96 protein-coding genes and 3 pseudogenes are annotated in these 105,303 nt (G+C 69.3%); 51 read left to right on the top strand and 48 right to left on the bottom strand.

What is annotated here, in order from left to right; translation table 11 throughout:
- From QC765_RS13775 to QC765_RS13735, 9 genes and pseudogenes are all read left to right on the top strand, one after another.
- Window positions 1-511, top strand: a pseudogene (locus QC765_RS13775) (hypothetical protein); the annotation flags it as partial.
- Window positions 512-514: 3 nt separating this feature from the next.
- The gene (locus QC765_RS13770; RefSeq protein WP_278315012.1) at window positions 515-2,032 is read left to right on the top strand and encodes an SCO6880 family protein; all 1,518 of its coding nucleotides are present in this window, start codon (window positions 515-517) and stop codon (window positions 2,030-2,032) included.
- Window positions 2,029-2,238: a hypothetical protein gene (locus QC765_RS13765; RefSeq protein WP_278315011.1), complete on the top strand. Its 210-nt coding sequence runs from the start codon at window positions 2,029-2,031 to the stop codon at window positions 2,236-2,238. Before QC765_RS13770 ends, QC765_RS13765 begins: the two co-directional genes overlap by 4 nt.
- Window positions 2,235-3,845, top strand: a complete 1,611-nt coding sequence (locus tag QC765_RS13760; RefSeq protein WP_278315010.1) for a P-loop NTPase family protein — start codon at window positions 2,235-2,237, stop codon at window positions 3,843-3,845. Before QC765_RS13765 ends, QC765_RS13760 begins: the two co-directional genes overlap by 4 nt.
- Window positions 3,845-5,497, top strand: a complete 1,653-nt coding sequence (locus QC765_RS13755; RefSeq protein ID WP_278315009.1) for a M23 family metallopeptidase — start codon at window positions 3,845-3,847, stop codon at window positions 5,495-5,497. The genes QC765_RS13760 and QC765_RS13755 overlap by 1 nt, the downstream gene beginning before the upstream one ends.
- A 32-nt stretch (window positions 5,498-5,529) precedes the next feature.
- A complete protein-coding gene (locus QC765_RS13750; RefSeq protein ID WP_278315008.1) occupies window positions 5,530-6,156 on the top strand; it encodes a hypothetical protein in 627 nt (208 codons plus the stop codon).
- On the top strand, window positions 6,149-7,936 hold the full coding sequence (locus tag QC765_RS13745) for a type IV secretory system conjugative DNA transfer family protein (protein WP_278315007.1): 1,788 nt from the start codon (window positions 6,149-6,151) through the stop codon (window positions 7,934-7,936). The genes QC765_RS13750 and QC765_RS13745 overlap by 8 nt, the downstream gene beginning before the upstream one ends.
- Window positions 7,933-8,346 (top strand): DUF4913 domain-containing protein, encoded by a 414-nt coding sequence (locus QC765_RS13740; protein WP_278315006.1) that lies wholly within the window; start codon window positions 7,933-7,935, stop codon window positions 8,344-8,346. The genes QC765_RS13745 and QC765_RS13740 overlap by 4 nt, the downstream gene beginning before the upstream one ends.
- Entirely contained in the window at window positions 8,343-8,777 is a 435-nt protein-coding gene (locus QC765_RS13735) for a hypothetical protein (protein ID WP_278315005.1), read from the top strand. The genes QC765_RS13740 and QC765_RS13735 overlap by 4 nt, the downstream gene beginning before the upstream one ends.
- Window positions 8,778-8,857: 80 nt before the next feature.
- Here QC765_RS13735 and QC765_RS13730 read toward each other — a convergent pair whose 3' ends face one another.
- Together QC765_RS13730 and QC765_RS13725 are read right to left on the bottom strand one after the other, a co-directional pair.
- The gene (locus QC765_RS13730; RefSeq protein WP_278315004.1) at window positions 8,858-9,067 is read right to left on the bottom strand and encodes a hypothetical protein; all 210 of its coding nucleotides are present in this window, start codon (window positions 9,065-9,067) and stop codon (window positions 8,858-8,860) included.
- A 275-nt stretch (window positions 9,068-9,342) separates the two neighbouring features.
- Window positions 9,343-9,474, bottom strand: a pseudogene (locus tag QC765_RS13725) (IS5 family transposase); the annotation flags it as partial.
- 330 nt (window positions 9,475-9,804) lie between these two features.
- Between QC765_RS13725 and QC765_RS13720 the strand changes: the two are divergent.
- Window positions 9,805-11,052 carry a hypothetical protein gene (locus QC765_RS13720; RefSeq protein ID WP_278315003.1) on the top strand — a complete coding sequence of 416 codons (1,248 nt, stop codon included), beginning with the start codon at window positions 9,805-9,807 and terminating at the stop codon, window positions 11,050-11,052.
- Window positions 11,053-11,349: 297 nt separating this feature from the next.
- On the opposite strand, the gene QC765_RS13715 is transcribed toward QC765_RS13720, so the two are convergent.
- The 3 genes from QC765_RS13715 to QC765_RS13705 form a co-directional block, all read right to left on the bottom strand.
- Window positions 11,350-12,684, bottom strand: a complete 1,335-nt coding sequence (locus tag QC765_RS13715) for an AlbA family DNA-binding domain-containing protein (RefSeq protein ID WP_278315002.1) — start codon at window positions 12,682-12,684, stop codon at window positions 11,350-11,352.
- A gap of 77 nt (window positions 12,685-12,761) precedes the next feature.
- Window positions 12,762-13,499: a PaeR7I family type II restriction endonuclease gene (locus tag QC765_RS13710; protein WP_278315001.1), complete on the bottom strand. Its 738-nt coding sequence runs from the start codon at window positions 13,497-13,499 to the stop codon at window positions 12,762-12,764.
- The gene (locus QC765_RS13705) at window positions 13,496-15,160 is read right to left on the bottom strand and encodes an Eco57I restriction-modification methylase domain-containing protein (protein WP_278315000.1); all 1,665 of its coding nucleotides are present in this window, start codon (window positions 15,158-15,160) and stop codon (window positions 13,496-13,498) included. The genes QC765_RS13710 and QC765_RS13705 overlap by 4 nt, the downstream gene beginning before the upstream one ends.
- A gap of 131 nt (window positions 15,161-15,291) precedes the next feature.
- Between QC765_RS13705 and QC765_RS13700 the strand changes: the two genes are divergently transcribed.
- Both QC765_RS13700 and QC765_RS13695 read left to right on the top strand, forming a co-directional pair.
- Window positions 15,292-16,047: a hypothetical protein gene (locus QC765_RS13700; RefSeq protein WP_278314999.1), complete on the top strand. Its 756-nt coding sequence runs from the start codon at window positions 15,292-15,294 to the stop codon at window positions 16,045-16,047.
- A gap of 567 nt (window positions 16,048-16,614) precedes the next feature.
- A complete protein-coding gene (locus QC765_RS13695) occupies window positions 16,615-16,869 on the top strand; it encodes a hypothetical protein (protein WP_278314998.1) in 255 nt (84 codons plus the stop codon).
- Here the strand turns inward: QC765_RS13695 and QC765_RS13690 are convergent.
- On the bottom strand, window positions 16,866-17,222 hold the full coding sequence (locus tag QC765_RS13690) for a hypothetical protein (protein WP_278314997.1): 357 nt from the start codon (window positions 17,220-17,222) through the stop codon (window positions 16,866-16,868). The two genes, QC765_RS13695 and QC765_RS13690, sit on opposite strands and share 4 nt — an antisense overlap.
- Before the next feature lie 77 nt (window positions 17,223-17,299).
- A complete protein-coding gene (gene mobF / locus QC765_RS13685; protein ID WP_278315036.1) occupies window positions 17,300-21,538 on the bottom strand; it encodes a MobF family relaxase in 4,239 nt (1,412 codons plus the stop codon).
- 318 nt (window positions 21,539-21,856) lie between these two features.
- Here mobF and QC765_RS13680 point away from each other — a divergent pair, with 318 nt between their 5' ends.
- Both QC765_RS13680 and QC765_RS13675 read left to right on the top strand, forming a co-directional pair.
- A complete protein-coding gene (locus QC765_RS13680) occupies window positions 21,857-22,270 on the top strand; it encodes a hypothetical protein (protein ID WP_278314996.1) in 414 nt (137 codons plus the stop codon).
- Window positions 22,233-22,760 carry a hypothetical protein gene (locus tag QC765_RS13675; RefSeq protein ID WP_278314995.1) on the top strand — a complete coding sequence of 176 codons (528 nt, stop codon included), beginning with the start codon at window positions 22,233-22,235 and terminating at the stop codon, window positions 22,758-22,760. The genes QC765_RS13680 and QC765_RS13675 overlap by 38 nt, the downstream gene beginning before the upstream one ends.
- A 73-nt stretch (window positions 22,761-22,833) precedes the next feature.
- Here QC765_RS13675 and QC765_RS13670 read toward each other — a convergent pair whose 3' ends face one another.
- The 8 genes from QC765_RS13670 to QC765_RS13635 form a co-directional block, all read right to left on the bottom strand.
- The gene (locus QC765_RS13670; protein ID WP_278314994.1) at window positions 22,834-24,663 is read right to left on the bottom strand and encodes a helicase-related protein; all 1,830 of its coding nucleotides are present in this window, start codon (window positions 24,661-24,663) and stop codon (window positions 22,834-22,836) included.
- Window positions 24,648-28,424 carry a helicase-like domain-containing protein gene (locus QC765_RS13665; RefSeq protein ID WP_278314993.1) on the bottom strand — a complete coding sequence of 1,259 codons (3,777 nt, stop codon included), beginning with the start codon at window positions 28,422-28,424 and terminating at the stop codon, window positions 24,648-24,650. Before QC765_RS13665 ends, QC765_RS13670 begins: the two co-directional genes overlap by 16 nt.
- A 197-nt stretch (window positions 28,425-28,621) precedes the next feature.
- A complete protein-coding gene (locus QC765_RS13660) occupies window positions 28,622-29,263 on the bottom strand; it encodes a hypothetical protein (protein WP_278314992.1) in 642 nt (213 codons plus the stop codon).
- Window positions 29,264-29,450: 187 nt separating this feature from the next.
- Complete coding sequence (locus QC765_RS13655) at window positions 29,451-30,020, bottom strand: helix-turn-helix domain-containing protein (protein ID WP_278314991.1); 570 nt, start codon at window positions 30,018-30,020, stop codon at window positions 29,451-29,453.
- 48 nt (window positions 30,021-30,068) lie between these two features.
- Window positions 30,069-30,623: a DnaB-like helicase N-terminal domain-containing protein gene (locus tag QC765_RS13650; RefSeq protein WP_278314990.1), complete on the bottom strand. Its 555-nt coding sequence runs from the start codon at window positions 30,621-30,623 to the stop codon at window positions 30,069-30,071.
- Window positions 30,624-30,678: 55 nt separating this feature from the next.
- The gene (locus QC765_RS13645; RefSeq protein WP_278314989.1) at window positions 30,679-31,125 is read right to left on the bottom strand and encodes a hypothetical protein; all 447 of its coding nucleotides are present in this window, start codon (window positions 31,123-31,125) and stop codon (window positions 30,679-30,681) included.
- An 83-nt stretch (window positions 31,126-31,208) separates the two neighbouring features.
- Entirely contained in the window at window positions 31,209-31,523 is a 315-nt protein-coding gene (locus QC765_RS13640; protein WP_278314988.1) for a hypothetical protein, read from the bottom strand.
- A 317-nt stretch (window positions 31,524-31,840) separates the two neighbouring features.
- On the bottom strand, window positions 31,841-32,389 hold the full coding sequence (locus QC765_RS13635; RefSeq protein WP_278314987.1) for a hypothetical protein: 549 nt from the start codon (window positions 32,387-32,389) through the stop codon (window positions 31,841-31,843).
- Window positions 32,390-32,730: 341 nt separating this feature from the next.
- Between QC765_RS13635 and QC765_RS13630 the strand changes: the two genes are divergently transcribed.
- On the top strand, window positions 32,731-33,363 hold the full coding sequence (locus QC765_RS13630) for a uracil-DNA glycosylase (protein WP_278314986.1): 633 nt from the start codon (window positions 32,731-32,733) through the stop codon (window positions 33,361-33,363).
- A gap of 30 nt (window positions 33,364-33,393) precedes the next feature.
- Here QC765_RS13630 and QC765_RS13625 read toward each other — a convergent pair whose 3' ends face one another.
- The 5 genes from QC765_RS13625 to QC765_RS13605 all read right to left on the bottom strand — a co-directional run bounded on the left by QC765_RS13625 (window position 33,394) and on the right by QC765_RS13605 (window position 35,964).
- Window positions 33,394-33,534 (bottom strand): hypothetical protein, encoded by a 141-nt coding sequence (locus QC765_RS13625; protein WP_278314985.1) that lies wholly within the window; start codon window positions 33,532-33,534, stop codon window positions 33,394-33,396.
- Between the two features lie 11 nt (window positions 33,535-33,545).
- Entirely contained in the window at window positions 33,546-34,082 is a 537-nt protein-coding gene (locus QC765_RS13620) for a hypothetical protein (protein ID WP_278314984.1), read from the bottom strand.
- 51 nt (window positions 34,083-34,133) lie between these two features.
- The gene (locus QC765_RS13615; protein WP_278314983.1) at window positions 34,134-34,904 is read right to left on the bottom strand and encodes a DUF8453 domain-containing protein; all 771 of its coding nucleotides are present in this window, start codon (window positions 34,902-34,904) and stop codon (window positions 34,134-34,136) included.
- Between the two features lie 390 nt (window positions 34,905-35,294).
- Window positions 35,295-35,687: a helix-turn-helix domain-containing protein gene (locus QC765_RS13610; RefSeq protein ID WP_278314982.1), complete on the bottom strand. Its 393-nt coding sequence runs from the start codon at window positions 35,685-35,687 to the stop codon at window positions 35,295-35,297.
- A complete protein-coding gene (locus QC765_RS13605; protein WP_278314981.1) occupies window positions 35,680-35,964 on the bottom strand; it encodes a hypothetical protein in 285 nt (94 codons plus the stop codon). Before QC765_RS13605 ends, QC765_RS13610 begins: the two co-directional genes overlap by 8 nt.
- A 760-nt stretch (window positions 35,965-36,724) precedes the next feature.
- On the opposite strand from QC765_RS13605, the gene QC765_RS13600 reads away from it, so the two are divergent.
- Window positions 36,725-37,429, top strand: coding sequence for a response regulator transcription factor (locus tag QC765_RS13600; RefSeq protein WP_278314980.1), 705 nt, complete (start codon window positions 36,725-36,727; stop codon window positions 37,427-37,429).
- Between the two features lie 10 nt (window positions 37,430-37,439).
- On the opposite strand, the gene QC765_RS13595 is transcribed toward QC765_RS13600, so the two are convergent.
- The 3 genes from QC765_RS13595 to QC765_RS13585 all read right to left on the bottom strand — a co-directional run bounded on the left by QC765_RS13595 (window position 37,440) and on the right by QC765_RS13585 (window position 39,684).
- On the bottom strand, window positions 37,440-38,075 hold the full coding sequence (locus QC765_RS13595; RefSeq protein WP_278314979.1) for a hypothetical protein: 636 nt from the start codon (window positions 38,073-38,075) through the stop codon (window positions 37,440-37,442).
- Window positions 38,062-38,919, bottom strand: coding sequence for an NmrA family NAD(P)-binding protein (locus tag QC765_RS13590; RefSeq protein WP_278314978.1), 858 nt, complete (start codon window positions 38,917-38,919; stop codon window positions 38,062-38,064). Before QC765_RS13590 ends, QC765_RS13595 begins: the two co-directional genes overlap by 14 nt.
- 90 nt (window positions 38,920-39,009) lie before the next feature.
- A complete protein-coding gene (locus QC765_RS13585) occupies window positions 39,010-39,684 on the bottom strand; it encodes a TetR/AcrR family transcriptional regulator (protein ID WP_278314977.1) in 675 nt (224 codons plus the stop codon).
- A 68-nt stretch (window positions 39,685-39,752) separates the two neighbouring features.
- Here QC765_RS13585 and QC765_RS13580 point away from each other — a divergent pair, with 68 nt between their 5' ends.
- From QC765_RS13580 to QC765_RS13560, 5 genes are read left to right on the top strand one after another with little or no spacing between them, the layout of a single operon-like run.
- Window positions 39,753-40,340, top strand: a complete 588-nt coding sequence (locus QC765_RS13580; RefSeq protein WP_278314976.1) for an NADPH-dependent FMN reductase — start codon at window positions 39,753-39,755, stop codon at window positions 40,338-40,340.
- Window positions 40,337-41,767, top strand: a complete 1,431-nt coding sequence (locus tag QC765_RS13575) for a DHA2 family efflux MFS transporter permease subunit (protein WP_278314975.1) — start codon at window positions 40,337-40,339, stop codon at window positions 41,765-41,767. The genes QC765_RS13580 and QC765_RS13575 overlap by 4 nt, the downstream gene beginning before the upstream one ends.
- Before the next feature lie 25 nt (window positions 41,768-41,792).
- On the top strand, window positions 41,793-43,034 hold the full coding sequence (locus QC765_RS13570; protein ID WP_278314974.1) for a cytochrome P450: 1,242 nt from the start codon (window positions 41,793-41,795) through the stop codon (window positions 43,032-43,034).
- A gap of 1 nt (window position 43,035) precedes the next feature.
- Window positions 43,036-43,257: a ferredoxin gene (locus QC765_RS13565; RefSeq protein ID WP_278314973.1), complete on the top strand. Its 222-nt coding sequence runs from the start codon at window positions 43,036-43,038 to the stop codon at window positions 43,255-43,257.
- Entirely contained in the window at window positions 43,254-44,009 is a 756-nt protein-coding gene (locus tag QC765_RS13560; RefSeq protein WP_278314972.1) for a class I SAM-dependent methyltransferase, read from the top strand. Before QC765_RS13565 ends, QC765_RS13560 begins: the two co-directional genes overlap by 4 nt.
- Window positions 44,010-44,057: 48 nt before the next feature.
- Here the strand turns inward: QC765_RS13560 and QC765_RS13555 are convergent, their stop codons facing one another.
- Window positions 44,058-44,720 (bottom strand): TetR/AcrR family transcriptional regulator, encoded by a 663-nt coding sequence (locus QC765_RS13555; protein WP_278314971.1) that lies wholly within the window; start codon window positions 44,718-44,720, stop codon window positions 44,058-44,060.
- Between the two features lie 97 nt (window positions 44,721-44,817).
- Window positions 44,818-45,717, bottom strand: coding sequence for an ACP S-malonyltransferase (locus QC765_RS13550; RefSeq protein WP_278314970.1), 900 nt, complete (start codon window positions 45,715-45,717; stop codon window positions 44,818-44,820).
- Between the two features lie 186 nt (window positions 45,718-45,903).
- On the opposite strand from QC765_RS13550, the gene QC765_RS13545 reads away from it, so the two are divergent.
- From QC765_RS13545 to QC765_RS13480, 14 genes are all read left to right on the top strand, one after another.
- Window positions 45,904-47,757: an acetyl/propionyl/methylcrotonyl-CoA carboxylase subunit alpha gene (locus QC765_RS13545; RefSeq protein ID WP_278314969.1), complete on the top strand. Its 1,854-nt coding sequence runs from the start codon at window positions 45,904-45,906 to the stop codon at window positions 47,755-47,757.
- Window positions 47,758-47,982: 225 nt separating this feature from the next.
- Window positions 47,983-49,473: an FAD-dependent monooxygenase gene (locus QC765_RS13540; protein ID WP_278314968.1), complete on the top strand. Its 1,491-nt coding sequence runs from the start codon at window positions 47,983-47,985 to the stop codon at window positions 49,471-49,473.
- Between the two features lie 33 nt (window positions 49,474-49,506).
- On the top strand, window positions 49,507-49,848 hold the full coding sequence (locus tag QC765_RS13535) for a TcmI family type II polyketide cyclase (RefSeq protein ID WP_278314967.1): 342 nt from the start codon (window positions 49,507-49,509) through the stop codon (window positions 49,846-49,848).
- Between the two features lie 16 nt (window positions 49,849-49,864).
- Complete coding sequence (locus tag QC765_RS13530; protein ID WP_278314966.1) at window positions 49,865-51,115, top strand: beta-ketoacyl-[acyl-carrier-protein] synthase family protein; 1,251 nt, start codon at window positions 49,865-49,867, stop codon at window positions 51,113-51,115.
- Window positions 51,112-52,311 carry a beta-ketoacyl synthase N-terminal-like domain-containing protein gene (locus tag QC765_RS13525; RefSeq protein ID WP_278314965.1) on the top strand — a complete coding sequence of 400 codons (1,200 nt, stop codon included), beginning with the start codon at window positions 51,112-51,114 and terminating at the stop codon, window positions 52,309-52,311. The genes QC765_RS13530 and QC765_RS13525 overlap by 4 nt, the downstream gene beginning before the upstream one ends.
- Window positions 52,312-52,376: 65 nt before the next feature.
- The gene (locus QC765_RS13520; protein ID WP_278314964.1) at window positions 52,377-52,628 is read left to right on the top strand and encodes an acyl carrier protein; all 252 of its coding nucleotides are present in this window, start codon (window positions 52,377-52,379) and stop codon (window positions 52,626-52,628) included.
- A 38-nt stretch (window positions 52,629-52,666) separates the two neighbouring features.
- Window positions 52,667-53,464, top strand: coding sequence for an SDR family NAD(P)-dependent oxidoreductase (locus QC765_RS13515; protein WP_278314963.1), 798 nt, complete (start codon window positions 52,667-52,669; stop codon window positions 53,462-53,464).
- A 26-nt stretch (window positions 53,465-53,490) separates the two neighbouring features.
- Window positions 53,491-54,474, top strand: coding sequence for an aromatase/cyclase (locus QC765_RS13510; protein ID WP_278314962.1), 984 nt, complete (start codon window positions 53,491-53,493; stop codon window positions 54,472-54,474).
- Window positions 54,471-56,741 (top strand): SDR family oxidoreductase, encoded by a 2,271-nt coding sequence (locus tag QC765_RS13505; RefSeq protein WP_278314961.1) that lies wholly within the window; start codon window positions 54,471-54,473, stop codon window positions 56,739-56,741. The genes QC765_RS13510 and QC765_RS13505 overlap by 4 nt, the downstream gene beginning before the upstream one ends.
- Window positions 56,742-56,747: 6 nt before the next feature.
- Window positions 56,748-58,055 (top strand): MFS transporter, encoded by a 1,308-nt coding sequence (locus tag QC765_RS13500; protein ID WP_278314960.1) that lies wholly within the window; start codon window positions 56,748-56,750, stop codon window positions 58,053-58,055.
- The gene (locus QC765_RS13495; RefSeq protein WP_278314959.1) at window positions 58,052-58,408 is read left to right on the top strand and encodes a hypothetical protein; all 357 of its coding nucleotides are present in this window, start codon (window positions 58,052-58,054) and stop codon (window positions 58,406-58,408) included. Before QC765_RS13500 ends, QC765_RS13495 begins: the two co-directional genes overlap by 4 nt.
- The gene (locus QC765_RS13490; RefSeq protein WP_278314958.1) at window positions 58,408-60,003 is read left to right on the top strand and encodes an acyl-CoA carboxylase subunit beta; all 1,596 of its coding nucleotides are present in this window, start codon (window positions 58,408-58,410) and stop codon (window positions 60,001-60,003) included. The genes QC765_RS13495 and QC765_RS13490 overlap by 1 nt, the downstream gene beginning before the upstream one ends.
- Window positions 60,000-60,839 carry an alpha/beta fold hydrolase gene (locus tag QC765_RS13485; RefSeq protein ID WP_278314957.1) on the top strand — a complete coding sequence of 280 codons (840 nt, stop codon included), beginning with the start codon at window positions 60,000-60,002 and terminating at the stop codon, window positions 60,837-60,839. The genes QC765_RS13490 and QC765_RS13485 overlap by 4 nt, the downstream gene beginning before the upstream one ends.
- Window positions 60,840-60,855: 16 nt before the next feature.
- Complete coding sequence (locus QC765_RS13480; protein WP_278314956.1) at window positions 60,856-61,506, top strand: tyrosine-type recombinase/integrase; 651 nt, start codon at window positions 60,856-60,858, stop codon at window positions 61,504-61,506.
- Window positions 61,507-61,603: 97 nt separating this feature from the next.
- On the opposite strand, the gene QC765_RS13475 is transcribed toward QC765_RS13480, so the two are convergent.
- From QC765_RS13475 to QC765_RS13445, 7 genes are all read right to left on the bottom strand, one after another.
- Window positions 61,604-62,140, bottom strand: a complete 537-nt coding sequence (locus QC765_RS13475; protein ID WP_278314955.1) for a GNAT family N-acetyltransferase — start codon at window positions 62,138-62,140, stop codon at window positions 61,604-61,606.
- Window positions 62,141-62,334: 194 nt separating this feature from the next.
- A complete protein-coding gene (locus tag QC765_RS13470) occupies window positions 62,335-62,748 on the bottom strand; it encodes a GNAT family N-acetyltransferase (protein WP_278314954.1) in 414 nt (137 codons plus the stop codon).
- A 416-nt stretch (window positions 62,749-63,164) separates the two neighbouring features.
- Window positions 63,165-64,574: a reverse transcriptase domain-containing protein gene (locus QC765_RS13465; protein WP_278315035.1), complete on the bottom strand. Its 1,410-nt coding sequence runs from the start codon at window positions 64,572-64,574 to the stop codon at window positions 63,165-63,167.
- Window positions 64,575-65,329: 755 nt separating this feature from the next.
- Window positions 65,330-65,818, bottom strand: a complete 489-nt coding sequence (locus tag QC765_RS13460; RefSeq protein ID WP_278314953.1) for a hypothetical protein — start codon at window positions 65,816-65,818, stop codon at window positions 65,330-65,332.
- Window positions 65,819-66,006: 188 nt separating this feature from the next.
- Entirely contained in the window at window positions 66,007-66,249 is a 243-nt protein-coding gene (locus QC765_RS13455) for a hypothetical protein (protein ID WP_278314952.1), read from the bottom strand.
- A 17-nt stretch (window positions 66,250-66,266) separates the two neighbouring features.
- Window positions 66,267-67,379 (bottom strand): GmrSD restriction endonuclease domain-containing protein, encoded by a 1,113-nt coding sequence (locus QC765_RS13450; protein ID WP_278314951.1) that lies wholly within the window; start codon window positions 67,377-67,379, stop codon window positions 66,267-66,269.
- Between the two features lie 340 nt (window positions 67,380-67,719).
- Window positions 67,720-68,028 carry a nucleoside triphosphate pyrophosphohydrolase gene (locus tag QC765_RS13445; protein WP_278314950.1) on the bottom strand — a complete coding sequence of 103 codons (309 nt, stop codon included), beginning with the start codon at window positions 68,026-68,028 and terminating at the stop codon, window positions 67,720-67,722.
- 30 nt (window positions 68,029-68,058) lie between these two features.
- On the opposite strand from QC765_RS13445, the gene QC765_RS13440 reads away from it, so the two are divergent.
- The gene (locus QC765_RS13440) at window positions 68,059-69,063 is read left to right on the top strand and encodes an HNH endonuclease (RefSeq protein WP_278314949.1); all 1,005 of its coding nucleotides are present in this window, start codon (window positions 68,059-68,061) and stop codon (window positions 69,061-69,063) included.
- Window positions 69,064-69,092: 29 nt separating this feature from the next.
- Here QC765_RS13440 and QC765_RS13435 read toward each other — a convergent pair whose 3' ends face one another.
- Both QC765_RS13435 and QC765_RS13430 read right to left on the bottom strand, forming a co-directional pair.
- Complete coding sequence (locus QC765_RS13435; protein ID WP_278314948.1) at window positions 69,093-69,686, bottom strand: hypothetical protein; 594 nt, start codon at window positions 69,684-69,686, stop codon at window positions 69,093-69,095.
- A gap of 72 nt (window positions 69,687-69,758) precedes the next feature.
- Window positions 69,759-70,157 (bottom strand): hypothetical protein, encoded by a 399-nt coding sequence (locus QC765_RS13430; RefSeq protein WP_278314947.1) that lies wholly within the window; start codon window positions 70,155-70,157, stop codon window positions 69,759-69,761.
- Window positions 70,158-71,140: 983 nt separating this feature from the next.
- Between QC765_RS13430 and QC765_RS13425 the strand changes: the two genes are divergently transcribed.
- The 3 genes from QC765_RS13425 to QC765_RS13415 all read left to right on the top strand — a co-directional run bounded on the left by QC765_RS13425 (window position 71,141) and on the right by QC765_RS13415 (window position 74,410).
- A complete protein-coding gene (locus QC765_RS13425) occupies window positions 71,141-72,181 on the top strand; it encodes a site-specific integrase (RefSeq protein ID WP_278314946.1) in 1,041 nt (346 codons plus the stop codon).
- A 715-nt stretch (window positions 72,182-72,896) separates the two neighbouring features.
- A complete protein-coding gene (locus tag QC765_RS13420) occupies window positions 72,897-73,814 on the top strand; it encodes a ParA family protein (RefSeq protein ID WP_278314945.1) in 918 nt (305 codons plus the stop codon).
- Window positions 73,811-74,410 (top strand): hypothetical protein, encoded by a 600-nt coding sequence (locus QC765_RS13415; RefSeq protein WP_278314944.1) that lies wholly within the window; start codon window positions 73,811-73,813, stop codon window positions 74,408-74,410. The genes QC765_RS13420 and QC765_RS13415 overlap by 4 nt, the downstream gene beginning before the upstream one ends.
- Window positions 74,411-74,449: 39 nt before the next feature.
- Here the strand turns inward: QC765_RS13415 and QC765_RS13410 are convergent, their stop codons facing one another.
- The 9 genes from QC765_RS13410 to QC765_RS13370 all read right to left on the bottom strand — a co-directional run bounded on the left by QC765_RS13410 (window position 74,450) and on the right by QC765_RS13370 (window position 80,650).
- Window positions 74,450-75,031, bottom strand: a complete 582-nt coding sequence (locus tag QC765_RS13410) for a hypothetical protein (protein ID WP_278314943.1) — start codon at window positions 75,029-75,031, stop codon at window positions 74,450-74,452.
- A 103-nt stretch (window positions 75,032-75,134) separates the two neighbouring features.
- A complete protein-coding gene (locus QC765_RS13405) occupies window positions 75,135-75,749 on the bottom strand; it encodes a PIN domain-containing protein (RefSeq protein WP_278314942.1) in 615 nt (204 codons plus the stop codon).
- Between the two features lie 118 nt (window positions 75,750-75,867).
- Window positions 75,868-76,818 carry a tyrosine-type recombinase/integrase gene (locus QC765_RS13400; RefSeq protein ID WP_278314941.1) on the bottom strand — a complete coding sequence of 317 codons (951 nt, stop codon included), beginning with the start codon at window positions 76,816-76,818 and terminating at the stop codon, window positions 75,868-75,870.
- A gap of 167 nt (window positions 76,819-76,985) precedes the next feature.
- Complete coding sequence (locus tag QC765_RS13395) at window positions 76,986-78,365, bottom strand: dihydrolipoyl dehydrogenase family protein (RefSeq protein ID WP_005206419.1); 1,380 nt, start codon at window positions 78,363-78,365, stop codon at window positions 76,986-76,988.
- 66 nt (window positions 78,366-78,431) lie between these two features.
- On the bottom strand, window positions 78,432-78,977 hold the full coding sequence (locus tag QC765_RS13390) for a cytochrome C biosynthesis protein (protein WP_235194085.1): 546 nt from the start codon (window positions 78,975-78,977) through the stop codon (window positions 78,432-78,434).
- On the bottom strand, window positions 78,974-79,336 hold the full coding sequence (locus tag QC765_RS13385; RefSeq protein ID WP_235194086.1) for a hypothetical protein: 363 nt from the start codon (window positions 79,334-79,336) through the stop codon (window positions 78,974-78,976). Before QC765_RS13385 ends, QC765_RS13390 begins: the two co-directional genes overlap by 4 nt.
- Window positions 79,336-79,947: a TlpA family protein disulfide reductase gene (locus QC765_RS13380; RefSeq protein ID WP_278314940.1), complete on the bottom strand. Its 612-nt coding sequence runs from the start codon at window positions 79,945-79,947 to the stop codon at window positions 79,336-79,338. The genes QC765_RS13385 and QC765_RS13380 overlap by 1 nt, the downstream gene beginning before the upstream one ends.
- A complete protein-coding gene (merT, locus tag QC765_RS13375; RefSeq protein WP_005180211.1) occupies window positions 79,944-80,267 on the bottom strand; it encodes a mercuric ion transporter MerT in 324 nt (107 codons plus the stop codon). The genes QC765_RS13380 and merT overlap by 4 nt, the downstream gene beginning before the upstream one ends.
- On the bottom strand, window positions 80,264-80,650 hold the full coding sequence (locus tag QC765_RS13370; protein ID WP_004018626.1) for an ArsR/SmtB family transcription factor: 387 nt from the start codon (window positions 80,648-80,650) through the stop codon (window positions 80,264-80,266). The genes merT and QC765_RS13370 overlap by 4 nt, the downstream gene beginning before the upstream one ends.
- 122 nt (window positions 80,651-80,772) lie before the next feature.
- Between QC765_RS13370 and merA the strand changes: the two genes are divergently transcribed.
- Together merA and merB are read left to right on the top strand one after the other, a co-directional pair.
- On the top strand, window positions 80,773-82,209 hold the full coding sequence (gene merA, locus QC765_RS13365; protein ID WP_005195274.1) for a mercury(II) reductase: 1,437 nt from the start codon (window positions 80,773-80,775) through the stop codon (window positions 82,207-82,209).
- A gap of 34 nt (window positions 82,210-82,243) precedes the next feature.
- The gene (gene merB, locus QC765_RS13360; RefSeq protein WP_017681707.1) at window positions 82,244-83,365 is read left to right on the top strand and encodes an organomercurial lyase MerB; all 1,122 of its coding nucleotides are present in this window, start codon (window positions 82,244-82,246) and stop codon (window positions 83,363-83,365) included.
- Between the two features lie 35 nt (window positions 83,366-83,400).
- On the opposite strand, the gene QC765_RS13355 is transcribed toward merB, so the two are convergent.
- Window positions 83,401-86,412, bottom strand: a complete 3,012-nt coding sequence (locus QC765_RS13355; protein ID WP_278314939.1) for a Tn3 family transposase — start codon at window positions 86,410-86,412, stop codon at window positions 83,401-83,403.
- Between the two features lie 103 nt (window positions 86,413-86,515).
- Complete coding sequence (locus QC765_RS13350) at window positions 86,516-88,462, bottom strand: NUDIX domain-containing protein (protein ID WP_278314938.1); 1,947 nt, start codon at window positions 88,460-88,462, stop codon at window positions 86,516-86,518.
- A 126-nt stretch (window positions 88,463-88,588) separates the two neighbouring features.
- On the opposite strand from QC765_RS13350, the gene QC765_RS13345 reads away from it, so the two are divergent.
- Both QC765_RS13345 and QC765_RS13340 read left to right on the top strand, forming a co-directional pair.
- A complete protein-coding gene (locus tag QC765_RS13345) occupies window positions 88,589-90,328 on the top strand; it encodes an alpha/beta-hydrolase family protein (protein WP_161793632.1) in 1,740 nt (579 codons plus the stop codon).
- A 116-nt stretch (window positions 90,329-90,444) separates the two neighbouring features.
- Window positions 90,445-90,897: a universal stress protein gene (locus QC765_RS13340; RefSeq protein ID WP_006554270.1), complete on the top strand. Its 453-nt coding sequence runs from the start codon at window positions 90,445-90,447 to the stop codon at window positions 90,895-90,897.
- A 173-nt stretch (window positions 90,898-91,070) separates the two neighbouring features.
- On the opposite strand, the gene QC765_RS13335 is transcribed toward QC765_RS13340, so the two are convergent.
- Together QC765_RS13335 and QC765_RS13330 are read right to left on the bottom strand one after the other, a co-directional pair.
- Complete coding sequence (locus QC765_RS13335) at window positions 91,071-92,216, bottom strand: sensor histidine kinase (protein WP_006554271.1); 1,146 nt, start codon at window positions 92,214-92,216, stop codon at window positions 91,071-91,073.
- Window positions 92,213-92,905 (bottom strand): response regulator, encoded by a 693-nt coding sequence (locus QC765_RS13330; RefSeq protein WP_037217568.1) that lies wholly within the window; start codon window positions 92,903-92,905, stop codon window positions 92,213-92,215. Before QC765_RS13330 ends, QC765_RS13335 begins: the two co-directional genes overlap by 4 nt.
- A gap of 215 nt (window positions 92,906-93,120) precedes the next feature.
- On the opposite strand from QC765_RS13330, the gene QC765_RS13325 reads away from it, so the two are divergent.
- The 5 genes from QC765_RS13325 to QC765_RS13305 all read left to right on the top strand — a co-directional run bounded on the left by QC765_RS13325 (window position 93,121) and on the right by QC765_RS13305 (window position 98,794).
- Complete coding sequence (locus QC765_RS13325) at window positions 93,121-93,408, top strand: SHOCT domain-containing protein (RefSeq protein WP_006554273.1); 288 nt, start codon at window positions 93,121-93,123, stop codon at window positions 93,406-93,408.
- 19 nt (window positions 93,409-93,427) lie between these two features.
- A complete protein-coding gene (locus QC765_RS13320) occupies window positions 93,428-94,918 on the top strand; it encodes a multicopper oxidase family protein (RefSeq protein ID WP_373876756.1) in 1,491 nt (496 codons plus the stop codon).
- Window positions 94,919-94,996: 78 nt separating this feature from the next.
- Window positions 94,997-95,662, top strand: coding sequence for a DUF305 domain-containing protein (locus QC765_RS13315; protein WP_006554275.1), 666 nt, complete (start codon window positions 94,997-94,999; stop codon window positions 95,660-95,662).
- Window positions 95,663-95,708: 46 nt separating this feature from the next.
- Window positions 95,709-97,898: a copper-translocating P-type ATPase gene (locus QC765_RS13310; protein WP_052227334.1), complete on the top strand. Its 2,190-nt coding sequence runs from the start codon at window positions 95,709-95,711 to the stop codon at window positions 97,896-97,898.
- A gap of 38 nt (window positions 97,899-97,936) precedes the next feature.
- A complete protein-coding gene (locus tag QC765_RS13305; protein WP_037217562.1) occupies window positions 97,937-98,794 on the top strand; it encodes a F510_1955 family glycosylhydrolase in 858 nt (285 codons plus the stop codon).
- Here the strand turns inward: QC765_RS13305 and QC765_RS13300 are convergent.
- The gene (locus QC765_RS13300; protein ID WP_138846010.1) at window positions 98,779-99,270 is read right to left on the bottom strand and encodes a Tn3 family transposase; all 492 of its coding nucleotides are present in this window, start codon (window positions 99,268-99,270) and stop codon (window positions 98,779-98,781) included. The genes QC765_RS13305 and QC765_RS13300 overlap by 16 nt on opposite strands.
- Window positions 99,271-99,293: 23 nt before the next feature.
- On the opposite strand from QC765_RS13300, the gene QC765_RS13295 reads away from it, so the two are divergent.
- The 3 genes and pseudogenes from QC765_RS13295 to QC765_RS13285 all read left to right on the top strand — a co-directional run bounded on the left by QC765_RS13295 (window position 99,294) and on the right by QC765_RS13285 (window position 105,039).
- Window positions 99,294-100,901, top strand: coding sequence for a multicopper oxidase family protein (locus QC765_RS13295; protein WP_039586143.1), 1,608 nt, complete (start codon window positions 99,294-99,296; stop codon window positions 100,899-100,901).
- A gap of 744 nt (window positions 100,902-101,645) precedes the next feature.
- Window positions 101,646-101,858, top strand: a pseudogene (locus QC765_RS13290) (heavy metal translocating P-type ATPase); the annotation flags it as partial.
- Between the two features lie 169 nt (window positions 101,859-102,027).
- Window positions 102,028-105,039 carry a Tn3 family transposase gene (locus tag QC765_RS13285; RefSeq protein ID WP_039586110.1) on the top strand — a complete coding sequence of 1,004 codons (3,012 nt, stop codon included), beginning with the start codon at window positions 102,028-102,030 and terminating at the stop codon, window positions 105,037-105,039.
- Window positions 105,040-105,303: the final 264 nt, after the last annotated feature.

Here is a 105,303-nt window from a genome sequence, read left to right as displayed (position 1 = left end):
CAGCCCGTCACCGGCACCGTCCGGTGATGGCGGCGGATACGCCGCGGCTGGCCCTTCCGGGTCCAGCGACTACAGCCCGTCACCGGCACCGTCCGGTGATGGCGGCGGATACGCCGCGGCTGGCCCTTCCGGGTCCAGCGACTACAGCCCGTCACCGGCACCGTCCGGTGATGGCGGCGGATACGCCGCGGCTGGGGCAGCGGGCGCGCTGCCGTTCGTGCCGGTCCCCACGGGCTCGGGCGATACCAGCAGCAGCGGTGGTGGCGCGGCAACGCCTCCGCCGTCCTACCTCGAGAACCGCAGCAAGCCGTCCTACCTCGAGGGCCGCTCGCCGCGTCCCCACCACGCCGCGCCCCCGGCACCGACCGGTTCGCGTCCCGCCGCGCCAGCGGCGGGACGGGGCAGCTCGCGGCCATCCCCGCGCCCGCCCGCGCCCCCGGCACCGTCGCCGGACGGGGCGGTGGGCTCGCGGCCACCCACCGACGAGACCAACCACGGAAAGAAGGACTGACCAATGGCACGTCAAGACACATCCGCGATGCCCCGGACCTACGGGGCGTGGCGCAGGCAGCGCGGCTACGAGCTCGCGGGCCTATCGCTCAAGCGGTTCGGCATCGTCGCTGGCTGCATGATGATCGGCATCCTGCTGTTCAACGCCGGGATCGCGGCCGTCCTGGTGTGGGCGGCGATCTCCGGGCTGATCATCCTCTACGCGGTCATCCCGTTCGGGCGCGCGACGCTGTTCGAGCGCACCGTGTTCCACATCCGTGGGCGGCTGATGATCGCCGCGGGCCGCGCATCGCTCTACGGTGGCCCGCTGACCAGCCACCCGCGGCGCAACCGGCTGCCGGGCGTGCTGTCGCCGCTGGTGCCCGTCGCCGCCGAGGATGGCCGGGGCGGCCACCAGGTGCTCGTGCACAACCGCGCGACCGGGTTCATCTCGGCCATCGTCCGCGTGGCCCCGGTGGGCATCACCCTCGCTGATCGCACCGACGCGGACGCGTGGGTGGCGTCCTACGGGGGGTTCCTCGCCGAGCTGGGCTACAAGCCGATGGTCGCGTCGGTGGCGATGACCGTGGAGTCCGCGCCGACCGGCGGGGCCACCCAGCGCGACTACGTGCGCGAGCGCATGGAGCCCCACCGTGGCTCGGCCCCTGGCTTCGCCACCGCCGTGCTCGACGAGCTGGTCTCGCGCAGCGCCGCGGCGACCGCGGATGTCACCACCACGGTGACGATCAACTTCGATCCATCGCGGCTGCGGCCGGAGCCATCGACGATGGAGGAAGCCGCCGCGGAGGTGGTGCGGTGGCTGCCGGCGATGGAGAACTCGCTGTCGGCGTGCGGGGCGACGGTGATCGGCCGCGCCCAGCTCGGGTGGCTGATCCGGCGCGTTCGCATGGCCTTCGACCCGGACGCGCGCGGCGAGGCGTCGCGCCAGCTCGAGGTCGCCGAGGCCGACGAGGTGCTGCGCTGGCAGGACGCCGGGCCGATCCGCGCGGAGGAAGCGTGGCGGTCCTACCGGCATGACTCGGGAATCTCGTTCTCCTGGGTGCTCGACGCGCCCCCGACCGGGCATGTGCAGAACCGCATCCTGTTGCCGATGCTCTCCCCGGGCCGGTTCCCGCGCCGGGTGTCGATCGTCTACACCCCGATGCCCGCGTCGGTGGCCACGCGCAAGGTCGAGGAAGAGATCAACGCTGGCAACGTCCGCGGCTGGCTGGCGTCGAAGTCGAAGAAGGACGAGACCCAGCGCGACATCGAGGACCGTCGGCGGGCGCTGCTCGCCGCGCAGGAGGAAGCCCTCGGCGCGGGCGTGGGCAGCTTCACGATGTATGTCACCACCACCGTGTCGGACCCGCGCGAGCTGCCCGCGGCCATCGCCGATGTCGAGGAGCGCGCCGGGCAGGCCAAGCTGCGGCTGCGTCCCTGCCACGGCGCGCAGGCCGCGGGGTTCGCCGCGTCGATGGGGCTGGGCATCGACCCTGCCGCGGGCCTCAAGCGCCAGGGCGCGGAGAGGTGGCAGGCGGCATGAGGCGCACCGATCCCTCCGCGACGCACCATCCCTCCCGGCTGCTCGCCGATGCCCCGTGGGTGGGCGAGCAGCCCGGCACCGGCACATCCATAGCCCTTGACGGCCTGGTGGCCGCGAGCTGGCTGTGGGATGCCGCGCGCGCGGCGCGGGAGGCGACCACCAGCGGCCCCACGGGGCCGCGCGAGAACCAGGAGCAGCAGCGATGACGCTGATCGAGCATGATCCCGAGGCGTTCCCCGGCCTGGAGCCCGGCACAGGCGCCGCCACCGACGGCCACGGCCCCGACGCCTCGACCGGGGCGGTGCTGCGGGCGCGGCGGCGCTGGTTCCGCCGCGCGGCCGCGGGCCGCCCGGCCCCGCCCGCGCACCGCCTGGGGGTGGACCTGGATTCCCCGGTGCCGCCGTCGCGCGGCGACGGCATGCCCGCGGGCGGGCGCATCGCCAACCCGATGGGCGGGGACCAGTGGCAGGGCACCACCGCGCAGCTGTGCGGGCTGTTCCCCTTCGCCGCGCCGTCCGGCGCGCACCTGCGGGGCGTGCCGGTGGGCATCAATGCCCATACCGGGGAGCCGGTGGGCCTTGATCCCGCGCAGCTGCTCGTCGATGGCCTGGTGTCGAATACCGGGCTGTGGATCCAGGGCCAGCCTGGCATCGGCAAGTCCACCTTCGTCAAGCGGTTGCTGCTCGGGCTGGCGGGGTTCGGGTTCAACGTGCAGATCCTCGGGGACCTCAAGGATGAGTACGAGGACATCATTCGCGCGCTCGATGGGCAGATCATCCACCTCGGGCGCGGGCGGGGCACCCTCAACCCGCTCGATACCGCGCCGCTGCGCGGGGCGATCAACGCCTCGGTGGGGGCGCGCCGCCAGCAGCTGATCGACGATGCCGCGGAGTCGCGGCTGGCGCTGCTCGAGGCGTTGCTGGCCATCGAGTCGCGCACCGACAACCTGCGGGCCTCCGAGCGGGTGCTGCTCGCCCGCGCGGTGGAGATCGCCTCGCGGGTGGCCGAGGCGGAGAACCGCGACCCGATCATCCCCGAGGTCCTGGCGGTGATCGACGCGGGCGGGGCGGAGTGCATGCAGGCCGTCGCGGCGACGTCGGGCGCGGACTACGAGCAGAAGGTCCTCGAGCTGGTCAGCTCGCTGCGGCTGATGTGCGAGGGCGCGATCAAGGGCATCTTCGACCGGCCCTCGTCGTTCCGCATCGACGACGACACCCGCGCGGTGTCGGTGTCGCTGGCCAGCGTCGAGGATGCCTCGGACAACGTCGTCGCCGCGGCGATGATGTGCTCGTGGGCCTGGTCCTCGGCGATGACCGCCGGGCAGGTCGCGGCGGGCAAGCGCCGCAACGTCTTCCAGGTCCAGGACGAGCTGTGGCGGGCGCTGCGCGCGGCACCGGGCCTGGTGGAGAAGTCCGACCGCGTGACCCGCCTGGGCCGCCACCGCGGCGTCATCTCCGCGCAGGTCACCCACTCGCTCGAGGACCTCGAGGCGCTGCCGAGCGAGTCCGACCGCGCCAAGGCGCGCGGCCTGGCCGCGCGCAACGCGCTGAAGGTCATCGGTGGCACCGACAACCGGGAGATGGACCGGCTCGATGAGATCACCCCGTTCACCAGCTACGAGCGCGCCGAGGTCACCTCGTGGTCGGCCCCGCCGACGTGGGTTCCCGGCCAGCAGCACCCCGGACGTGGCCGGTACCTGATCAAGTCCGGCGAGCGCATCGGCATCCCGGTGCGGATGACCCTGACCGACCGGGAGCGGGTGCTCTACAACACCGACAAGGCGTTCTCCTCGCTCAAGCGCGGGGGCCAGTGATGCCCGGCAAGAAGGGGCCACTGGTCGTGGTGGGCGTTCTCGGGGTGGTCGTGGCGGTGGTGGTGCTGATGTCGCTGCTACTGATGAGCGCCGCCGAGGAGGAGCAGCAGCTCGGGGCGTGCGGCACCGGGTCCGGCGCGGGCGTCGCGCCGCTGCCGGCGGGCTCGGTGTCCAAGCCGATGCAGGCAGGCACCTACACCCTGTCCTCGCCGTACGGGCCGCGGTGGGGCGATTTCCACTACGGCCTGGACTACTCCGCGGCCATCGCCGCGCCGATCTTCGCGTTCGCCGATGGCGTGGTGCGCGCCTCCGGCCCGGCCACCGGGTTCGGCAACTGGGTGGTCATCGACCACAACATCGACGGCCAGCTGATCTCCACGGTCTACGGGCACATGCCCGCGGGCCTGATCACCGTGGCCAGCGGCCAGCAGGTCCGGGCGGGCCAGCAGATCGCCGGGGTCGGCTCCGAGGGCCAGTCCACCGGCCCGCACCTGCACTTCGAGGTGTGGCCGGGCGGGCGGTTCGGCGGCAGCGCCGTCGATCCCGCACCGTATGTCGCCGCGGCCGCCGAGCCCGGCTCCGCGGGCAGCAGCAGCGATGGCGACGGCGGGGGCTCCCCGGTGGACCTCGCCGCGATGGTCGCGCCCGGCGATAGCGGCCCGGCCAGCGCCACCGCGCCCGCCGCCGACGCGGGGGCGTCGTTGCCGCCGCTCCCGGCGTCGAAGGGCTCCGAGCGGTCGATGACCGTCGATGGGGTGCGGGTGATGCGCTCGATCAACGCCAACTTCCCGCAGGTGAACAGCATCGGTGGCTACCGTCCCTCCGACCCGTATCCCGACCATCCCTCCGGCCGCGCCGTCGATGCGATGATCCCTGCCTACAACACCCCGACCGGCATCGCGCTCGGCGACCGCGTCGCCAGCTACTTCGTCGCCAACGCCGACCACTACAACGTCACCTACATCCTGTGGCGGCAGCGGATATGGCAGAACGGCTCCTGGTCGGGCATGGAGAACCGGGGCTCGGACACCCAGAACCACAACGACCACGTCCACATCACCGTCGAGGGCGGCGGCATGGCCACGGGCTCGGAGTCCTACGCCGCGGGCCAGCCCGGCGCGGGCACGTCCCTGGCCGGGTGCGCGGGCCTGGGCGGGCCGCTGGACGCGACGAGCGTCCCGGCTGAGTTCGCGCCCTGGATACAGCGGGCGGGCGCGCTGTGCCCGCAGATCCCGCCATCGCTGATCGCCGCGCAGATCAGCGCCGAGTCCGGGTTCAACCCCGCCGCGGTGTCCCCGGTCGGGGCGCAGGGACCAGCGCAGTTCATGCCCGGCACCTGGCCGTCGTATGGCCGCGACGATGACGGCAACGGCCAGGTCTCGCCGTTCGACATCGGGGATGCGGTGATGGCGCAGGGCCGCTTCATGTGCGCCATCGCCTCGCAGATCGACGCGGGCATCGCCTCCGGCGCGGTCGCAGCACCCAATGGGCCGACCGAGCTGTACCTCGCCGCCTACAACGCCGGTCCTGGCGCGGTGCTGCGCTCGGGGGGCTTTCCCACCGGGCACGTCGATTACGTCGTCCAGACCCGCCCCTACGCCGACAAGATCATCGCCGCCGAGCCCGGCTTCCGGGGCAGCTCGCGCGCGTGAGCACGCCACCACCGATAGGAAGGACACCGACCATGAGCACCATCGGACCAGCCAGACCGGCTCCGGCCGCGCCGCCGAGGCGGCGCGGCACCAGTGCCGCGGTGGCCATCGCGGCCACCGGCCTGTGCGCGATCATCGCCGCGGGCTGCGCGACCATCCCCACTTCTAGCGGGCCCTCTCCCGCGCCGTCCTCGGCGCCGGCGGTGCCGCTATCGACGGCCAGCGGCTCGGCCTACACCAGCCCCGCGATCGCCTCGGCAGCCGATGCCGCGGCGATCGCATTGTCGCAGGTCTACACCTGGCAGCCGATGACCGAGGAGTCCCGCGCTGATGCGCTGCGCCGCGCGCGGGACTGGCTCGGCGGCGAGCTGCTCGCCGCGGTCGAGGCCGGGACCAGCGAGTCGGGGGTGCGCGACGACGGCGACTGGGCGCGGTGGCGCGCCCAGGAAGCAGTCATCACCGCCGATGCGCGGCCCATCGCCGCGGGAGAGGTCCTCACCGATGGTGTCGTGGAGATCGAGGCGCTGGTGACCCAGACGGTGCTGCCGCGCATCGGCGAGCCCGAGCAGACCACCTTCCGGGTGCTCGCCCGCATGGCCGAGACCGGGCAGGGCTGGCGGATGATCGGCTACCGGATGATCGGGGGAGCAGGTGGATAGGGAAGCTGCCAAGCCGCTGGGGATGGTCGCGGCCATCGGGGTGGCCTACGGCGGGCTGCAAGCGTGGCTGGCGATCCGCGACGGCGCGGACCCGCTGGCGATGGTGGCGCTGATCGCCGGGGTCGTGGGCCTGGTGGCGCTGCTCGGCGCGGGCGGCTGGTGGATGTGGCGGTCCCGCCACCGTGATGACTCGCCCGGCGCGCGCGAGCTGGACAAGGCCGCGCGGCACCTGGCGCGGCACTCCCAGCTCACCGGCATCACCGAGTCCCAGGCCCGGCGCTCCTCGGCCCGGCTGCGCCGGGCCGAGGGCGCGCCGGGCGACAGCCCGGACGGGTGGGGGATGCCGCTGGGCGAGCTGGTCGGCGATGGGCGGATGCTGCGGGCGAGCTGGGAATCGTCAGTGATGATCATCGCCGGTACCCGCACCGGAAAATCGACCTCGTACGCCATCCCGCTGGTCGTCGGCGCGCCGGGCGCGGTGATCGCCACCTCCAACAAGCCCGATGTCTACGCCGGGACGTGGCGGGTGCGCCGCGACGGCGGGCACCGCGAGTGGCTGTTCGATCCGCAGTCCATCGCCGGCACGGCCAAGCCCGGCTTCCGCCTCGACCCGCTGGTGGTGGTGCGCGACCCGGAGACCGCGATGGAGCTGGCCGGGCACTTCGTGGCCGCGGCCAAGACCGACAACGCCGTGGGCTCGTCGTACTTCGACGGGGCCTCGCACAAGGCGCTGGGCTCCTACATCCTCGCCGCCGCCCTGGCCGGGGGCGACATGCTCCACGTCGCCGAGTGGCTCAATCGGCCCACCCTCGATCTGCCCGCGCGGGTGCTCGCCGCGCACGGCTTCGCCGCGCTCGCTCAATCGGTGGCGGAGATGAACAACTTGAACGACCGCCAGCAGCAGGGCGTGTACGGCATGGCCCAGCAGTTCATGGAGGTCATGTCCTCGCCCGGCTACGCCGCGTGGGTGTGCCCGGCCACGCGCGCGGTGATCAGCTCGTCCCCGGCGGGCGGGGGCACTGATCGTGGCGGCTACTTCGCCACCGATGCCGACGACGACCGCGAGGTGTTCGATCCCGCGGCGTTCGTCGCCTCCACCGACACGCTGTATGCGATCTCTCGGGACAACGACGGTTCCCCGAAAGCGCTGGTGACCGCGCTGGTGGGCATGGTGATGCGCGCGGGGGGCGAGCAGGCGGCGACGATGCCGGGCGGGCGGCTGGGCGAGCCGGTCGTCGCGGTGCTCGATGAGGCCGCCAACATCTGCAAGCTCCGCGAGCTGCCCGGCATGCTGTCGTATGCCGGTGGCATCGGCATCTGCCTGGTCCCGATCATCCAGTCCCGCCAGCAGGGCGAGCGGGTGTGGGGCCGCGGCGGCTTCGGGGAGATGTGGGGGGTGGCCAACGCCAAGGTCTACCTCGGCGGCAACCACGATGCCGACTTCGCCGCCGAGCTGTCCCGCCTGGTCGGTGAGCATGAGCGCACGCGGGAGAACAAGTCCTACGGCGGCAAGGGCGGCAAGTCCTGGTCGCAGTCGGTCACCCGCGAGCCGATCCTGCCCGCCGACCGGCTCGCGGCGATGCCGCTGGGCCGGGGGCTGCTGCTGTCCTCGGGCAACCGGCCCGCCCTGATCAAGACCCGCCCGTGGTTCCGCGGCGAGCACGCCGAGGCCATCCGCGCCTCCCAGGACGCCTTCACTTCAACCGAGCAGGACCTGCCCGCCACCGGCGAGCCCGTCGCCGCGGCCACCGCGGCCACCAGGAAGGAGCAACAGCCATGACCATCATCGAGACGCTCGAGGGCGAGGATGCCACCGAGGCCCCCAAGCAGGTGTTCGCGTCGCTGGCCGACTTCGTCGAGCAGCTCGTCGCGCCGATGATCAGCCGCGACTCCACGACGATGCGCTGGTCGCCGCGCTGGTTCGATTTCCCCGAGGTCGTCAACCGGCTGCTGGGGCTGTGGATCGACTACGAGGCCACCGTCGCCGAGGGCCAGACCCTGACGATGTGGTGGCTGCACCGCTTCGACCCGACGATGGCGGTGATCTGCTCGGTGCACGGGCCGATGCGGCTGTGCCGGGGCGGGCTGCACGAGGTCGCCGACCACCTCGTCGTCGAGCCCGCGCCCACCGATCATGCCGTCCGTGTGCCGTTCGCCGCGCTCGGCCCCACCGGTGAGGACGAGCAGTGATCGAGCGCGAGCGCGCGGCGCGCGCGGCGGTGGCGGGCCTGCCGGGCGGGTATGACCCGCAGGCGGGATACGTGCCCGCGGGAAGCGCGGGAGCGTCGGTGGAGAACCTGCGCTCGGTGGCGCGGGGGGCACGCTCGGAGGCCAGCCTCGGGCAGGCGCTGATGCGCGATGTCGCCCGCGAGGCGGTCGCGGAGATCGCCGAGAACTCCCCGGACCCTGCTGCGGCCAGCCAGTACACCGCGCTGCACGCCGAGGTCGGCCATGATCGCGCTCGGGCGCGGGCGGTGGAGTCGCAGGCCAGCGCGGAGCTGATGGCGCTGGCGATGAGCGGGTACATCCCCGCGCGGGCCTACACGCTGTCCCCGGCCCCGGCGGTAGCGCCGCCGGTGGCGGGGCAGGCGCGGGCACGCACGCAAGGCATCGAGCGGTAGCCGCATCGGACGCACTGTCCCCGATTCACGAGTTGCGAATGCCCCGTTCTGATTGCCACGACTAGGGCCTGTTACGAAAGTCATGTGAGCCAGCGGTCGATGTTGGCCACGCGAACCGATGCCTCGTAGCGGACGGCGAGCTTGTCGCAACGGATGGCGATTCCGCGCTTGCGCTTGAGCATGTTGATGCCACACTCGACGGCATGCCGGTCGCGGTAGATCCCCGGGTCGAACGCGTAGGGCCGTCCGCTGCGGGCAGCTCGGTGCGCGCTGGTCGAGGGGAGCGGCAATAGTGGACTTGATGCTGCGGCGCGCCAGGTACGCGCGGTTCGCCACGTGATGAGTACGCATTGTCGCCGAGGACTCGGTCGGGACGGGTACATGGTCGCCCTCTGCCGCAGCCGACGACGCGGATCTTGCCGATGACGCCGATCATGTACGGCGCGTCCCCGGCCTAGCCGGGCGTGAGCAGGTACGACAGCACGTTGCGGCCCTGCTAGCAGGCGAGATGGATCTTGGTGGAGAACCCGCCGCGCGAGCGGCCGAGGGCATGATCAGCGGGCTCGCTGTCGATCAGTCCGCGCAGCGGCCATGCGTGGGGCCTGCCCCGGCGCGCCGGGGCAGGCAGGAGCGGTTCGAGCAACGCCCACTGCGCGTCGGTGAGATCGTGACGGGCGGCAGCCCTTACCGTGGGCATGAGGCCTCCGGCAGTGGCGTGGTTGTCTTGGCACCACCTGCGCTACACCGAAGGCCTCACCTATTCCCAGTCGCGAAGCGCGACCTCAACAACCACTTTCGTAACAGGCCCTAGGCGCGAGTTGCCGCAGGCACCGCTCCCAGGGACTAGCTTCCTTCACTGGAAGACAGCCCCTGGATACGACTAGAGATCCCAACTGTGGAACCGCTCACGAACTTCTACAATTTTGCACATTGCCACGAGGAACCGCAGATAGAATGGCAGTAAATTCGCATACTGTGTGCAGCAGCAGCCTCCAAGTCACCCCAAGGGATGGTTAGCAATCAGTTGATGACACCAAGCGCGAAACACTGGCGCCGAACAACTATTACGAAGACAGTATTAGCACTACTCTCTGCCGCAATTTTAGGTGCAGCGTGCTTCCTGCTTTACATTTCATACACGAACACTTCAGAGGTTTCAAAAAATGAGACCAGGGGTCTCATAATAATTGCAACAGAAGGCGGCAATAAGCCAGGGTTGACACTCAATGTAGACCAGTACTATGAGTTCCAGAAGCCCGTAAAATTGGTATTCTACTTCACTGCTGACGACATCAATAATGTCCTTGTTGATAGTGTGGATATTGACTACACAATCGCTTTTGCTGGTTCCAGTTTTGTAGAAAGCGTCACCTGCGCTCAGGACCAACCAACCCTCCCTACAAATTTTGGCATGCTGCCTGAAGGGATTCAAATCCCGATCCTCTACGATGCCCAAGGTGGGCCATACTCAGCGATTAACCACCTGGGGCAAGAAATGTCAGGAGGCGTCGCAGAAGACAGGGTTTTCACATCGGTTCATTCGGGCAGGCTTCGCGTAGTTAAACAAGATGAGTATATTCGCCATAGAAAGACGTACGCTACAAATGGGGGGCAGGTGGTGTTTGCCGAATCCTGCGAACTGGGAATGAGTACTGCCTGGGTGGATGAAAGTGTAGGAAATTTGCTAGATCTGGGATCGCGCCGAACGCTTCTCCCTTACCAAATAAACTGGAGTGGAGTCGATAATCGAATTGACTACCATCAGAATCTGAGAGTCGGAGTATCCATACTCCGCCAACCAGGATGGCAACTATCAGAGGCTTACCCCTACCCAGCGATTGATCCCGTGCGCTGGCACGATAGCATCAGAACAATTTGGCACAACCAGGGCTCCATTGAAAACTCATTTGCTTTCACTAGCCAGCCGGTATACATTTTCACAGATCGCTCAAGAGTTGATGCAAGAGAACTTTACCTGATAGTACTTGGAGCCATCCTAGGCGTGGCTGGAGCACTCCTTCTTTCGGGTGCTTCAGGTATTTTTGACCTCTTTTTTAGAGGAGTTCCACAAGATGCAACAAATGACTCTACCGCCCAAACCCTCAACAATAAGGGAGGGCGCTTGAAGTACTCCATTCTTGCAAAAGTATCAGATTTCTGGAATGAAATTAAGGCAGCACTAGAAACTGATTCAAGAAACTCTGCCAAACCGTCAGGCGACGGTGGCACGACGCCAGAAAATGAAGATCACAGGCAGTCGCAATCAGAAGAGTAAGTTAGTCAGGGAGTCCTTGGCGCCGAGGGGTATACTTCAAAACTTTTCACTCATCCTTGAGGCCACCCCAGCTTAGCTCATACCCAGTATTTACCGCCGGAGCCCCACTTATCGTTTTCAGAGCACAGGCCACGGATAGTCGAATAATAAAATTCGTGAAGTTGCCCATGCTCAGTAATGCATAGCCACAGTTGTGGGGCGACTCTTTTCCGAGCTGCGATCCTGAGGTTTCCACATTTAGGGGAGATAGCAGGGCCGGAGTGTAGCCCTCCACAATTATAGTTGCCAACATAGCTTCTAATAACGGGCGCTGCAGGCTCCGTGTGCTTTCATCCACTGAGCGACATGGGCTTGACGCGAGCGGTCGTAGCTGTGAGGCCGTATCTCGCCGGCAGCGGTCAACAGTTCAGGTTCAATGACGCCGAACATCTGCAGCAGCGCCGACGCGACAGTGTAGGTCACCGCCAGGCTGTCCTGGGCGCCCGCGATCGAATCTAGCGGAATGGCCAGGATGGACCGGTGCGAGCGCCTGACCACGCGAAGCCCATGGACACGGGGTACAGGCGGGGCGATGCGCACCTCGCTTCCGAACCAATCACTGTCGGTGGTGGCATCCACGATCGCAGCCGTGAGCCTGGCAGTGCCCCACTGACCACTGTGGTGACACGTCCACCCCAGCACATGCGGGACACACGCGGTGAGTGCATCGACCAGCTCGTCCTGGCCGAGCACCTTCTCCTGGGATGGGGATTCACTGATGCGGATCGCAGCGAATGCAGACCCGTCGGCATGGAGCATCCGGTGCGCGATCGTGGGGACCACTGTGGACCGCCCGCCGTCGTCGTGCTTGTTGGTGAACTCGATGTATCCCGGTCCGGGGAATGGATAGTCGGCAGTGAATGGTGCCAGGCCCAGCACGCCATCCGGGAACGGATGGTCGCCGCTCCACTCGATGATCTGGTCCATCGCCCCGGTATCGAGGGTGGCGCGGGCTGGTGCATCGGGGGTGATGCTCACCGCGAGCCACAGATGCGTGGATCCATGGCGGAGCGCTTCCACTCCCGTGGACCACGCCTGCTCGGCGTGCCGCCTCCGGTCCTCCTCGCTGCGGAAGCGGTTCCTGTACCGATCAGCGACCTCGTGCTCCTCGAGCTGGCGGGAATGCGAATCGCCTTCGGTGCGAACGAAGTAGACGAGCGCGCGGCGGCTATCGCCCTTTGTCATGATCACCGCATGAGGGGAGTCCACTCCGGGGGGCACGACCGCTACCAGGTAGAAGGAGCTGTCGTGCCCGGTGTGGACCGCGAACATGTCAAACTTGGGCACCGGCCGCGCGAACTCCCCTACATCGCGCCGGAAGCGAGTGATCAGTTCGCTCGATGCGGGATCCTCATGCGTGAAGGGATCTAGCCTCTGGGCTGCATCTGGTTGCTTCGCTGCGTCCGTGACCCCGAAGATGATGATCCCGCCGCGCGCATTGGCGAGCATAGTGATGTCCTTGGCATGCTCCTGCCGATCGCTCCACGCCGGGTTCTGGTTGGCCTGGCGGAGCGCCAGCTTGCTCTTGAAGTCGATCATCTCGGATTCGTCGCCCAGTGAATCGACGAGTGCTTGGATCGATGATTCCGTCATGGCTCCCTGCTCGAGGGCGCATCCGGTTATGGACTCTAGATAAGCATTGCTCCATGCGGCCACGGAGAACCACCGTACTAGCCCTGGGGGGAGGCACTGGGTATGCCAAGATCCTTGAGATAGGAGATGCGGGCGTTGATCGCTGCGGCGAAGTGCTGCCAGTCCAGGCCGCGTACCGGCTCTCCGGGAGCCGATCCAGCGGCTGAGGTGATGTAGCAGACAGCATCGTAATGGTTCTCTGCCACCAGGCGTTCGCAGAACATGGCGAACCGCTCCTGGTAGCTCTTGCCCGCCCATTCCCCGGATGGTGGCAGCGCCCCGGGCCTCATCCTGACCGGGCTGCGCGATCCATCACCGTCCTGCATGATGAAGAAGTACCCCAGCCATGGCTTCTCACCGGGGTACAGGTCCGCGAGCACCGCGCGGCGCAGATCGACAGCGCTGCCGAGGGCTTCCTCGACGCGGTTGTTGTAGTTGTTGCCGAACGAGGGGCCGCCGAGCGATTTGAGCTCGAACGCGGCGACGAGCGTCTGGCCATCAGTGATCACGACATCCCACTGCTTCTGGGGGCGGTAGTAGCCAGGGAGCTCCAGCCCCTGGGAGCGCTTGACGCGGATCTGGCCAGGCTCGTACCCGGCATCGAGGAAGAACTTCGCGATCAGCACCGCGATGGGATCGAAGTGCGCTCCGCCGCGGACCGCGCCGGATGTCCCCGCGCCAACCGCGGCAGCGATGGCTGATTGCTCCATCTGCGTGCTCTTGGTTCCCCAGTAGGCGGCGATGGCATCGAGGAAGTCCTCGCGCGTGACACTCACGGGGCCTCCCCGAGCAGGTGGCGGTGGTCGTGGATGCCGTATGCCTCGATCGCCGCACGGGTCGCCGCGCGCTGGTCATGCGCCCGGAATGCCTCGCGCAGCGCCTCCTGCTGGGCTTCGGGCAGCTGCGCGGGGTCAGGGATCCGGATCTGCTTGAGGTACTGGGCCTGGAACCGCAGGGTTCCCCCACGCATGCGCACCGCGTATGCCTCGATGAAGGCCTGGGCAACCGCGGAGAGCAGCAGCCCGCCAAGGACCTCCATGTCCCAGCTCTCGGAGGTGACGTAGTACAAGTTGTGGTGGGGATAGTGCCCGCCGGTCTCGAGGACCGGATGGATGGTCGTGCGCATGTCCTGGAGGAGCAGCTTCGGCTTCGTGGTCAGCGATGCCGTGACCTTGTCGATGGTCCGGTACCAGGCGGCGGCGTTGCGCCGGGCCACGTGCCTTCCAGCAAGGATCTCCGCTGATGATTGGAGGTAGCGCTGCATCCGCGGATAGCGGGATAGGTCGACCAGCGTTCCGTCTTCCTCCCAGGGGTTGACCAGGTAGTGCCCTGACCAGGAGAACTTCCCCGAGCCCAGGTCGCCGACCATGGATAGGGGGAGCATTCGGTCGGCCTCGGCCGCGGCGGCGTCACGGGTGATGAAGACCCGGTCCGCACCAGTGGCTACGCCGATCCCGACGCGGGTCCCGTTGCTGGGATCATGCAGTGGGCCGAAGTTGTCGTTGAGGTGCTCGATCAGGGCCAGGCGAGCTGGTGATCCGGTTGGCCACAGCTGCGTGCCAGTGAACCAGTGGGGCAGCCGGTACGCGGCGTAGGAACCGGTGGTTACTGATTCCGAGCTGCTCGTGGTGCTCCAGGCAGCGAGTTCGCGGGCCGAGCAGGCATCGAAGGATGCTGTGGCCTCGGCGACGACGGACGAGCCCTGCGCGCGGTTGCTGATAACAGTGATCGCGGGGTAGGCGGATACTGTCGTCTCGAAGGCATCCACGTCATGCATCTTCCAGACCGCGTCGACGGAGTAGCCACTGCCGATCAGCGAGCGGAGCGCGGACCCGTACTGGTTGTGCATCCAGCGGTCCGCGCAGATGAATCCCAGCCTGCCTCCGCCGGCCAGGGCGCGCAGTGATCGCTCGATGAATCCGACGTAGATGTCCGCGCGACCACGCATCGTCGCGTACAGGCTGCGGTAGAGCGACTGCGTCGCCGGGGGGATGTCCTCTATGCGGATATACGGCGGGTTGCCGACGATGACATCGGCGATGGGGAGGTCGGGCTCCAGCAGGTAGTCCCCGTGCCGGATCCACTCGCTTGCAAGGTCCTGGGCATCGCTGCCCGGGCATCCCGCGCCGATGAGCAGGCTCTCGATCTGCGCGCGGCAATGCTCGACATTGGTTTCCTGCAGCTCGTAGGCGCGGATGCACGGCGCGAGCGCCTTGAACTCCGATGACGCTGGCCGGGCCGCAGCGATCAGCCGCTCGGCGGCAGGGAGCAGGAACGCTCCGCGCCCGGCGGATGGCTCGATGAGCACCATTCCCGCCAGGTCGGGGGACTGCACGTATCCGGTGAGGTCGAGGATCGCCTCGACGACCCAGCGCCGAGTGAGTACCTCGCCGAATTCCTCGGCCGGGGCAGGAGTGTCTGGAAGAAAGAGGACCACGTCACGAACCCTATACCGGAGCCGCGACAACATTCGGATCCGGTCGAGCGCCCCATCGGCACTTCGTAGACCAAGGACGGGCGAGCACGAGCGGCCGCTGCGATGTCGGTGCGTGCTGCAATACTTGCTCCATGACCGATCTGGGGTACATGGTGCGGCAGGACTGGGCCCAGCGCGGCACGGCGATGAGGGAAAGCAGCGACCGGATCGCTCAATGGCTCGGGGACAGCCGACTGGTATTCGTCGTTGGCAAGCCTGAGCGGTTCGATGACCCGGACCGCAGCGCGGACCGCGAGACCGCCATCCACATCGGCCGCACGGCAAATCCTCGACCAGTTGTCAGCTTCGATGACCTGGCCCGGCTGTCCGAGCGTGGCGATGCCGGCGATATCGCTGCGATTGCCCTGCATCCCGTCGGGAAGCCGGATTGTGACAAGTTACGAGAGGCTGTTGAAGCCGGTCGGCTTGGGCTGGTGTTCGTGCAGGTCTGGGCGCGCACGGACAGTGTGCGCGCGTGGCTCGAAGGACGTGGGGCGACCGACCTCCACGCTGGCGATGCCGTGCCGCAGCTTGATCCGCTCCGGGTCGCGGCATGCGGCCTCATGGTCGATGAAGAGTACAACGGGCTCGCCGCTGGACGCGGCAAGGATGCCGTCGTGCAGTTGCTCCGGGCGATGGCGGCTGAGGGCGATCCGCTCGATGCCGACGAGTGGATTCGTTGCTATTTCGCGGCCGGCGGCTCGTTCGGTGAAGCCGATGCTGTCGCAAGGTTCGCCAGGGAGGTGCGCGAGGGGAAGCGCCATCGCGTGTCGCCGCGATACCACCGCGAGATCGTGGGGGTCCTGCGCGAGCAGATCTGTGCCCGCACCAACGATCAGCCCGAGTAGCCCCGGTGCGTGTTCTCCCGGATGAAGGCCAGCAGGGACTCTCGCGAGATTTACTTCCGCGTACCGATCCTGGTGTGCTCGATGTCGCCGCGGTTAGTCAGTTGATGTACCGCTGAGTAGGGGATCCCGAGGGCGACGCCGGCGTCCTTGAGCGACAGCGGCATTGGACCCGATTCCGACAGCGGGTTCGAACGGATCACGGTGGTCTGCTCGGACTCGACAACTTCGACTTCGGAGGGTGTGGTCTTCCAGGAGCCGAAGTAGCCGTATGGGTGGTCGAACTCGGCCTGTACCTTCTTCGCCGCGTTCTCCTCATCGCTAGCGCGCCCACCGCTCAGCGACCTGGACGCGGGTAGCCACAGCCTTGTATCTGCGGTAGCCGTACCGGGCGGAGCACCACCAGGTGCTCCCCGCTTCGTGCGTGCGGAGGCCGAGCGGGCTCGGCGGCATGGCCGCGCGGTGTCTGTGCCATCGGCGACGGTCCAGCAATGAAATCCCCGATACACTGGCCAGGCCCAGGCCGCCGCCGAGGCGATCCGTTCCATCGCGCACCAGCTCTCCGGCCCGGTGGCTGCCCTAGAGCTGTACGAGGCGCTGGCGGCGCTGCGCGATACTGCCTCCCGGCTCGAAGCAGCGCTGCCACGGCTCGGTGGCGCGCTCGAGCGGTCGCTGGATGCCTACGAGGTGCGCGACTCCCGCGACCCGGCGCGGAGCGTGGCAGCCTGCCGTGCCCGGCTCGATACTGCGGCGGAGCTATTCGGTCGCGCGGCGGTCGAGCTTGATGCCGCGCAGAACGACATCCGCGACCAGGGCCACGCCTAGCCCGAGGGCTTGTCGTCCTTGCCCAACCATTGCTGCCAGGTTTCCGGCGGCGGCTGGCTACCTTCCTGCGGCCCTTCCTGATCTAGTCCGCACCGCCAGCAATGGAAACGCTCATCGCGCAGCAGCATGTTCTGCGCGGCGAGGCACCGGGCGCAATGCACCCTCCTCATGCCCACCGGCGGCGCGGGACGAGCGATGGGCGATGCCGCGGCCGCGACGACAGCGAGCGGTCCGATCGCCACAGCGAGGAAGAAGTAGCCGGTCGAGCTGAGCCCCTTGGGGCCAGCGATGCTCGATGCAACAAAGCAACTGATCGCGGTCATGATCAGCCACAGTGCGAACAGTTGCTCCACCAGGCAGCCCTCCAGCGCGTCCGGGGCCGCCCAGAGCGACGGCTTCGGGGGACAACAGTACAGACCGCCCGCCGGGGCTAGTCGTCGATCCCATGGTCGCGCCCGGCCCCTCGGGGGGCCGTGGTGCCGGGCACGACCGGGGGCTGGCGGTCTGCGGCAACGCGGGCGCGAACACGGTCCTCGCGGTCGCGCTGAGCGGGATCGAGGGCCTCGCGGCGGGCGATCTCCGTGCGCGCGGCCTCCATCCGCGCGGCCCGGCCCCGCCCCGGGCGTAGGTCCTGGGGGCCGGGCGGGGTGGCCGTGGCGGTCTCGGCGGCGCGGCGGGTGGCGCGCTGGAGCACCGCGCGGGCCTCGTCGAGCTCGCTGGTGGTCGGGCGGGGACGCGTGGGCCGCAGCCGGTCGGCGCGCGCGCTGGCCTCGGCGGCATCGCGGGCGAGCCGGTCGTGGCGCGCCCCCACCTCGCCGAGGGTGTCGGTGATCGCGCGGCGCTGGGAGCGGGCGAGGATGCCCAGGCCGTCGCGCTCGGCGGCGAGGCGGTCGCGCTGGGCGGCCAGCGCGTCGCGCTGGGCGATCAGCGACCGGGCATCGGTGGCAGCGCGGTCGTGGCGGTCCCACGCGGCGGCGGCCTCGTCGAGCCCGGCCAGGCGGGCGCGGGCGGACTCCTGCTCGCCGCGCGCGGCGGCTGCCCCGGCTGTGGGGAGCCCGAACAGCGCGGCGCGGCGGGCCAGGGAGGGATCGCGGTCCCGGCCCGCGGCGATGCGGGCCAGCTCGGTGTCATCCAGCATCCGCCAGCGCGAGGACCGCAGCCGCTCGGCGACCTGGGCGTCGGTCTCCACCGGCTCGCGGGCAGCGGTGGCGGGGGGATGGTCGAGGAGCTGGCGTGCCTCGAGCGCGTGGTCGATCAGGCGCGGGTCGCAGCCGGGGTGGCGCGGGGGCAGCGGTGCCAGCTCGTCGCGGTCGATGCGCCCGGGCAGCGGCAGGCGGGCGAGCAGTGCCGCGGCGGGGTCCTCGGCGGTGGCCGGGTCGCGCTCGCTGATCGCCGAGGCGAGCAGCGCCGTCGCGTCGTGCCCGGTCGCCGACAGCGCATCGAGGCGGTCGCGCAGCCGGTCGCGCGATGCGGGGGAGGCGTTGATCGTGGTGGTGGTCGCGGCGGGCAGGGATGCCTCGATCAGCCAGTCGAGGTAGTCGGCGGCGAGCTGGTCGCGGGCGGCGAGGTATGCCTCGCGCAGCCGGGCGGGGTCCTCGGACTCGTCGAGCGCCTCGCGCAGCGCCTCGGTGGCCGAGCGCTGCCCGCCATCGCGGCCCAGGACCACCGCGAGGCGGTCGAGGGTGGTCGGCTCGGTGGCATCGGGGGGCAGGTGGGGTGCCTCGGTGTCGATGTCGAGGTCGGTGTCGGTGGGCACGTACAGGTGGTTGGCGGCGCGCCCGCGGGTCGCGGCGACATACAGCCCCGCGCGGTCGGTGTGGCCGGTGATCAGCGCGTGGGTGGTATCGACGGTGATGCCCTGGGCGCGGTGGATGGTCGAGGCGTAGCCCAGCTCGACATGCTCGGCGCTATAGGCGGGGGGAAGGTCGATGCTGCCCTGGTGGTCCTGGGAGCGGGCGGTGATGGTGCCGCCCTCGGCGATGGCGGTGATCGTCCACAGGTCGCCGTTGCGGACCCGCTGGCCGGGGCGGGTGCCCGCGACGGCGCGCAGGGTGGTGTCGTTGCAGCGGGTGACGATGGTGTCGCCGGTGCGGGCGGTGGTGCCATCGCCGAGCGTGGCCACCGGCTGCTCGACCGCCTCGCCGCCGGTTGCGGGGGCGGGGTTGAGGGCGAGCTGGAGCATCTCGTTGAGCATCCGCACGTCCTCGCGGGTGGCGGCCAGGACGATGGAGGATCGGCCCTGCTCGCGGTCGGCGATCATCGCGGCCGCGGCCTGCGCGGCGAGGTCCTCGCGCGCCCCGCCATGCACCCAGCCGCGCTCGTCGTAGAGCGCCAGCGCCTCGGCGTGGCCCTCGCGCAGCCGCAGCGAGGCGAGCGCCTGGGCGCGGTCGTCGCCGAAGCGCACCACATCGGCCAGCTCGGGGGCGCGGGTGTGATCGGCCAGCAGCCGCAGCGTCCCGCCGGTCTCGACGGCGTCGAGCTGGGCGGGATCGCCGAGCAGCCGCACCACCGCCCCGCTGGCCGCGGCGATCTGCTCGAGGGCGGCGAGGTCGTGCAGCGAGGCCATCGCGGCCTCATCGACGAGCAGCATCGTGCCCGGCTCGATGCGCCGCGCCAGCGTCCCCGCCGCGACACCGTCGATGCGGCCGCGCCACGGGTAGGTCAGCGACGCCAGGGTCGCAGCCTCGGTGCCGATCTCGGCGCCGAGGGTGTCGGCGGCCACCGCCGAGGGGGCCAGGGCGATGACCGTGCGCCCGGAGCCGCGCCAGGCGTCGGCGACGACCTTCATCGCGGTGGTCTTGCCCGCACCGGCCGGTCCCGTCGCCACCGCCAGGCGCGCCCCCGACAGGCAGAAGTGCCGCGCCAGCTCCCACTGGCCGGGGTTCAGCGACCGCCCGGTCTCGCGCTTGGCATCGGCCAGCGCCGAGACGAGCCCGACGTGGGTGGTGGCGTGGCCGGTGGCGCGGGTGGTGGCGTCGAGCAGCGCCTGCTCGGCGCGCAGGCTCGCGGTGGTGGTGTAGCGGGTCTCGCCGTGGCGGGTGGTGATCGCCTCGCCGTCGCGGCGGCGCAGCCGGTCGGGAACCTCCAGCAGCGCCGGGGCGGCCAGGGCCACGACCCGGTCGCCTGCGCTCGCCGCGACCGGGTTCGCCCGCGGATCGAGCGCGCGGGCGATGGTGTCCTCGATGGCATCGCGGCGGGCCGCGGGGTCGCTGAACACCACCGGGGCGAGGTGGGCCTCGGCCCGCGCGCGGACCTGGGCGGCGGTGAACGTCGCGCAGCGCTCGGAGAGGTGATCGAGCACCGCCGCGGCCTCCGCATCGGCCCCGGCGTACTCGCGGGGAGTGCTCGCCGCGGCACCGCCGAGCACGCGGTCGAGCATGTCCTCGACCGCGTCGCGGGAGCCGAGCAGCCCGGTCGCATCGGCGCGCCACTGCTCGCGCATCGCCGCGAGCGAGCGGGCCTCGGCCTTGCCCTCGCGGGTATCGAGGGTCGCCTGCTGGGCCAGCCGGTAGAGCGCGCGCGCATCGGGGGAGTAGCCGTGCTCGGCGCGGTAGGCCGCGGCCAGCTCGTCGCGGCGGGCACGGACCGCGGCGGTGCGCGAGGAGAATCCCTCCCGCAGCTCGTCGCTGATCCCGGCGACCTCGAGGACGGGCTGGCGGCCCGGCCCCATGCCACGCTCGACGAACCCGACCCCCAGCGCGCGGCGCAGGTTGTCAGCGACCGCGGCGTTGTAGCGCTGCGAGGCGGCGACGGCATGGCGGTGCAGTGTCGCCCCGTCCAGCGCCGACCAGCGGCCATCGCTGCCACAGACCTTGTTCGACACCGCGCAGTGGGTGTGCAGGTTCGGCTCCCCGGCCCGGTTGTCGTAGTGATCGAACGCAGCGATCACAAGCCCCGTGGTGTCGATCTGCCGCGCCCCGCCCGCCCCGCGGCGGGTGAACGCGGCCTCGCGCTCCAGCCAGCCCAGCGCATCAGCGACCGCGTCGTGGTGCGCGGCCTCCACGGCCTCGCGGACCCGCCCATCGCCCAGCGCCCACAGCACCGACACCGACTTGGCGGGGGTGAACACCAGGTCGTACCCGGCGACGGGATGGCGGTCGGCGTGGCGCTGCCGGGCGATCCACGCATCAAGCTCCCGGCTGCTGCCCGCTTCCCGGCCGGTGGCCTCGGCGTGCATCCGCGCGCCCACCACCCGCCACAGGTGCTTCTGCTCGGCGCGGGTCGCCGGGCGCGCGTGCTCGCGCTCGAGCCCGGCGATGGCCTCTCCGACCTCGTCGCGCAACGGGTTGTCGTTCGCATAGACAGGGAAGGCACGACCGAGCCTCGACGCCGCGACCGCCCGCCCAGGGGCGGTCTGGCGGGCGCGCCCGGTATCGGCGGCGAGGATCACCGCCTGCTGGATCGCATCAGCGTTGGGGTGGATGCCCAGCCCGAACAACGCCTTCATCTGGTCCTCGGTGACCTGCCCGGCGACCTCCGACACCGCGGCCGCCGCGCCCCCGACCGCAAGCGATGCAGTGCCCGATCCCAGCCAGCGGCCGGGCGGGGTGCCGTTGGCGGTGTAGTAGTCCGCCAGCGCCTCGCCGCGCCCGCGCTCCCGGTCGCCGCTGGCGACCTGCCGGGTCAGGTAGGCATACCCGTCCCCGGCGTGGAGCACATGCAGGGTCATCACCCGGCCCATCCTAGCGGCACCTCCCCCCAAAACCCACGGTTAGTGCAAGAGGTGTGTGGGTTCTGGGTGGCCTTTCGGGGCCAGCCTGGCCGACCGGGAGCGGATGCGGACGGGCGGGCTCGGTGGTCGTGGCGGCGAGGACGTCGGCGCGACCACGACCGGAACGGATGCGGACGGGCTTCGGGAGCGGGCCGGGGCACGAGTGGTGCGTCGCGGGAATGGCGGGTGCCGGGCTAGAGTGTCGGTGTCACCGGGGGGTGGTCACGGATCGAGGGCAGGCTTCGGGGGCTGGGCTTGCGTTAGGGGTTTGGTCGGATGGGTCGGACGGAGGTCGCTGCCCGGGCGGCGGCGCGGAAGAAGGCCGAGGCTGCTCTCGCCGAGTCGGCGCGCAGGCTGCGGGAGAACCAGGATGCGCTCGCGGCGTTCTTCGCCAGCTCCGAGGAGGTCGCGGGCATCGACTCCGAGACCGCGCGGGCGGTGGCGGCCCTCGAGGCCAAGGCCGAGCGGCGCAAGTCCGCCCTGCGCTCGGCGCAGGGCCGGTCGCTGTCGGTGCTGCGTGGCAACGGCGAGAACGTCGCCTCCCTCGCCTCGCTGGCGGGGCTGTCGCAGCGCGAGGCGCGCGAGCTGCTCGATGCCGCGCGCGCCACCGACGCCCCCGCCGCCGGGGCCGGATCGGGCGAGGGGGTGGGCGATGGAGCATCCAGCGCCTCTGGTGATCGACCCGCGTGAGCACGCCGCGGAGATAGCGCGGTTCTGGGCGCATGTGGTGCGCGGGCCGGGCGAGGATGACTGCTGGCTGTGGACCGGCGCGATCTCCGATGATGGCTACGGGCGGTACTGGCTCAAGCGCGCGGGCAGGCAGCGGGTGGTGCGCCCGCACCGCTACGCGCTGAGCCTGGCGCTGGGCCGCCCGCTGGCCGCCGATGAGGTGGCCATGCACGGCTGCGACAGCCCGATCTGCGTGCGCGCGGGAGTGCACGCCGCGGCGGGTGGTCATGTGGTGCTGGGCACCCAGGCCGACAACCTGCGCGACATGGCGATCAAGCGTCGTGGCGGCGGGTGGCCGGGGTGGATGCATGTCGCCCGCTCGAGCGAGCGGGTGGCGCGCTCGCGCGCGCTGCGCGCGGCGGTGTCGGGCGGCTGGGATGCCGGGCGCGTGCGCGCGGCGCTCGATGCCGCGGAGCTGGCCGTCCATCCCGGCCAGCATCGGTTGTTCTAGCGCGCCTGCCTGCGAGCGCGCCCGCGCCCCCCGTGCCGTCGAGCACGGGGGGGCGCGGGGCGTCGTTGGTCGGCTACGCGCCGAGGCCGTTGTCGCGGTCGCGGTCGCGGTCGTTGCCGGTTCCGGGCGGTCGCGGCGAGCCTTGCGGGGGCAGGGTGGCCGCGCGGCCGCGCGTGGATGGCCCGTAGCCGCTCATGCCCAGCGGCGGGCGCGGCCCGGTGTCCTTGCTGGTCTCCTTGCCGGTGTCGTTGTCCTTGCCGGTGGTGTTGTCCTGGGCGGGGCGCGGCGAGCGCTGGCCGTAGCCGCTCATCCCTAGCGGCGGGCGCGGCCCGGTGTCCTTGCCGGTGTCGTTGTCCTTGCCGGTCTCCTTGCCGGGGGTGTTGTCCTTGCCGGGGGCCTGGTCGTGCTCGGTCGTGGTGGCGGTGGACGGTCGCGCTTCGGCGGCCCTGCGGGCGAACTCCTCGCGCGCGGCCTCGCGGGCCGCGTCGAGCGAATGCGCGCCCATCTCCGCCATCGTCTGCCGGGACGGGTTGAGCGCCAGCGACCAGCCCGGCTCGCGGCCCGTCTCGCGCAAGCGCTGCTCGGCCTCGGCGCGCGCGGCGCGCGCTGCCTCGCTGGATTCCTCCCGCGCGATGGCCATCGACACCTCCGCCAGCTCCGTGCGCGCTGCCGAGAGCTGCTCGGCGTGCTCGAACGGCGCGCCCTGGGTCGAGCGCAGGTCCTCGAGCGCGGCGCGCTCGGTGTCGAGCTGCTCGGCCAGGCGGCCGCGATGCTCGGGCAGGTCGCGCACGAGGTTCTCCACGCGCGAGAGCAGCCCGCGATGCTTGGCCCCGGTGGGATCGGAGATCGGCGCGGAGATCGACTGGCCCTCGAACAGGTCCGCGCGCGGGATGCGCCGCTGCGTGGAGGGAACGCCGAGGGTGACATGCACGGCGTCATCGACGACGCTGCGCGAGGCGATCACCTCGAGGTCGTCGATGTGGCCGATGGTCTGGTAGTGCTGCGCGCCCGCGCGGGCTCCGTTGTGGTAGGCCGCGCGCAATGCCGTGCCGAGCAGGCTTGCCGCCTCGGTGCGGTCGCTGGTCGTTGTCCCGGCGAAGGAGAACTGCTTGGGCCGCTCGGGCTGGGGACGCAGCGCGTCGAGCGTGGCGATGTCCTTGGACAGCGCCGGGATGTGCTCGGCGAGCCGCTTCTGGTCGAAGTGGTTGCGCGCCGCGGCCTCGGAGTGGGCGCGCTCGAGCGCGGTCAGCTTCTTGACGGTGTCGTCGAGCTCCACGCGGCGGACGTAGCGCGGGTCGCCGGTGGCTGCGGCCTTGGTCGCCGCCGCGGCGTTGCCCAGCTCGCCGCCCGTGAGGTCCTCGGCCTCGCGGACCTCGAGGTCGCGGGACTTGATCTGGGCGATGAACTTGGCCTTGGCCTCGACCTTCTGCCACATGATCGTGTCGAAGCTGCCCTCGGCGGCGTAGGTGAGGATCTCGATGCTGGGGTTCTGGTTGCCCTGGCGGATGCCGCGGCCCTCGCGCTGCTCGAGGTCAGCTGGCCGCCACGGCACATCGACGTGATGGATCGCCGCGCAGCGGGCCTGGACGTTGAGGCCGGTGCCCATCTTCTCCGTCGAGCCGAGGAGCACCGAGACGCGGCCATCGCGGCAGGCCTGGGCGAGGGCGAGCTTGTCGTCGGGACGCTCGGCATCGTGGATGAAGCGGATGCGGGCGGGGTCCATGCCGCGCTCTACCAGCTCGTCGCGGATGGCGTCGTAGACGGTGAAGCCGGGCTGGTTCTTCTTCGGGGTGCCGCGGTCGCAGAAGACGATCTGGAGCGCGCCCGGCGAGGTCGTGCCATCGGCGTTGCGGTACTCGGTGCCGCTGGTGCGGGCCTCGACGCGCATCACGTGCTCGGCCACCGCCGCGGCGCGGCCGCCATCGGTGGGGCGGGCAGCCCCGCCAGGCGGGGGTCGAGGGTGACGTTGCGGCCATCGTTGGCGATCTTGAGGTTGTTGTCGAGGTCGGGACGCCTGGGGTCGAGGTTGTCCGCGCGCCAGGCGAGGTCGGTGATGAAGTCGCGGACCTCCTGGGACGGCGAGAGGGTGACGATCGAGCGCTTGCCGCCCTCGAGGGCGGGCAGCGCGGCGGTGACGTGCTCGCGGGTGACGGTGTCGGTGAACTGCTCGTTGATCCGCACCAGCTCGGGCAGGTTGACGAACATGCCGACGCGGGTGACCGGGGCGAGCTTGGTGCCGGTGGCGTTGACCTCGATGCTCGTGGTGGTGCCGGTGAAGGCCGCGCCCCAGTCGTTGACGTTGGCGACCCCGGCCTCGGCGAGCAGGTCCGGTCGCAGGTAGCGCTGCATCACCCACAGCTCGGCCAGCGAGTTCGCCACGGGCGTGCCGGTGGCCAGGGTGGCCACGCGCCCGGACTCAGCGCTGGGGTCGCGCCCGGCGGCGACGGCCTGGTCGTGGCGGCGCTCGCGCAGGATGCCCAGCTTCATGTCGAGGTCCGATGCCTTCTGCGCGGAGTCGGCGAGGTTCAGCTCGGCGATGTTGGAGGCGCGGCCCAGGTTCTTGTAGCCGTGGGCCTCGTCGATGAACAGGTAGTCGCAGCCGGAGTCCTCGAACCGCAGGCCGGTGTCCTTGCGGTCCTGGTCGGTCAGCCGCTGCAGCTTCTCCTCGGCGGCGTTGATCGCGTTCTGGATGCGCTTGACGGTGCTCTCGGTGCCGTCCTCGCGGGTGGCGGAGAGCTGCTCGTGCATCTCGGCCAGCTCGCGCTCGATGTAGTCGCGCTGGCGGGCGGGATCGACCTTGATCGCGGTGAACGCCGACTGGGCGACGATGACCATGTCCCAGTCGCCGGTGGCGGACTGGGCGACCAGGCGGCGGCGTCCCTCCGGGTTGGTCGCCGCGGTGCCCATGAGCACCTTGGCGGCGGGGTACCACTGCTTGGCCTCGCGCCCGAACTGCTCGAGCAGGTGGTTGGGCACCACGATCCACGGCTGCTGGGCCAGGCCGAGGCGCTTGAGCTCCATCGCGCCCATGAACATGGTGCCGGTCTTGCCCGCGCCGACGACGTGATCGAGCAGCACGGTGGGCTCGCTGATGATCCGGGCGACGGCGTCGCGCTGGTAGTAGTGCGGGGTGAACTGGTCGGACAGGCCGGGGAAGTCCAGGTGCGCGCCGTCGTGGGCGGGGGCGCGCAGGTTGTTGAACATCCGGTTGTAGGTGTTCTCGAGCTGGTCGCGGCGCACGGGGTCGGCCCACAGCCAGGACTGGAAGTGCTCGCTGATCTTCTGGGCCTTGGCCTGCGCGGCGAAGGTTCCCTTCATGTCCAGCTCGTCGCCGCCGTCCTTGGCGATCTCCGCGGGGGTGCGGCGCACGACGATGGACTTGGAGTTGCACAGCTTGGCCAGCAGCGATAGCGCGTCGCAGTCGCGGTGCCCGGTGCCCCACGTCTCGGTCATCGCCACCGAGTGCTTGTTGCCGCGGCCTTCCAGGCTCCATTCGCCGCCGACGTGGTCGGCGGTGACCGCGGCCAGGCCGAAGGTCTCGGTGGCGAAGGCGGCGATGATGGAGGGGTCGATCCACGGGGTGCCGGGGCGGATCCGGATCTGGTCGTGGGTGACGCGCTCGGGCTGGGCGGCGGCCAGCGCCTGGGCTCCGGGGGCGTAGCGCGGGTCGGTCGCGGCGAGCGCGCGGGCCTCGTCGAGCTTGGCCACGACGTTTCCCGACAGGTAGGCCGCGGCGGGCACCCATGCCTGCGGGTCGCGGTGGTCGGGGTAGGCCAGGCCCGCGATGCGCTCGATGGCGGTCTCGGTGTCGCAGCCGAGCAGGCGGGCGATGTCGCTGGCCTGGATCGTCTCGCGCCCGGCCGCGGCGAGGGCGAGGGCCTCCTGGGGGGTATCGGCGCGCTCGCGGGGCTGGCGGGCGGTGAGGACGTCGCGGGAGAACAGGGCGGTCTTGGTGGCGGTGCCGGTGTCCTCGTCGAAGTCCTCGAGCGCGGCGAGGATGGTGAACGTCGGGTCGTCGCGCAGCCCGCCGTCGAGGTGGGCCTGGCGCTTGGTGGCGGTGGCTGGCTGCCAGGATTTCTCGTCCATCTCCCCGAGCACCTCGGCGGGGATGGCTCCCTGGTAGGGCACCCCGTCCTCGTCGCGGTTGCGCTCGCGCCATGCCGTCTCGAGGCGGGCGAGCTTGGCGTCGTGGCGGTCCTGGGTGACCGGGGAGGGGCGGGTCCAGGCGAAGCGGTTGATCGGGCCGTAGCGCTCGACGTAGGCGTCGTAGCGGCGGTTCAGCTCGCCGCGCAGGAGCTGGCGGACCTCGGGGGGCTGGCCGTCGCGCTGGGCGAAGGTGAGCTGCTGGGCGACGTCGCGGATTCCGAGCAGCTGCCGCCACTCGGTGGCCTTGCGGGCGGGCAGCCGGTCCAGCGCGGCCCATCCGGTGCCGTCCCACTGCTCGATGGCGTCGCGCTCGGGGTCGTGGCGCAGGGTGTAGAGGTCGGGCTCGCCGGTGGCGGTCCCGGCCAGGACGAGCCCGGCGCTGGTGTCCATCGTGGCGCTGGTGGTCGCGGGGGCGGGGTCGAGCCCGAGCCCGGCGCCCCGCGCCGCGGCGATGTCGGTGCCCAGGACCGCTCGCAGCTGCTCGGCCAGCGGCGCGGTCCCGGCGATCACGCGCAGGTCGTCGCGGTGGTGCATCCCGTGGCTGGCCACCGGGGTTCCCAGGACGTGGTCGGGGTGGTCCTGCCAGTAGGTGTTGAGCCGGATCGGGACGGCCTCGGTGTCGTTCTCGGCGCGGGGCACGTCGATCTCGCGGGTGGCGACCCAGCCGGGCATGGGCGCGGCGGGGTCGCGCTCGGTGGCGCGGCGGCGCAGCACGAGCAGGTCGGTGACCACCGAGGTTCCCGCGACGCGGTCGAAGGCGTTGGTGGGCAGGCGGTAGGCGGCGATCAGGTCGGCGTTGCGGGCGATGTCGCGGCGGGCGCGCTCGTCGGCGGCGTCGAGGGTGTAGCGGGAGGTGATGACCGCGATGTAGCCGCCCGGCGCGGTCAGGTCCACCGACTTGAGGATGAAGTGGTTATGGATGGGGTAGCGGTCGGGGTTGTGGACGGGATCGTGGACGGTGTAGGACCCGAAGGGCACGTTGCCCACGGTCGCGGCGAAGCTGCCCGAGGGCGCGCGGGTGGTCTCGAACCCCTCGTTGCGGACCTGCGCGGAGGGGTACAGGCGCGCGGCGATGCGCGCGGTGATCGGGTCGAGCTCCACCCCGACCATCTGCACCCCGGCGGGGCGCTGGCCGATGAAGTTGCCCGATCCGCAGCCGGGCTCGAGGACGCGGCCGCCGTCGAGCCCGGCCGCGGCGAGGGCGTCCCAGACCGCGGAGACCACCGCGGGGTCGGTGTAGTGGGCGTTGAGGGTCGAGGCGCGGGCGCGGTCGTGGTCGCGGGGATCGAGCAGCTCGCGGAGGCGGTCGTGCTCCGCGCGCCAGGACTCGTCGCGGGCATCGAACACCTTCGGGATCGCGCCCCATCCCGACCATGCGGCGAGGGTCGCTTGCTCGTCGCGGGTGGCGTGGCGTCCCTCGCGGTCGAGGACCTCGAGCAGCTCGATGGCGGCGATGTTGGCCCGCGCGCGGGACTTCGCGCCCGAGGGCACGGTGACCTCGTCGGCGCGCCAGTCCACCGCCTCGACCGCCGGCGTCGTGGGCTCGGCGACCGGCTCGTGCGCGGGTGCGGCGGGCGCGGCCGGGGGCAGGGGAGCAGCGCCGGGATCGTGGGCGCGCGCGGGCGTGGGCTGGTCCTCGGCCTCATCTCCGAGCAGGGCGAACAGGTCCTGCTGGGCGGGGTCGTGGCCGCGCCGCCGCCGTGGCGGCGGGACGATCAGGCCTGGTTGGCCCGCCGCGCGCGGCCCTTGGCTATCTGCTCGTCGAGCATCCTCCTGCGCTCGGGCGCGAACTCGCGGACCTCCTGGGCCATCTGGATCGCCAGGGGCTCGTCCGCGCTCATCGGCACCATCCGCTGCTGGTCGGTCCGCACCGTCAGGTACTCGCCCATCAGGAAGTGGAACTCCTGGTCCTCGTCCGGCCAGAGCGTCTCGGCCAGCGCCCGGGCCTCGGCCAGGGTCTCCACCCACGGGGTCTTCCAGCGATCCGGGTCGTGGTACAGCTCCGCCAGCTTGCGCTGGTAGTGCTCCTCGTTGGTCTCCTCGTGCATCCACTCCTCCTCGTCCTCGTCCGGCTCGATCAGGCTCCACACCTCCTGGTCGAGGACCACGTTCCATGCCTCGATCTGGGAGTTGCGCACCAGTCCCGCGTGGGTCAGGAAGTCCGGGATCTTGTCGTAGCGGGCCTTCCACTCCCTCAGATAGGTGTCCTGCAGGTCGGCCTGGACCTGGTTGTAGAGGCGCTCGAGCCTCGTCGCTTCCCGGTCGAGGTAGTCCTCCTTCTGCTGGTCGGTCCACTCCGGCGGCAGGCTCAGGTGCGTCCGGTACGCCTCGTCCAGCAGGTCGCGTGCTCGGCTCATGGGTCGTCTCCTCGTTGGTCTCGTCGTTCAGCAGGGAAAACAGGTCTTGCTGGTTGTCGTCGCGCCCGCGTCGGCGTGCCATGTGTCGTCCTCGTGGTTGGAGCGGCAGGGCGTCCTGCCTGCGTGTTTGAACTCCATCCTGGGAAAACGAGGTCGTCGTTAGCCGCGCGCGGGAATGTGATGGTCCTTACCCGTCCCTGGTCCTGGTGGCGGGGGTCATGGTGTCGTCGCCGGTGGCGGGGGCGAGGCCGAGGGCGAGGCGGTGGCCGGTGGCGCGGGCGATGCGGTCGAGCATGTCCAGGCCCGGCACGCGCGCGCCGGACTCGATGGCCGCGATGGCCGACTGGGTGGTGCCGCACGCCGCGGCGAGCGCGGCCTGCGAGAGCCCCGCTCCCGCGCGGGCGTCGCGGGCGAGGGCGGCGAGGGCCCGGTCGAGGCGGGCGCGGCGCAGCGCGTCGTCGTGGGCGCGGCGGGCGGGTTCATCGCGGGCTGTGGCGAGCTGGTCGCGGGCGCGGGGCCAGGGCAGGGCACCGTCGCGGTCGGGGGCGAGGTCGCCGTGGACGAGGATGTCGCTGCCGTCGATGGAGCAGCGCAGGTGATGGTCCCCGGAGGGCGCGCGGGCGCGCAGCAGGCGCGGCGGGGCCGGTGGCCCGGTGGCCGGCAGGTCGTCGAGCAGGGCGGTGATGGCGGCCTGGTCGGCGGGGGGAAGGCCGCGCAGCCAGGCCAGGGCGTCGGGGGCGAGGTGGATCGACCACATGCCCCACAGCATAGCGCTAGCGCTATATATCGGCAAAGCTAGCGGGTGTCAGGGCTCGCGCCCGGACCAGGCGCGCAGGCAGGCCATGCGCTGCTCGCGGGCGCGCGCGGCGCGGCCGTGGGCGAGCAGGCGGGGGAACAGCTCGTGCTCCCCGGCGCGCTCGGCGGCGTCGAGCAGGTCGTGGGCGGCGAGGATGGTGGCGCGGCGGGCGGCGGCGGCGCACACGAGGTAGGCGTGGACGGGCAGGCGCAGCGGGTCCGCCCCGCTGGTGGTCGCGGCGGTGAGCGCGCGGGCGGCCTGGCCTCCCCGGTGCCCGGCGGTGCCGCCCTCGGCGGCGAGGGCGGCGAGGATGTCGGGCGGGCGGTGCCCGCGCCCGGCGCGGGCCTCGCGGGCGATCAGGGCGAACAGCTCGGCGTGCAGGGGGCGGTGGAAGTCGGCGGGATCGAGCAGCTCGGCGGCGCGCTCGACCTCGGCGCGGCGAGCCCACAGCAGCGCTCCGAGCAGCCAGGCCTCCTCGGTGTCGTGGTCGTCGCCGTCGATGTCGGCGGCGTCGATGAGGTGGTCGGTGGGCTCGCGGTCGATGTTCTCGCGGTCGGTGCTCATGGGGGCTCCTTGCCCCGCCCCGGTGCCGCGCGGGCGGCACCGGGGCGGGATGGTGTCAGTGGTCGCTGGATGCGTGCTCGGCCACGAGCGATCCGGCGTGGGCGATGGCCTGGTGCCAGTCGCTGAAGTACCACGCCTGGGGGTGCTCGTCGCCATCGTTCTCGATGACCTCGGCGCGCACGATCCAGTCCCGGTGGTGGGTGCTCGACGGCTCGATCCGCTCCCGGTGGGGCGCGTCGATGCTCCGGTGGACCAGTGGCCGGCCAGCGATCCGCGCGGCGGGCGCGGTGGCGCGGGCGGCGATCCGCTCGGCGGCGCGGCGGGCGGTCGGCCAGTCCGGGTAGTGCCACTGCGCCTCGCCGTAGCCGGCGACGAGCGCGGTGACCATCCAGCCCGGCACGTAGTGGAGCTCGTGGCCGTCGTGGATGCGGATGCGGTGGACGAGCGGGGGCATCTCCAGCGCGTAGGGCTCGGGCAGGTCGCTGTCGAGTGGCTCGATCATGGGGTTCTCCTGGGGCTCGTGGCCGGGTGGTGGCCGCTGGGGCCGGGCAGGCCGTGGGACCGGCCTGCCCGACAGGGGACCGGCTAGGCGGCGATGGACTGGCGGGCGGGGCGCTCGATGGGCTGCCAGCCGATGCGGTCGCAGCCGTAGTAGCGCTGGCCGATGGCCAGCACGTCGCCGACCGACAGCGAGCGCAGCCCCCGCGCGCGGTAGGCATCGGCGAGCGGGCCGGAGCCGATGTTGGTCAGGAAGAACGCGCGCTCGAGCAGCTCGTCGTCGCTGCCCTCGGCGCTGTAGGCGAAGACCAGCTCGACCTGGTGGCCGGGGCGGTATCCCGCGAATCCTGCGTGGCGGCCCTGCTCGTCGCGGGCGATGTTGTGGAAGATGCGGACGATCATGGTTCCCTCCCGGGGGTCCGGGGCTGGCCTCGTGCCTGCCCCTCACCAATGAGTCTACCGCAGTAGATACTATATGTCTACCGCATATATCATTTTTTCTTGGTCCTCCCCGACCCCTTTCCGGTGGCGGTGGCCACGCGCGGGCGATGGTGGCAGCAGGGGAACGCCTGGGCGATGAGGTGGCGGGCCGGGGCACGGGGTCATACATGGCAAGGCCCGCGGAGCGGGTCGCGGCAGCCCCTTGCTCTTTCCCCTGATCCGGGAACGACGACGGGGGCGAGCACCAGCCCGCCCCCGCTCGATCCGCGCCCGTCCTGCTAGTTCTCGGCGATGCGCAGGGACATGATGCGCCACTGCTCGGTGCGCTCCTCGGGCACCAGCAGGGCCTCGCCGGTCAGCGATGCCAGCCGGTAGGGCACGTCCACGCCGTTGGTGACGAACTGGGTCGCGTCGAACGTCGCGGTGATGTTCTCCCCGTCCGTCCATTCCAGGCCGGTGACATCGGCATCGGCGGTGATGTTGCCGCCTTCCTCCCGGATGCGGTCGAACGGCGCGGACGGCACGCGGCCGCGCAGCTGCCCGGCCTCCCCGGCCTCCGGGGTCATCCACACCTTTGCCCGGTCGAACGCCGCGCGCTCGGGCTGCTCGTCGGCGGGGTTCCAGGCCAGCGCGGTGGCCACGAACTGCTCGACGACAGCGGATGCCTCGTCGGGGATCGGCTGGACGGCCTCGGCCTCGGCGGCGGCGGCCTGGGCGGCCAGCTCGGCCTCGGTGGGGCCGTCGCTGCCGCAGCCAGCGGCCAGGACAGCGGTGGAGGCAAGGACTGCCAGGGCGGACGCGCCTCGGCGGCGCAGCGATGCGTTCATCAGTGGGTCCTTCTGCGTGGTTGGAGAGAGGCAACCCCGATACCGCGCCGCAGGCGGCGGCGCGCGCGCTCGGGGGATGGGTCCAGCTTCCCGCCCGGCGGCAGTGCCACCCAACGCTCTAACCGCCCATATCCGCCATTCGCGGCATGTGATCCGCGCGACGGCCGCTGGCGCGCCTCACCGGGGATGGCGACAAGTCCAGGAAGGCCGCATCTCCTCGCGCTCAGCGCTTTCGAGCGTGGCCGCAGCGCCACATGCTTGCCGTCGCCACCGGTTCCCGTCAGGCCCTCCCGGTATGCTTCCGGGGCGATGGCGCGAGGGGCGGAACCAGCCTCATCGTGATGAGCACAGCAAGGGAGTACCCGCGAATGCAGCCCAGGATGCACGCCCAGCGCCGGTTCCTCGCGGCCAAGCTCGCCCGCGTCCGCGAGCCGCACGTCGCCCCTATCTCCGCCCTCGCGGACCAGATCGCGGTCGATTCCGGCCTCGATCCCGGCATGGTTCCCTACCCTGATCCTGACGGCGCGGGAATCGAGGCCCGCGTGCTGTTCCTGCTCGATAATCCTGGCCCGCGGGCTCGCGCGGGCAGCGGCTCAGGCCTGATCAGCATGGACAACGACGACCCGACCGCCGAGCGGGTATGGCGCGCGAACCAGCGGTTCGGGATTGATCGCGCGCGGGTGCTGTACTGGAACATCGTTCCGTTCCCCACCGAGGGCATGAACTCGACGACCAGCGAGATGCGCCGCGCCGCGCCCTACACCAAGCAGCTCCTCGGGATGCTGCCGAAGGTGGAGCGCGTGGTGCTGCTGGGGCGCAAGGCCGAGCAGGGCTGGAGGATCGCGGGGCTCAGCACGCCGCTGCCGCCGCTGGTTGGCCCCCACCCATCCAACCGTGGAATCAATGCCGTCAAGGGCAACGAGGCCCTGTTCGTCGATGTCATGCAGCGGGTAGCTGGCATCGTCTCGGCCTGAGCCCCTGGTGCAGACACCGGGAAGCAGTGTCTACCTCCTGCGGTGGAAATGCTCCGGATCCTGTGGCGTGGCACCAGCTGTGATGGTGTCGAGGAGGTCCATATCAGGCAGGAGATCCACCTCGGAGGTCTCCTGCGCCTGGGAATCCTCGGCGCTCGGGGCGTTCGGCAATGTTCTTCCTTTCAAGCGAATAGCAGGGCGTACAGCCAGGTGTGGAGCGGGACTGTCAACGAGATGGCCAATGCGAGGGACGGGATCGCGACCGCCACCGCGAGCGCGTAGGCCGACAGAGTGACCCACCGTCCTTTGATGGCGATGTGCTTCTCGGCCAAGGAGAACTCCGTGGCGAGGGTGGCGAGGAGTTTGCGGCGCGCAGCGATCAGCGGCGAGCGCGGGAGCCTCTCCAGCATCCGCTCCGGAGTGATGGCCTTCAGGCTAGTGGGCCGCAAGGCCCAGGAAGCCATGATCGCTGCGGCCGTTGCTGCGATCATGGCGAGCGCGGCTCCGATGGTGGCGATGACCGGGAGACTGGTGATCGTGTTGTAGGCCAGCCCGATGAGGACGCCGGAGAAGCCGAGCACTACACCGGCGCGTTGCTCGAGCGAGTGGGACCTTGCCCTCTGGTCGGTCATGCACCGGATGATGTGCGCCTCGAGGAAGGCCATCGTCTCCGCGTGCTCCGAATCGACGGGCTCGCTTTCCGGAGCGTCACTCTTCACGGCGCAGGACCGTACCACGAGGCCATGACAGGACCAGCCCCCTGAAGCTGTTCATTGCTCCCGCAGGGCCTCTTCCGAAGTGATCGACAAGGCTGGCCCCTCGCTCGGCCTCCCTGCCCCCGTGTCCAGGTGGGCGCTGCTGGTGGTATCGAGCTCCGTTTCCCTCCTAGCGGCCTCGTCGGCGGCATTGCCTGCATAGGCCCTCACCCCACTACTCCGAGAGGAGAACAGTGAGATGGACTTATTGATCTTCGCTAATATTTCGTTCTGAAATTGCACTGCCTTCACAAGATGATGGAGCTTTTGCTCCTCCAGCATCGAGGTTCGGTGAAGAACCTCCAGGTCGAGGATCGAGCGGGACTTGTGTTTCTTGCCTCGACTATCGAGGTAACGGCACCGCGCGTCGTGCTTGTTCTCATCCTGCAAGGATGTCGTTCTGCCCCTGGGCACCCCGTGATCCCAGAACGTGCGCCACTCCTGCCCGGGTGCGAGGAACGGGATCTCCCCGGGAAGGTCCAACAGCTCGGGCTGGCCGTCGTCCGCCTGCGGGCTCGTCCTCAAGCGCGGCTTAAAGTCCAGCGTCACCTTGTATGCCGGCGTTTGGCCAAAGTTCTTGACCACGATCTCGATGGTTCTCCAGTCAACCTTGTTCATGTCCATGAACACCACCACGTTGGGCTGCGCCTGTTCCTCGCGGAGCGTCCGGGCCTCCTCAAGCTGTCCCTTCGCGTACCGGCCTGCTAGGTAGGCAAAGACCAGCGCCACGAAGGCGAACAGGACGAGCAACCACTCCGCGAGGACACTCCAGTTTTCTGCCTGCATGACGAGAAGTGTGCACGAGGCACCTGACAGGCCATGAGCATGTCCGTGAACGATCGTTCACGGACACCTGGTAGTGGTGGGGCGTATCCGCAGGACGTCGGTGTAACGGTTGCCGTGTCCGCGCCTTCGTCACGCTATCGGGGGATGCGGATCGGACACGAGCGGGGCCTCAACCCGCGACCAGCAACCCGAGGCGCACTGGCCAAGTCCACGCGCCCCGGGAGCATCGGAGCCACACGCCAAGCGATATAGAACATGTGTTCGATATAGTGGGCGCAGCCCGCCCGGCGGCTAGCGAGGGAAGCGCGCGCCGGGCGGGCTCGCTAGCGCAGCGAGTACATCTAGTGCATGTTGTGCAGGTGGTGCATATGCAGGAGCGGTACGAACGGGTCACTGCCGAGCGGGTGGCCCGTCGCGGTAGACGATGGCCACGCCCGGTACCCGCTCGGCGATGCGCCCGGCCAGGGCTCGGTGCCAGGATGCTGGCCAGTCGGTTCCTGGCTCATGGGCGCGGTAGCCGTCGTTGGTGCGGTAGGTCTCGATGATCGGCTCGTCGTCCTCGCGAAGTCCCGACACGGTCGCGGTGATGATCGAAGTGGCCTGGCGGTCGAGCGCTTCGACCTCTCTGGCTACCCCGTCGGGGATGGGGTTGCGCTCGTGCTCCCAGCGCTCGAGGGTGCGGGCGTTGACGCCGAGGCGCTCGGCGAGCCACTCGACGGGCAGGCCGAGGCGCTCGCGGAGCACGCGCAGGCGCGCGCCGGTCATGCGCGGGGTCTCAGGCATCGCCCGCGCTCCCCGCCGTGGCTGCCTTGTCGGTGATCTTGTAGACCGCGGGCCGCGATAGCCCGGTGACACCTTGGATGTGGGAGACGGGGACCCCGGCCTCGCGGGCGGCGAGGATGGCCTCGTCGCGGGCGGCGAGGGCGCGCTCGACGACCTCGCGGGCGGCCTCAAGGTCGGCCTGGGCGCGCGAGAGCGCGGCGTGTAGGTCGCGGATCTCGGCGCGGCGCTGCTTGTTCGCGGTCCTGACGTCCTCCGCGGGCGCGCCACTAGTGCTCATCAGTTCCTCCTGGGGTCCTGGGGGGTGGATCGCGCCCTCCCGTCGCACCCAAGCCTACCGAAGTAGATGAACGAGCGTCTATCTCAGTTTTCACTATCACTCATCGATCTGCTGGGGCTGGGAGCTGCGGAGTGGAGCGATTGCTGCTTCGAGCGCCTGGTACCGCCCCTGCCTCACTGCTTCCAGGTCGGCCTCGGGCGCGCGAGCCCGATACAGGGGCTATACCCCGCAGGGAGATTTGCCGCCACGCGCTGTGCCTGACGCCGCTGCGCAGCGGCGTCCCGTGCAGCCGCGCAGTCGCTCGGGTGCGCTGTCGAGCCCAGCTTGAGGAAGCCGACTAGACCGTCGAGGCGCGGGCCTTCCGGCCACGCCCGGCGCTGCAATGCATCCGGAGTCGCTGTAGCCCTCAAGGTGGCTCGGCAGCTGCGATCGCGCGAGCACCGCGTGTCGCGCTAGGTGGCCCTGCTGGTCAGCGTGGCCAACTCTCGACCCGGAGTTGACGTGTGCCGGTAGTCGATCGGCCAGGACAGCAGCTCACGGCGGAGCTGGTAGCGGTTGACCGATGCGCAGAACGCGACCTCAGCCAGAGGTGCCGTGGCTACTCATGGCGCCCTGAGTCAGGGCGCGGCGTTGCACGGCCCGACGTTGCAGTCCAGCGTCACGTGCATCAGGTCGGAGTAGTCCCATTACCCATAGCGACGTAGTTTTACTACAATGCTGATGGTATCCGCGAGTCGTCGTCCTCGGAGGTGACGGAGATGTGAATGCCGCACGAGTGCTCATTGCAGATCCCGACGACGGCTACCGCAGCGTCATCGCTCGCCAGCTCGAGCGACACGGGTACCAGGTCCAAGGAGTGGGCACGGCCGGCGACGCCATCGCGCTCGCGGGGGCTGCCGACGTCGCCCTGCTCAACATCGATCTCCCTGACGCTGATGGGTTGCGGCTGTGCCGGCAGATCAGGTGTCGGCCCGACGTGGTCATCATCGTCTACACCTGTGCGGCCGGCGAGCTCGACCACGTTCTCGCCTTCCAGGCCGGGGCGGACCACTGCGTGCCACAGCAGACCGGAATTCGTGAGATCGTCGCGCGGATCGACGCCGTGCAGCGTCGCGTGTGTCGCCACCCGGTCGACGGCGCTCCCACAGAGGATGCCCGCCCCGATCGGCTCCACACGACCGTGGACAGCGTGGAGCTCGTTGTCGACCGGGTGACCTGCACCGTGACGCGGGGCGACGAGGTGGTCCCGTTAACCCGCAAGGAGTTCGACTTGCTGAGCCTGCTCGTCGAGCAAGCTGGGCGCAACGTCACGCGCGACACCCTCATGGAGCGGGTATGGCGCGACGAGTCCGGGATCCGCACCCGGACGCTCGACACCCACGTCAACAACGTGCGTCGCAAGATCGGCAGTCGCGAGGCGGTGTCCTGCGTGCGGGGGATCGGTTACCGGTTCGAGCCCAGCTGAGGTCGCGCTCTCAGGCGAGCAGCCGGTAGGCGTGGACGTCGAGCACGTGGTACTCCGGGGCGGCGATCTCGTGCTCGCCGACCTCCTTCTGGCCCGAACGCATCCGTGGCTCGGCCATCCAGGCGTCGTACGACGCCACGCTGGCCCAGCGCGGGTAGTTGACCAGCGTCACGCCGTCCGCGCCCAGGAAGGGCGTGGCCGCGACGAAGCCCGGGAAGGTCTGCTTCCACTCGGCTCCGGTGCGCTGCAGCAGGGCCAGGACCGTGCTCGCGCTCTCCGGGTCTCGCAGGTGCCGGACGGCGACGGCGGCGACGGCGGGCGACGCGCCGGCGGCAGGTCCCGCGATGCCGGGTGCCTCGTTGCCTGACCAGCGCCAGTCGACCAGGTCCGTCACTGCGGCGGTGGCGAGCAAGCTGTCCACCGTGTCCTGGAGGTCTCGGTGCCCACGCACCACCAACCATAGATCCGGCCCGCTGCGGCTGGTCAGCACCCGCGCCGAGGCCGGGGGTGTGCCGTGCTTGCACGGCGGATGGAGGAGAAGCGCCTCCTCGAGGCGGGCCGCGGTGAGCTCGGTGCCAGCGACGGAGTGGGGAGCGATCCGGGCCAGCTGGATGCAGCGGCCCGTGCCAGCGTCAGCGGAAGACATCGGCGTTCTCCTGGGCCCAGTCGCGGAAGCTCGCGGCGGGCCGCCCGGTGAGGATGGCGACCGCGTCGGAACTGACCTCCGCCTCGCCGGTGAGTCGGCGGAAGTAGTCGAGCGCCCCGTCGGCGTACGAGGGCGGCCAGCCGGTCGCGACCATCTGGACGCGTGCCTCGTCGGCCTCGACGTCGATCCATCCGATGTCACGGCCGAGGGTCTCGCCGATGATCCGGACTTGCTCGCGCTGGCTGAGCGCCTCGGCGCCGGAGACCAGGTAGGCGTGGCCCACGTGCCGGTCGTCGAGCAGGGCGTGCACGCCGGCCTCGGCGAGGTCGCGCTCGTGCACCGGGGTGCGGCGGGCATCACCATAGGGGAAGCGGACCACGTCCGAGCCGCGGATCTGCGGTGCCCATCCGCGGGCGTTGCCCATGAACCCGGTGGTCCGTAGCGAGGTCCAGCGACAGCGGGACGCGCCGAGTAGCTCCTCCAGGTAAGCGTGGCAGTTGTTGTCGCTGCGCTCCACGCCGATGTGCACGCCGACTGAGGAAACCACGCACACGCGCAGTGCGCGCTCGGACATCCGCTCGACCATCGCGGGCGCGGTCACCGTCGGCAGGTAGAAGAACGGCCACATCCAGAAGACGTGGCTCACGTCGTCCAGCGCTGCCTCTACGGTGGCCGGATCGTCGAGGCTTCCCGTCACGGTCTCGACCTCATCAGGCAGCACCGACGCGCGCTCGTCGCCCTCGACGACGAGCGCGCGCACGGCGTGCCCCTTGTCGATGAGTGACCGGGCGACGTGCGGCCCGACCTGGCCGGTCGCGGCAGTGATCAGGAAACGCTCAGTCATGGGGTTCTCCTCGTCGGCACTAGCGGGTGGGTCCATTGTGGGGACCGCGGGAGGGGTCGCGAAATGGGCTCACGTCAGGAGCAAGTCAATTCACTGCGAACAGTTCGTCACTCTCGATGCGTGCCCCCCGGAGCAGGGCCCCGCGCCGGGGTGGTGGACGGACAGGAAGGTGCGTGCGCCGTCGCGGGCGAGGGTAACGAGGTAGGTCTCGTCGAGGGGTTGGGCGCGGTAGAAGCCGCGGGAAATGGGGTCGCCGCCTATGAGGAGCATGAGGTGGGTAGCGGCGGTGGCGGGGTCATGCAGGGGGGCGCCGGCTTCGGCGAAGAGGCGGCGCAGCTCGTCCTCGAGGACAGCGCGGACGCGGAGGGGGCCGAGGGTGACCCAGGTGTCGAGGGCGGATTGGGGGATGTGCTCGCGCTCGGCCTGGACTTGGCGGACCAGGGCGTGGTGGTCGGCGTATCGGCCGTCGGCTCGGACCCAGCGTTCGGCGAAGTCGAGGAGGGCGTCGGGGAGGGAGCGGCCGACCATGGATGCACGGACGAGGGCGATGTGGTGGTCGGCCATCTGCCGGGTGCTGAACTCGATGACGGCTTCGAAGAGCTCGGCCTTGCTGGCGTACTGGTTGTAGATGGTGCGGGTGGAGACGCCAGCTTCGGAGGCGATCATCACGATGCTGCTGCGGGCGTAGCCGTTGCGGGCGAAGGTCCGCAGTGCCCCATCGAGCAGGTCACGGGACTTGCGGTGGTACGTCGTCAATGCAACCATAGGAGTGCAATAGTACAACGTTCGATGTAGTTTCGGTGGGTGTCCATCCGGAACCAAGGAGAAAAGCCATGATCCGAATCGGTGTCATCGTCGGTAGCACTCGTCCGCAGCGCCGCAGCCCGCTCGTCGCGTCGTGGGTCGAGCGCCACGCCGCCACCCGTTCCGACGTGGAGGTCGAGGTCCTCGACCTCCGCGGCTTCGACCTCCCGCTGTACGACGAGCCCGAGGCACCCGCCGTGGGCACCGTCCGCGGTGAGCGGGCCCGGGCCTGGGCAGCCGAGGTCGACCGTTTCGACGCGTTCGTGATCGTGGTGCCGGAGTACAACCACTCCTACCCCGCGGTCGTGAAGAACGCCATCGACCTGGTCTTCCGTGAGTGGAACGACAAGGCGGTGGGCTTCGTCAGCTACGGCCTGCACGGCGGGGTCCGCGCGGTCGAGCATCTGCGCACCGTGGTCTCCGAGGTCAAGCTCGCCTCGGTGCGCACCCACGTCGTGCTGTCCCTCTTCAACGATTTCACGCTCACCGGCCCGGTCGAGCCCGGCACCTTCACGCCCGGCCCGCACCAAGAGCAGACCCTCGAGCGGTTGCTCGACGAGCTGGTCGCCTGGGCCGGGGCGCTGAGGACGCTGCGCCACCAGAGCGTGCCGGCATGACCACCGGGACCGCTCCGGGTGTCGCCGCGGACAGCGACCGCATCCCGTGGCAGGTGTGGCGGCTCGCCGGCGTCATTGTCCTCGGGGCGTTCGCCAGCGGCCTGGACACTAGCCTGGTCCATGTCGCGCTGGAGGAGATCCGGTCCGACCTCGACTCCTCGCTGCGGGTGGCCCAGTGGGTGGCGAGCGGCTACCTCCTCGCCCTCGCCGTCTCCCTGCCGCTGGCGGGCTGGCTCGGCGACCGGTACGGCGTGGGCCGGGTCTGGCTCTTCGCGCTCGCCGGGTTCACGGTGACCTCGGTGCTGTGCGCGATGTCGGTCTCGATCGAGATGCTGATCGCGATGCGGGCGCTGCAAGGACTTTGCGGCGGCGTGCTGATCCCGGCCGGCCAGACCGTCCTGGGGCGCGCCGTCGGTGCCGAGAAGGTCGGCCGGGTGATCGCTACGCTCGGCATAGCGGTAACCCTGGCACCGGCCCTCGGCCCGGTCCTCGGCGGCGTGCTGCTGCACACCACCTCGTGGCCGTGGCTGTTCGCGATCAACCTGCCGATCGGCGTGATCGGCTTGGCCCTGGGCCTGCGCTACGTCCCGCGCGGCGAGGCCCAGCGTGGGCGGACCCTCGACCTGCCGGGTCTCGCCCTCCTTTCCGTGGGGCTGCCGTCTGGTCTCTACGGCCTGACCGAGAGCGTCGGCGGGGACGGGGTCGACCCGGTCGCCGCGGGCGCCCTGGTGCTCGGCGTCGTACTGCTGGCGAGCTACGTCCGCCACGCCGGACGTGTCCCGGAACCGGTGCTGCGGCTCGGGCTCTTCGCCCAGCCGCGCTTCGCGGCATCGGTCGCCGCGGCTTGCTTCACCGGCATGCTGATGTTCGGCGTGGGGCTGGTGATCCCGCTGTACTTTCAGCTGCTCCACGGGGACGGCACCATCGAGACCGGCCTCCGGCTGCTGAGCCTCGGTGGGGGCACGGCGCTCGCACTGCCCTGGTGCGGTCGCCTGGTCGATCGCAAGGGCGCCGGGCCGGTGGCCGTCGTCGGCACGGCGGCCTGCCTCGTGGGTTCGCTCGCCCTGGTTGCCGTACCCGCCTCGCTCGGGGACACCTGGGTGATGCTGCTCGTCCTCTTCGTCTTGGGCGTCGCGCTGGCCTTCGGAGCCGTGCCGCCGACCATCGCGGCCTACAAGTCAGTCAGCGCGCAGAACCTGTCCCAGGCGACTACCCAGGTGAACATCGTGCAGCGACTCGGCGGAGCCCTGGGCGGTGCGGTGTTCACCGTCATTCTCGCCCGATGGATGGTGGACGACGTCGAGACCGGTTTCCGTGCGGTCTTCGTCAGCGTCGCCGTTGTTTCCCTCCTCGCTGTGCTCGCCGCGCTCCGCCTGCGCAGCGTCGAGCGCCGTGAGGCCATCCCGTCGCCGGGACTGCCCGGCTGATCCCCTGAGGTCTGAGGAGACTGACGTGAGCACCACGACCACGGCCCCGCTGTTCAGCGCGGACTACTACCAGAACCCGTTCCCCACCCTCGCGGAGCTGCGCGCGCACGACCCGGTCCACGAATTCCGCTTCCCGGTAGGTGAAGTGCGTGCCTGGCTGATCACCCGATACGATGACGCCCGCGCTCTGCTGGCCGATCCCCGGTTGAGCCCGGAGGGGCGAACGTGGGGGAACGAAGATTTCGTCGAGGCCGGGCTGGTCGCCGGCCAGGGCAGCGTCCTGGAGCGCGCGGTCACTGTCGTCGACCCGCCGGACCACACGCGGCTGCGAAAGTTGGGCATGCGTCCGTTCACGCCCGCGAACGCGCGGAGGTGGGCGGAGCGGATCCGCGAGGTGACCCGGCAGCAGATAGAGGCCTGCGCCACGCAGGGCCACTTCGACGTGATGGCCGACCTGGCGGGCCCCGTCTCGAGCCGGGTGATGGGGGAGATCCTCGGGCTGCGGCTCGACCGTCACGCGGACCTGGTCGCGGCACTGGAGCAGGCCTTCCCCTCCTGCTCGGACGACGCCGGGGACGCGGCGGTGGGCTTCGCTGCGATTTGTGCGTACGCCGAGGAACTGGTCGCCGAGAAGCGATCGGCCCCGGCCGAGGACCTGGTCACCTCGCTGCTGACCGTCGCCAACGACGGTGATCGGCTGTCGTCGGAGGAGGTGGTGGCGATGGTGGCGGCGATGATCCTGGCCGGCAGTGACACCGTGCGCGCCTTCCTCGGCAACGCCGTGCATGCCCTGCTCGGTAGCCGCAAGCAGTGGGACGTGATCGTCGACCAGCCGCGCGCAGGGCATGACACGGAGGATCCCGCCGCGCGTGCCGTCGAGGAACTGCTGCGCTACGAGGGCGCACTCAGCTCGGCCCTCTTCCGGCTCGCCACCGAGGACCTCGTGGTCCGCGGCCGCACGATCCGACGTGGTGAGCCGGTCGTCGTCTCGCTGGCAGCCGCCAACCGCGACCCCGAGGTCTTCGACCGTCCCGACGAGCTCGACCTGCGTCGCTCCGGCGCGGCCCACCTCGGGCTGGGGCACGGCATCCACAACTGCATGGGCTCGGGACTGGCCCGGCTCGAGGGCCGGATCGTCCTCCGCGAGGTGCTGCAGGCGTTCCCGGCGTTGGAGCTGCGCGACCCGCAGGCCCCGGCGCAGTACGTCGAGAACTGGGCCATGCGCCGACTCACCAGCCTGCCGGTCGTCACCGGCAGGGAGGATTGACGTGGGGTGGCGGGTCGAGGTCGACCTCGAACTGTGCCGCGCGTCGGGACTGTGCACCGCGATGGCGCCGGACCACCTGGAGGTCGGCAACGACCACCGGCCGCGACGCGCTTCATCCGATCTCCTCCTCGGGGACGTGCCCCAGGAGCTCAATGACGCGGTCGAGTGCTGCCCGATGGGTGCGCTCTCGATCATCGAGAACGAGAGGAGTCGATCAGCATGACCACTGCCCCTGAGGTGACGGCTGCCGATATCGTGGTGGCCTGGGAGCGCAACTACGACGAGCAGAGCCAGCGGTTCGTACGGTCGCTGGCACTGCCGGCAGGAGCGCGGGTGATCGACGTGGGTGCTGGCTCGGGGTCGATGAGCGCCTGGTTCCACGACGAGCTCGGTGCCGATGTCGTCGCCCTGGACATCGACGACACTGGCCTGGGCCGGCTGCGGGACCTGCCGCGCTGCGAGGTCGTGCTGGCCGACGCCACCACGCATGCCCTTCCTACTGGGACATTCGACTTGGTCTTCGTGCGTGCTGTCCTGTCCGGGATCATGGATCCGCTGGCCGCCCTCGAGCGCTGGAGCACGTGGCTGCGGCCCGGCGGGGTGCTGGTCGCGGAAGACTTCTACTTCATGCCGGCCGAGGACGCCGCGACCGACCTGGGGCGACAGGTCCTGGAGGGGTACGTGCAGGCCGCCGCGAACGCAGGCGCCAACCTGCGCCTGGCCCGCCGCCTGCCCTCCCTGCTGGCCCGGGCCGGCCTGCTCGACGTCGGGTCGTCGGTGCGACCTCTCGGACCCGGCCAGGGTGCTGCCGAGAACGCGCTGATGGACGTGCGGATGCGGGTGGAGCGCGAGACGCTGGTCAGCCGCGGCCTGCTCACCCACGACCTGATCACCGCGTGGCTGGCCACGCTCGACGACCCCACCTACCAGGACATCACGACGCTGGGGATCCGCACCTGGGGCCGCCGCCCGTAGCGCGTCACCGTCCTTGTCCAGGAGCGCAACCGTCGGTCAGGTGCCCGCTCAGCGCGAGTGGGCATCGGCCACCAGGTCGACCCCGGCGTAAGCCTTCAGGAAGGTGCGTGCGCCGTCGCGGGCGAGGGTAACGAGGTAGGTCTCGTCGAGGGGTTGGGCGCGGTAGAAGCCGCGGGAAATGGGGTCGCCGCCTATGAGGAGCATGAGGTGGGTAGCGGCGGTGGCGGGGTCATGCAGGGGGGCGCCGGCTTCGGCGAAGAGGCGGCGCAGCTCGTCCTCGAGGACAGCGCGGACGCGGAGGGGGCCGAGGGTGACCCAGGTGTCGAGGGCGGATTGGGGGATGTGCTCGCGCTCGGCCTGGACTTGGCGGACCAGGGCGTGGTGGTCGGCGTATCGGCCGTCGGCTCGGACCCAGCGTTCGGCGAAGTCGAGGAGGGCGTCGGGGAGGGAGCGGCCGACCATGGATGCACGGACGAGGGCGATGTGGTGGTCGGCCATCTGCCGGGTGCTGAACTCGATGACGGCTTCGAAGAGCTCGGCCTTGCTGGCGTACTGGTTGTAGATGGTGCGGGTGGAGACGCCAGCTTCGGAGGCGATCATCACGATGCTGCTGCGGGCGTAGCCGTTGCGGGCGAAGGTCCGCAGTGCCCCATCGAGCAGGTCACGGGACTTGGTCATGTGGCCTGCGAGGTCGTTGTCACGATTGTCCATTCTATATGACGGGGGATTGAACTAGTGGTGTCCAGCGATGGGTCGCGACCGCATGTCGAGCGCATGCCGATCGACTGGACACCAGGTCGGGTGACGGTCAGCGGTGCCCGGTTGTGGTGACCGGCAAGTCTTTCGGACCCCGGAGCGCGACCACATCCAAGGTGGGGGCACTGCGCCGCAACAGCCCCGCCAGCGTCCCCGCTGGGGCGACCTCCACGACGTGGCGGGCTAGGGTCGCGAGGTTGCTCGCGGTCAGGTCCCAGCGCACTGGCGCGCACACCTGACGGACCAGGCGGGCCAGCACCTCGGCGCCGGAGGAGATCGGCATGCCGTCGGCGTTTGACAGCAGGGTGCCCGATGGCTCCGCTGGCCGTACGGCAGCGACGGCGCGCGCGAAGCGTTCCTGCGCGGGCCGCATGTGCTCGCTGTGGAAGGCCCCGGTGACCCGGAGCGCGACCACCCGGGCGCCGTGCGGCGGTGCCGTGCGCAGGGCGTCGAGCTGTTCGACCGTGCCGGCGGCGACGATCTGGTCGGGCCCGTTGAGGTTGGCGGGGGTCAGCCCGAGCGCGCGCAGGACGGCCCGGACCTCGGTCGGCTCGCCGCCGAGGACGGCGGACATGCCCGTGGGCGCGTCCTGGCTCGCGGCGGCCATCGCTCGGCCGCGCTCGGCGGCGAGGCGCACGGCGTCCTCGTCCCGTAGGCAACCGGCCAGTGCGGCGGCGGTCAGCTCGCCGACTGAGTGGCCCGCCCACACCGTCTGCTGCGGGTCGAGGTCAAGCAGGCGCGCGGTGGCGATGCCGGTGGCGACGATGAGGGGCTGGGCGACGGAGGTGTCGGTGATCGTGGCGGCATCGGCGGTCGTGCCGAGGGCGACCAGGTCTAGGCCCGCGGCGTCGGCGAACCGATCCAACGCGTCAGCGAAGCGGGGCACCTCCAACCAGGGGACCAGGCCACCGGGGCGCTGCGCGCCCTGGCCAGGAAAGACAATTGCGATCATGTGACCGAGGTTATTGCCGGTTTATGCCTCGCAGCGCCCGCGCAGGCGAGGATTAACGAAACTGCGCCCTGCGTCAGGCCAAGGTCAAGAATTCACCGCCCGCAATTGCGGAACAATTGTCGCGTCGATCCAAATTCTCTCCTTGGCCTGACAAATCAGTCGGTTCACACGATTAGCATGCTCGTTATGCCGCAACCGAGCCAGCGTTTCCTGACCACCTTCGATGAGGGCGTCGGTCCTGCCGTGGAGCGGGTTTTGGTGGCCAACCGCGGCGAGATCGCCCTCCGGGTCGTGCGCACCTGTCGCGATCTCGGCATCACCTCCGTCGCGGTGTACGCCGAGCAGGACCGCGACAGCCCGCACGTGCGACTAGCCGACGAGGCCTACGCGCTCGGTGCCGCCGGTGCGGCGGCGTACCTGGACGCTTCCCGGCTGGTAGGCGTGGCCCGTGCCGCCCGTGCCGATGCCGTGCACCCGGGCTACGGCTTCCTCTCCGAGGACGCCCGCTTCGCGGAGGCGGTCCTCGCCGCCGGTCTGGTCTGGATCGGCCCGCCGCCCGAGGTGATCGCACGGCTCGGGGACAAGGTGCGGGCGCGCGAGCTCGCGGCTCGCGTCGGCACCCCGCTCGCACCGGGGACGCCAGGCCCCGTTGCGGACGTCGAGGAGGTGACGGCGTTCGTCGACAGCCACGGCCTCCCGGTCGTGATCAAGGCTGCCCACGGGGGCGGTGGGCGCGGCCTGAAGATGGTTCACACCCGCGAGGAGGTTCCTGAGCAGTTCGCGGCCGCCGTGCGAGAGGCCACCGCGGCCTTCGGTCGTGGGGAGTGCTTCGTGGAGCGGTTGATCGAGCGCCCCCGGCACGTGGAGACCCAATGCCTCGCCGATGCCGACGGCACCGTCGTCGTGGTCTCCACCCGTGACTGCAGCCTGCAGCGGCGCAGCCAGAAGCTGGTGGAGGAGGCGCCAGCGCCCTTCCTCGACGAACTGACTGAGAAGGTCATCGTGGAATCCTCGCGGGCCCTGCTCGCCGCGGCCGGGTACGTCGGTGCCGGCACTTGTGAGTTCCTCGTCGGCGTGGACGGGACCGTGAGCTTCCTGGAGGTCAACACCCGTCTCCAGGTTGAGCATCCGGTCTCCGAGGAGATCACCGGCACCGACCTGGTAGCTGAGCAGATCAGGCTCGCTCGCGGTGCCCGGCTCTACCCGGGCGACCCCGCGTCGCACGGCCACGCGATCGAGTTCCGCATCAACGCCGAGGATGCCGGGGCAGGCTTCTTGCCAGCGGTGGGGCGGGTGGCGGTGTACCAGGTGCCGATGGGCCCGGGAGTCCGCGTCGACTCCGGCGTGCGCCACGGGAGCGAGGTAACCAGCGCCTTCGACTCGTTGCTGGCCAAGGTGATCGTGGTAGGAGACAGCCGGGACCACGCCCTGCGGCGGGCACGGCGCGCGCTGCGTGAGCTTGAGATCGAAGGCGTGGTCACGGTGGCACCGCTCTACGAGGCGCTGCTGGATCACCCGGACTTCACCGCGCCCGGGGGCGCACTCGGGATCCACACCCGATGGTTGGAGGACGCCGACCTGGAAGTGTCCGCGCCGCCGTTGCATCCAGTTGAGCTGCCGTGCCCCGACCAGGCAAACCCCCACCTCGACCTCGCGGTCGAGGTGGACGGGCGCCGGATCCAGGTCCGTCTGCCCCGCGAGGGGGTGGAGCGGTTGCTCGGGTCGGCGGACGGTCCGAGCACCGAGCCGGCCCGTGCTCTGTCCCCTCCACCGCGTCGCCGGTTCGAGCCGGGCCGGGCCGTCCACCAGGCCAGCGGGGAAGGCGTTGAGGTGCGCGCTCCGATGAACGGCACCGTCGTTCGGCTGCTCGTTGTCGAGGGGGACGCCGTGGAGGCAGGCCAGACGCTGGCCGTGCTGGAGGCGATGAAGATGGAGCTCCCGGTGCAGAGCACCCGCGCTGGCAGGGTCGAGTCGGTGCAATGCGGCCCCGGCGACGCGATCGAGGCAGGCAGTCTGCTGGTCCGCTTGGTCACGGAGTGAGGAGTCTATGGTGGCTTCACATTCGCCTGACATCCGTGCCTTATTCGCTCACACAGGCCTTGCATTGTTTGCTTGATATCGCTCGTCCGGAACAGACATGATGAGGTGTATTCGCGATTTCCAGATAATCCCATCGATTATCACTGGAACGGGATATGCAAGCATATTCTTTTCGCCTTTACAGGCAATCTCTCGTGCCCGTTTCCTCTGCGAAAGGCCACTGCCATGGACCACCCCGTCATCATCATCGGCGCTGGCCCGGCTGGACTCCTGCTGGCGATCGAGCTGCGGCTCGGTGGCGTGGACGACGTCGTCATCGTCGAAAAGCTGCACGCCCCGACGGGCCAGTCCCGCGGCCTGGGCTTCACCTGCGTCACCAAGGACGTCTTCGACCAGCGGGGACTGCTGGGAGAGTTCGGGAAGATCGAGATCTCCGACGCCGGCCACTTCGGAGGCATCCCCGTCGACTTCAGCGTCCTTGAGGGCTCCCAGCAGGCGGCCAAGACCGTGCCCCAGCACCAGACCGAGGCGGTTCTCGAGACCCGTGCCCTCAAGGTCGGGGTGCGCATCGAGCGCGGTGTCGAGCTGCTGGCCTTCGCGGCCACGGCGGACGGCGTCGAGGTCGAGACCCGCGACGCGGCAGGAGAGGTACGCCGGCGCCGCTGCGCCTACCTCGTCGGCTGCGATGGCGGGCGCAGCACTGTACGCCGCCTCGGCGGCTTCAGCTTCCGCGGGGTTCCAGCCACCCGCGAGATGTTCCTCGGCGACATCTACCCGGACACCGAGATCGCCACCCGGATGATCGGCGAGGTCACTGACGGCGGCATGGTGATGAGCGCTCCGCTCCCTGACGGGACGACCCGGATCGTGGTCTGCGAGCGCGAGGCGCCGCCGCGCCGTCGTACCGCCCCTCCCGAGTTCAGTGAGGTCGCGGCCGGATGGAAGCGGATCACCGGCCAGGACATCTCCGGGTCGACCTCGGTGTGGATGAGCGCCTTCGGCGACGCGGCCTTCCAAGTGACGCAGTATCGTCGCGGTCGGGTCCTGCTCGCCGGGGATAGCGCCCACATCCACCTGCCCGCCGGCGGCCAGGGCATGAACACCAGTCTCCAGGATGCCTTCAACCTCGGCTGGAAGCTGGCCGCCGTGGTCCGTGGCGACGCGCCCGAGGCGCTGCTTGACTCATACCACGACGAGCGGCACCCGGTCGGCAAGCGCCTGCTCGACAACACCCGGGCCCAGGGCGTGCTCTTCCTCCGCGGCGAGGAGGCCGGGCCGCTGCGCGACTTTCTCGGCACGCTCGTGCACGAGCTCGACGTCGCGCGCTTCTTCGCGGCCAAGGTCAGCGGGCTCGACATCGTCTACCCCATGGGCGGCGGCGAGCACCCGCTGCTCGGCCGACGGGTTCCCGATGTGCTGCTCGACGGCGCGGGCGGGGCGACCGCGGCCCTTCACCTGCTGCGCCAAGGCCAGGCCGTCCTCCTCGATCTCGCCGACTCCCCGGCGCTGCGCGAGCGTGCCGAGCCGTGGGCAGACAAGATCGTCGTCCACACCGGGCCGGAGAGCGGCAGCGACCGCCTCTCGGGGACGAAAGCTCTCCTGGTCCGCCCCGACGGGTACGTCGCCTGGACCGCCCCCCACAGCGACCAACCCCTGGAGGTGGCGTTGTCCGCTTGGTGCGGACCGTCGTCGTATCCCCTCCGGGCCACCGCGTAGTCCATCCCACTGACCCAGACCTAGGAGCACCCCATGACCAGCTCATTGATCGTGGCCCGCATGGAGCCCGGTTCTGTCGGCTCCGTCCAGCGCATCTTCGCCGAGTTCGACCGTGGCGAGATGCCGCACCTGATGGGCACCCGCCGTCGGCAGCTGTTCTTCTACCGCGGCCTCTACTTCCACCTGCAGGACTTCGACGACTCCCGGGGGCGTGAGCGGATCGAGGGAGCCAAGCAGGACCCCCGGTTCGTGCAAATCAGCGAGGACCTGAAGCCCTTCATCTCGGCCTATGACCCGGCGACCTGGCGCTCGCCCTCGGACGCGATGGCGGAACGCTTCTACGACTGGACGGCGGAGGGCACCGGCGATGCATAGGAACAACCAGAGGCGGGTGGCGATTACGGGCATCGGGGTGCTGGCGGCAGGTGGCACCGGGGTCGAGGCCTTCTGGTCCCTGCTGACCTCGGGGCGTACTGCGACCAGGCGGATCACCTTCTTCGACCCGAGCCCGTTCCGTTCCCAGGTCGCTGCAGAGATCGACTTCGCGCCGGAGGCGCACGGCCTGGGGCCCCACGATACCCGGCGCATCGACCGGGCCGGCCAGCTCGCGCTCGCAGCGGTCCGGGAGGCGGTAGCCAGCAGCGGGCTCGACCTCGCCGCGCTCGATCCGCACCGGGTCGGGGTCTCCCTCGGCACCGCAGTTGGCGCCACGACGAACCTTGACCAGGAGTACCGAGTGGTCAGCGACGGGGGCCGCCTCCACGAGGTCGACCATCGCTACGCGGTGCCCTTCCTCTACCAGCAGATGGTGCCGAGCAGCTTCGCCTCGGAGGTCGCGTGGGAGGTGGGCGCGGAGGGTCCGGTGCACGTGGTGTCGACCGGCTGCACGTCGGGCATCGACGCCGTCGGGTTCGGGGCCCAGCTGGTCGCCGACGGAAGCGCGGACGTCGTCTTCGCCGGGGCGACCGACGCACCGATCTCACCGATCACGATGGCCTGCTTCGACGCGATCAAGGCGACCACACCCCGTACCGACGACCCCGCGCACGCCTCCAGGCCGTTCGACGCGAGCCGCAACGGCTTCGTGCTCGGGGAGGGCGCTGCGTTCTTCGTCCTGGAGGAACGGGAGCGGGCCCGGCGCCGCGGTGCAGAGGTGCTGGCCGAAGTCAGCGGCTATGCCTCGCGGTGCAACGCCTACCACATGACCGGGCTTCGAGCCGACGGCGCGGAGATGTCCGAGGCGATCGACAACGCCCTGCGTCTCGCGGGGATCGCGGCCGAGACCATCGACTACGTCAACGCACACGGGTCCGGCACCAAGCAGAACGACCGGCACGAGACGGCGGCGTTCAAGAGATCCCTCGGGCAGCACGCCTACGACGTGCCGATCAGCTCGATCAAGTCGATGGTCGGGCACTCGCTCGGGGCTATCGGATCGATCGAGATCGCCGCCTCGGTGCTGGCGATCCGCCACGACGTCGCGCCGCCGACCGCCAACCTGCACGAGTCCGACCCGGAGTGCGACCTGGACTACGTGCCGATCACCGCGCGGGAGAGTTCCATCGACACCGTCCTCACCGTCGGCAGCGGCTTCGGCGGCTTCCAGAGCGCCATGGTGCTCAGCGGAGGGGGTGCGCGATGATGGCACCAGTCTTCACCGGGCTAGGTGTCGTCGCCCCGACGGGCATCGGCGCAAAGCAGTTCCGCCAGCACACGCTGGGCGCGGAGCGCGCGATCGGTCCGGTGACCCGCTTCGACGCTCGGAACTACCCTGTGCGGGTCGCAGGCGAGGTCGACGGCTTCGCCGGGGAGGACCATCTCAGTCGGCGCCTGCTCCCGCAGACCGACCGGATGACCCAGATGGCGCTGACCGCCGCGGACGAGGCGCTGGCCGAGTCTGGTCTCGACGCAGACACGGTCGACCCGTTCGACATCGGCGTGGTGACCGCATCGACCGCCGGTGGCTTCGAGTTCGGCCAGAACGAGCTCGCGAAGCTTTGGCGTGACGGCAGCAAGCACGTCAGCGCCTACCAGTCGTTCGCCTGGTTCTATGCGGTGAACTCCGGCCAGATCTCCATCCGGCACGGCCTCAAGGGACCCAGCGGGGTGATCGTCTCCGACCAGGCCGGTGGTCTCGACGCGCTCGGCCAAGCACGCCGCCAGGTGCGCAACGGCACGGTCGCCGTGGTCGCCGGAGGCATGGACGCCACCGTCTGCCCGTGGGCCTGGGTCGCCCTGATGATGACGGGCGAGCTGTCCAGCGCGACTGACCCCGACCTGGCCTACCGCCCGTTCAGCAGCGCGGCGACAGGATGGGTGCCGGGTGAGGGCGGCGCGATGCTCGTGCTGGAGGACGCCGAGCACGCCCGCGCCCGCCACGCGCCCGTCCGCGGCCGGCTCAGCGGCTACGCCGCGACCTTCGACCCCCGCCCCGGCAGCAGTCGTGGGCCGAACCTCGCCGCCGCGGTCATCGCCGCCCTCGCCGACGCGGGCCTGGGGCCCGGCGACATCGGGTTCGTCGTGGCCGACGCCTACGGGACGACCGAGCGCGACCAGATGGAGGCCGACGTTCTGCGAGACGTCCTCGGAGCCGTTCCCGTGGTCGTGTCCAAGACCGGCACTGGACGCCTGCTGTCCGGTGGCGCGCCGGTCGACGTGGTCGTTGCCCTGCAGTCGTTCGGCGACGGTCTGCTGCCTCCCGCCCCCGGCCTCGATGGCACAGACGCCCTCGGTCTCGACGTCGTCGTCGGCACGCCGCGCTCCCACGACGCGGAGCACGCGCTGGTGCTGGCGCGCGGCATCGGCGGCTTCAATTCGTGCGCCGTCGTCTCCCGATGAGCCGTCGGCCGGTCGTACCGACCCCCGCCGCCCCTACCACTCCAACAAGGGAGCTTGTGATGCAAATGACCGTTCCGATCCTGATGGACATCCTCGACCGCGCTGGCGGCGCCGCCGAGGATGTCGACCTGACAGCTGACGTCGCTGACGTCGAGCTCCAAGATCTGGGTTACGAGTCTCTCGCGATCCTTGAGGCCGCTGGCCTGGTCGAACGCGAGTACGGCGTGGTCCTCGACGAGGCCGCGCTCTCCGAAGCCCGCACCCCGCGCGAGCTCACCGCGGTGGTCAACGAGGCCCTTGCGGCCGTGACCGCCTAAGCCCCCGGCCACACACCTACAACAAGACGAGGACGACAATGACGATGCAGACCCGACGAGGAGTCGCCGGCGCCGCGCTGGTGACGGGAGGGACCAGCGGGATTGGGCTGGAGTCCGCCCGCACTCTGGCACAGATGGGCTATGAGGTCTTCCTTGGCGCCCGCGACGAGGGCGCCGTGAAAGAGACCGTCGCCGAGCTGGCAGCGACCGGCGCCACGGTCGCGGGGGCGCGGCTCGACGTCCGGGACCAGGACAGCGTGACGGCCTTCGTCGAGCAGGCCGTGCAGGAGCTCGGCCCGGTCGGCGTGCTTGTCAACAACGCCGGCCGCAGCGGCGGCGGACCTACCGCCGCGCTCGAGGACGAGCTGTGGTTCGACGTGTTCGACGTCAACATCCACGGCGCCTTCCGGATGACCCGCGAGGTTCTCAACGCCGGCGGCATGCTGGCGGCCGGCGCTGGCCGGATCATCAACATCGCCTCCACGGCCGGCAAGCAGGGGGTCGTGCTCGGCGCGCCGTACTCCGCCTCGAAGCACGCCCTCGTCGGCTTCACCAAGTCCCTCGGCAACGAGCTCGCCGGCCAGGGGATCAACGTGAACGCCGTGTGCCCCGGGTACGTCGAAACGCCGATGGCCGCCCGAGTCCGGCGGGGATACGCTGCGGCCTGGGACACCAGCGAGGACGAGATCCTCGCCCGATTCACCGCCAAGATCCCGCTCGGCCGCTACGCCACCCCGCAGGAGGTGGCCGGTCTCGTCGGGTACCTCGCCAGCCCCAGTGCGGCCGCGGTCGCCGCGCAGGCGCTCAACGTCTGCGGCGGCCTCGGCAACTTCTGACCCCCTGTCGACCTGAGGAGCTTTCGATGACCGAGACCGTCACCCCGCCGGATGCCGTGACCGTGGACGGCGTCACCACCATGGAGCACACTATCGAGATCACCCGTCCCGCCGAGGACGTCTACGGCCTGCTGGCCGACGTCGAGAGCTGGCCGCGCCTGTTCCCGCCGACCGTTCATCTCGACCGTGAGGACCTCGGCGGTCGCGCGGAACGCATCCACATCTGGGCGACCGCCAACGACGCCGTGAAGAGCTGGCGCTCGCGCCGGGACCTGGACCCCGATCGGCGCACGATCCGCTTCCGCCAGGAGCGCTCCCAGCACCCGGTCGCCTCGATGGGCGGTACCTGGATCGTCGAGCCCGGCAGCGAAGCAACGGGGTGCGTCGTGCGACTGCTCCACGACTTCGCCGCCGTCGGCGACGACCCGGAGTCCCTGGACTGGATCGTCCGCGCGGTCGACGGCAACAGCCGGTCGGAGCTGGCTGCGCTGAAGCGCAACGCCGAGGCGAGCGATGACAGCACGGGGCTGCTGCTGGAGTTCGAGGACGCGGTGGAAGTGGCCGGCCCGGCCGCCGCCTGCTTCGATTTCGTCAATGAGGCCGGTGCTTGGAAGGAGCGTCTGGGCCACGTCGCGCAGGTGCGGCTCGACGAGCCCGAGCCAGGGGTGCAGACCCTAGAGATGGACACCGTCGCCAAGGACGGCTCGACCCACACGACCCGGTCGTACCGGATCTGTTTCGCGCCGGATCGGATCGTCTACAAGCAGACGACCCTGCCGCCGCTGATGACAGTGCACAACGGCGAGTGGCGCTTCGTTGACGACGGAGCGGGGGGAGCGCGGGTCAGCTCGCGTCACGTGGTGCTGCTCAACCCCGAGGCGATCCCCCGGATCCTGGGTGCCGACGCGACGGTGGAGACCGCCCGTACCTACGTTCAGGACGCGCTCAGCACCAACAGCCTGATGACCCTCAACAGGGCCAAGGCCTGGGCCGAGGGAACGGTGTCGTGACCCGGCACGCGAGCCACGATGTCCTCGTCGTCGGCGCGGGTCCGGTCGGCCTCCTGCTCGCGCTCGACCTTCGGCGGGCCGACGTCGATGTCGCCGTGATAGATGCCCGGACGGCTCCGCGCGCGGAGTCCCGCGCCACCACCCTGAACGCTCGCACGATGCAGCTCCTCGGCGCGCGAGGGCTGCTGAGCCGACTCAACGACCTGCCGCATCTCCCTTCGGGCCACTTCGCAGGGCTGCCGCTTCCGCTCGAGGACGGGACACCGTTCGCCGGGCAGTGGAAGTGTCCGCAGACCGAGCTGGAGGCTGCCCTCATCGCCGAGCTCGACGAGGCCGGGGTAGCCGTCCGCTGGGGTGTGGTCCTCACCGGCTTGGATGACACCGGCAGCGAGGTACGGGCCGACCTCGCCACGGAGACCGCGCGGGTAGAGCTGCGTGCCGGTCACCTCGTCGGTTGCGACGGCGAGGACAGCACGGTACGACGTCTCGCTGGTATCGAGCTCGACGGTCGCGCGGGCAACCGCCGTCTGGTGCGCGCCGACGTGACCGGAATCGAGGTCGCGCTCCGCCGCTTCGAGGTGGTGGAGGGCGGCATGGTCACCGCCGCACGCCTGCCCACCGGCGAGACGCGGCTGATGGCCTACCGCCACGGCTCCAAGCCTGACGACACCGAGAAGGTTGACTTCGCCGAGGTTTGCGAGCTGTGGGACTCCCTCACGGGGGAAGACATCAGCGCAGCGAGGCCTGGCTGGATCGATGCCTTCACCGACGCCGCGCAATGGGCCCGCCACTTCCGTGCGGGGCGGGTTGTGCTGGCAGGCGACGCGGGCCACCGGCTGATGCCTGCCGGTGGCCTGCCGCTGAACCTCGGCCTCGATGACGCGGCCCGGCTGGCCTGGCGGCTCGCGGCCATCCACCGATGTGCGGCCGACGAGGCGATCCTCGACGACTACTCCACCGACGCGGTCGCGCGGGCGCGCCGCGCGGCACTGAACGTCGGTGCCCAGGCACACCTGCTGCTTAGCGAGAATGACCTCGAGCCGCAGCGCGGCATGATGGCCGAGCTGCTGCAGCTGGAATCGGTGCACCGGGACATAGCCGGTGTCGTCTCCGGCACCGGTGCGCTTCCGTCCGGTGACCGCTCCGGACGCGTCATCGGCGCGTTCGACGTCACCGGCCCCGACGGTAGGTCCGCATCGGTTGCCTCGTCGCTGCGAGCAGGCCGCGCCGTCCTGTGGTGCCGCGACCGAGCAGGGGAGCAGGTCTGGGGACGCGTCACCGCGAGTGGCTGCGTGGTGCTCGTCGGCGAGCCCACCGGCCCCCATGTAGCTGCCCTGGCCGGTCTGCGGGCAGCCCTCGTCCTCCCCGACGGTGTTGTGACGTGGACCGATCGCGATCCGGTCACCCTGGCCGAGATCCTCACCGAGACTTTCAGGAGCACCATGACCACCGTCGCCGTCCCCTCCGTCGTGCGGGCCGCGATCACCGGCCGACCGGCCCCCCGTGGCCAACGGCTCGTTGGGAAGCGCTGCCTCGTCACCGGCGCCAGCCGTGGCATCGGACGCGGCATCGCACTCGACCTCGCGCGCGAGGGTGCGGTTGTCGCAGTGCACTGCGCCCGCCGTGTCGAGCAAGCGGCCGAGGTGGTCGCGGAGATCCAGTCCTTCGGGGGCGCTGCCTTCAGCGTGGTCGCCGCCTTCGACGACACCACCCGGCTGCGCGATCTGGTGGCCGAGACCACGCAGCAGTTCGCCGACCGCACCGGGAGCGCGCAGGTCGATGTGCTGATCAACAACGCTGGGGTGATGGGCGGGACTTCCTTCGACGGTACCAGCGAGGACGCTTTCGACGAGCTGGTGCGGGTCAACGTGAAGGCGCCTTTCTTCCTCACTCAGGAGGTGCTGCGGGTCATGCCGGCCAACGGCCGGATCATCAACATCTCCACCGGGCTGACCAAGATCGCGAACCCGGATGAGATTGCCTACGCCATGACGAAGGGTGCCATCGAGCAGCTCACCCGACACCTCGCCAAGGGCGTCGCGCAGCGGGGCATCACAGTCAACGCCGTGGCTCCCGGGATCACCGACAACGGCAGTGCGATCTTCGACGACCCGGCCGCAGTCGCCATGATGGGCAGCCTCTCGCCGTTCAACCGGGTCGGCGACCCGGCGGAGATCGCGGCGGCGGTGAGCTTCCTGGCCTCCGATGAAGCGGGCTGGATCACCGGCACCGTCGTCGACGCCAGCGGTGGCACGGTCCTCGGGTAGGCATCGATGACCACAAACGGGCTGCGCGCGGCTCCTTGGGGCGTCCTCGCCGTCGTCGCGGGAAACCTCCTGATCGACACGGTCGAGGTCTCCTCGTTGTTCGTTCTGCTCCCAGCGATCACCGCAGACGTAGGACTGGGCCCGGGCGACATCGCGCTAGTCGCCGCAGCCTTCCCACTCGGTTTCGTCGCGGGCATCCCGGTCGCGGCGCCGGTGGCCGAGCGTTTCGGGACACGCACCGTCCTCGTCGTCGCGCTGGTCGTCTTCGCCGTCGCGACCGTGCTTTCGGCCCTGGCCGGAGGTGCCGCCGCACTCGTCGTCGCCCGCCTGGCAAAGGGTCTCAGCGCCGGGCTCACCACCCCGCTCGGCAACGCGGTCCTCGCTCAGGCCTTCGCCAACCCGGCCGATCGGGAGCGCGCGACCCGGCTCTACAGCCTGGTCGGTGGCGGCGGCTTCGTCGCTGGGCTGCTCGTCACTGCTCCGCTGCTGGGCGCGTCCTGGCAGCTTGCCGCGTGCTGGCCCGCTCCGGTGGCACTCGGCCTCGCTGCGGCCGCCGCGCGCTGGATGCCCGCCAACCCCTCCGCGCCCGGTCAGTCGTCCGGCATCGCCGTCGCGGTCGTCATACCCGTGGCCGTAGGGATCGTGGCGGCTCTCGCTCCCGTCCCAGCCGCAGTGCGGGTCGGCGGGGGGCTGCTCGCCGCGGGTGCCGTCGTCGTGCTGGTCCGAGCGCCCCTGCGAGCCGCGCTCCCGGCCGCCGCTTCCCGATCCTTCGCCACGAACGCGGCGACCGCAGGCCTGTTCAACGGCTCATTCCTGCTCTTCTTCGCGGCCGCGCAGCAACAGCTGTACGTGACCGGGCCCGTGCCGGTCGCTGCTCTGGCGGCTGCGCCGGTCGGACTCGGGATGGCGCTCGCCGTCCCACTGACGGGGGTGTTGGTCCGCCGGGTCCCACTGGCCCTGCTGGTCGCGGCGTCCGCAGCCTGTGCGGGTACGGCGTACCTTCTCGGCGCGCTGCTTGCCCCTTGGTCGGTTCCGGTCGTGGCCGGGTTGTCGACGCTCGTCGGTCTTGCGTTCGTGTTCGGCTTCGTGCCGTTGAACCTCCGCGCCGTCGCCGCGATCCCGCCCGGCCTGCGCACTGGGGCCTTGGGCGGCTATCAGGTCCTAGTCCAGTCCGGCGCGGCCCTGGCCGTCCCGCTCGGTCTGGCCGGCACCGCGCTCGCCCGTACCTTGTCTCCGTCTCTCGCCGCCGCCGGAGGCGCGCTTCTCGTGGCTGCGGCGGTCGCCCTCATCACTCCCGACGGAGGTTCGCGATGAGCATCTTCCTGGCCGCTGCGCTGTGCTGGACCTATGGCGAGACGCTCAAGGTGGGCTATGCCCTTGTCGATGGCGCGCTCCTCGACAAGACGAGCCTGCGCGAGACGCTGGCCACCAGTGCCGTCGCGGTGTCCTCGCGCCGCGTAGGCACCGGCGTCCAGCGGGGTCTGCCGTCCTCCCACGCCGGCCTGCTCGACTCACGTCTGCACGAGAACAAGAGGCGTGCCCTGCGCGCGCACGGCCGCACCTCGACGTGGTCACCGGACTCGACCTCGTCGCCCGGCCTCCTTTCCATGCGGCTCCCGCCGTCGTCGACCGAGCAGCTCACTCACCCCACCCCCGAGGAGAACTGATGACCGCGTTGATCCAGACCCCCGTGGCGGAGCCCTTCGCCTGCACGCCCGACTCGATCGCGGATCGGGTCGGCGATCTCCACCGTCGCCGTGCGCACGTGCGCTGCATCGACGATCCGTCGTCGGAGCGCCAGCACGAGCGCGGTAAGCTCACCGTCCGCGAGCGGCTTGAGCTCCTGCTCGACCCAGGCACCTTCCACGAGTTGGAGATGTTCCGTCAGCACCGTGCAGAGTCGGCATCCCTGGCGGGCCGCCGTCCCGCCACCGACGGCGTGGTAACGGGCTACGGCAAGGTGCACGGCCGTTCGGTGTTCGTCTATGGCCACGACTTCCGTCTCTTCGGCGGCTCGTTGGGCGAGGCGCACGCGCAGAAGATCCACCGGGTGATGGACCTCGCGATCCAGGCCGGGGCGCCCCTGATCGCACTCAATGACGGGGCGGGTGCCCGCATCCAGGAGGGCGTGACGGCGCTCGCGGGCTACGGCGGCATCTTCGTCCGCAACACCGAGGCCTCCGGGCGGGTCCCGCAGCTTTCGCTGATGCTCGGTCCCTGTGCGGGTGGCGCGGCGTACTCCCCGGCCCTGACGGACTTCGTCTTCATGGTCGAGAGCACGTCCCAGATGTTCGTCACCGGTCCGGACGTGGTCGGCACGGTGACTGGCGAGAAGGTCGACGTCGAGAGCCTCGGCGGAGCGCGGGTGCACGCGACCATGTCCGGGGTGGCCCACCGGTCCTACGAGTCGGAGGAGGCGTGCCTGGAGGATGCCCGCTACCTGCTTGGTTTCTTGCCGCAGAACAGCAGCGAGCAGCCGCCGTGCTACGCCAGCACCGACCCGGTCGACCGACCCAACCACCGACTGCTCGACATCGTGCCCGCGGAGGCGAGCACGGCATACGATGTGCTCGCCGTGATCGAGGAGATCGTGGACGACGGGGAGTACCTCGAGATCCATCCCGGTTGGTCCCGGAATCTGGTCACCTGCTTCGCGCGGATCGGTGGCCGCACCGTCGGCATCGTGGCGAACCAGCCGATCCACCGCGCCGGTGTACTGGACCTCGAGTCCAGTCAGAAGGGGGCGGGCTTTGTGCAGTTCTGCGACAGCTTCAACATCCCCCTGCTCACTCTCGTCGACGTGCCCGGCTTCATGCCCGGGGTCGATCAGGAGCACGGCGGGATCATCCGGCACGGTGCCAAGCTACTGAGCGCCTACTGCCAGGCGACGGTGCCGCGGGTCTCGCTCGTCCTCCGCAAGGCGTACGGCGGGGCGTACATCGTCATGGACTCGCGCTCCATCGGCGCCGACTTCTGCTTCGCCTGGCCGAGCAACGAGATCGCCGTGATGGGAGCGGAGGCGGCGGCGCGGGTTATCTACCGGCGCGAGATCGCGGGCTGCGCGAATCCCGCCGCGGAGGAGCGTGCGCGGGCCGCAGCCTTCCGCGACGAGCTGATGCATCCTTACTACGCCGCCGAGCGCGGTCTCGTCGACGACGTGATCGACCCGGTGGAGACCCGGGCCACCGTCGCCGCGGCGTTCGAGGTCCTGGCTGCGAAGGGCGAGCGCCGCAACCGCAAGCACGTGAACCTACCGCGATGAAGCCACGACGCGAGGTGCTGCTCGGAGTACGGGGCGGGGTCCTCTCCGGCCTGCTCGCGGAGCCGGACGGCCCGTCCCGGGGGATGGTGGTTGCGCTACACGGGGCCGCCATGAGCGCGGCCTACTTCGACGCCGCGGGGCACGACCGGTCTTTGCTCGACGCGGCTGCGCGGCGCGGATTGAGCGTCCTGGCGCTGGACCGCCCGGGCTACGGCGCCTCCCGGGCCTGCTTCCCTGTCGGGCTCGGCGTCCTTGGCCAGTCGGACGTGGTGGCCGAGGCGCTGCACGGGTTGCTTGGTAGGGCCTCGGCCGGCTTGGCGGTCTATGGGCACTCCTTCGGAGGGAAGGTCGCACTTGCCCTGGCGGCACGGCACCCTGACCTCGGTGTGCGCCGTCTGGAGACCTGTGGCGTCGGCGAGCGCTACGCCGTACCCGTCGAGATGGTTACCCACCACAACGCCCGCAGCGCGATGCACCTGCACTGGGGTCCGGTGCGCAACTACCCGAGCGGGACCTTCCTGCACGCCGCCCGCAACATCACCCAGCCGTTCCCGGCGGCGGAGCGCGCCGACGTGCCCCGCTGGCACCGGACGCTGGCAGACGTGGCACCCGGGGTCACCTGTCCCGTGCACTTCAGCTTCGCCGAGCACGAGGGCTGGTGGGCCTGTACGCCATATGACCGGGAGCAGCTCCGCAGGCGCTTCCCACAAGCGCTCGTCGAGGACTCGTTCCTGGCCGGTGCGGGGCACAACGTCAGCCTCGGGCTCGCCGCTCGCGCCCACCACGAGGCGGTGCTGGACCGCGTGCTGGCGTCGTGTGGGCCACCGACCAGGTGAGCCGGGTTGATGGGGCGTGGGCGGTGTTGCCGTCCGCGCCCATTTTTGTGATGCGGTCCAGCGGCTCATCGAGAGCCTCGCCACCAGCTCCCCTGCCTCGGGGAGATCCGACGATTGGCCGGAGCGGGATTTCGCCACCACCGCTCTCGCATTGCTGCGCGGCCTCAACATCGGGGATCTGCAACCCCACCCCGATGCGCCCACCGAGCTGCGCATCCACGTGCGCGGCAAGGACCGCATCGCGCACGCATCCCCACCGCTCACCGCGATCCTCGCGGACTGCCTCTCCACCCGTGCGGCCCGGTTCGGCGCGAGCAGGCGCGCCCCCGGCGATTCCCCGCCGTGGAACGGGTTCCACTCGCGCGACCCGCTGTTCATCAACCGTGACGAGCTGCGGCTGATCCAGGGAACCCTTCAGCACCGCGTGCAGCGAGCCTACAAGCGTGCCGGGATAGAACCCGAGCGATCCATCGGGGCACTCACTCACACGTTGCGCCATACCTTCACCACGACCATGGCGAACCGCCCTGACATCACCATCCACGCCCTGGCCAGGATGCTCGGCGACGAATCCATCGCAACCACGCAGCGCTATACCGAGGCAGCCGCAGCGTTGAAGCCGCATTACCGGCTGCTCACCAGCGCCACGAAGGAAACATCGCAGTGAGTAGGGCACCGCATGCTCGAGGACGCCTTGCGCCTGTTATGACGACCAGCCCTCGCGCTCCGGTTCGGCGGACGCCCCGCACAGCCCTGCTCGGCCATCACGCGCGGCGGCGAATCATCAGATCGTTGCGACGGGAGAAGCCACACCGCTCATAGACAGCGATGGAGCGCTCGGTGGGAGAAAGGATGACCTTGCTATAGCCGCGGCGGTCAGCAGCATGCAGGACATGCTCGACGAGCGTGGTCGCGATGCCGTGCCCCCGGTGGCCGGGATCGACATAGAGGTGCCCGAGATAGCCCCAGCGACCCGCCGCTGCGGCCCGCGGGCTGGGCATGCGGGAATGCTCGGTCATGCACACCATCCCGACAGCATGCCCCGCGAACCCCGCGGTCCAGACCGTGCGATGCGCCTGGCTGGCCCATTGCTCAACCGACGCGATGAAGCCATGGTCGTGCGACCACAGCCCGATGCCCGGGTCGGACTCCCGGGCCCACTGCCAGCGCAGCCTCGCCACGTCCATGGGCTCGGGCGCGCCGGTGATCGCTAGCGGAGGCCTCCGTGAACGCTCGCCGGGCGGGGAGAATGGCTCCGCCGTCGAATGGCACGCATCGGCCTCGTCGCCAGGGATGGTCACGGATCGAGCGTAGTCCGCCTCTCGTGGCGTCGCGGTTGTAGCGACCCGAAGCGCTGCGGTGCCAGCAGTGCGCGCACTACCTCACCGACCGATGCGGGGCGATCGTGACGTGTCGAATCGATCTCATGATCGGGTGATGCCGTTAGTGTGTCGCCCTCGAACCAGATTCGCCAGCGGGGCCAGCCCCGCGCTGATTACGCTAGCGCGCAAGCGTAGCGCTGGCGCTCGGGCCACCGCGGATCACGTGCCATTTCTGTCACGGTGAACCCGATGCGCCGGTAGAAGCCCACAGCGTCGTCGTCGGTCTCCGCGCAGAGGCCTCGACCAGGCACCATCTCGCGGGCAGCGCTGACGAGCGAGCGCCCATGCCCGCGCCCCTGCCATTTCTCATCGACCGCGATATACCTGATCACGATCATCTCGGAACCGGCGTCCAGCGCCACGAAGGCCACGAGACGGCGGTGCTCAAACACACCGATGAGCAGGAGGCCCGGCAACACTTCGCGCAGGATCCTGCCCAGCTTCTCATCATTGGCCGCAGTGGATAGCCATACCAGGTGGGCGAGCTCGGGACCCACCATCTCGTCCTCGTCGAGAGCACGGATCATGTGAACACTCCCTTTTCCCTCGCCACATCGCCTGCCGGGGACCGCGCCGGCGGACAACAGAGCGTTGACCAATGCTTGCAGAAGCTGACGCGTCAGATCGGCAGACGCGTCGGCCAGGACTTGGGATAGCCGACGGACCACACGGTGACCGCGCTGTTCGTGGCAATCGACGATCTCGGTCACCGCTCGACACCACTCTATGAGGCACTACTTGCCCCGCCCGGCTGCACCGCCAGCGGCGCCCGCAAGTTCCCCCTGGCCTTCCGCGTGGACTTCGTCCGCGCCTGGCTCGCCGCGACCGAGCGCGGCGAGCGGGCCCGCCCGCCACACCGCCTCAGGATTTCCGCCCACCGTCGCTGGACCTCGTCCGCGTGGCAGCGGTATTGGGCTTGCTCGCCTCATGCGAGTGGGAGAGGCTAGTCCTCGCCGTAGAGATAGAGGGGCGCTTGGCCCGAGACAACACCAAGACCGTGAGTGGAGACTGCCAGTCTAATGACCCTTGCGATCTTGCGAAGACTAGGCATCCGCAAGTCCACAGTGTCGCCGGTGCGCGAGGACTTTGAGGTGAAGCCGATCAGTTGATGCTTCGGAATCGCATGAGGGAGCGGGACCGCCAAACCAGTCGCACGGAGTAGGCGAGCTCGCTTTCTCATCGCGAGCCAGAGGCGTGCCGCGATCCACTCATCAAGCTCGCGGAGACTGTCATCATCGTCCATCAGAGGAAAGAACGACATGACCCCTTCGAAGGCCATCGGCGGAATCGCGCCTGCCTGAAACCGGCGAACATCCTTCTCAGTTAGCGGACCGTAGAGGTAACGACGGAGCTGCCAGATTAAAGTTACATAGTCTCGATCAACATCACTAAGGCGACTTTCTTGCTGCGTTCCGTTAAGTGGCTCAAGAATTAGATTGGTAAATATCAGATCGCCGATCCTTTTTTTAATGCGATCGACCGAAGAATCTTTCATGCGCACTTTGCGTAATCCGATGCAATGACCCAGGTAGTCAACACTCTTTGTCGAGGACATCTCGACATGAACGGTCTCCTCCTTGGATAGCAGCCTTATACCCAGGCTCTTCCCCGAGTTTATCGGAGAGCCGATTCGGCTTGATGCTTCGTAAAGAATGGAGGCAGCCTCACTAACGCGCCCGTAGTCCGTGCCCCATATCAAGGTATCATCCGCATATCGGACGAAACCTACACCAATTCTCTCTAGGGCACGGTCAAGTTCAGATGCAGCAACATTGGCGAGGAAAAGACTCACAGATGTTCCTTGTGGAATACCCTGCCTTCGCGGTGGCCCGGAGACGGGGTTGCCTGCTGTTTCGACCAATGCTTCAGGGGCTTCAAGGAAGCGTTCGATTATATGCTGCTCAAGCGGGGTTCTCACGATTCCCATCGTATCGAGCGTTTCTAGTAGAAATCCATGGTCAACCGTGTCGAAAAACTTGCTAAAGTCGTACTCCGCAACGAACAAACGGTGCTCCCGTTTAAATTCAGTAGAGACGTAGGAAATAGCATCGTGTGGACCGAGATCAGGCCGGTAGGCGTACGCCCGTGCGCTCAGCCGTCCGAGGTTCTTCCTCATCAAAGATCGAAACAGACGGTTGGAGATCACTTCGTCTGCGATCTGGAATGTACTCACGACCCGCTCACCACCGGACGGTTTGGGGACGCTGAATCCAGCCGGAGGCCTGGGGGAGTAGCTTCGGTCCCTTAGCCGCCCTGCAATCGCATGGGCGATGCGCCGATGCCGGGATCGGACGATATAGGGGTTGAAACCAGGATCGAGATTCCACGTCTCTGGGCGCCTGACTGGGAGCATCGCGGGGGTTCCAGAGCTGCGCCTACGGCGCCGAGTGTTCTCATCATAGACGGACTTCGCGTACGTCTCATGCTCTTCGATGAGGCGGATCGACGCCTCGCGGACCCGCTGATCAAGCTCCCACCACACAAGAATCTCTTTCGTCATCGAAAAAAGTTGGGGCTGAGCGGTGCGCCCAGCCCCAACTCCGGCTTCGAGTCCAGGCAAAATGTGCTTCACGCGGGCAGTCAACTTGCGAAGACGGCCCCACTGGGGCAGGTGGTGATCAACCGTGATCTGCTCCAAATCGGCTCGATGCCTAGTCCCTCTGGGAACCTACTCTAGATTCTACTCTCGAGAAGCCCGCGCTCTACGTTGGTTCACGAACGACGGTTTCGCGGAGTCATCGGTCAAACATCATGTCCCCGTAGGCCGATCGGGACAGCCACACCACAACTTCCAGCGCATGATCGTCAGGCTGTCGACAGGCTCCCCGCCAAAATGCTCGCTCTGCGTCGGCTCCTTGATACGCACCGCGCAACCCATCGCGGCGTGCTGGCCATCGGTCGACCTCCGGCATCCACACTGTATATGACATAATATATGTTATCGGCTATATTTGTGGATCACCTCATGCCACCAGCGATCTGTTGCTCGCGCAAGGAGTGTCTCAGTGTCGGGAGCGGCCTTGCCTGGCATTGAGCCGAGGCGCGACGGCAGCGAAGTAGCCGCGTGTTGCCGCTGCGGTGGCACCGACCATGCAGTGGACCGGCAGGCTACGGCATCTTCAACCAATCGACGACCGCGCTCGGCAAGGTTCTCTTCAGCCACTCCCACTGATCGGGCCTGACCCTGCTTGCTGGCGCTTGGTGGCTTCCACCAAATGGGCGCACATCATAGGTCCAGTTCCCAGAGGCCAGCATTTGCTGTTCATCGATCCATGCCTCCGGTGGGAGCCTACAGAGCTCCCACTCGACGTAGGTGTTTCCGTCGCTGGCTTCCTGTGGCGTTGAGGTTATGCGGGCAACCGCAACGATCTTGCCCTTCTTCCTCATCTGCGCGCCTCGGTCAGCCCGGTACACCAGTCCGATATCGCCGGGGCCGATCAGCTTGATGCCCCGTCCAACCGAATAGCTTTCCGTATCCGGCGCAGTCACGATGTCGTAGGAGTCGCTGATGCCGTGTGGATCCGGCCATCCCGTCGTGACGTGCGGGTTGTTGACGAACATCCAGACGCCGTTCCCAGTGGTTGCCGTGTTGGTCATGGCCTACCTTCTCGGGTCTCGCAGTCTCTGCGTTGCTGTTGTTTAGATCCTAGGCCGGTGCCCGGCTACCAGCATTGCCTACGGCAGGCGGCCGATGCCGGACCGAGGGCCTGGCGAGACCTGGGTTCAGGTCGGTCGGCAGAGAATACCCAGAAGGAGACTCTGCCCTGGTCGTTTCGCCTCGTGGTTCAGTATCGATCACTGCCTGGGTGAACCGGCGCTTGCGCGGTGCTGGCAATCGCCTTGGCCCTGTTCTCGCGACGGCGCAGCAGGAAGAACCCGAACAGCATCGTGAACGACAGCATTACCATCGTCATCCCAGGTCCTGCCGGGTCACCCTCGCCCAGCCACGCAACCACTCCGCCCAAAGTCGCCAGGCCGAAGAAGACCAATCCGGTCCAGGACAGCGCGGCAAGGAGCTTTCCGATCATGGTGGTTTCCTCTCTTTCTAGTTCTCGCAGCCGATGCCGTCGCCATCGCGGTCGAGCTTGGTGCTGTACCCGGGTTCACCGATACGGATCGGAGCGGCTCCGGCCGCCTTGACCGCGCTGCAGTTCGCGTAATAGACGCTGGATGGCGCGGGGGCTGGCGGCGGCGTGTACACCGGCTCGGGTGCTGGGGTATAGACAGGCTCCGGCTCCGGCGTGTACACCGGCTCCGGCTCTGGCGCGCGGACGGGAACTGGGGGCTCGGCCTCGCGGTCGCGCATCATCCCGGGGACCGGTCCCGGGAAGGAGATCCCCTCGCACGAGTCGAGCACCCGCTCGATCGCGTCGTGCTCGGCCTGGGTCACCCACAGCCCATAGTTGGCCTTCACGTTGACCTGCATCGCGACCATCGTGCAGCGGAATGCCTTGTTCGCGGGAAGCCAGGTCGCGGCGTCACCGTCGGATTTCTGCATGTTCGCTCCGCCATCGACAGCGAGGAGGTTGCGCGGGTCGTTGGCGAAGTCCTGCCGCGTGGACGGGCTCCATTGCTGGGCGCCCTTCTGCCATGCGTCGGACAGCGCTACGACGTGGTCGATGTGCACATCGGTGGTGTCGCCGCCCCGCTCGAAGGAGATCGCCTGGCCGGTGTAGGGGCCGTCGAGGGTGCCTGACTGCACGGCGCATCCATTGCTGTTGTACTTGATGATGATGTTGTCGAGGTCGCGGCGCAGGATGTCGTTGCGGGTATCGCACCCGTTGCGGCCGGCCTCGACGCTCACGTCATCGGTCCAGGACGGTCCGAACAGGTCGCGGTCGTACCCGGTCTTGGGGGCGCGGCCCTTGACCTCGAGCGAGGCGAGCTGCTGGTAGGCGCGGCGCAGCTCGTCCGGTGCATCATCGGGGATGCGGTTGCCGCTGTCGCGGCTGCTGGCTTGCGCATCATCGGCACGTGCCTCAGTGGTCGCCGGCGGTGCGCTGGTAGTGGTCGGTGCAGGCGTTGGCGTGGTGGTCTGGGACTGCGTGGTTTCCACCGCCGCGCTGCTGGGCTCTTCCTCGACTGTCGGTGTGATCACGAGCCCGCCGGCAAGAAGGACCGCGGCCCCGATACCTACCATGGTTGATGCGCGCGGCATGCACTTGCTCCCCCTGTTGCGGCCCCAAGTCTCGCTGACTTGGCGGCGAGATCAACGCGTATTGTAGCCGTATATCGCCGGAGGTGTGCTCCGCGTTACCTCTGCGCTAGCGCGACTGGCGAGCAGCCCCGGCAACGTGTCCATCAAGGCATCGCAGCAAGCCAGACCTTGTCACATCCGCGCCACGTAGCCGCTTGGGGCTGCCAAGTCGCAAGTACTACGGTCATGGGCCGTGGTTTTCGAGCGATCTCCAGGCCGCACGAGTTGCTTTGCCGGGTGTCGTGGAACTCCATGCTGGTCGGCGCGCTGGCCCCGAGCCGCCAGGAGCCATCGGGGGTGCTCATGCCTGCTCGAGCCATGTGCGATCGACGAATCCTCCGCGGTGGGCGGCTTTGTGCCGGGCTGCCTCGACGATGTCGGCGAGATCGTGGCCGTCGAGGGCTACGAGGGCTGTGAGGACCTCGAGGACATCGGCGGCCTCGGCGATCCGATCGTCCGCGGTGTCGGCTTCGCGCAGCTCGGTGGTCTCCTCGACGAGCTTGTCGCGTAGTGCCTGCTCGTACTCGCGGGCGCCCAGCACCCTGGTGACCGGATCTCCGCCACTCGCTCGGATGATGGCGGGGATCTTGTCGCGGACCAGCTTGCCCATGCTGTCGGTGCTCCTTTGCATACTTGGATCATGCAGTTCTACCGCGACGAGCCCACTGCGCGTACTTCCTGGCGCCTGGCGATCCTGATGGGGGTCAATACCAGGACCTACAAGTTCGCGCTGGGCGCCGCCCTGCTCGACCTCGCCAGCAGTGGTGCCGAGGCCGTGTCGTTGCGGAACCTGGCCACAGCGTATTCGGCGAGGATGCTCGAGCGCCCCTCCCCCGCTAGCCAGGCTCCGTCCGCGGTGGAGCTCGGCGAGCAGGACTTCCTGTCAGTCCTCGCGCGCGAGCGTGATGCGTCCCGCGAGCAGGGCGGACCGAGCGAGCTTCTCGTCGATGCCGCGATGAGCTCGATGCCGGGGATGGTCATGCAGAAGTTCCATAATCTCCGTGATCTGGGACGGGTGGCTCATTCGTTCTACGAGCTCGAGGGGCGCGGCGCTCGGCGAGTGGTGCGGTTCTCGCCGGAGCTGCGTGACTTGGCCCCTGGCTCGGGAGTGCTTGCCGAGGAGCTTGATTCACGATGGTCGATCGTCGAGGCCTCGTTCGACGCGGGGATAGGCCGTGGCCTGGTCGGTTCCGGAATGGCAGTCGATGCGGAGAAGGGCGTGTTGGTCGCCCCCGCGCGGCGGGTCGCGGTGACCTCGTTGCGCGGGGGCATCGCGGGATTCCAGCATGGAGAGTGCTTCTATTGCCGCAAGGACTTCGCGTCGCTGGGGCCGGACGTGCATGTCGATCACGTGTTCCCGTTCGCGTGGATGCGGACGGGAAGCTGGCGTGGCCCGGACCTCAATCATGTGTGGAATCTCGTGCTGGCGTGCGCTCCGTGCAACCTGTCGAAGGGAGCGCGCCCGCCCACGGAGGACGAGATCGGGCGGCTGGCTCGGCGCAATGATGCGATCGCTTGTTCCCCGCATCCGTTGCGCAGGACGCTGGAGGTCACCATGGGTGCGGCGGGGCAGGCCGGCGAGCGCCAGCGCCGTCGCTTCCTCCGTTCGGTGGTGGCGGCCACCACCGATGGCCCCAGGGGCTAGCGGGCCATCGGTGGTGGTGCCGGGGTGCGCTACGCCGCGATGGGCGACGGGGTCGAGCTGCGCAGGTAGTCCTGCTCGGTCAGGTGGTGGACGTAGAGGCCCTTGCGGAACAGGACGCTGGGCTTGTCCGACCAGGTTGCGGCGTTGATCTTGCAGCGCCCGAAGCGGAACGCATCGTGGGTGGCGCGCGCGATGCCCCTGTCGTTGGTGAACACGATCAGCAGGTCGAGCTCGCTGCTGCGGGAGAGCTCGAGGGTCTTGTCGGCGACAAGTTGGTCGATGGCCGCGCTCTCCCGGCAGGTTCCCTCGCCGTAGACCAGCTCGCGGGTCTCGGCGTGGATGAGCTTGTGGCTGTTCCAGCGGCGTGCCTCGTAGTGCCGGGCCTGCCATTGGCGCCGGTTCTGGAAGGGGGAATGGATGCCCGCGGCGATGAAGACTTGTGCCAGCTCTGCGCGGACCCCGAGTCCTGCCCCGGCGCGCTCGACGAGGATGTGGGCCAGGGCCAGGGGGTCGGTCTGGCGGCACCGGTGGTCGTGGCCGTAGGGGCGGACGTCGGTAGAGGTGCGGATGGTGTTCTCCCAGTCGTAGACGACTCCGACCTTGCGGGGTGTGGTTGTGCTCATTCGTGGTGGTCCTTCCGTGCGGTGGCTTGGGCGTGGGACCTTATTGGCCCAGGGAGCAGGAGTCGGTGGTGGTCAGGCTGCGGGGTCGATGCGGCGGGGGCCCCATTCCCATTGGCCCTTGAGCTTGAGCAGATCGGCTCCCAGCTCGGTATCGGTCTCCGGTCCGGGGTGGAGCAGGACGAGCAGGAGCCGCTCGAGGGTGGTGTCTCCCTTGATGTTGCGGGCGTGGTAGATCCGTGTGAGCTGTCCCCGCTCGAGCTGATCGAGCGGGGGGAACACGCCCATGCCCTCATGGCGGAGGGCCAGTGTCAGTCCGGCGAGGGCGGACTGGGTGAGGTTCACTCGTCGGCCCGTGGCCTGGCGCAGCGCCTCCCGCAGGATCTCGGCGTCGGCCAGGGTCCAGGCCCGGGTGCCCGCGCGCGCCTTGAGCTGGCGGGCGGCCTGGGCGAACTCCAGTGGTGTCATCTTCATGGGTGTGATCCTTTGCGCGTCCGCGACGCCTATGCGTCGCCGTGTTATGGGCACAGGGCGAGCCCTGCAGGAATTAGGGGGGTGCCCGAGACTTTCCGTCGTGGGCGGTATAAAAGATACCGTACATGCAGCCAGCGGGGCACGCAAGCCATTCTTTGAAGAATCTTTTCAGTAGCCCAAAACAGGGGCGTCGGAGCGCTCGCCTAGCGCCGCCCCCGGCCACCGAAGCAAACCTCAATGAAGCCACTATGCGCAGGTCAGAGCCTATTTATCAACGGGCGACCATCATCCGCATATTTGCTGGATATTAGGATCAGTATTTCCCGAAGGAAATACTCACCGGACCAAACGGGGGACTTCCGAGGGCCATTTGCCAACCCTATAGACGGGTCAAAACCGTCACGATTTTCCTGACCCAAATACCTTGCCCTAATTGCCCAGTAGACCGCTCGGTATATTTTGGCATATTTCGCCATCGAGGGTTGGATGTCAAACCTCAATAGCCGAGTTTCCCATCGAAAATCTTCGGTTTTTTGATCTCGAGCTAATATTCTCGATGCAAACCACCCAGGAAGGGGCGCAGGAAAACCTGGTCCATATAGGCGCAGCGTGACCCGGGATAATCGATGGTCTTTTATCGGGCAGAAGAGAGAGGTGTCCTGGAGCGATCACGCGGGACCGGCAAGGGTTGCCCCAGGCGGGGCGACAGCGCGGCAGTGGGGCCCAGGCACTAGCAATGGTCGATAAGGGATGCTTATCGTCCATTCGACGCCGCGAGCATGCCCCCGCTCCCCCGTACCGTCACCCATCGACTATTTCGTAACGTGATGCTCGTGTGGGGGGCGGGGCTCGCCGGGAGACCGGCGTCGCTGGAATGTCAGTGCTCCCCGCTAGCCTGGCCCCGGAGGGCCTCGCTTCCTGCGGGCTGGCTCTCCCGATAGCCCCGCTCCCCCGCCGTCGCTCGCCAGAGGTCGTGTTCCATCATGAGTGCTGCCGCCCCTCCCCCGGGCCGCTCCGCGGGCCTGCCCATCGTGCTCGCTGGCTCCACCGATGAGCAGTTCCGCGCCGCCTATGGCGCGCGGATGCGCCGGGCGCTGCGCGCGCCGGCGACGGACCGGGCATATGAATCGGACCGGGTGGTGTTCGAGCAGTGGTGCGCGGCACGGGATCTCGTGGCTCTGCCCGCGTCCGAGCAGGTGGTGATCGGCTACCTGCTCTACCACGGCGATCCCTCGGTTCCACGCGCCGCCGGTGATCGGTTGCTGCGCCCGGTGACGCTGGCACGGCGGGTCGCGGGCCTGAAGGCCTGGCACGCCGCGGAGGGGGCGCGGTGGCCCCAGTATGGCGAGGGGGAGAACCTGATCGCGCGGACGCTGGATTTCATCGCTCGCGCGCAGAAGGCTGGCTCGTCGAGGCCGCGGGCACTGTCGCTGGGCAAGCTCGATGCGGCGGCCCGAGCGTTGCCGGCCACTGCCCTGGGGATCCGGAACAAAGCGATGCTGCTGCTGGGCTTCTACGGGGCGCTGCGTCGCTCGGAGCTCGTCGCCCTCGACGCCGCGGACGTGGTCTTCGATGATGAGGGCGATGATGGGATGGTCGTCTCGCTGCGGACATCGAAGACCGACCAGCGGGGGCGGGGGCGGCAGATACCGGTCAACTACCAGGGCACCGACACCTGCCCGGTGCAGGCGCTCAAGCAGTGGCTGGTGGTGCGCGGACCGGAACCGGGACCGTTGTTCACCAACACCTCGGGCACCCGCAATGGTGACCGGATGGCGCGGCTGTCCCCCGCGACGGTGTCCCGGGTGGTCAAGTCCGCCCTGGTCGCGATCGGGGAGGATGGGGCGGTGTATGCCGCGCACTCGCTGCGCTCGGGGTTCGTCACGACCGCGGCGCGCCGCGGCGTTCCGGCGCGGTTGATCCGCCAGCAGACCGGCCATGCGTCCTATGAGATGCTGGATCGGTATGTCCATGCCACCGCTGACCTGGGCGATAACGCGACGCGCCACCTGCGTGGATACTGATCCTGCTGGTCGGGTGCGCGTCCCGCGCCATGATCGGTTTCTCGTCCTGGCGATCGGGATGGACTATGGCCTAGCCTGATGCCATAGATAGGTCCATGCCTAAGCCCATACACATACCCATGACTAGGGCCATGCGCATGGGCTTATGAACGGTCCTCGTGCGGTGCTTGCAGGAGATCGTTCACACGTCCCTTCCCCTGGCTTGCGTGCAGTGCATGGACATGGCGGCCAGGCTGATCGTTTTTCCGAGCGTTGGACCGCCCTGCGTATGTCCTTTTCTAGGGGCTGCCTACCGATCATGGCTACGGACTGTGGTATGGCCATGCCTACGCTCTGGTACGACGTCTTCCATCCGGCCTTCGCCAGGTAGGTTCTTCCGATCATCTACCCGCCCTGTGGACAGGTAGCCATTAGAGACTGTCGGTTGTACTTCCATCTGGCATGGAAATCGCCCATCGTCGCGGATGGTGGCATGGCGGCTGACTGGGAGACTGAGCCGTATCGAGCAACGACTGTTGCCTTGTGCGTGCATCCGGCCTGCGCCACGGCGTGTTGCATGGCAGCGGCTAGGAATGTGGATAGGACAGCTGGGAATGTCTTGACCGGGGCCGTGGCCGGGCCCAGGGGCACGATTGGGTAACTGTCCGTGCACGAGTCGGTGGCAGGGTCGTGTCACCGTCGGTGGCGGCGGGGGAGTGGACGTACTGTCGGGGGCATGGATGCACAGCCTTTGCGCAGTGTCCTCGTCGCGAACCAGAAGGGCGGCGTGGGCAAGACCTCGATCGTGACGTCGGTGGCGAGCATGGTGGCCTCGACCGGGCGGCGGGTGCTGGTCGTTGATGCCGACCAGCAGGCCAACGCGACCAACTCCGACCTCGGCGTCGAGGGGGACAATGGCCGCGGGCTGAGCATGGCCCTGCAGCATGGGCAGCCGCTCGAGCCGGTGCGCGGCGCCCGGGAGAACCTGGACCTGCTGCCCGGGGGCACAGCGCTCGCGCTGGTCGGGGCGGCGGCGACGGTCGCGGCCCAGACGGGCCTGGACATGCGGGCCAACCTGGCCGAGGCGCTGGCGGACCTGCAGCAGCGCGAGGGCTATGACCTCGTGCTGATCGACTCCGGGCCTGGCGATGCGCCTCTGCTCGATGCGCTGCTGGGCAGCGCGTCGTACCTGGTGGTGCCGACCCGCGATGATGATGCGAGCTTGTCGGGGGTGGAGCTGCTGGCGCGGCGGTACCTGCGGGTACGGCAGTCCGGCGGGGGAATCGAGCTGCTCGGGGTGGTGCTGTTCGACATCAATCCGCGGGCGACAGTGCGCAATCGTGACGCGCTCGAGCAGATCGAGGACCTGCTCGCCGGCAGCGGCGCGGCACCGTTCGAGACGATGGTGCGGTCGGACCGGGCCGCAGCAGTGGACCTGCGATCGCGGCACCTCACGCCCGCCGAGCTCGTGGCTGCTGCGGAGGAGAACCAGCGCACCCGTATCCAGCAGCTGCGGCACAAGGTGGCCGGGGAGCGGCGGATGTGGTCGAGGGATCCCTCGGGCCTGGCTTCTGACTACCAGGCGTTGACGCGGGAGATCCTGCAGCGGATCGCCCAGCGCGAGTCAGACCGAGTGAGCGGGGGAGTGGCATGAGCACCCAGCGTCGTCGCGCGGCGTTCTCCCCGGATGCCCTTGATAGCGACATTGATTCGTTGTTGCCGCCGGCACCCACGCCGCTGCGACGCCCTGCCCCTGCCCCCGCGCCAGTCGAGGAGCAGCGGGGCGAGGCTGGGGGCTCACGGTCCGCGGACGCCGCCCCGGCCCCGGCCCCGGCCGTGAGCCCGGCGAGGACGGTGGCGCGGCCGCGCACGGGTGCCCCGGAGGTGGTGATCGCACCGGAGGTGCATGCAGCGCTGAGACGCTTGACCGCCAGGGAGCGGGAGCGACACCCCGAGCGCGCGCGCTCGTTCGGTGTCGTGGTCCTGGACGCGGTGGAGGCGCATGCCGAGCAGCTCGCGAGGCATTGGGCACGCCCGGAGCCTGCTGGGTCGGGCTTGTTCCAGCGGGCGGACGGCTCGCGGCCGCGGCGGCGCCGTCATGCGGCGGCCCCGGCACGGATCCCGTTGTCGGGGATCATCCCAGCGGATGTGGCCGTCCTTGATGGGCTGGTCGAGCAGTGGGGCGCGGGATCGCGCAGCGCGCTGGTCGAGCAGGCGCTGCGTTGGTACCTCGGCATGGACAAGGCCTAGATTCTGCGGGGCTCCGCGGATAAAGCTCTGCGGGGCGGATCACCAATAGGGGAGCTGCTCGCGCCAGGGGTGCCCTGGCGGCAGTCCGACTCGTTGCTCCTGGGCGAGGCTCCGGAAGCGCCGGGGCAGGAGGATGGGGGCATCCCTGTCATCGATCAGGAGCAGGTCCCAGCGTTGCTCGTACGGGGCGAAGATGGTCAGGGGCACTCGCGAGCGATCTACCGGTGCGTTGCGCTTGCCTGCTGGGATCCCTGGTTCGGTGAGCCAATCCATGTGCTGGATCCATGCCGCCGCGGCCACGTGGGAGCGGGGAACGATGAAGCATCGCGGCTTCTCCTCGTGATCGACCGGCACGGCCACCATGACGAAGTACTCGCGTCCATGCAGGCTCGGGCCTTGGGACTTCGCACCGAGCGGCCAGCTCATGGAGTCCTGGACCGGTCCCCGTGCTGTCTTCACCTGGATCTCGACCATGCGGCGGTTCTCGCCCCGTGCGAGCACCGCGAGGATGTCGGTCCGCTCCAGCCCATCCCGGGTCAGCGCCGGTGCCCAGTCCCGGCGCGCGAGCTCCGCTGCGACGTGGTGCTCGCCGATGGTTTTCGTCTGCTTGGTGTCCACCACAGCGCGAGCCTACTTGCGCACGACGGTCATGCCAGCAGGACGGGACCCGTGCTGCCTCGTGCTCGATCGGCACCGGCTTGGGGTTGGTGGTCCTTCTCGCTGCTCAGCGGGCTCGTAGCGTGGTGGCTCGCTCGAGCGCGGCGATGTCGAGGTGCTGCGCGTGCTGGCGGATGCGGTCGGCGAAGACGGGTGCCCCAGCGGCGACCAGGCTGCGGGGAAGCGAGAATGGGCTGCCCTTGCCGAGGTGGTAGCGCATTTGCTTGTGGAGTGCCTCATGGGCGATCTCCGGTGCGGAATCGTCGATGAGGACGAGGAAGTCATCGGGGGAGTAGACCTCGTAGGGCTGGTCGTCGATGCCTTCGAAGTCGCTGGCGTTGAGGGTGATGATGTAGTCGGCCCGCGCATGGACGGCAGCGCAGTGGACGTGGGCGTCGTAGATGTCGGGATAGTGGGCGCTGGGGTCGATGGCGTATCCGGTGACCGCGCCCGCGGCGAAGGTGGCGGCCAGTCTCCTGCGAACGCCGCCGACTTGCTCATCGGCGAGATGGGGATGGTTCTTGCGGAGGTGGTAGATGACCTCGGCCATGATGTCCTCGGTCCAGAGGATGTCGAAGCAGGTGTTGGCCTTGGCGAGGTACATCAGCGCGATCCAGTCCCGGAGGGTTCGCGAGTACAACACGTTCGAGTCGACCAGCGCGCGCCACCGTCCCAGGCTCATGGGTGGCAAGGCTACAAGCCGGTGGGCAGGTAGGGGTCACGGTAGTAATGGCGCAAAAAACAACGAAGTTCGCGTAGTGCCTGGTCAGCGGGTAGACGGACGCTCTTGTTGGTGGCCGCTATCGGTGGCTGCGGTCGGGGCCGATGAGGCTGGTGATGCCGCGCATGGCTGCCGGTGAGGGTTTGAAGTAGCGGCGTAGGTTCTCGGGTTTGCGGTGGCGGGACTTGGCCATCAGCTCCACCAGGCTGGCACCGGCCTCGCCGAGATGCGTCAGGCCGGAATGCCGAAGTTCGTGCAGATCCCAACCGGTGCCGGGCCCATTCGTCGCGGTGGCGGCATCCAGCACGGCGCGGGCCTGGCCGTAGGACAGCCGGGCCAGCCCGGTGTCGGGGCAGATGTCCCGGTCGGCGGCGGCCTTTCCGGGGCCCGGTCGGCGGTGGGTGACGAACAGCGGTCCGCGGGTGCGGCCCTTGGTGAGGCGTGGCAGGAGCCGGGCGGTGCCCGCGTCCCAGTACACGAGCTCGTGCGCGTACTCGTGGTAGGTGGCACCGCGGCGGCGGGTGCGGGGCTTGGCGCCCTTGGACTTCACCGGGCAACACCGCCCGGCCAGATCGAGGTCCTTGATGTTGACCTGGAGCAGTTCCTCGGTGCGGGCGCAGGTTTCGTAGAGCATCCGCCACAGCGTCTTCTCCCGGAGGTCGATGTCGCGGCGGGCGATGAGCCGGTCGATCGCGGTGCGCGAGTGCACCGGGGTGGTGGAGTCCGGTGGAGTGGAGCGTTTCACCCAGGCCGGGACCGCCGGGGCGGTGTGGCCGTGCTCGCGGCACCACGCCAGCCACGACGCGACCGCGGCGCGGCGGGCGTTCCAGGTGTTGACTGCTGAGGAGCCCCACAGGGTTTCGAGGGTTTCACCGATCTCATCGTCGGCGACGTCGGCCAGCCGCCGGGTCTCGCCGAGCGTGGCGGTGGTCTTGTCGACGGCGATGCCGTAGGCGCGGCGGGTGTTCGGGGAGCCGATCGAGTCGAGGAAGCTGTCGCCGGCGGCGCGGACGGTGATCCCGGACGGCACGGTGGTACCTCCCTCACTGGGCTTGCCGCAGATAACAGGTCCGCGTCGCGCACCGCCGGAGCGGAGTCGGCGCAGGCCGGATGTCATGATGCTACAGATAACAGGGTGTTATCCGTGGCAGTCGGAAAATGGCCTCACCCGAGTACCGGGCGATGCTCATGGGGTGTCTATGCGCCGATTTCGCGGTGGACGCCGCCGGCGGCGGTGTTGACCGCTTCGGCGAGGGTGGGGTGGATGTGGATGGCTTGGGCGAGTTGGGTGTAGGTGGCGCCGGTGGTCATGGCGATGACGGCCTCGTGAACGAGGTTCCCGCCGTCGGGTCCGGCGATGTGGCAGCCGAGGATACGGTCGGTGGCGGCGTCGGCGACGAATTTGACCAGGCCGCGGGTGTTGCCGATGGCGCGGGCTTTCACGACGCCGGTGAAGTCCTGGCGCCCGACGACGACGTCGTAGCCGGCGGCGCGGGCGGCAGGTTCGGTGAGCCCGACGGCGCCGACTTCGGGGTCGGTGAACACCGCGTGAGGCACGATGCGCCCGGTTGTGGTGCGGTCCTGGCTTCGGAATATGGTGCGGTAGACGATGTCGGCGTCGTCGCGGGCGGTGTGGGTGAACATGGGCCCGCCGCGCAGATCGCCGAGCGCCCAAACATTTTCGGCGTCGGTGCGCAGGGAGGCGTCGACGGTGAGGAAGCCCTGTGGGTCGGGTTCGAGACCGAGGTACTCGAGGCCGAGATTGTCGCTGTTGGGGGTGCGTCCTGTCGCGATCAGCAGGTGGCTGCCGGTGATGTCGTCGGCTTCGCTGCCGGTGCAGCCGAGCCGGATGTTCCCGGTGGTGCCGGTGGCCGCGGTGCAGGTGGTGCCGGTGAGCACGGTGATGCCGTCGGCGGTCATGCCCTCTCTGACGGCGGCGGAGATGTCGGGGTCCTCGCCGGGCAGCAGCCGGTCGGCGCGTTGGATGAGGGTGACCTCGGAGCCGAATCGCCGGAACATTTGGGCGAACTCGCAGCCGACGTAGCCTCCGCCGACGACGAGCAGATGTGAGGGCAGGTCGGTGAGGTCCAGCAGGGTGCGGGAAGTGAAGTAGGGGACGGTGTCGAGGCCGTCGATGGCGGGGATGGTGCTGCGGGTGCCGGTGACCAGCAAGATCCGGTCGGCGGTCAGGTCGGTGCCGTCGACGGTGAGTGTGCGGGGTGCGGTGAAATGTCCTGTGGCGTGGTAGAAGTCGAGGTCCGTTGATTTCTCGACGGTGCGGTAGGAGCCCGCGCGGATGGAGTCGACGATGGTGTTCTTGCGGTCGACCACGGCGGCCAAATCGACGGTGACCGGTCCGGGTAGGCGGACCCCGAATTCGGCGGCGCGGCGCGCCTGGTGCGCCACGGCGGCGGAGGCGATCATGGTCTTGGTGGGGATGCAGCCGCGGTTGAGGCAGGTCCCGCCGAGCAGTTCTTTCTCCACGAACGCGACGCGGCCGTGCCGGGCCGCGCGCAGCGCGAGCGGCAGGCCGGCCATGCCGCCGCCGAGTACCAGGGTGTCGTAGCGTTCGCTCATGTGCTCGGTGCCTTTCCTCGATCGAATCGCTCTGGAAGGGGTACGGCAGTCGACCGGTCGGCGCGGTCAGCGCGCGTGTTTCTCCTCGATTGTGGCGGGTGCGGGGGCGCAGCAGTCGTTGTCGGGGGTGGCGTCGCGGTGTCGGGCCCGGGTGTTGCGGGCAACGACGGTGGCGGCAAGCGTGGCGGCCACGGCCGCCACGGCGAGAATGATGACCGTGCCGGTGTGGTTTTGAATCCAGATGCTCACCGCGGCGGACCAGGCGGTGGAGCCCATCGCGGCACCACCGGTACTGCCGATAGCGGCGGGCCACCAATACCAGACGAGGTAGGCGCCGGTAGCGACGAGCACGACGGCGGTGATGCGGGTGCCGTGGCGGGCGAGCACCGCGAGGTAGCGGGTGGCAGCGGTGCCCGCCGCGGCGGTGGCGAGGCTGACCAGCAGCAAGACCGTCGCGGCCCCGGCGGCGTAGACGGCGAACACCACCAGCAGCGCTGCCCATCCGGCGGTGGCCTGGGCTTGGGCGATCACGGCGAGCAGCACCCCGAAGGTGCACGACAGCGACGCGGCCGCATAGCCGGCACCGGCGGCCACCATACCGGTGGTGGTCATCGATGCGCGGGGCGGGCGCTGAGCGCGGCGGGGCAGGCGCAGGCCAAGGCCACGGCCGGTGAGCATGACCAGCCCGAGCACCGCCAGCGCCGCGCCGACGGCCAGGCCGAGGCGGGGGCCGCGGCGATGAGCGCGCGGGCGCCGGCGCTGACGGCCAGGCCCGCCGCGGCGAGGGTGCCCGCGAATCCGAGGGTGAGCGCGGTCCCGGCGCGCAGGGCGCGCGCCATGCGGACCGGGAACGCGTCGGTGGTGGTGTCGCCGAGGGTGTGGGTGATCCAGGCGGGCAGCAGCGCGAATCCGCACGGGTTGACCGGGGCGAGCATCCCGGCGGTGAACGCCAGCGCCAGCAGTCCGCCCATCACGCCGCTCCCGCGTCGCGCAGTGCGGTGGTGATCTGGTCGGCGGACGGGTCGGTGGCGCGGTAGGTGACCTTGCCCGCCGGATCGACCACGACCAGCGTCGAGAGCGACGCCACCGAGAGTCGTGTGGTGAGGGTGGCGCCGGTGTCGATCACGGCGGGCAGCGCCTGGGTGCCGGTGAAGTCCTGGAACCCGGCCACCGTCTGCGCGGATTCACCCGGATCCATGTCGACCAGCACGAACGACGCCTTGTCGCCGAGTTGTCCGGCCGCCTGCGCCACCGATTTCGCGCCGCCCACGCATTCGCCGCAGCCGACGGAGAAGAAGAACAACGCGGTCGGCTTGTCACCGGGCACGCTGATGGAGGTGCCGGTGACGGTGTCGACCTGCACCGGCGCCACCGGATCCTGCGCCGTCGTGTCGGTCGAGGTGCACCCGGTGAGGGCCAGGGCTGCGGACAGCGCCAGCGCGGCGGCGGCGAGGGCGGGGCGGGGCGGCGAAAGCGTGGCAGAGTGGCCATTCGAGGACAGTGGCCTTTCGTGCGGGGGGCGAGGGAGTGTCAGCGCGGTCTCGCGACCGCTCATCGGGGTGTCAGAGTTCGAGACGGTCATGCCGGGGTTTCCGTCCGGTCGCGGTCGGCCGGAGCCGACCGAGGGGATCCGGGTCGGGGCGGACAACACCCCGTGGCCTTACGGGCGCGGCGCCGCAGGGTGTAGCCGACGGCGGCGGCCACGACCAGCACGCCTGCGGCAAGCAGCCACGGGCTGGTCAAGACACCGCCGAGACCGGCGAGCACGCCGCCGGCGATCAGGGCGGGACCGGCGCAGCAGGCGACCATCACCAGCACGCCACCGGCCACTGCGAGCAGACCACCGAACCCGCCCGAGTCGTTGTCGGGTGTGTTCATCGCCTTGTTGTCGGGTGTGTTCATCGCCGCCCACTACCGTCCGCGGCGGGGATGCGCGGGCAGCAGCCCAGCGCGGCGGAGTTGTCGGCCGCCAGCGACCGCGCCAGCATCACCAGGTCAGCTACCCGCGGATCACCCACGGAGTACCGCAGTTTCTTCCCGTCGCGGCGCGCGAGGACATACCCGCAGTCGGCCAGGCAGGACAGGTGTACCGACACCCGGGGCTGCGAGATGCCGGCGTGTTCGACGCAGTCGGCGGAGGTGCGCTCCCCGGCGAGGATGAATTCGAGGAGCTTGAGCCGGGTCGGATCCGACAGGGCGCGAAAAAACTTCGCCGTCGTATCCAGATGCGTACACGCCGACTCGGCACCGGGCACGGTGACAGTGGCGGTGGTGGACCGGGCCATGGGATCGCCTCCACGAGACTTGAACTATTCGGATAAACGCATAATATGGTTCCGGTAGATATTCGTCAACACGAATAGCAGCCGTTGTCGGTTCAGCGGTTGCCCGACCAGGAGGCACCCTCGTGACCTTGACAGATTCCCGCGCCGATCTGGCGATCATCGGTTCCGGCTCGGCGGCGTTCGCCGCCGCCATCGCCGCGGTCAACCTCGGCAAACGGGTGGTGATGGTGGAGCGCGGGACGGTCGGGGGCACGTGCGTGAACGTCGGGTGTGTGCCCTCGAAGGCGCTGCTGGCCGCCGCCGAGGCCCGCCACGCCGCCGAGGCGGCGGGCCGGTTCCCCGGGCTCACCCCCGCCGAGGTGCCGCTGGATTTCCCCGCCCTGATCGCGGGCAAGGACGCGCTGGTCGGGCAGCTGCAGGCGGAGAAGTATGTCGACCTGGCCGCCGACTACGGGTGGGAGATCGTCTCCGGCACCGCGGTGTTCGACGGCAGCGCCGAGGCACCCGTGCTGCGGGTCGCGCGCGCCGAGGGCGGTGTACGGGTGATCGAGGCCGACCAGTATCTGATCGCCACCGGTGCCGCGCCCTGGGCTCCGCCGATCGACGGCCTCGTTGAGGCCGGGTATCTGACCTCGACCACCGCCATGGACCTCCAGCAGCTGCCGGAGTCGCTGATCGTGGTGGGTGCGGGCTATGTGGGGCTCGAGCAGGCCCAGCTGTTCGCCCGCCTGGGCAGCAAGGTCACGGTGATCGCGCGTAGCCGGCTGACCTCGGGTGAGGAACCGGAAATCTCGGCCGCGCTCGAGGCCGTCTTCGCCCACGAGCGCATCGACGTGCTCACCGCCGCCACCGTCGAGAAGGTCCTCGCCGACGACGGGCACAAGGTGGTGACCGTGCGCACCGGCGGCGGCGCCAGCACCGAGCTGCGGGCCGAGCAGGTGCTGATGGCCACCGGCCGCCGCCCCAACACCGCCGGGCTGGGCCTGGATGCGGTCGGCGTCGCCGTCGACGAGCGGGGCGCGGTCGTGGTCGACGACCGCCAGCGCAGCAGCAATCCGCGCATCTGGGCGGCCGGGGACGTGGCCGGGGATCCGCAGTTCGTGTACGTGGCCGCCGCGCAGGGCACCCTGGTCGCCGACAACGCCCTGGCCGGTGCCGATCGCGTCCTGGACTACACCACGGTGCCGCGCGTGACGTTCACCAGCCCCGCGATCGCCTCGGTCGGACTGACCGACGCGCAAGCCGCCGCGGCCGGGCTGGCCTGCCAGTGCCGGGTGCTGGGGTTGTCGAGCGTGCCGCGGGCGCTGGTCAACCGGGACACCCGCGGCCTGGTCAAGATCGTCGCCGAAGCCGGCACCGGCCGGATCATGGGCGTGCACGCCCTCAGCGACGGCGCCGGGGACCTGATCACCGCCGCCACCTATGCGATGACCGCGGGTCTGACCGTCGACCGGCTCGCCCACACCTGGGCGCCGTACCTGACCATGGCCGAAGCGCTGAAACTGACCGCGCAGACTTTCACCACCGACGTCACCAAACTGTCCTGCTGCGCAGGCTGACGCCGTCGGACGGGAGGCAGTGATGAACGGACACATGACGATCGGGGACCTCTCGGCCCGCACCGGGGTGCCGGTGAAGGCGCTGCGCGAGTACACCGACCTCGGCCTGATCTACACCCTGGGCCGCAGCCCGGCCGGCTACCGCCTCTACACCGACGACGCGGAGTGGTGCGTGCGGTTCATCGGCGAGCTGCGCGGCCTCGGGCTCACCATCGCCGAGATCTGCCAGCTAACCTCCACCGACCGTGACGACCACGGCCGTTCGGTCGGCGCCCATCTCGCCGAGCTGCTGCAGCGGTCGCGGCAGCGGCTGCGCCCGATGCCGAGCAGATCCTCGACCGCATCGACGCCTTCGAAACCGCACACCGTGCGCATCTGGCCACCGACGACCTGTGCTGGGCCGGTGACCCGTGCGGATGCGAGCTACGGGCTTGACCCTCACCCCGGGGACAGACCCTACCGTCGGCACCGTCACTGTCCGATCGCCCTCGAGGAGTCCGATCCCATGAGTACCGACAACCTCACTGCCGACGTTTTCGCCAAGATCCTGCCCGCCGGCCGGGACCGGGCGCTGATGCGCGCCGCGCTGCGGCTGCTCGCCCACGGCACCCCGGTCACCGTCACCGAACTCGCCGCCGCCGCGGGAGTGCCCGACCTCGACCCCGCGCAGACGCCGATCGGCGCCGACGTCGAATACGACGAGGCCGGCCGGATCGTCGGCTGGGGCCTGACCCTCAACCCGACCCCGCACCGGTTCAGCGTCGGTGGCCACCAGCTCTACACCTGGTGTGCCCCCGACACCCTCATCTTCCCCGCCGTCATCGGCGCACCCGCCTGCATCGAATCCGACTGCCCGATCACGGGCACCACCGTGCGCCTGACCATCGACCCCGTCACCGGGGTCAGCGACCTGGAACCGGCCACCGCGATGGTGGCCTTCGTCGACCCCGACCGGATCCAGCCCGGTCACCTCCGCGCCACCTGCTGCAACCCGCAGATGTTCCTCGCCACCTCCGACGCCGCCCACCACTGGCAGGCGAAATTCCCAGGCATGACGGTGCTGCCGGTCACCGACGCCTACCACCAGCTCGCCCGCCCCCTCGCCGACGCGATCACCGACCCGACCACGACCACCGGAACCAGCGCCTGCTGCTAGATCGCGCCGCCGCCGATCCGGGCCGGCGCTGCGGGTCAGAACAGGGTGTCCCGCACGCGCAGCGGCCGGTACCCGGTGGGGCCGAGCTGGGCGAGTTCGGCGTCGATGTCGACCTCGATGGCGCCGAAGAAGTTGATGTTCTCGCTGTGGGCCGGGGAGATGTGCGTCAGCACCTCGTCGTCGATGCGCCGCCCGGCCCGCCGCATCTGTTCGGTCGCCAGCCCGTAATACTCTGTGGTCCAGGCGATGACGGCGTTGGTCGCCAACGTGAGGCACCATGCCTGTTCGGTCTGTCCCTCCAGGTGCCTCGCGCGCACGGCGCCTTCGTGCGCGTAGAGCAGGTCGCGGCGGAGCGCGTGCAGGGATTCGCCCTTGTTGAGCTGTCGGGAGATCTTGCGCCGATAGCCCGGGTCGGACAGGTACCGGGCGGCGTAGATCGTGCGCCGCAGCGCCCCGTATTCCTTGAGCGCCGCCGCGAGGGCGTTCTGCCGGCCCGACGCGGAGAGCTTGCCGACCAGCAGCGATGCGGTGGCGTGCCCGAACTTCAGCGACCCGCTCAGCCGGAGCAGGTCGTCGTAGTGCTCGGCGATGAGATCCAGATTCAGCTTGCGGGTCAGCAGCGGCCCGGCGTGCGGGAACGCGGACTCCACCTGGGCCCGAGGCGCCGCCCGATACAGGGTGATCCGGCCCAGGTCCCGGATGCGGGGCGAGAGCTGCAATCCGAGCAGGTCGAACAGCCCGAAGTTCACGAGGGTGACGCCGTGCGTGTCGGTCGCATGCTCGGTGATCGGCAGATCCGTTGCATTGCCGAGGATTTCGTCCAGCACGTAGTGAGCTTCGCGTCTCGTCGCGACGATGACCTTGGTGCCGTAGGTGGCGTGCTGATCGGTGACATGGGTATACGTGCTCAGTCCTTCGTTCGCGAAATAGCGGCTCAACGCTCTGGCGGTGACCGATTTGCCGCGGGTCGGGAACCGTTGCCCATCACTCGACGACAGGGTGCCGGCGCCGAAGACCGGGGTCAGCGGCAGCCTTTGGTGGTAGTCGATGATCGTCAGGTTCGCCGCCCGCAGCGTCTCCTCCCGCACATACCATTCGCTGGTCCAGGCCAGGATGTCGTAGGAGAGGCCCGACGCCTCGGCCATTCGGGTCAGCCCGAGGTTGGTGGAGTAGGCCAGCAGGACGGCGATGAGGTTGCGTTTCAGCTCCGGGCTGCGGACCTGTTTGCCGCCGGCGTGGGTGAAGCAGTCCAGGTAGCCGGTGCGTTTGTCCAGCTCGATCAGCAGCGACACGATCGGCGCGAACGGCAGCATCTCCGTCAGCTCGGCCTTGAGCGCCGTCGCCTCCGCGGGCACATCCTCCGCCGACAGCGGTGAGATCACCAGGTCACCGGCCTCATCGAGACGGACCGGCCCGTCGCCGCCGGCGAGCACCTTCTCCAACTCGCCCATAGCGGCGTCGAGCTCGTCGGTGGCGGTCGCCAGCGCGCGAGCGGGATCAGCGGACTTGCCGACCAGGCGGCAGAACTCGTCACGCTGCGGCTCCCACGCCTGCGGGGTCAGCAGGTACGCGGCCGGGTCGGCGTAGCGGCGCGACCCCGGCACGAACACATCCCCGCTGCGCAACCCGTCACGCAGCCCCAGCAGCACGCACAGCTCCCAGTAGTGCCGATAGGCGGTGGTGTTACCGGCTTTGCGGGCCTCGTCGAGGTAGCCGCGCCACTTCGTCGGCACGAACCCGGTCGGCGCGTCGTCGGGCACCTTGCGGGTACCGGTCGCGTTCAGCTCCCGCAGCATGTGCACCCCGATCAGCAGCTCGGTCGCGGCGGTGCCGCCGGCGAACCGGACTGTCGACAGCACCTGCGGGGTGAACTGCCGCAGGTAGGAGTACGAGCTGTCCAGAGCGGCCAGGTGCCCGTGATCGCGCGGCAGCCGAGGCTTGGCCTGCGCGACCGCGGCCCGCAACCGCTCCCATCCGATCCGATCGCCCCGGATCAGGCCGCCGATCTCCTCGTCGGGGATCTGCAGGTCACAGACGATCGCCAGCAGGTCGTCGAGCAACCCCTGCCGATCCTCTCCGGCCTTACCGCGCTCGGCCAGCTCGTCGCGCATCCGGCGTTCGGCCTTGCTCAACCTGGCCGAGATCGCCTGATCGAACAGCTGCACCACCTCGTCGAGCACATCGGTGGCCGACTGCGCCAACACGGTGAGCAGAATCGGGTAGCGGCGTTGCGGATCCCGGCGTTCGAGGGCTTGGCCCGTCAAGCGGCGGCCCACCGTCGCCAGGAACCGCCGCCGCTCCGCCGGCAGCACCGACATGTCCAGCTCATCCGCGCCCAGGTTGCGCAGGAACACCAGCTTCTCGACCTCGGCCTTCACCGCGGTCGCCGACGCCTCCACCGGGCCGGTCGACAACCACCGCAACCGCGACATCTCGATCGACGGGTCGACGACCAGCAACGCATCCAGTTCCTTACACCGCTGCGGCGTGAACTCGCGCGCCAACCGGTCGTAGGTCTCCCGCTGCGCCCGCGTGCGAGCGTGCGCGACCCGGCGGACCACCGTTTCCGGGCCCGGCCGGATCACCCGCGCCGAGATCAGGTACTCACACGCCAGCCGGAACAACAGCGTCGGCGAATCGTGCTCCATCGCCCGCGCCAGCAGAAACTCATCCAGCTCCTTCAACTCCATCGCCCCGGCAGGCCGCCACCCCAGATACTGGGCCACCAGCCGCACATGCTCGGTCCGCGTCTGCGCCCGCTTGCCATACGAACGAAGCTGCGCTGCATCGATATTCAGCTGATCCGCCAGCCGGGCCACCGCCACCGGCGGCGCCGACGGCACCTTGTCCGGCACGAACCCCAGCCACGGCAAGGTGCACAACGCCACCGCCAGGCCCAGACGGACCGCAGGGCCCCTGCCCTGCGGAGCAACAAACGCCAGATCCGCCGGGGTCAGCGTGAAGTACCGGAACAACTCCTCACGACTGATCTCCGGGAACTCCCGCAGGCGCTGCAACTCCTCGTCCGCGAATACCCGCGTCGCCACGAACCCCAGCCTCCAACACGCCGACCAACCTCATCGGCAGACAAGCCAAGCACCAACCACCCCGGCCCGCAGCCCGAACCGAGAAATCGCCGCTGACCAGGCACTACGCGAACTTCGTTGTTTTTTGCGCCATTACTACCGGGACCCCGACCTCGGCAAGGTTGACCGCTCCGAGGTACCCGAGCCGATTCGACCAGCCCAGAACGGGGACCACGAGGAACCGGGTTTCGGGTTCGGTCACGGCGGGCAGCACGCCGAGAATGCGGACACCGTCCTGGTTCAGGCCGATCTCTTCGCGGGCCTCCCGCAGGGCGGTCGCCACCGGCCCGCCGTCGCCAGGATCCTGGACGCCGCCGGGGAACACGAGACGTCCGGGATAGTCGTGCAGATCGGAAGTGCGTTGTGTGAGCAGCACCTGAGGACCGGTCGGTCCCTCCGTGAGCAGCACCAGCACGGCAGCGGTGCGCAGGATGACCGACCCCCCGCTGGGCATCTCGTTCGGCAGGTAGGGTCGCAACGTGGCTGCCAGCCGGGTAGCCCACGGCGGCATGTCGTCCACGACGCTGTTGCGGTGCGCGGGCGAGGTCTCGCAGTCGGTGCCGATCCATCGGAGCTGTCCGGATCGCACGTGCAAGGTGGCGATGCCGGGAGCCGTGTCGGGCGAGGTCACCTGCCGGGTCTGCTGCCCGAGTCCCGGATGGCCGAACAGTGCACGGGCAGCGCGATGTGGCGGCGGTGCGCCGTTGCCGGCCCAGTCGGCGGGGTTGTTTGCTACGGCGACGAAGGCCTGCGCCGAGCCGACCAGATGGGCGACCTGACCGGTGAAGGGGGCCAGGCTCTCGCTCATCGCCGGGACCAGCACCACGTTGGCGCCGATCTCGGCCAGAGTGTGTACTGCCTGCGGGTTGAGCAGATCCCGGCAGATCGCGAGGACCAGGTGCCACCCTTCGGCGGTGACGTACACCCGCACCTCGGGCCAGCCCTGGGGCTGGATGTCCTCCCGGATCGGTTGTTCCGCCGGCGAATGCTTGTCGTGAATCAACGGGCGGTCGTGTCCACGGATCCAGGCCAGGGCGGTGTTGCGGCGGCGTGGCGGTGATCCGTCGGCGTGATGGTAGCTGCCCGCCACCAGGATCTGGGGTCCGTCGTCTCGTTTGACCCAGTTCTGCAGGTCGTGCGCGAGGGCTTCGGTGACGCACAGTTCGGGCAGCACGACGATGGACGCGCCGGCCCGGACGGCGTCGCGGACGAGTCGGTCGAGGTGCGCACGCTGTGCGTCGAGATGCGCCGGCTGCACCGGAAACGCGGGTTGGCTGGGATCGTCGGGAAGGGTGAATTCGGTGAGGCCGCGGTTGGGGTGGCAGGTGGCAACGATCGTTTCGGTGGTGATCAGTTCGGTGGCAGTCTCGACGAGACTGTAGTCGAACACAACACGGAACTGCGTGGCCCATCCTCCGGCCAACCGGACGTGGCGGGTCTCGTCCAGCCGGTTCGCCAGTCGCCAGGGCGGCGCCGTGGGCTGCATATCCATCACCGTCCGGACGTCGGGTCCTCCGAGTGGGATCGGGTCTCCGACACCGGGCTGGTACGGGCTGCGGCGGCGGAAGGAGTCGGCGAAGAATTGCCCGTAATGGTCGTCGAGGAACTGGGCCAGCTCCCGGGCCACCACCACGGGCGCGACTGCCCCTACCGGCTGCAGCGCATCGACGAGACCGCGTCGCGTTGCCGGGTCCAGCGCCGCGGTGGCCGGACGGGAACGGGCGAGGGCGCGGAGGGGCTCGAGCATCTGGGTCACGGTGGCCTGGGTCGCGGGGTTGCCGGCCTGCTCCCACAGCACGGGATGTTCGTCACGGCACAGGTGCAGTAGATGGGTCAAGGTCACCAGAGGGTCGGGCTCGTGCTCGACTGCGGCGCGCAGCGCTGCCAGTTCCTCGGCCGGTGAATGAAGTTGCGCCACGCACGGCGAGCACGGCACGTCCTCGGCGGCCAGGACGCCGCCCGGTTCCGTCATCGAGGATCCGGTCGGGCCGGGAAGCTCACTGCGGCTCATATCGATTTATCTTGCCCTCGTCCCAGCCCCGACACCGGGATGTGGACGTGCAGAGACTGTTCCCGGTGCCGGCACGGCCGAGTCGGCCGGCGCCTACGGCCGATCGCAGACGGTTACTGTCGGCGGGTGACCGCACCAGAGATTGCCGATCGGTCCCGGCGTCATATCGGCCGCGGCGAACGTCGACGGGCGATGTTGGCAGGCCCGGACGTCATCGGTCTGAGTTTTGCGCTCGTGTTTCTTGCGTGGAGCCTGAGCCCGTCCTTGCTTCCGCGAGGATGGGTCGTCCAGGGTGTGCTCAGTGGGCTCGCCGGCGCCACGGGTTACGGCGTGGGCCTGGCACTGGCCTTCCCGGTCCGTCGATGGATTGTGCCGAAGTTGTCGTGGAGGCCGCTTTCCTCCCGCCGAGCGGAAAAAATCCTGCCGCTGATAGTCGTGGCCGGAGCCGCGGCGATGGTGGTCGGTACCGCGTGGGCGGCCGCGGACTGGCAACGTGATCTCGCTGTACTGGTGGGGATGCCCTCGCCCGCCACGGTGCCCTACGGGCGCACGACTCTGCTCGGGGCGGCGATCTTCGGAACGGTGTTGTTTCTCGCCCGAGGACTGGCGACGATGGCCCGCGGTGGGGGGCACTGGCTCCGCGGCCGAGCGCATCTACCCCCGATCGTGGCGCATGCGGTTGTGCCGCTCGTGATGCTGCTCGTGGTGGTGTTCGCCGTCGACGAGGTCGACCGGTCGGGCAGTTCCGGCGCGGCCCGCCGTGTCTTCGGCGCCCAGGACGGTACCGCGGCGGACGTTGTCCAACCGCAGCTAACGGAGCGTTCGGGCAGTCTTGTGTCGCGGTCGGGGTGGGACACGCTCGGGATGCCGGGACAGTTGTTCGTGAGCGGCGGCCGCACAGCGATGGAGTTGGCGACGGTCAACGGCGCCCCGGCCCGGGAACCGATCCGGGTGTATGCCGGTCTCGCCTCCGCTGCCGACACCGCCGCTCGGGTCGAGCTTGTCCTCGACGAACTCGACCGCACCGCGGCGTGGAATCGGAAGATCCTCGTCGTGGCCGGTACGACGGGGGCCGGGAAGCTCGATCCGATCGCCGTCGACTCCGTGGAGTTGATGTACAACGGCGACACCGCCATCGCCGCAATGCAATATTCCTCCCTGCCGAGCTGGCTTTCGCTTCTGGTCGACCGGGCGGCCGCCGACGCGGCGGGCGCCGCTCTCATCGACGGTATCCGCCAACGGTGGTCGCAGCTTCCCCCGGACCGCCGCCCCCGCCTGGTGGTCTACGGCGAGGGCCTCGGCGCGCAGTCGATCGAAGCCGCCTTCGACGGCCCCGGCGAGCTACGCCGATCGGTCGACGGGGCCTTGTTTGTGGGCCCGAACTCGGACCGGTTGTGGCGCAGCGTGAAAGATCGACGCGATCCCGGTACCACGGAGGTGCTGCCGACCTACTCCGACGGTCTCGTCATCCGATTCGCCGCCACCCGGCAGGATCTGGTGGTACCCACCGAAAATGGGTTGCACACCACGAGCGAGCCCTGGACACCCCCGCGCGTGCTCTACCTGCAGCACAGCTCCGATCCGACGGTGTGGTGGGATCCCGCGCTGCTGTTCTCACGACCGGACTGGCTGTCCGAACCCCCGGGCGGCGACCGCAGCCCCGCCATGCGCTGGTACCCCTTCGTGACCTTCGGGCAGGTCACCGCCGATCTGGCCCGGGCGCAGACCTCACCACCCGGGCACGGACACAATTACGCCGACCTGATCCCCTATGCCTGGGCCGCTGTCGCGGCGCCGCAAGGGTGGAGCGAGGCAGACACCGAGCGTATCGCCCGCGCCGTAGTGATGTCACCGCCGGACCGATGAGTGCACATTGCGGTGGCAACGGCTACCGGACAGTCCTCGGCCGAGACCCAGACGTCAACGTCGTTGATGTGACAGTCTGCAACTACGTCACTTAGTAGTACGGGAAGGCGTGCCCCATGGACGAGGAACACACATTCGAGGTGGTCGTCGGAGTGGACGGATCACCCCAGTCACTGCTCGCCCTGGAATGGGCGGTCACGGAAGCTCGGCTGCGCCACGGGCAGCTCCGCGTGGTGACCGGATGGCAGTTTCCCGCAGTAGCGGCCGGTATGGAAAGCCTGCCATGGGAGTTCGATGCGTTTCAGCGCGTGGCGCAACGAATCCAGGCCCGAGCATTGAAGGAGGTGTCCTGCGACGGTGTCGCCGTCAGCAGTGAAATCCATCAGGGGCCCGCCGCGGCCGTGCTGTTGACGGCGTCGAAGGACGCAGATCTTCTGGTCGTGGGTTCGCGCGGCCACGGCGGCTTCACCAACCTGCTGCTCGGCTCGGTGTCGAGTCAGATCGCCCACCACGCCCCCTGTCCGGTACTGATCATCCGGCCGAAGCACCCGGCACGTGCTGCGATATGACTCGCTCCGTCGCGGTGCTCGGCACGCGGCGATCCCGCCGGCGCCCGGTTGGGGATCCGCCTCCTCGGCCGACCCCGATCGGATCGACGTCGATGCCGTCACCGGGTTCCGGCGCCCTTCCAGAAGCGCCGTCTCTCTGGCCCGGTCCGGACAGCTTGCCTCAGGATTGTGTTTCAGTACCCGGCGGTGGGCAGTTCGACGGTGAAGCGTGCCCCACGGCCGGGTCCCTCGCTGTGCGCCTGGATACGCCCGTGGTGAGCTTCGACGAGGGCTCGGGTGATGGTCAGGCCGATGCCGCTCCCACCGTGTCGGCGGTCGCGGGCGGCATCGGCCCGGTAGAACCGGTCGAACAGATGATCGAGGTGATCGGGGGTGATGCCGTCACCGGTGTCGGCGACGGCGATCTCCGCATGACCGTTGTCCACTCGTCTGCTGGTGACGGTGACCGTGCCCCCGTTGGGGGTGTGGCGCAGGGCGTTGTCGAGTAGATTGCCCAGCACCTGACCGAGCCGGTCGGGATCGACCGTCACAGCTGCGGAGTCGTCGATACGGCTGTGCACGGCAACGCCCTTGCTGTCGTACTGTTCGCGCACGGCATCCACCGCGGTGGTGACCAGGGCGCCGGTGGTGGTGGGCACCGGCCGGATGCGGGTGAGGTGTTCTTCGGCGCGCGAGACCGCGGTGATGTCCTGGGCGAGACGACCCAGCCGGTGGGTGGCGGCGCGCAGGACCGCCCGGGTGTCGTCGTCGAAGGTGCGGATGCCGTCGTCGAGGGCTTCGAGGTAGGAGTCGAGGGTGGCGATGGGGGTGCGCATCTCGTGGCCGAGGTCGGCGAGCATCCGACGCCGGGTGGTTTCGGTGGCGTCGAGCCGGCGGGCGAGTTCGTTGACGGTGGCGGCGAGTTCGTCGAATTCGCCGCCGAGTCCGGGACTGGGCACGCGGGTGTCGTAGTGGCCATCGGCGATCCGGGCCGTGGAGGCGGTCACGGCGGTCAGCGAGCGTTGGACGCGGCGGGTGAAGTACCAGCTCACCGCCAGCGCCAGGAGCACGGCGATCGCGATGGCCAGGCCCCAGGCCAGGATGATCGCCCGGGTGAATGCCTGTTCGACGTGGGCGGCTTCGCTGGAGTTGTGGTCGATGCCGGCCTGGCCGAGGTGATCGTGGAAGATGCCGGGCGCGAGCGCGGAGGCGACGAGCCAGGCGCTGACCGCGCAGCCGACCACCACCACGGTCAGGGCGAGGAACAGTCGGGTGCCGAAACTCGAACCGGTCAGTGCCCGTCGCAGCGACGGCCCCGACGCGGGGATCCGAGTGTTCATTGTCCGGTGCCCATCCGGTAGCCGACGCCGCGGACGGTGCGCACGTAGCGGCCTTCGGTGGCGTCGTCGCCGAGTTTGCGGCGCAGATGCCCGATGTGCACGTTGACCAGCTGCTCGTCCCCGACCCAGCTCGGACCCCACACCGCTTCGATCAGCTGCGTCCGGCTGAGAACGACAGCGGGATCCTGGGACAGGGCGGCGAGGACGTCGAATTCGGTGCGGGTGAGTGCCACCGGCACGCCGCCGACGGTGACCTCACGGCCGTCGACGTCGATGGCCAGGTCACCGAAGTTGCGGGCGGGCGTGCCCGGAACAGACTCGGCCGGCCGGGGGGTGTGGGTGCGGGGGCGACGCAGCATGGCCTGGATGCGGGCCGTCAACTCCCGGGGGCTGAACGGTTTGCTCATGTAGTCATCCGCGCCGACGGAGAGCCCGATGAGGGTGTCGACTTCCTCGGTGCGGGCGGTGAGCATCACCACGTAGGCGTCGGAGAAGGTGCGCAGTTGCCGGCACACCTCGACACCGTCCAGATGTGGCAGGCCCAGATCCAGGACCACGACATCGGGATCGACCTGCCGGGCGAGGCCGACCGCGTCGGCGCCGTCACCGGTGATCGTGACCTCGAACCCGTCGCGTTCGAGGTAGCTGCCCACCAGGTTCGCCAGCGGCGCCTCGTCCTCGACGACCATCGCCCGCAACCCCGTCGGCGGGCGCCGCACCGTTGCGGTGTCGCTGCTGGTCTCGGGCGTGCGCGCAGAGGTGTCCATGGCATCCATCATCGCCAGTAGCGTCCGGCGCTGACGTTGCGGGCCGGACTTCTTGAGCAAATCTTCATGCAACCTCCACCGGATTACCGGGGTCCGTGCGCGAGGCTGGAAGCACGAAGAGAAGGAAGGGGACGATCATGATGGGCTGGGCAGGTGAGCTGAGCTTGACCGGATGGATTCTCATGGCCGTGTGCATGCTCGCGTTCTGGGCGGTGGTGCTCTACCTGATGGCCGCCATGTTCCGCACCGACCGCGCAAGCGGGCCAGACGGCACCGAACACGAGGCAGGTCCGCTGCAGGTGCTCGAAGCGCGTTTCGCCCGCGGCGATATCGACTACGACGAATTCGTCGCACGCCGTCAGCTACTGACCCCGACCAGGGGCACGGCCGATGGCAGCGGCCGACAGGAGCCGATCCGTGGGTGAACTGACCCGCCGGTCCTTCATGCTCGGATCGCTTTTCGTCGGTGCCGGGGCGCTGGCGGCCTGTTCCGGATCCGGATCGCCGACCGGTGCGCCGGTGACCGCCTCGTCGGGCGTGGTGCGCCGGCTCGAGCAGCAGCGCCGCAGCCCCGGCCAGCGAGTGGTCTCGGCCCGGTTGACGCCGCGTCCGGTCGAGGTGGACCTCGGTGGGCGCGTCGTCTCCACCTGGGGCTACGACCAGAATCTGCCCGGACCCCTGCTCCGGGCCCGCGCCGGGGATCTGCTGCGGGTGGAGGTCGACAACCGGCTGCCGGTCGAGACGAGCGTGCACTGGCACGGCCTGGCGCTGAGCAACGACATGGACGGGGTACCCGGGTTGACCCAGGACCCCATCACCGCCGGCGGCCGGTTTACCTACGAGTTCACCGTCCCGGATCCGGGCACGTACTTCTACCATTCGCATTCCGGGCTGCAGCTCGACCGCGGCCTGTACGGCGCGCTGGTCATCGACGACCCGCTCGAGCCCGGCGACTACGACCACGAGTGGATCGTGGTGCTCGACGACTGGCTCGACGGTACCGGCCGCACCCCGGACGAGGTGGGCCGCGACCTCGGCATCGGCGCCACCGGCGAGAGCGACGATGCCGGGATGGGCGGGATGGACCACGGCGCCATGGACGGCATGGACGGCATGGACATGGGGGAGGATACGATGCTCTCCCCGCTGCTCGGCGGCGCCGGGGACGTCTCCTACCCGCACTTCCTGGTCGGCGGCCGAGTCCCCGAGGACCCGATGGTTTTCACCGCCACACCGCGGCAGCGGGTACGGATCCGGTTCGTCAACGCCGGCGCGGACACCGCCTTCCGTGTTGCGCTGGGCGGGCACCGGATGACCGTCACCCACACCGACGGCTTCCCCGTCGTGCCGCAGGACACCGACGCACTGCTGATCGGCATGGGCGAGCGCTTCGACGTGCTCGTCACCCTCGGCGACGGCGTGTTCCCGTTGTTCGCGCAGGCGGAAGGCAAGACCGGGCACGGGCTAGCGCTGGTGCGCACCGCCGTCGGCGAGCTACCCGCACGGTCCCGGCCCGAGGAGCTGGAGCGGCGGGTGCTGCTCGGCACCGACCTCGCGCCCCGCGAGTATGTGCGGCTGACGGAGCGCGATCACGACCTGTATCACAGCGTGGATATGGGCGGGACCATGTCGCCGTACCGGTGGACCCTCAACGGCCGGGCCCACCCCGACATCCCGCCGCTGGACGTGAGCGAAGGGCAGCGGGTACGTATGCGGATGCGGAACATGTCGGACATGTTCCACCCGATGCACCTGCACGGGCACACCTTCGCGCTCACCGACACCGGTCTGCGCAAGGACACCGTCACCATCGGGCCGATGCGCACCGTCGAGATCGAATTCGACACCGACAACCCGGGCCAATGGGCCCTGCACTGCCACAACGCCTACCACCAGGAGGCCGGGATGATGACCACCGTGTCCTACCTGGCCTAGTCCAGGGTGCGCCGGCTGCGGGGATACCCCGTCGTTGGTTCACCTGTGTCTGTGACCGTTCGAGGAAAGGATCCACTCATGAACAAGAAGACTCTCGCCGTCGGCGCCATGGCGCTGGCGGTGGTGTTCACCGCGGCGGCGTGCAGCGACTCCGACACCGGCACCACCGCCGCCACATCGAGCGCCACCACCTCGGCCACCGCCTCCGCCGCCGACGAAGCGGCAGCGCACAACGACGCCGACGTGATGTTCGCGCAGATGATGATCCCGCACCACAGTCAGGCCATCGAGATGAGCGACATGCTGCTGGCCAAGCAGGACATCCCCGCCGACGTGACCGCGCTGGCCGAGCAGATCAAGGCCGCTCAGGGCCCGGAGATCGCGCAGCTCGAATCCTGGCTCGAGCAGTGGGGCGAGCCCACCGAGATGCCCGAAACCGGCAACAACGACATGCCCGGCATGGACATGGACGAGGGCATGGACGGTATGGAGGGAATGGAGGGAATGCAGATGGAAGGGATGATGAGTGAGGAGGACATGCAGGCACTGTCCGATGCGCAGGGCACCGACGCCGCTCGCCTGTTCCTCGAGCAGATGATCGCCCACCACGAAGGCGCGATCGACATGGCGCAGACCGAGATCGAGGACGGACAGTTCCCCGACGCCGTCGAGATGGCCCGCACCATCGTCGACACCCAGCAGCAGGAGATCGACACCATGCGCCAGCTGCTGACCACCCTGTAGACACCGCGTTCGTTTCCCAACCCACTACAGTCAGGAGCTTGTCTCGATGGCGCGCCCCGAGCACGGACCCAACGACCCGGAGCCGGCATCCGCCGGGCATGACCACGGTGCGGTGACGCAGAGTCCGCCCCCCGATGAACATGATGCGCACGCCGGTCACGGTGAGCACCTCGCCCATGTCGGGCACGAAGGCCACACCGGGCACGAGGGTCACACCGGGCACGGGGGCCATGATCGACATGCCGGGCACGGGGCGCACGGGGAGATGTTCCGCCGCCGGTTCTGGGTCAGCCTGATCCTGTCGGTGCCGGTCGTCGCGTTCAGCCACATGGTCGCCGACCTGCTCGGCTACCCCATGCCGGACTTCCCCGGCGCGATGTGGATTCCGCCGGTGCTGGGCACGGTGATCTTCGTCTACGGCGGCACGCCGTTCCTCACCGGCGGCTGGGCCGAACTCCGCTCGCGCCGCCCCGGGATGATGCTGCTCATCGCCATGGCCATCAGCGTCGCATTCGTCGCGTCCTGGGTCACCACCCTCGGACTCGGCGGATTCAACCTGGATTTCTGGTGGGAGCTGGCGCTGCTGATCGTGATCATGCTGCTCGGGCACTGGCTCGAGATGCGTGCCCTCGGCTCGGCATCGGGCGCCCTCGAAGCCCTGGCCGCGATGCTCCCGGACACCGCGGAGAAGATCACCGATGACGGCACCCGCGAGGTGCCGATCTCGGAGCTGTCCCGTGGCGATCGGGTGCTGGTTCGCGCCGGGGCGCGAGTGCCCGCCGACGGCACCGTCACCGACGGCCGCGCCGAGGTCGACGAATCGATGATCACCGGCGAATCCAAAGCGGTCACCCGGCAGGTCGGGGACACCGTGGTCGCCGGCACCGTCGCCACCGACAGCGCGCTGCGGGTGCGCATCACCGCGGTCGGCGACGACACTGCCCTGGCCGGCATCCAACGGATGGTCGCCGACGCCCAGGCCTCCTCCTCTCGCGCCCAGGCACTGGCGGACAAGGCCGCGGCGTTCCTGTTCTACTTCGCCGCCATCGCGGGCATCGTCACCTTTACGGTGTGGTCGCTGCTCGGCAACGTCGACGAGGCCGTGGTGCGCACCGTCACCGTGCTGGTCATCGCCTGCCCCCACGCCCTCGGTTTGGCGATCCCGCTGGTGATCGCGATCTCCACCGAACGCGCCGCCCAGGCCGGGGTGCTGGTCAAGGACCGGCTCTCGCTCGAACGCATGCGCACCGTCGATGTGGTGCTCTTCGACAAGACCGGCACGTTGACCCAGGGCCGGCATCAGGTCACCGGCGTCGCTGTGACCGACGGGATCAGCGACGAGCAGGTGCTGGCGTTGGCCGCGGCGGTCGAGGCCGACAGTGAACATCCCGTCGCGCGGGCCATCGTCGCCGCCGCCGACAGTCGTGTCCCGGCGGGCGAGCGGATCGTCGCCACCGACTTCCGGTCGCTACCCGGACGCGGGGTGCGCGCGATCGTCGACGGCACCGAGGTGACGGTCGGCGGACCGGCGATGCTCACCGACCTGTCGTTGTCGGTGCCCGCGGACGTCACCGCCGTCACCGCCGGGTGGATCCGGCGCGGGGCTTCGGTGCTGCACCTGGCCGAGGGTGACCGGGTGCTCGGGGCGGTGGCGCTGGAGGACGCCGTGCGCGAGGAATCGCGTCAGGCCATCGACGCGTTGCACGCCCGTGGGGTGAAGGTCGCGATGATCACCGGGGATGCGCGGCAGGTCGCCGACGCGGTGGCGGCCGATCTCGGTATCGACGAGGTGTTCGCCGAGGTGCTGCCCGAACACAAGGACGCCAAGGTCACCGAACTGCAGAACCGCGGGCACACGGTCGCGATGGTCGGCGACGGTGTCAACGACGCCCCCGCTTTGGCCCGCGCCGATGTCGGCGTCGCGATCGGTGCAGGCACCGATGTGGCCATCGAATCCGCCGGCGTCGTGCTCGCGGCGAACGATCCGCGGGCGGTGCTGTCGATCATCGCGCTCTCGCATGCCAGCTACCGCAAGATGTGGCAGAACCTGGTGTGGGCCACCGGCTACAACATCATCGCCGTTCCGCTCGCCGCCGGGGTGCTGGCCTTCGCCGGGGTCGCGATCTCCCCGGCGGTGGCCGCGATCCTCATGTCGGTCTCGACGATCGTGGTCGCGCTCAATGCTCAGCTGCTGCGCCGCCTCGACCTCGACCCCGCCCGCCTGGCCCGCACCTGAGCCGGCACCCGACCCGATCCGAAACGAGTTTGTTTTTCATGTGGAGTTTTCCCCTGCGCCGGTGGGCGCATGTCCTTGTCCCTGTGGCTGCTGCGGCGGTGCTGGTCGGGTGTTCGACCGGCGAGCCACCCACCCCGGCCGGGTCCGGGTCCGGGGCCGGGGTGGCGGCGGTCGAGTCGTCGGTGCCCGGGGTGGCGTTGGCCCCGGCGCTCGATCACCTGCACGGTCTGCATCTGGCCCCCGGCGGGGCGGTGCTGGCCGGCACCCACACCGGCCTCGTCGACCTCGCCACCGACGGGCGCACCACCCGCCTCGGGGGCTCCGACGACGACTTCATGGGACTGACCGGCGTGCCCGGCAGCGACCACCTTTTCGCGTCCGGGCATCCGGGGCCGTCCAGCTCCGCCCCGAACCCACTGGGACTGATCGAAAGCCTCGATGGCGGCCGCACCTGGACACCGAAATCCCTGACCGGTGAAGTCGACTTTCATGCCCTGGCCACCGACGGAGAGCTGCTGGTCGGATACGAGGGCGGCACCGGCCTGCTGACCTCCACCGACGACGGCGCCACCTGGAGTGCCGGCGCCCCGCTGGCCGCGGCCGCGCTCGCCGTCACCGACACCGGAGTGTGGGCGACCACCACCGCCGGACTCAAACACAGCACCGACGCCGGGCGCACCTTCACCCTGGTGCCCGACGCCCCGCCGCTGGCGTTGCTCTCCGCCGCGAGCGACGGCTCCCTGTGGGGGGTCGACACCACCGGCACCGCCTGGCGCAGCCGCACCGGCCAGAGCTGGGAACAACACGCGGTGGTCGGGCCGGTCGAAGCCGTGCTGGCCGTCGACTTCGACACCGCCTATGCCGCGACCGCCCAGACGCTCTACCCACTGGACTGACCCCGATGAGCACTGATCCGGGCCTTATTGCGGGAATGGTTGCCCAGTTTGCGCAGCCGCGTCACCGACGACAATCGTCCATCCCGGGTCGAGGGGACAGTGCACATCAGGTCCGGCCGGTGGGTCTCGAGCAGCGCCCAGTCGAGGACGTTGTCGCCGAACAGCGAATCGATGTGCTGATAGCGGGCGCTCGCCTCGGGGCGGTAGAAGTTCAGGTCGTGCCGGTTGCGGATGCGGGCAGCAGGTCGAACCCCGACAGAGTGCCCCGGCCGAACACCGGCAGCGACATCGCATGCAGCTACGCGGCGGGCCTCGGTCGGTGGCGGCGGTGGCGGCCCCGTCAGCGTCCGGTGTGGAGATTTTGCACCGGAAATGTGTCCTGCGCACGTGATCGGATCCGACCCGACCTGTGTCCTTCCGATACGGAGTCCGGTCAGCTGTTCGGTTCCCAGCGCGCCCCACATGCTGGCGCGCACCGCACACTCTTCAGGAGAGTTTCGTGACCCCCTCCGGCAACTTCGGTCCCCGCGTCAGCAGGCGAACATTCCTCACCGCCACCTCGGTGGGCATCGGCGGTCTGGCGCTGACCGCGTGCAGCAAGACAACCTCGACGACGCCCGGCACCACAGCAGCGAGCGTCGAGCAGAGCGCGATTCTCGCTGCCGAGGCGAAACGCCCTCACACCGGTCGTACCGTCACTGCCAACCTCACCCCGCAAATGACAGAACTCGACCTCGGCGGACCAACAGTGCGTTCCTACGCCTACGGCGACACGGTGCCGGGACAGGTGATCCGCGCCGGCGTCGGTGACGAGCTGGCCGTCACGGTCGACAACAAGATGTCTGATCCCACATCGGTGCACTGGCATGGCATCGCTCTGCGCAACGACATGGACGGCGCCGCCCCCGCAAGCCCCGACATCAAGCCGGGCGAGTCCTTCACCTACCGGTTCTCGGTGCCGCACTCGGGCACCTTCTGGGCCCACCCACATGTCGGTGGGCAAACGGACTACGGGCTGTATGCGCCGGTGATCGTCGACGACCCCAACGAACCCTTGTCGTACGACGCGGAATGGATCGTGGTCCTCGATGACTGGACCGATGGTGTCGGTCGCAGCCCTCAACAGATTCTCGACGAACTCCGCGAAGGTGGGATGGGATCGATGGATCACGGCTCCATGCCCGGGATGAGCATGCCAGGTATGTCCGGCATGCCGGGCATGTCATCAGGCATGTCATCAGGCATGTCGGGCATGGCTCAGCCGCCCACCAGCGGCTTGTCCGATGGGACGAGCGACAACCTTCTCGGCGGTGACGCCGGGGATGTCACCTACCCGCTCTATCTGATCAACGGCCGCGTCCCGGAGTCTCCTTCTTCGTTCACCGCCAAGCCGGGCCAGCGGATCCGGATTCGTATCATCAACACCGGTGCCGACACCGCGTTCCGGGTCGCGCTCGCCGGGCACCGCATGACCGTCACCCACACCGACGGCTTCCCTGTGGTCCCCACCGAGGTCGATGCACTGTTGGTCGGAATGTCCGAACGCTACGACGTCATCGTCACGGCCGCAGACGGCGTCTTTCCGCTCGTCGCCGCGGCAGAGGGTAAGAACGCGCAGACCCGCGCCCTGCTCCGGACAGGCGCCGGCGCCGTGCCGGATCCAGGTATGCGGCCCACCGAACTCGCCGGGCAGGTCGGCACCGTGCACTCGTTCTCGGCCACCGGTGAAGTGATGCTTCCCCAGGGACCGCCGGATGTGAACCTGACGGCCGATCTCGGTGGCGACATGATGAGCTATCAGTGGACGATCAACGGCCGGATGTTCGACCAGATGGAGCCACTGACCGTCCGGGAAGGCCAGCATGCCCGATTGACGTTCACCAACATGTCGATGATGTGGCATCCGATGCACCTGCACGGGCACACGTTCCAGGTCGTCCGCGCCGATGGCACCCCAGGACCGCGTAAGGACACCGTGATCGTCCTGCCGATGCAGAAGATCGAAGTCAACCTCGTCGCTGACAATCCCGGTTACTGGATGCTGCACTGTCACAACGGCTACCACCAAGACGCGGGCATGATGACCAGGCTCGACTACCGGAGCTGAGCGCCGTGTGGGGGTGCGTCACCGGCACCCGGCACCGGTGATGCACCCCGCCGGGCGCGTTCTTCTCGGTAACCCGGCCGGTTCGGTACCCGGTCGGTGTGGACCGGATGTCTAACGCAGGGGTGGAGAGGGTCTGATTGTTTCGTAGGGCATCCGCCGCGGGTGTGGCCGTGCTCGCGGGGCACCACGCCAGCCAAGACGGACTGCAGGGCCCTGCCCTGCGGAGCAACGAATGTCGGATCAGCCGGGGTCAGCGTGAAGTGCCGGAACAACTCCTCACGACTGATCTCCGGGAACTCCCGAAGTCGCTGCAACTCCTCGCTCCCGAATGCCCGCGTCGCCGCGAACCCCAGCCTCCCAAAACGCCGACCAACCTCATCAATAGCCAAGCCGAGCGCCAACCATCCCGGTCCGCAGCCCGAACCGAGAAATCACCGCCGATCAGGAACTACGCGAACCTCGTGGTTTTGCGCCATTACTCCCGGGACCCCTCGTCGATGCGTCAGGCGACGAGCGGCAGCAGCTGCGGTCCCCGCGCTGCGTTGACACAACGGGTACGGGTACAGCTGCACAGCAAGACATCCGTAGCGGCATCCAGTATTTAGCGTGTCGGGCCATCGATACCGCCGCATCGCCCTGACTTCGCGAGGACAAGGCGCTGCTCATACCTGGCACGGAGGTCACGATCGGCATGCCGGGCACGGGGGTCACGATCGGCATGCCGGGCACGGGGCACGCGGGGAGATGTTCCGCCGGCGGTTCTGGGTCAGTCTGATCCTGTCGGTGCCGGTCGTCGCGTTCAGCCACATGGTCGCCGACCTGCTCGGCTACCCCATGCCGGACTTCCCCGGCGCGATGTGGATTCCGCCGGTGCTGGGCACGGTGATCTTCGTCTACGGCGGCACGCCGTTCCTCACCGGCGGCTGGGCCGAACTCCGGTCGCGCCGGCCCGGGATTTGATCGGTGGTGGGAAACAGGGGTCGCCGTAGTATCGGCCGAATTTCGGGCGGATATGGCGTAGTGGGCTGGTAGAGCAGGGTTTTCGTGTTCGGGGTGCACGGTGGGGTGGTTGGTGCTTGGCTTGGCTGCCGATGAGGGTTGATCGGCGTGCTGGAGGTTGGGGTTCGTGGCGACGCGGGTGTTCGCGGACGAGGAGTTGGAGCGTCTGCGGGGGTTCCCGGAGATCAGCCGTGAGGAGTTGTTCCGGTTTTTCACGTTGACTCCGGCTGATCTGGCGTTTGTGGATCCGGGTCGTGGCCGGGGTCCGGCGGACCGGTTGGGTTTGGCGGTGGCGTTGTGCACTCTGCCGTGGCTGGGTTTTGTGCCGGACCGGTTGACTACGGCGCCGCCGGTGGCGGTGGCCCGGCTGGCTGAGCAGTTGCGGGTGGATGCGGTGGGGATCGGTTCGTACGGCAGGCGCGCCAAGACCCGCACCGAGCACGCACGTTTGGCCGCGCAGTATCTGGGCTGGCGGGCGGCCGGGGCGTTGGAGTCGAAGGAGCTGGACGAGTTCTTGCTGGCGCGGGCGATGGAGCATGATTCCCCGACGCTGCTGTTCCGGCTGGCGTGCGAGTACCTGATCTCGGCGCGGGTGATCCGGCCGGGCCCGGTCACGGTGGTGGAGCGAGTCGCCCACGCCCGTCACCAGGCGCAGACCGAAACCTATGACCGGCTCGCGCACGAGTTCACACCCGAACGGTGCACGGAGCTGGATTCGTTGCTGGTCACCGATCCCTCGCTGGGGGTGTCGCGGCTGCGGTGGCTGTCGACGCCTCCGGTGGAGGCGTCGGCGCAGGCGGTGCGCGCCGAGGTCGAGAAGCTGGGGTTCCTGCGCGGGATGGGCGCGGACCGCCTCGACATGTCGGTGCTGCCCGCCGAGCGGCGCCGGTTTCTGGCCACGATGGGCCGGCGTCTGACCCCGCAGGCCCTCGAACGTCGAGAGCCGCAACGCCGGTATCCGATCTTGTTGACGGTGCTGGCGCAGTCGGCGACCGATGTGCTCGATGAGGTGGTGGCGCTGTTCGATCAGGCGATCTCGGCGAAGTTCGGCCAGGCCGAGCGGCGCATGCAGCAGCAGTTGGCCGAACGCGGCAAAACGGGAGAGGATCGCCAGGCCCTCCTCGATGAGTTGCTGGCGATCATCAATGACCCGCAGATCCCCGACGAAGACGTTGGCGGTCTGGTCCGGGGCGATGCGATCGGGTGGGAGCGGTTGCGGGCGGCGATCGCGGCGGCCAAACCGCGGCTGCCGCGTGATCACGGGCATCTGGCCGCACTGGATTCGTCGTATAGCTATCTGCGGCAGTTCACTCCGGCGGTGTTGTCGGCGGTGCGGTTCGCCGGCGGCACCGCGGCGACGGAGCTGCTGGTTGCGGTGGACATGCTGCGCGAGCTGAACGCCACCGGACGTCGGAAGGTGTTCGACGAGGCACCGGCGGGGTTCGTGCCGGTCAAGTGGCGCGGCTATCTCGACGAGGCCCGGAAATCGGGCAGTGTCACCGCGTATCGGCACTATTGGGAGCTGTGTGTGCTGCTGGGGTTGCGGGACGGTTTGCGTAGCGGGGATGTGTTCGTGCCGGGGTCGCGCCGCTACGCCGATCCGGCCGCCTACCTGCTCACTACCGGGCAGTGGGCGCCGCAGCGGGCCGAGTTCTGCCGCCTGGTCGGCAAACCCGCCGACCCCGGCGAAGGGTTGGCGGCGGTAGTCGATGAGCTGCACGAGGCGGTCGAAGGGCTGGAGGCGGTGCTGGCCGGCGGGGACGGCCCGGTCCGTGTGGACGAGGGCGGGGGTCTGGTGATCTCGCCGTTGACCGCCGAAGAGGTCCCCGAGGAGGCGAAGTCGTTGAAGGCGGAGCTGACGGAGATGCTGCCGTTCGCGCCGATCGTGTCGTTGCTGATCGAGCTGGACAAACGCACCGGCTACCTGGACTGTTTCACTCACGCCTCGGGCAAGCAGACCCGCACCCCGGAGCTGAAACGCAACCTCATCGCGGTGCTGCTGGCGTATTCGACGAACCTGGGTTTGACCCGGATGGCGGAGGCCTGCGGCATCTCCTACGACATCCTCGCGTGGACGGCGGAATGGTATGTCCGCGAGGAGACGCTGCGGGCGGCGAACCTGGCGATCATCGACTACCACCAAAGGTTGCCGCTGACCACGGTGTTCGGTGCGGGCACGCTGTCATCCAGCGACGGGCAGCGGTTCCCGGTGCGCGGTAAGTCGACTTCGGCGCGGGAGATGGTCATCCACGGCGGCCGGGTGCTGTCGACCTACACCCATGTCACCGATCAGCACGCCACCTACGGCACGAAGATCATCGTCGCCACCAAACGCGAAGCGCACTACGTGCTCGATGAAATCCTGGGCAACGCCACGGATCTGCCGATCACCGAACACGCCACCGACACCCACGGGGTGACTCTGGTGAATTTCGGGTTGTTCGACCTGCTCGGGATGCAGCTCTCACCCCGGATCCGGGACCTGGGCCGGATCACCCTGTACCGGCCCGGCCCCCGCCGCGAGACCGAGGCCCGGTTCCCGCACGCCGGACCGCTGATGACCCGCAAAGCGAATCTGGAGTTGATCGCCGAGCACTGGGACGATCTGCTGCGGCTGGCGGGGTCGCTGAAGTTCGGGCACGCCACCGCCTCGCTGCTGGTCGGCAAGCTGTCCGCGTCCGGGCGGCAGAACACCCTGGCCACCGCGCTCAAGGAGTACGGCGCGGTCCGGCGCACCGTCTACGCCGCGAAGTATCTGTCGGATCCGGACTATCGACGCAAGATCTCCCGCCAGCTCAACAAGGGCGAGTCCCTGCACGCGCTGCGCCGCGACCTGCTCTATGCGCACGAGGGCATGATCCGCGCCCGCCAGCTCGACGACCAGACCGAGCAGGCGTGGTGCCTGACCTTGGCCACCAACGCCGTGATCGCCTGGACCACCGAGTATTACGGGCTCGCGGTCGAGCAGATGCGCCGTGCCGGGCGCCGCATCGATGACGAGGTGCTGGCCCATATCAGCCCCGCCCACAGCGAGAACATCAACTTCTTCGGCGCGATCGAGGTCGACATCGACGCCGAACTCGCCGCGCTCGGCCCGACCGGGTACCGGCCGCTGCGGGTACGCGACACCCTGTTCTGAGTCAGCAGCACGGTGCCTCGGTTGCGGGGGTCGACGAGGGCGTCGGCAGGGGGCGTGTGAGCTGGTGTAGGCGTCGGCGACGGGCTGCATGGTCATCCCCGCCGTGTTGGGATCGGCGGTGCTCATGGGCGATGGGACGGCCGGAGCCCTTTGCGGATTGCGGTAGGTGACGCGGGCACTGATCGTTGGGCATTCCCCCCGGAGTGTGGACATCCTGAACACTGGGCCATGAAGGGCCCAGAAGGAGTGATGTCACGATGGTGA

Origin of the sequence: Hoyosella levis (assembly GCF_026008515.1) — a bacterium.
Classification (GTDB): Bacteria; Actinomycetota; Actinomycetes; order Mycobacteriales; family Mycobacteriaceae; genus Lolliginicoccus; species Lolliginicoccus levis.
The sequence above is the reverse complement of the archived record's forward strand: the minus strand, read 5'-3'. Positions and strand labels throughout refer to the sequence as shown.

What these genes read in the sequence shown, in the direction of transcription:
- QC765_RS13770 (WP_278315012.1), top strand. Translation starts at nt 515, where the DNA reads ATGGCACGTCAAGACACATCCGCGATGCCCCGGACCTACGGGGCGTGG.
- QC765_RS13765 (WP_278315011.1), top strand. Translation starts at nt 2,029, where the DNA reads ATGAGGCGCACCGATCCCTCCGCGACGCACCATCCCTCCCGGCTGCTC.
- QC765_RS13760 (WP_278315010.1), top strand. Translation starts at nt 2,235, where the DNA reads ATGACGCTGATCGAGCATGATCCCGAGGCGTTCCCCGGCCTGGAGCCC.
- QC765_RS13755 (WP_278315009.1), top strand. Translation starts at nt 3,845, where the DNA reads ATGCCCGGCAAGAAGGGGCCACTGGTCGTGGTGGGCGTTCTCGGGGTG.
- QC765_RS13750 (WP_278315008.1), top strand. Translation starts at nt 5,530, where the DNA reads ATGAGCACCATCGGACCAGCCAGACCGGCTCCGGCCGCGCCGCCGAGG.
- QC765_RS13740 (WP_278315006.1), top strand. Translation starts at nt 7,933, where the DNA reads ATGACCATCATCGAGACGCTCGAGGGCGAGGATGCCACCGAGGCCCCC.
- QC765_RS13720 (WP_278315003.1), top strand. Translation starts at nt 9,805, where the DNA reads ATGACACCAAGCGCGAAACACTGGCGCCGAACAACTATTACGAAGACA.
- QC765_RS13715 (WP_278315002.1), bottom strand. Translation starts at nt 12,684, where the DNA reads ATGACGGAATCATCGATCCAAGCACTCGTCGATTCACTGGGCGACGAA.
- QC765_RS13700 (WP_278314999.1), top strand. Translation starts at nt 15,292, where the DNA reads ATGACCGATCTGGGGTACATGGTGCGGCAGGACTGGGCCCAGCGCGGC.
- mobF (WP_278315036.1), bottom strand. Translation starts at nt 21,538, where the DNA reads ATGACCCTGCATGTGCTCCACGCCGGGGACGGGTATGCCTACCTGACC.
- QC765_RS13680 (WP_278314996.1), top strand. Translation starts at nt 21,857, where the DNA reads ATGGGTCGGACGGAGGTCGCTGCCCGGGCGGCGGCGCGGAAGAAGGCC.
- QC765_RS13675 (WP_278314995.1), top strand. Translation starts at nt 22,233, where the DNA reads ATGGAGCATCCAGCGCCTCTGGTGATCGACCCGCGTGAGCACGCCGCG.
- QC765_RS13660 (WP_278314992.1), bottom strand. Translation starts at nt 29,263, where the DNA reads ATGAGCCGAGCACGCGACCTGCTGGACGAGGCGTACCGGACGCACCTG.
- QC765_RS13655 (WP_278314991.1), bottom strand. Translation starts at nt 30,020, where the DNA reads ATGTGGTCGATCCACCTCGCCCCCGACGCCCTGGCCTGGCTGCGCGGC.
- QC765_RS13650 (WP_278314990.1), bottom strand. Translation starts at nt 30,623, where the DNA reads ATGAGCACCGACCGCGAGAACATCGACCGCGAGCCCACCGACCACCTC.
- QC765_RS13645 (WP_278314989.1), bottom strand. Translation starts at nt 31,125, where the DNA reads ATGATCGAGCCACTCGACAGCGACCTGCCCGAGCCCTACGCGCTGGAG.
- QC765_RS13640 (WP_278314988.1), bottom strand. Translation starts at nt 31,523, where the DNA reads ATGATCGTCCGCATCTTCCACAACATCGCCCGCGACGAGCAGGGCCGC.
- QC765_RS13635 (WP_278314987.1), bottom strand. Translation starts at nt 32,389, where the DNA reads ATGAACGCATCGCTGCGCCGCCGAGGCGCGTCCGCCCTGGCAGTCCTT.
- QC765_RS13630 (WP_278314986.1), top strand. Translation starts at nt 32,731, where the DNA reads ATGAGCACAGCAAGGGAGTACCCGCGAATGCAGCCCAGGATGCACGCC.
- QC765_RS13615 (WP_278314983.1), bottom strand. Translation starts at nt 34,904, where the DNA reads ATGCAGGCAGAAAACTGGAGTGTCCTCGCGGAGTGGTTGCTCGTCCTG.
- QC765_RS13610 (WP_278314982.1), bottom strand. Translation starts at nt 35,687, where the DNA reads ATGCCTGAGACCCCGCGCATGACCGGCGCGCGCCTGCGCGTGCTCCGC.
- QC765_RS13605 (WP_278314981.1), bottom strand. Translation starts at nt 35,964, where the DNA reads ATGAGCACTAGTGGCGCGCCCGCGGAGGACGTCAGGACCGCGAACAAG.
- QC765_RS13595 (WP_278314979.1), bottom strand. Translation starts at nt 38,075, where the DNA reads ATGTCTTCCGCTGACGCTGGCACGGGCCGCTGCATCCAGCTGGCCCGG.
- QC765_RS13590 (WP_278314978.1), bottom strand. Translation starts at nt 38,919, where the DNA reads ATGACTGAGCGTTTCCTGATCACTGCCGCGACCGGCCAGGTCGGGCCG.
- QC765_RS13585 (WP_278314977.1), bottom strand. Translation starts at nt 39,684, where the DNA reads ATGGTTGCATTGACGACGTACCACCGCAAGTCCCGTGACCTGCTCGAT.
- QC765_RS13580 (WP_278314976.1), top strand. Translation starts at nt 39,753, where the DNA reads ATGATCCGAATCGGTGTCATCGTCGGTAGCACTCGTCCGCAGCGCCGC.
- QC765_RS13575 (WP_278314975.1), top strand. Translation starts at nt 40,337, where the DNA reads ATGACCACCGGGACCGCTCCGGGTGTCGCCGCGGACAGCGACCGCATC.
- QC765_RS13560 (WP_278314972.1), top strand. Translation starts at nt 43,254, where the DNA reads ATGACCACTGCCCCTGAGGTGACGGCTGCCGATATCGTGGTGGCCTGG.
- QC765_RS13555 (WP_278314971.1), bottom strand. Translation starts at nt 44,720, where the DNA reads ATGGACAATCGTGACAACGACCTCGCAGGCCACATGACCAAGTCCCGT.
- QC765_RS13550 (WP_278314970.1), bottom strand. Translation starts at nt 45,717, where the DNA reads ATGATCGCAATTGTCTTTCCTGGCCAGGGCGCGCAGCGCCCCGGTGGC.
- QC765_RS13545 (WP_278314969.1), top strand. Translation starts at nt 45,904, where the DNA reads ATGCCGCAACCGAGCCAGCGTTTCCTGACCACCTTCGATGAGGGCGTC.
- QC765_RS13540 (WP_278314968.1), top strand. Translation starts at nt 47,983, where the DNA reads ATGGACCACCCCGTCATCATCATCGGCGCTGGCCCGGCTGGACTCCTG.
- QC765_RS13535 (WP_278314967.1), top strand. Translation starts at nt 49,507, where the DNA reads ATGACCAGCTCATTGATCGTGGCCCGCATGGAGCCCGGTTCTGTCGGC.
- QC765_RS13525 (WP_278314965.1), top strand. Translation starts at nt 51,112, where the DNA reads ATGATGGCACCAGTCTTCACCGGGCTAGGTGTCGTCGCCCCGACGGGC.
- QC765_RS13520 (WP_278314964.1), top strand. Translation starts at nt 52,377, where the DNA reads ATGACCGTTCCGATCCTGATGGACATCCTCGACCGCGCTGGCGGCGCC.
- QC765_RS13515 (WP_278314963.1), top strand. Translation starts at nt 52,667, where the DNA reads ATGACGATGCAGACCCGACGAGGAGTCGCCGGCGCCGCGCTGGTGACG.
- QC765_RS13510 (WP_278314962.1), top strand. Translation starts at nt 53,491, where the DNA reads ATGACCGAGACCGTCACCCCGCCGGATGCCGTGACCGTGGACGGCGTC.
- QC765_RS13500 (WP_278314960.1), top strand. Translation starts at nt 56,748, where the DNA reads ATGACCACAAACGGGCTGCGCGCGGCTCCTTGGGGCGTCCTCGCCGTC.
- QC765_RS13495 (WP_278314959.1), top strand. Translation starts at nt 58,052, where the DNA reads ATGAGCATCTTCCTGGCCGCTGCGCTGTGCTGGACCTATGGCGAGACG.
- QC765_RS13490 (WP_278314958.1), top strand. Translation starts at nt 58,408, where the DNA reads ATGACCGCGTTGATCCAGACCCCCGTGGCGGAGCCCTTCGCCTGCACG.
- QC765_RS13485 (WP_278314957.1), top strand. Translation starts at nt 60,000, where the DNA reads ATGAAGCCACGACGCGAGGTGCTGCTCGGAGTACGGGGCGGGGTCCTC.
- QC765_RS13470 (WP_278314954.1), bottom strand. Translation starts at nt 62,748, where the DNA reads ATGATCCGTGCTCTCGACGAGGACGAGATGGTGGGTCCCGAGCTCGCC.
- QC765_RS13465 (WP_278315035.1), bottom strand. Translation starts at nt 64,574, where the DNA reads ATGCTCCCAGTCAGGCGCCCAGAGACGTGGAATCTCGATCCTGGTTTC.
- QC765_RS13460 (WP_278314953.1), bottom strand. Translation starts at nt 65,818, where the DNA reads ATGACCAACACGGCAACCACTGGGAACGGCGTCTGGATGTTCGTCAAC.
- QC765_RS13455 (WP_278314952.1), bottom strand. Translation starts at nt 66,249, where the DNA reads ATGATCGGAAAGCTCCTTGCCGCGCTGTCCTGGACCGGATTGGTCTTC.
- QC765_RS13450 (WP_278314951.1), bottom strand. Translation starts at nt 67,379, where the DNA reads ATGCCGCGCGCATCAACCATGGTAGGTATCGGGGCCGCGGTCCTTCTT.
- QC765_RS13445 (WP_278314950.1), bottom strand. Translation starts at nt 68,028, where the DNA reads ATGGGCAAGCTGGTCCGCGACAAGATCCCCGCCATCATCCGAGCGAGT.
- QC765_RS13440 (WP_278314949.1), top strand. Translation starts at nt 68,059, where the DNA reads ATGCAGTTCTACCGCGACGAGCCCACTGCGCGTACTTCCTGGCGCCTG.
- QC765_RS13435 (WP_278314948.1), bottom strand. Translation starts at nt 69,686, where the DNA reads ATGAGCACAACCACACCCCGCAAGGTCGGAGTCGTCTACGACTGGGAG.
- QC765_RS13430 (WP_278314947.1), bottom strand. Translation starts at nt 70,157, where the DNA reads ATGAAGATGACACCACTGGAGTTCGCCCAGGCCGCCCGCCAGCTCAAG.
- QC765_RS13425 (WP_278314946.1), top strand. Translation starts at nt 71,141, where the DNA reads ATGAGTGCTGCCGCCCCTCCCCCGGGCCGCTCCGCGGGCCTGCCCATC.
- QC765_RS13420 (WP_278314945.1), top strand. Translation starts at nt 72,897, where the DNA reads ATGGATGCACAGCCTTTGCGCAGTGTCCTCGTCGCGAACCAGAAGGGC.
- QC765_RS13415 (WP_278314944.1), top strand. Translation starts at nt 73,811, where the DNA reads ATGAGCACCCAGCGTCGTCGCGCGGCGTTCTCCCCGGATGCCCTTGAT.
- QC765_RS13405 (WP_278314942.1), bottom strand. Translation starts at nt 75,749, where the DNA reads ATGAGCCTGGGACGGTGGCGCGCGCTGGTCGACTCGAACGTGTTGTAC.
- QC765_RS13395 (WP_005206419.1), bottom strand. Translation starts at nt 78,365, where the DNA reads ATGAGCGAACGCTACGACACCCTGGTACTCGGCGGCGGCATGGCCGGC.
- QC765_RS13390 (WP_235194085.1), bottom strand. Translation starts at nt 78,977, where the DNA reads ATGACCACCACCGGTATGGTGGCCGCCGGTGCCGGCTATGCGGCCGCG.
- QC765_RS13385 (WP_235194086.1), bottom strand. Translation starts at nt 79,336, where the DNA reads ATGGGCGGACTGCTGGCGCTGGCGTTCACCGCCGGGATGCTCGCCCCG.
- QC765_RS13380 (WP_278314940.1), bottom strand. Translation starts at nt 79,947, where the DNA reads ATGACCGTCTCGAACTCTGACACCCCGATGAGCGGTCGCGAGACCGCG.
- merT (WP_005180211.1), bottom strand. Translation starts at nt 80,267, where the DNA reads ATGAACACACCCGACAACAAGGCGATGAACACACCCGACAACGACTCG.
- QC765_RS13370 (WP_004018626.1), bottom strand. Translation starts at nt 80,650, where the DNA reads ATGGCCCGGTCCACCACCGCCACTGTCACCGTGCCCGGTGCCGAGTCG.
- merB (WP_017681707.1), top strand. Translation starts at nt 82,244, where the DNA reads ATGACGATCGGGGACCTCTCGGCCCGCACCGGGGTGCCGGTGAAGGCG.
- QC765_RS13350 (WP_278314938.1), bottom strand. Translation starts at nt 88,462, where the DNA reads ATGAGCCGCAGTGAGCTTCCCGGCCCGACCGGATCCTCGATGACGGAA.
- QC765_RS13340 (WP_006554270.1), top strand. Translation starts at nt 90,445, where the DNA reads ATGGACGAGGAACACACATTCGAGGTGGTCGTCGGAGTGGACGGATCA.
- QC765_RS13335 (WP_006554271.1), bottom strand. Translation starts at nt 92,216, where the DNA reads ATGAACACTCGGATCCCCGCGTCGGGGCCGTCGCTGCGACGGGCACTG.
- QC765_RS13330 (WP_037217568.1), bottom strand. Translation starts at nt 92,905, where the DNA reads ATGGTCGTCGAGGACGAGGCGCCGCTGGCGAACCTGGTGGGCAGCTAC.
- QC765_RS13325 (WP_006554273.1), top strand. Translation starts at nt 93,121, where the DNA reads ATGATGGGCTGGGCAGGTGAGCTGAGCTTGACCGGATGGATTCTCATG.
- QC765_RS13320 (WP_373876756.1), top strand. Translation starts at nt 93,428, where the DNA reads ATGCTCGGATCGCTTTTCGTCGGTGCCGGGGCGCTGGCGGCCTGTTCC.
- QC765_RS13315 (WP_006554275.1), top strand. Translation starts at nt 94,997, where the DNA reads ATGAACAAGAAGACTCTCGCCGTCGGCGCCATGGCGCTGGCGGTGGTG.
- QC765_RS13310 (WP_052227334.1), top strand. Translation starts at nt 95,709, where the DNA reads ATGGCGCGCCCCGAGCACGGACCCAACGACCCGGAGCCGGCATCCGCC.
- QC765_RS13305 (WP_037217562.1), top strand. Translation starts at nt 97,937, where the DNA reads ATGTGGAGTTTTCCCCTGCGCCGGTGGGCGCATGTCCTTGTCCCTGTG.